The organism is Pseudoalteromonas sp. '520P1 No. 423' (assembly GCF_001269985.1).
GTDB lineage: Bacteria > Pseudomonadota > Gammaproteobacteria > Enterobacterales > Alteromonadaceae > Pseudoalteromonas.
Genome location: NZ_BBZB01000001.1, coordinates 2,768,234 through 2,883,576, shown reverse-complemented (window position 1 = coordinate 2,883,576; position 115,343 = coordinate 2,768,234). Strand labels below are relative to the sequence as shown.

The 115,343-nt window shown below is 35.8% G+C and carries 108 protein-coding genes and 9 pseudogenes (2 of these 117 running past the window's edge); 67 read left to right on the top strand and 50 right to left on the bottom strand.

The genetic code is table 11. From position 1 onward, the window contains the following. Window positions 1-4,288, top strand: partial view of a beta-ketoacyl synthase N-terminal-like domain-containing protein gene (locus PSA_RS13180; RefSeq protein ID WP_042150791.1) — the 3' portion only. The gene continues 1,523 nt to the left of window position 1, outside the view; 4,288 of the gene's 5,811 nt are visible here — the last part of the coding sequence; its start codon lies beyond the left edge, outside the window; the stop codon is at window positions 4,286-4,288. A gap of 102 nt (window positions 4,289-4,390) precedes the next feature. After that, a complete protein-coding gene (locus PSA_RS13175; RefSeq protein WP_042150789.1) occupies window positions 4,391-5,980 on the top strand; it encodes a PfaD family polyunsaturated fatty acid/polyketide biosynthesis protein in 1,590 nt (529 codons plus the stop codon). 61 nt (window positions 5,981-6,041) lie between these two features. On the opposite strand, the gene PSA_RS24615 is transcribed toward PSA_RS13175, so the two are convergent. Beyond that, entirely contained in the window at window positions 6,042-6,296 is a 255-nt protein-coding gene (locus PSA_RS24615; protein ID WP_042150837.1) for a tyrosine-type recombinase/integrase, read from the bottom strand. Window positions 6,297-6,563: 267 nt separating this feature from the next. Continuing rightward, window positions 6,564-7,262, bottom strand: coding sequence for a phage integrase N-terminal SAM-like domain-containing protein (locus tag PSA_RS13170; protein WP_052380199.1), 699 nt, complete (start codon window positions 7,260-7,262; stop codon window positions 6,564-6,566). A 432-nt stretch (window positions 7,263-7,694) separates the two neighbouring features. On the opposite strand from PSA_RS13170, the gene PSA_RS13165 reads away from it, so the two are divergent. Beyond that, entirely contained in the window at window positions 7,695-7,985 is a 291-nt protein-coding gene (locus PSA_RS13165; protein ID WP_042150783.1) for a hypothetical protein, read from the top strand. Window positions 7,986-8,384: 399 nt separating this feature from the next. Here the strand turns inward: PSA_RS13165 and PSA_RS13160 are convergent, their stop codons facing one another. Then, complete coding sequence (locus PSA_RS13160; RefSeq protein ID WP_059364935.1) at window positions 8,385-9,539, bottom strand: IS110 family transposase; 1,155 nt, start codon at window positions 9,537-9,539, stop codon at window positions 8,385-8,387. Between the two features lie 141 nt (window positions 9,540-9,680). Here PSA_RS13160 and PSA_RS13155 point away from each other — a divergent pair, with 141 nt between their 5' ends. Further along, window positions 9,681-10,127 (top strand): hypothetical protein, encoded by a 447-nt coding sequence (locus PSA_RS13155; protein ID WP_059364933.1) that lies wholly within the window; start codon window positions 9,681-9,683, stop codon window positions 10,125-10,127. Window positions 10,128-10,525: 398 nt separating this feature from the next. Here the strand turns inward: PSA_RS13155 and PSA_RS13150 are convergent, their stop codons facing one another. Then, window positions 10,526-11,680 (bottom strand): IS110 family transposase, encoded by a 1,155-nt coding sequence (locus tag PSA_RS13150; protein ID WP_059364931.1) that lies wholly within the window; start codon window positions 11,678-11,680, stop codon window positions 10,526-10,528. A 141-nt stretch (window positions 11,681-11,821) separates the two neighbouring features. Between PSA_RS13150 and PSA_RS13145 the strand changes: the two genes are divergently transcribed. Next, window positions 11,822-12,178 (top strand): hypothetical protein, encoded by a 357-nt coding sequence (locus PSA_RS13145; RefSeq protein ID WP_042153727.1) that lies wholly within the window; start codon window positions 11,822-11,824, stop codon window positions 12,176-12,178. 332 nt (window positions 12,179-12,510) lie between these two features. Here PSA_RS13145 and PSA_RS13140 read toward each other — a convergent pair. Continuing rightward, window positions 12,511-13,554: pseudogene (locus PSA_RS13140) on the bottom strand (IS110 family transposase). Window positions 13,555-13,633: 79 nt separating this feature from the next. On the opposite strand from PSA_RS13140, the gene PSA_RS13135 reads away from it, so the two are divergent. Further along, window positions 13,634-14,080, top strand: coding sequence for an acyl carrier protein (locus tag PSA_RS13135; protein WP_231665254.1), 447 nt, complete (start codon window positions 13,634-13,636; stop codon window positions 14,078-14,080). A gap of 274 nt (window positions 14,081-14,354) precedes the next feature. Here the strand turns inward: PSA_RS13135 and PSA_RS13130 are convergent. Both PSA_RS13130 and PSA_RS13125 read right to left on the bottom strand, forming a co-directional pair. Next, window positions 14,355-15,416: pseudogene (locus PSA_RS13130) on the bottom strand (transposase). Next, on the bottom strand, window positions 15,413-15,694 hold the full coding sequence (locus tag PSA_RS13125) for a tyrosine-type recombinase/integrase (RefSeq protein ID WP_197276848.1): 282 nt from the start codon (window positions 15,692-15,694) through the stop codon (window positions 15,413-15,415). Before PSA_RS13125 ends, PSA_RS13130 begins: the two are co-directional and overlap by 4 nt. Before the next feature lie 92 nt (window positions 15,695-15,786). Between PSA_RS13125 and PSA_RS13120 the strand changes: the two genes are divergently transcribed. Next, on the top strand, window positions 15,787-16,791 hold the full coding sequence (locus PSA_RS13120; protein WP_059364927.1) for a transposase: 1,005 nt from the start codon (window positions 15,787-15,789) through the stop codon (window positions 16,789-16,791). A gap of 247 nt (window positions 16,792-17,038) precedes the next feature. On the opposite strand, the gene PSA_RS13115 is transcribed toward PSA_RS13120, so the two are convergent. The 7 genes and pseudogenes from PSA_RS13115 to PSA_RS26350 form a co-directional block, all read right to left on the bottom strand. Beyond that, on the bottom strand, window positions 17,039-17,488 hold the full coding sequence (locus PSA_RS13115; RefSeq protein WP_059364925.1) for a transposase zinc-binding domain-containing protein: 450 nt from the start codon (window positions 17,486-17,488) through the stop codon (window positions 17,039-17,041). Then, entirely contained in the window at window positions 17,485-17,718 is a 234-nt protein-coding gene (locus PSA_RS27220; RefSeq protein WP_059364929.1) for a tyrosine-type recombinase/integrase, read from the bottom strand. The genes PSA_RS13115 and PSA_RS27220 overlap by 4 nt, the downstream gene beginning before the upstream one ends. Then, the gene (locus tag PSA_RS13110; RefSeq protein ID WP_371257860.1) at window positions 17,646-18,263 is read right to left on the bottom strand and encodes a tyrosine-type recombinase/integrase; all 618 of its coding nucleotides are present in this window, start codon (window positions 18,261-18,263) and stop codon (window positions 17,646-17,648) included. Before PSA_RS13110 ends, PSA_RS27220 begins: the two co-directional genes overlap by 73 nt. Window positions 18,264-18,551: 288 nt before the next feature. After that, a complete protein-coding gene (locus PSA_RS13105) occupies window positions 18,552-18,845 on the bottom strand; it encodes a type II toxin-antitoxin system RelE/ParE family toxin (protein ID WP_042153618.1) in 294 nt (97 codons plus the stop codon). Beyond that, entirely contained in the window at window positions 18,845-19,084 is a 240-nt protein-coding gene (locus tag PSA_RS13100; RefSeq protein WP_042153621.1) for a type II toxin-antitoxin system ParD family antitoxin, read from the bottom strand. Before PSA_RS13100 ends, PSA_RS13105 begins: the two co-directional genes overlap by 1 nt. A gap of 418 nt (window positions 19,085-19,502) precedes the next feature. Beyond that, window positions 19,503-19,637 (bottom strand): annotated as a pseudogene (locus PSA_RS26355) (transposase); the annotation flags it as partial. Further along, window positions 19,638-19,898 (bottom strand): annotated as a pseudogene (locus PSA_RS26350) (IS110 family transposase); the annotation flags it as partial. 139 nt (window positions 19,899-20,037) lie between these two features. On the opposite strand from PSA_RS26350, the gene PSA_RS25875 reads away from it, so the two are divergent. Then, a complete protein-coding gene (locus PSA_RS25875) occupies window positions 20,038-20,241 on the top strand; it encodes a hypothetical protein (RefSeq protein WP_197276823.1) in 204 nt (67 codons plus the stop codon). Between the two features lie 175 nt (window positions 20,242-20,416). After that, a complete protein-coding gene (locus PSA_RS13085; RefSeq protein ID WP_127924261.1) occupies window positions 20,417-20,782 on the top strand; it encodes a DUF2845 domain-containing protein in 366 nt (121 codons plus the stop codon). Window positions 20,783-20,936: 154 nt separating this feature from the next. Here the strand turns inward: PSA_RS13085 and PSA_RS13080 are convergent, their stop codons facing one another. Further along, entirely contained in the window at window positions 20,937-21,206 is a 270-nt protein-coding gene (locus tag PSA_RS13080; RefSeq protein ID WP_042153633.1) for a Txe/YoeB family addiction module toxin, read from the bottom strand. Further along, window positions 21,187-21,459 carry a type II toxin-antitoxin system Phd/YefM family antitoxin gene (locus tag PSA_RS13075; protein ID WP_042153637.1) on the bottom strand — a complete coding sequence of 91 codons (273 nt, stop codon included), beginning with the start codon at window positions 21,457-21,459 and terminating at the stop codon, window positions 21,187-21,189. The genes PSA_RS13080 and PSA_RS13075 overlap by 20 nt, the downstream gene beginning before the upstream one ends. 315 nt (window positions 21,460-21,774) lie before the next feature. On the opposite strand from PSA_RS13075, the gene PSA_RS13070 reads away from it, so the two are divergent. Then, entirely contained in the window at window positions 21,775-22,032 is a 258-nt protein-coding gene (locus PSA_RS13070) for a hypothetical protein (RefSeq protein ID WP_042153639.1), read from the top strand. 528 nt (window positions 22,033-22,560) lie between these two features. Here the strand turns inward: PSA_RS13070 and PSA_RS13065 are convergent. Next, a complete protein-coding gene (locus PSA_RS13065; RefSeq protein WP_059364997.1) occupies window positions 22,561-23,604 on the bottom strand; it encodes an IS110 family transposase in 1,044 nt (347 codons plus the stop codon). A gap of 442 nt (window positions 23,605-24,046) precedes the next feature. Beyond that, window positions 24,047-25,048 (bottom strand): annotated as a pseudogene (locus tag PSA_RS13060) (IS110 family transposase). 140 nt (window positions 25,049-25,188) lie between these two features. Here PSA_RS13060 and PSA_RS13055 point away from each other — a divergent pair. The 5 genes from PSA_RS13055 to PSA_RS13035 all read left to right on the top strand — a co-directional run bounded on the left by PSA_RS13055 (window position 25,189) and on the right by PSA_RS13035 (window position 28,331). Continuing rightward, window positions 25,189-25,722: a hypothetical protein gene (locus PSA_RS13055; RefSeq protein WP_042153672.1), complete on the top strand. Its 534-nt coding sequence runs from the start codon at window positions 25,189-25,191 to the stop codon at window positions 25,720-25,722. 235 nt (window positions 25,723-25,957) lie between these two features. Further along, window positions 25,958-26,275, top strand: a complete 318-nt coding sequence (locus PSA_RS26345; protein WP_042153673.1) for a transposase — start codon at window positions 25,958-25,960, stop codon at window positions 26,273-26,275. 17 nt (window positions 26,276-26,292) lie between these two features. Further along, window positions 26,293-27,087 carry a transposase gene (locus PSA_RS13045; protein ID WP_042153676.1) on the top strand — a complete coding sequence of 265 codons (795 nt, stop codon included), beginning with the start codon at window positions 26,293-26,295 and terminating at the stop codon, window positions 27,085-27,087. A gap of 221 nt (window positions 27,088-27,308) precedes the next feature. Continuing rightward, window positions 27,309-27,866, top strand: coding sequence for a GNAT family N-acetyltransferase (locus PSA_RS13040; RefSeq protein ID WP_059364923.1), 558 nt, complete (start codon window positions 27,309-27,311; stop codon window positions 27,864-27,866). A 102-nt stretch (window positions 27,867-27,968) separates the two neighbouring features. After that, entirely contained in the window at window positions 27,969-28,331 is a 363-nt protein-coding gene (locus PSA_RS13035) for a hypothetical protein (RefSeq protein ID WP_042153683.1), read from the top strand. Window positions 28,332-28,859: 528 nt separating this feature from the next. On the opposite strand, the pseudogene PSA_RS13030 reads toward PSA_RS13035, so the two are convergent. Then, window positions 28,860-29,108: pseudogene (locus PSA_RS13030) on the bottom strand (IS110 family transposase); the annotation flags it as partial. Window positions 29,109-29,390: 282 nt separating this feature from the next. Between PSA_RS13030 and PSA_RS13025 the strand changes: the two are divergent. Next, a complete protein-coding gene (locus tag PSA_RS13025; RefSeq protein WP_042143881.1) occupies window positions 29,391-29,660 on the top strand; it encodes a hypothetical protein in 270 nt (89 codons plus the stop codon). Window positions 29,661-29,675: 15 nt separating this feature from the next. Here the strand turns inward: PSA_RS13025 and PSA_RS13020 are convergent, their stop codons facing one another. Next, window positions 29,676-29,855, bottom strand: coding sequence for a DUF6435 family protein (locus PSA_RS13020; protein ID WP_042143883.1), 180 nt, complete (start codon window positions 29,853-29,855; stop codon window positions 29,676-29,678). Window positions 29,856-30,191: 336 nt separating this feature from the next. On the opposite strand from PSA_RS13020, the gene PSA_RS13015 reads away from it, so the two are divergent. The 4 genes from PSA_RS13015 to PSA_RS13000 all read left to right on the top strand — a co-directional run bounded on the left by PSA_RS13015 (window position 30,192) and on the right by PSA_RS13000 (window position 32,843). After that, window positions 30,192-30,380 (top strand): hypothetical protein, encoded by a 189-nt coding sequence (locus tag PSA_RS13015; RefSeq protein ID WP_042143886.1) that lies wholly within the window; start codon window positions 30,192-30,194, stop codon window positions 30,378-30,380. Between the two features lie 208 nt (window positions 30,381-30,588). Beyond that, entirely contained in the window at window positions 30,589-30,744 is a 156-nt protein-coding gene (locus tag PSA_RS25280) for a GNAT family N-acetyltransferase (RefSeq protein WP_157575779.1), read from the top strand. An 839-nt stretch (window positions 30,745-31,583) separates the two neighbouring features. Then, window positions 31,584-32,273 (top strand): flagellin, encoded by a 690-nt coding sequence (locus PSA_RS13005; protein ID WP_042143889.1) that lies wholly within the window; start codon window positions 31,584-31,586, stop codon window positions 32,271-32,273. A gap of 57 nt (window positions 32,274-32,330) precedes the next feature. Then, the gene (locus PSA_RS13000) at window positions 32,331-32,843 is read left to right on the top strand and encodes a hypothetical protein (protein ID WP_042143891.1); all 513 of its coding nucleotides are present in this window, start codon (window positions 32,331-32,333) and stop codon (window positions 32,841-32,843) included. A gap of 56 nt (window positions 32,844-32,899) precedes the next feature. Here PSA_RS13000 and PSA_RS27215 read toward each other — a convergent pair. Beyond that, window positions 32,900-33,571: pseudogene (locus PSA_RS27215) on the bottom strand (HD-GYP domain-containing protein). Window positions 33,572-33,727: 156 nt separating this feature from the next. Continuing rightward, window positions 33,728-33,808 (bottom strand): tetratricopeptide repeat protein, encoded by an 81-nt coding sequence (locus PSA_RS27210; RefSeq protein ID WP_371257859.1) that lies wholly within the window; start codon window positions 33,806-33,808, stop codon window positions 33,728-33,730. A 339-nt stretch (window positions 33,809-34,147) separates the two neighbouring features. Here PSA_RS27210 and PSA_RS24605 point away from each other — a divergent pair. Further along, window positions 34,148-34,755: pseudogene (locus PSA_RS24605) on the top strand (oligopeptide:H+ symporter); the annotation flags it as partial. Between the two features lie 39 nt (window positions 34,756-34,794). Here PSA_RS24605 and PSA_RS12980 read toward each other — a convergent pair. Continuing rightward, window positions 34,795-35,514, bottom strand: coding sequence for a Sir2 family NAD-dependent protein deacetylase (locus tag PSA_RS12980; RefSeq protein WP_042143895.1), 720 nt, complete (start codon window positions 35,512-35,514; stop codon window positions 34,795-34,797). Window positions 35,515-36,069: 555 nt separating this feature from the next. Between PSA_RS12980 and PSA_RS25275 the strand changes: the two genes are divergently transcribed. From PSA_RS25275 to PSA_RS12960, 5 genes are all read left to right on the top strand, one after another. Beyond that, window positions 36,070-36,246, top strand: a complete 177-nt coding sequence (locus PSA_RS25275) for a hypothetical protein (protein ID WP_157575778.1) — start codon at window positions 36,070-36,072, stop codon at window positions 36,244-36,246. A gap of 166 nt (window positions 36,247-36,412) precedes the next feature. After that, complete coding sequence (gene recC, locus PSA_RS12975) at window positions 36,413-39,814, top strand: exodeoxyribonuclease V subunit gamma (RefSeq protein ID WP_042143900.1); 3,402 nt, start codon at window positions 36,413-36,415, stop codon at window positions 39,812-39,814. Between the two features lie 5 nt (window positions 39,815-39,819). Further along, window positions 39,820-43,530, top strand: a complete 3,711-nt coding sequence (gene recB / locus PSA_RS12970; protein ID WP_042143937.1) for an exodeoxyribonuclease V subunit beta — start codon at window positions 39,820-39,822, stop codon at window positions 43,528-43,530. Then, window positions 43,524-45,407 carry an exodeoxyribonuclease V subunit alpha gene (gene recD, locus PSA_RS12965; protein WP_042143901.1) on the top strand — a complete coding sequence of 628 codons (1,884 nt, stop codon included), beginning with the start codon at window positions 43,524-43,526 and terminating at the stop codon, window positions 45,405-45,407. The genes recB and recD overlap by 7 nt, the downstream gene beginning before the upstream one ends. 124 nt (window positions 45,408-45,531) lie before the next feature. Beyond that, the gene (locus PSA_RS12960; RefSeq protein WP_052379887.1) at window positions 45,532-45,903 is read left to right on the top strand and encodes an ankyrin repeat domain-containing protein; all 372 of its coding nucleotides are present in this window, start codon (window positions 45,532-45,534) and stop codon (window positions 45,901-45,903) included. Between the two features lie 225 nt (window positions 45,904-46,128). Here the strand turns inward: PSA_RS12960 and PSA_RS12950 are convergent, their stop codons facing one another. Beyond that, complete coding sequence (locus PSA_RS12950) at window positions 46,129-46,446, bottom strand: hypothetical protein (RefSeq protein WP_052379888.1); 318 nt, start codon at window positions 46,444-46,446, stop codon at window positions 46,129-46,131. Window positions 46,447-46,686: 240 nt separating this feature from the next. Between PSA_RS12950 and PSA_RS12945 the strand changes: the two genes are divergently transcribed. From PSA_RS12945 to PSA_RS25265, 10 genes and pseudogenes are all read left to right on the top strand, one after another. Next, window positions 46,687-47,736 (top strand): 3-oxoacyl-ACP synthase III, encoded by a 1,050-nt coding sequence (locus tag PSA_RS12945; protein ID WP_042143905.1) that lies wholly within the window; start codon window positions 46,687-46,689, stop codon window positions 47,734-47,736. After that, window positions 47,736-48,608, top strand: a complete 873-nt coding sequence (locus tag PSA_RS12940; RefSeq protein WP_371257802.1) for an alpha/beta fold hydrolase — start codon at window positions 47,736-47,738, stop codon at window positions 48,606-48,608. The genes PSA_RS12945 and PSA_RS12940 overlap by 1 nt, the downstream gene beginning before the upstream one ends. 5 nt (window positions 48,609-48,613) lie before the next feature. After that, window positions 48,614-50,302: an olefin beta-lactone synthetase gene (gene oleC, locus PSA_RS12935; protein ID WP_127924086.1), complete on the top strand. Its 1,689-nt coding sequence runs from the start codon at window positions 48,614-48,616 to the stop codon at window positions 50,300-50,302. Between the two features lie 3 nt (window positions 50,303-50,305). Beyond that, a complete protein-coding gene (oleD, locus tag PSA_RS12930; RefSeq protein ID WP_042143910.1) occupies window positions 50,306-51,373 on the top strand; it encodes a 2-alkyl-3-oxoalkanoate reductase in 1,068 nt (355 codons plus the stop codon). A 39-nt stretch (window positions 51,374-51,412) separates the two neighbouring features. Continuing rightward, window positions 51,413-51,814, top strand: coding sequence for a thioesterase family protein (locus PSA_RS12925; RefSeq protein WP_042143911.1), 402 nt, complete (start codon window positions 51,413-51,415; stop codon window positions 51,812-51,814). Window positions 51,815-51,958: 144 nt separating this feature from the next. Next, the gene (locus tag PSA_RS25270; RefSeq protein ID WP_157575777.1) at window positions 51,959-52,132 is read left to right on the top strand and encodes a hypothetical protein; all 174 of its coding nucleotides are present in this window, start codon (window positions 51,959-51,961) and stop codon (window positions 52,130-52,132) included. A 281-nt stretch (window positions 52,133-52,413) separates the two neighbouring features. Continuing rightward, window positions 52,414-52,713, top strand: a pseudogene (locus tag PSA_RS12920) (methyl-accepting chemotaxis protein); the annotation flags it as partial. A gap of 273 nt (window positions 52,714-52,986) precedes the next feature. Then, window positions 52,987-53,187 (top strand): hypothetical protein, encoded by a 201-nt coding sequence (locus PSA_RS12915; RefSeq protein WP_042143915.1) that lies wholly within the window; start codon window positions 52,987-52,989, stop codon window positions 53,185-53,187. Between the two features lie 43 nt (window positions 53,188-53,230). Then, window positions 53,231-53,776, top strand: coding sequence for a cache domain-containing protein (locus PSA_RS12910; RefSeq protein ID WP_042143916.1), 546 nt, complete (start codon window positions 53,231-53,233; stop codon window positions 53,774-53,776). Further along, window positions 53,752-53,892 (top strand): hypothetical protein, encoded by a 141-nt coding sequence (locus tag PSA_RS25265; protein ID WP_157575776.1) that lies wholly within the window; start codon window positions 53,752-53,754, stop codon window positions 53,890-53,892. Before PSA_RS12910 ends, PSA_RS25265 begins: the two co-directional genes overlap by 25 nt. 126 nt (window positions 53,893-54,018) lie before the next feature. On the opposite strand, the gene PSA_RS12905 is transcribed toward PSA_RS25265, so the two are convergent. Continuing rightward, window positions 54,019-54,807: an ABC transporter permease gene (locus PSA_RS12905; protein WP_042143918.1), complete on the bottom strand. Its 789-nt coding sequence runs from the start codon at window positions 54,805-54,807 to the stop codon at window positions 54,019-54,021. Window positions 54,808-55,175: 368 nt separating this feature from the next. Between PSA_RS12905 and edd the strand changes: the two genes are divergently transcribed. Genes edd through gap form a run of 3 tightly spaced genes read left to right on the top strand, consistent with a single transcriptional unit; the run spans window position 55,176 to window position 58,695 of the window. Further along, entirely contained in the window at window positions 55,176-57,044 is a 1,869-nt protein-coding gene (edd, locus tag PSA_RS12900) for a phosphogluconate dehydratase (RefSeq protein WP_042143920.1), read from the top strand. Between the two features lie 5 nt (window positions 57,045-57,049). Beyond that, window positions 57,050-57,667 carry a bifunctional 4-hydroxy-2-oxoglutarate aldolase/2-dehydro-3-deoxy-phosphogluconate aldolase gene (gene eda / locus PSA_RS12895; RefSeq protein ID WP_042143922.1) on the top strand — a complete coding sequence of 206 codons (618 nt, stop codon included), beginning with the start codon at window positions 57,050-57,052 and terminating at the stop codon, window positions 57,665-57,667. 20 nt (window positions 57,668-57,687) lie between these two features. Beyond that, window positions 57,688-58,695 (top strand): type I glyceraldehyde-3-phosphate dehydrogenase, encoded by a 1,008-nt coding sequence (gene gap, locus PSA_RS12890; RefSeq protein ID WP_042143923.1) that lies wholly within the window; start codon window positions 57,688-57,690, stop codon window positions 58,693-58,695. 260 nt (window positions 58,696-58,955) lie between these two features. Here the strand turns inward: gap and PSA_RS12885 are convergent, their stop codons facing one another. The 5 genes from PSA_RS12885 to PSA_RS12865 form a co-directional block, all read right to left on the bottom strand. After that, window positions 58,956-59,897 (bottom strand): LysR family transcriptional regulator, encoded by a 942-nt coding sequence (locus PSA_RS12885; protein ID WP_042143925.1) that lies wholly within the window; start codon window positions 59,895-59,897, stop codon window positions 58,956-58,958. A gap of 181 nt (window positions 59,898-60,078) precedes the next feature. Then, entirely contained in the window at window positions 60,079-61,188 is a 1,110-nt protein-coding gene (locus PSA_RS12880) for a hypothetical protein (protein ID WP_052379889.1), read from the bottom strand. Between the two features lie 87 nt (window positions 61,189-61,275). Next, window positions 61,276-61,785 (bottom strand): hypothetical protein, encoded by a 510-nt coding sequence (locus PSA_RS12875; RefSeq protein ID WP_042143928.1) that lies wholly within the window; start codon window positions 61,783-61,785, stop codon window positions 61,276-61,278. A gap of 17 nt (window positions 61,786-61,802) precedes the next feature. Continuing rightward, on the bottom strand, window positions 61,803-63,296 hold the full coding sequence (locus tag PSA_RS12870) for a DUF3413 domain-containing protein (protein WP_042143930.1): 1,494 nt from the start codon (window positions 63,294-63,296) through the stop codon (window positions 61,803-61,805). Between the two features lie 48 nt (window positions 63,297-63,344). Beyond that, entirely contained in the window at window positions 63,345-63,557 is a 213-nt protein-coding gene (locus PSA_RS12865) for a DUF1414 domain-containing protein (RefSeq protein WP_042143931.1), read from the bottom strand. A gap of 61 nt (window positions 63,558-63,618) precedes the next feature. On the opposite strand from PSA_RS12865, the gene yejK reads away from it, so the two are divergent. Then, window positions 63,619-64,632, top strand: coding sequence for a nucleoid-associated protein YejK (gene yejK, locus PSA_RS12860; protein WP_042143934.1), 1,014 nt, complete (start codon window positions 63,619-63,621; stop codon window positions 64,630-64,632). A gap of 103 nt (window positions 64,633-64,735) precedes the next feature. On the opposite strand, the gene rne is transcribed toward yejK, so the two are convergent. Then, complete coding sequence (gene rne, locus PSA_RS12855; RefSeq protein WP_059364920.1) at window positions 64,736-67,783, bottom strand: ribonuclease E; 3,048 nt, start codon at window positions 67,781-67,783, stop codon at window positions 64,736-64,738. A gap of 482 nt (window positions 67,784-68,265) precedes the next feature. Between rne and rluC the strand changes: the two genes are divergently transcribed. Both rluC and PSA_RS12845 read left to right on the top strand, forming a co-directional pair. Next, window positions 68,266-69,267 carry a 23S rRNA pseudouridine(955/2504/2580) synthase RluC gene (rluC, locus tag PSA_RS12850; protein ID WP_042143947.1) on the top strand — a complete coding sequence of 334 codons (1,002 nt, stop codon included), beginning with the start codon at window positions 68,266-68,268 and terminating at the stop codon, window positions 69,265-69,267. Beyond that, window positions 69,257-69,898, top strand: a complete 642-nt coding sequence (locus tag PSA_RS12845; protein WP_042143949.1) for an HAD-IA family hydrolase — start codon at window positions 69,257-69,259, stop codon at window positions 69,896-69,898. The genes rluC and PSA_RS12845 overlap by 11 nt, the downstream gene beginning before the upstream one ends. 136 nt (window positions 69,899-70,034) lie before the next feature. Here the strand turns inward: PSA_RS12845 and PSA_RS12840 are convergent, their stop codons facing one another. Next, on the bottom strand, window positions 70,035-70,628 hold the full coding sequence (locus PSA_RS12840; RefSeq protein ID WP_042143950.1) for a nucleoside triphosphate pyrophosphatase: 594 nt from the start codon (window positions 70,626-70,628) through the stop codon (window positions 70,035-70,037). A gap of 116 nt (window positions 70,629-70,744) precedes the next feature. On the opposite strand from PSA_RS12840, the gene yceD reads away from it, so the two are divergent. The 14 genes from yceD to PSA_RS12770 all read left to right on the top strand — a co-directional run bounded on the left by yceD (window position 70,745) and on the right by PSA_RS12770 (window position 82,966). Continuing rightward, entirely contained in the window at window positions 70,745-71,269 is a 525-nt protein-coding gene (gene yceD, locus PSA_RS12835; RefSeq protein ID WP_042143952.1) for a 23S rRNA accumulation protein YceD, read from the top strand. Window positions 71,270-71,279: 10 nt separating this feature from the next. Then, window positions 71,280-71,447 carry a 50S ribosomal protein L32 gene (rpmF, locus tag PSA_RS12830; protein WP_042143954.1) on the top strand — a complete coding sequence of 56 codons (168 nt, stop codon included), beginning with the start codon at window positions 71,280-71,282 and terminating at the stop codon, window positions 71,445-71,447. A gap of 13 nt (window positions 71,448-71,460) precedes the next feature. Then, window positions 71,461-72,489 (top strand): phosphate acyltransferase PlsX, encoded by a 1,029-nt coding sequence (gene plsX / locus PSA_RS12825; RefSeq protein WP_042143959.1) that lies wholly within the window; start codon window positions 71,461-71,463, stop codon window positions 72,487-72,489. Window positions 72,490-72,901: 412 nt separating this feature from the next. After that, entirely contained in the window at window positions 72,902-73,834 is a 933-nt protein-coding gene (gene fabD / locus PSA_RS12820; RefSeq protein ID WP_042143961.1) for an ACP S-malonyltransferase, read from the top strand. Between the two features lie 19 nt (window positions 73,835-73,853). After that, window positions 73,854-74,600, top strand: a complete 747-nt coding sequence (fabG, locus tag PSA_RS12815) for a 3-oxoacyl-ACP reductase FabG (RefSeq protein WP_042143963.1) — start codon at window positions 73,854-73,856, stop codon at window positions 74,598-74,600. A 287-nt stretch (window positions 74,601-74,887) separates the two neighbouring features. Beyond that, the gene (gene acpP / locus PSA_RS12810; protein ID WP_042143965.1) at window positions 74,888-75,124 is read left to right on the top strand and encodes an acyl carrier protein; all 237 of its coding nucleotides are present in this window, start codon (window positions 74,888-74,890) and stop codon (window positions 75,122-75,124) included. 149 nt (window positions 75,125-75,273) lie between these two features. Then, the gene (gene fabF, locus PSA_RS12805) at window positions 75,274-76,512 is read left to right on the top strand and encodes a beta-ketoacyl-ACP synthase II (protein WP_042143967.1); all 1,239 of its coding nucleotides are present in this window, start codon (window positions 75,274-75,276) and stop codon (window positions 76,510-76,512) included. A 90-nt stretch (window positions 76,513-76,602) separates the two neighbouring features. Continuing rightward, window positions 76,603-77,424, top strand: coding sequence for an aminodeoxychorismate lyase (gene pabC, locus PSA_RS12800; protein ID WP_231665252.1), 822 nt, complete (start codon window positions 76,603-76,605; stop codon window positions 77,422-77,424). Between the two features lie 19 nt (window positions 77,425-77,443). Then, window positions 77,444-78,460, top strand: coding sequence for an endolytic transglycosylase MltG (gene mltG / locus PSA_RS12795; RefSeq protein WP_371257801.1), 1,017 nt, complete (start codon window positions 77,444-77,446; stop codon window positions 78,458-78,460). Continuing rightward, window positions 78,450-79,082, top strand: coding sequence for a dTMP kinase (tmk, locus tag PSA_RS12790; protein WP_042143973.1), 633 nt, complete (start codon window positions 78,450-78,452; stop codon window positions 79,080-79,082). The genes mltG and tmk overlap by 11 nt, the downstream gene beginning before the upstream one ends. After that, window positions 79,079-79,984: a hypothetical protein gene (locus tag PSA_RS12785; RefSeq protein WP_042143975.1), complete on the top strand. Its 906-nt coding sequence runs from the start codon at window positions 79,079-79,081 to the stop codon at window positions 79,982-79,984. Before tmk ends, PSA_RS12785 begins: the two co-directional genes overlap by 4 nt. A 13-nt stretch (window positions 79,985-79,997) precedes the next feature. Further along, a complete protein-coding gene (locus tag PSA_RS12780; RefSeq protein WP_042143977.1) occupies window positions 79,998-80,324 on the top strand; it encodes a PilZ domain-containing protein in 327 nt (108 codons plus the stop codon). 15 nt (window positions 80,325-80,339) lie between these two features. Next, window positions 80,340-81,113 carry a TatD family hydrolase gene (locus PSA_RS12775; protein WP_042143979.1) on the top strand — a complete coding sequence of 258 codons (774 nt, stop codon included), beginning with the start codon at window positions 80,340-80,342 and terminating at the stop codon, window positions 81,111-81,113. Window positions 81,114-81,139: 26 nt separating this feature from the next. Then, window positions 81,140-82,966 (top strand): alkaline phosphatase D family protein, encoded by a 1,827-nt coding sequence (locus PSA_RS12770; protein WP_042143980.1) that lies wholly within the window; start codon window positions 81,140-81,142, stop codon window positions 82,964-82,966. A gap of 300 nt (window positions 82,967-83,266) precedes the next feature. Here PSA_RS12770 and rsmF read toward each other — a convergent pair whose 3' ends face one another. Further along, window positions 83,267-84,721, bottom strand: coding sequence for a 16S rRNA (cytosine(1407)-C(5))-methyltransferase RsmF (rsmF, locus tag PSA_RS12765; protein WP_042143982.1), 1,455 nt, complete (start codon window positions 84,719-84,721; stop codon window positions 83,267-83,269). Between the two features lie 187 nt (window positions 84,722-84,908). Between rsmF and PSA_RS12760 the strand changes: the two genes are divergently transcribed. The 7 genes from PSA_RS12760 to prpF all read left to right on the top strand — a co-directional run bounded on the left by PSA_RS12760 (window position 84,909) and on the right by prpF (window position 94,350). Continuing rightward, entirely contained in the window at window positions 84,909-86,135 is a 1,227-nt protein-coding gene (locus PSA_RS12760; protein WP_042143983.1) for a nucleoside recognition domain-containing protein, read from the top strand. 41 nt (window positions 86,136-86,176) lie between these two features. Continuing rightward, window positions 86,177-86,992: a serine hydrolase gene (locus tag PSA_RS12755; RefSeq protein ID WP_052379890.1), complete on the top strand. Its 816-nt coding sequence runs from the start codon at window positions 86,177-86,179 to the stop codon at window positions 86,990-86,992. A 380-nt stretch (window positions 86,993-87,372) separates the two neighbouring features. Next, window positions 87,373-88,050, top strand: coding sequence for a GntR family transcriptional regulator (locus PSA_RS12750; RefSeq protein ID WP_231665251.1), 678 nt, complete (start codon window positions 87,373-87,375; stop codon window positions 88,048-88,050). A 57-nt stretch (window positions 88,051-88,107) separates the two neighbouring features. Continuing rightward, complete coding sequence (gene prpB / locus PSA_RS12745) at window positions 88,108-88,986, top strand: methylisocitrate lyase (protein WP_042143988.1); 879 nt, start codon at window positions 88,108-88,110, stop codon at window positions 88,984-88,986. A 48-nt stretch (window positions 88,987-89,034) separates the two neighbouring features. Continuing rightward, the gene (prpC, locus tag PSA_RS12740) at window positions 89,035-90,159 is read left to right on the top strand and encodes a 2-methylcitrate synthase (protein ID WP_042143989.1); all 1,125 of its coding nucleotides are present in this window, start codon (window positions 89,035-89,037) and stop codon (window positions 90,157-90,159) included. 127 nt (window positions 90,160-90,286) lie between these two features. Further along, entirely contained in the window at window positions 90,287-92,893 is a 2,607-nt protein-coding gene (acnD, locus tag PSA_RS12735) for a Fe/S-dependent 2-methylisocitrate dehydratase AcnD (RefSeq protein WP_042143991.1), read from the top strand. A gap of 263 nt (window positions 92,894-93,156) precedes the next feature. Then, the gene (gene prpF / locus PSA_RS12730) at window positions 93,157-94,350 is read left to right on the top strand and encodes a 2-methylaconitate cis-trans isomerase PrpF (RefSeq protein ID WP_042143993.1); all 1,194 of its coding nucleotides are present in this window, start codon (window positions 93,157-93,159) and stop codon (window positions 94,348-94,350) included. Between the two features lie 319 nt (window positions 94,351-94,669). Here the strand turns inward: prpF and PSA_RS26865 are convergent, their stop codons facing one another. The 6 genes from PSA_RS26865 to PSA_RS12700 all read right to left on the bottom strand — a co-directional run bounded on the left by PSA_RS26865 (window position 94,670) and on the right by PSA_RS12700 (window position 101,033). After that, window positions 94,670-95,053, bottom strand: coding sequence for a serine protease (locus PSA_RS26865; RefSeq protein ID WP_042143995.1), 384 nt, complete (start codon window positions 95,051-95,053; stop codon window positions 94,670-94,672). 2 nt (window positions 95,054-95,055) lie between these two features. Further along, on the bottom strand, window positions 95,056-95,469 hold the full coding sequence (locus tag PSA_RS26860; RefSeq protein WP_052379891.1) for a trypsin-like serine protease: 414 nt from the start codon (window positions 95,467-95,469) through the stop codon (window positions 95,056-95,058). 251 nt (window positions 95,470-95,720) lie between these two features. Further along, the gene (locus tag PSA_RS12715; RefSeq protein ID WP_042143997.1) at window positions 95,721-95,969 is read right to left on the bottom strand and encodes a lipoprotein; all 249 of its coding nucleotides are present in this window, start codon (window positions 95,967-95,969) and stop codon (window positions 95,721-95,723) included. 31 nt (window positions 95,970-96,000) lie between these two features. Further along, entirely contained in the window at window positions 96,001-96,906 is a 906-nt protein-coding gene (locus PSA_RS12710) for a CsiV family protein (protein ID WP_042143999.1), read from the bottom strand. Then, on the bottom strand, window positions 96,907-100,380 hold the full coding sequence (gene mfd, locus PSA_RS12705) for a transcription-repair coupling factor (protein WP_042144002.1): 3,474 nt from the start codon (window positions 100,378-100,380) through the stop codon (window positions 96,907-96,909). Between the two features lie 68 nt (window positions 100,381-100,448). After that, the gene (locus PSA_RS12700) at window positions 100,449-101,033 is read right to left on the bottom strand and encodes a hypothetical protein (RefSeq protein WP_042144005.1); all 585 of its coding nucleotides are present in this window, start codon (window positions 101,031-101,033) and stop codon (window positions 100,449-100,451) included. A gap of 169 nt (window positions 101,034-101,202) precedes the next feature. Between PSA_RS12700 and PSA_RS12695 the strand changes: the two genes are divergently transcribed. The 4 genes from PSA_RS12695 (at window position 101,203) to PSA_RS12680 (ending at window position 104,963) form a co-directional block, all read left to right on the top strand. Then, window positions 101,203-102,435, top strand: a complete 1,233-nt coding sequence (locus tag PSA_RS12695) for a lipoprotein-releasing ABC transporter permease subunit (RefSeq protein ID WP_042144007.1) — start codon at window positions 101,203-101,205, stop codon at window positions 102,433-102,435. Continuing rightward, window positions 102,428-103,120 carry a lipoprotein-releasing ABC transporter ATP-binding protein LolD gene (gene lolD, locus PSA_RS12690; RefSeq protein ID WP_042144009.1) on the top strand — a complete coding sequence of 231 codons (693 nt, stop codon included), beginning with the start codon at window positions 102,428-102,430 and terminating at the stop codon, window positions 103,118-103,120. The genes PSA_RS12695 and lolD overlap by 8 nt, the downstream gene beginning before the upstream one ends. After that, window positions 103,117-104,349, top strand: coding sequence for a lipoprotein-releasing ABC transporter permease subunit (locus PSA_RS12685; protein ID WP_042144011.1), 1,233 nt, complete (start codon window positions 103,117-103,119; stop codon window positions 104,347-104,349). The genes lolD and PSA_RS12685 overlap by 4 nt, the downstream gene beginning before the upstream one ends. A 173-nt stretch (window positions 104,350-104,522) precedes the next feature. After that, on the top strand, window positions 104,523-104,963 hold the full coding sequence (locus PSA_RS12680; RefSeq protein ID WP_042144014.1) for a DUF4826 family protein: 441 nt from the start codon (window positions 104,523-104,525) through the stop codon (window positions 104,961-104,963). A 102-nt stretch (window positions 104,964-105,065) separates the two neighbouring features. On the opposite strand, the gene PSA_RS12675 is transcribed toward PSA_RS12680, so the two are convergent. The 11 genes from PSA_RS12675 to PSA_RS12625 all read right to left on the bottom strand — a co-directional run. Next, window positions 105,066-105,524 carry a GNAT family N-acetyltransferase gene (locus tag PSA_RS12675; RefSeq protein WP_042144016.1) on the bottom strand — a complete coding sequence of 153 codons (459 nt, stop codon included), beginning with the start codon at window positions 105,522-105,524 and terminating at the stop codon, window positions 105,066-105,068. Window positions 105,525-105,631: 107 nt separating this feature from the next. After that, on the bottom strand, window positions 105,632-106,780 hold the full coding sequence (locus tag PSA_RS12670; protein WP_042144018.1) for a cupin domain-containing protein: 1,149 nt from the start codon (window positions 106,778-106,780) through the stop codon (window positions 105,632-105,634). A 215-nt stretch (window positions 106,781-106,995) separates the two neighbouring features. Then, window positions 106,996-108,363 carry an adenylosuccinate lyase gene (gene purB / locus PSA_RS12665; protein WP_042144020.1) on the bottom strand — a complete coding sequence of 456 codons (1,368 nt, stop codon included), beginning with the start codon at window positions 108,361-108,363 and terminating at the stop codon, window positions 106,996-106,998. A gap of 58 nt (window positions 108,364-108,421) precedes the next feature. After that, window positions 108,422-109,021 (bottom strand): high frequency lysogenization protein HflD, encoded by a 600-nt coding sequence (hflD, locus tag PSA_RS12660; RefSeq protein WP_042144021.1) that lies wholly within the window; start codon window positions 109,019-109,021, stop codon window positions 108,422-108,424. 13 nt (window positions 109,022-109,034) lie between these two features. Next, the gene (mnmA, locus tag PSA_RS12655) at window positions 109,035-110,147 is read right to left on the bottom strand and encodes a tRNA 2-thiouridine(34) synthase MnmA (protein ID WP_269432795.1); all 1,113 of its coding nucleotides are present in this window, start codon (window positions 110,145-110,147) and stop codon (window positions 109,035-109,037) included. 122 nt (window positions 110,148-110,269) lie between these two features. Next, window positions 110,270-111,202, bottom strand: a complete 933-nt coding sequence (ttcA, locus tag PSA_RS12650) for a tRNA 2-thiocytidine(32) synthetase TtcA (protein ID WP_042144026.1) — start codon at window positions 111,200-111,202, stop codon at window positions 110,270-110,272. Between the two features lie 167 nt (window positions 111,203-111,369). After that, window positions 111,370-112,296: a universal stress protein UspE gene (gene uspE, locus PSA_RS12645; protein ID WP_042144028.1), complete on the bottom strand. Its 927-nt coding sequence runs from the start codon at window positions 112,294-112,296 to the stop codon at window positions 111,370-111,372. 103 nt (window positions 112,297-112,399) lie between these two features. Then, window positions 112,400-113,143, bottom strand: coding sequence for a fumarate/nitrate reduction transcriptional regulator Fnr (gene fnr / locus PSA_RS12640; protein WP_042144030.1), 744 nt, complete (start codon window positions 113,141-113,143; stop codon window positions 112,400-112,402). A gap of 34 nt (window positions 113,144-113,177) precedes the next feature. Continuing rightward, window positions 113,178-113,852, bottom strand: a complete 675-nt coding sequence (locus tag PSA_RS12635; protein ID WP_042144032.1) for a sulfite exporter TauE/SafE family protein — start codon at window positions 113,850-113,852, stop codon at window positions 113,178-113,180. Further along, window positions 113,849-114,043 (bottom strand): cbb3-type cytochrome oxidase assembly protein CcoS, encoded by a 195-nt coding sequence (gene ccoS, locus PSA_RS12630; RefSeq protein WP_042144034.1) that lies wholly within the window; start codon window positions 114,041-114,043, stop codon window positions 113,849-113,851. The genes PSA_RS12635 and ccoS overlap by 4 nt, the downstream gene beginning before the upstream one ends. Window positions 114,044-114,059: 16 nt before the next feature. Continuing rightward, window positions 114,060-115,343 carry the 3' portion of a heavy metal translocating P-type ATPase gene (locus PSA_RS12625; RefSeq protein ID WP_042144037.1) on the bottom strand. 1,119 nt of this gene lie beyond the right edge of the window, so only the last 1,284 of its 2,403 coding nucleotides appear in the window; its start codon lies off the right edge, out of view; the stop codon is at window positions 114,060-114,062.

The following is a 115,343-nucleotide window of genomic DNA, read 5'->3' as shown; positions in this document are numbered from 1 at the left end:
TACAAATCGCTGGAAAGGTATCGAAACTGATAACCAAGTAATGCAAGCATTACAATTAGAAAAAGCGCCAATCGGTGGTTACGTTGAAGACTTTGATATTGACTTTTTACGCTTTAAAGTGCCGCCAAATGAGCAAGACTGTTTAATTCCACAGCAACTTATGATGATGAAAGTGGCTGATAATGCAGCTAAAGATGCAGGGCTGGAGATAGGCTCAAATGTTGCAGTTATAGTAGCGATGGGTGTTGAGCTTGAATTACACCAATATCGCGGTCGTGTAAATTTAACAACGCAAATTGAAACCAGTTTAAAACAGCAAGGTATTGAGCTTACATCAGAGCAACAGACTGAACTGACTAATATCGCCAAAGATGGTGTGGCATTTGCTGCACAGCTTAACCAATATACCAGCTTCATTGGTAATATTATGGCGTCACGTATCTCGGCTTTATGGGATTTTTCTGGTCCGGCATTTACGTTATCTGCTGAAGAAAACTCCGTATATCGTTGTGTTGAACTCGCACAAAACTTATTTCAAACCAGTGATATTGATGCTGTTATTATTGCAAGTGTTGATTTAGCAGGCTCTGCTGAAAATATTACCTTACGCCAACATTACGGTCCGGTTTCGAAAGCCGGAAACGCTGATAAAAATCATTGGTTAGTCGGTGAAGGCGCTGGTGCCTTTGTAGTTAAACCACAATCAAAAGTGAATGCACAAAATACATACGCAACAATTGATGGTATTGGTTTTGCTGCGGGTGTTGATGAAAACGCAGTACGTATCGCAGCACAAAAAGCACTTAAAGCTGCTAATGTATCTGCATCAGAGATCTCTAAAGTAGAAGCGCATGCTAGTGGTTTTATAGCTGAAGATAACGCAGAGCAAGCTGCTTTTAATTCACTTTATGCAACACAAGTCGCCGGCAATAATATTAGTAGTGTTAAGTCTAATGTTGGTCATACTTTTAATGCTTCAGGTGTTGCCAGTATTATTAAATCAGCACTTGTTTTAGATAAGCAAGGTTCATCACATATTGCAATTAGTGGCCTAGGCAGAGATGCAACTAGTGCACACTTAGTGTTATCTGGTACAAATACACCTTATCAAAGCAGTGCCGTAGCGCCTGTTAAAAAACGCCCTCAGTTGATTAAAAAAATTAGCTTAGGCGGTCAAAAAATTGCTGAGTCAATTACATCACATGATTCGGCTGTTATTGCACAAATAAAACAGAATCTTATTACTAAAACATTGGCACCGATTTTATGCCCTGTAGATATTAGTAATTTACCCCCTAAGCAGATAAATACGATTAAAGCAGTTGCAGAAATTAAACTTGTTATTGCACAAACTGCTAACGTTGGAGCAACTGTGAAAAGTACTCAATCAAATACGAAAAAAATTGCAAATACAGTAAACGTGAGTAGTAAAGCAAGTAAAGAAATTTACCAGCAATCAGCGACTCATGAAGCATTTTTAAAAACTCGCCAAGCAGCGCAGCAGCATATTTCTCAATTAGTAGAAATACAGGCAAAACTAGCTTCAGGCGGCCAAGTTAATACGGTTGCTAAAAAGCCGGTTTTATCAGTTGTATCAGAGCAAGCGCCATTAGCACCTGTTGCGCAAGAAGTTGCGTCTGGTTTTCAAATAAAAGGTCCTGCGGGTTACAGTTATCCGCCATTACAACTTCAAGAGCGTTTCAATCAACCTAACAATATTATTTGGGATACAGCTGATTTAGTTGAATTTGCAGAAGGCGATATCGGCAAAGTATTTGGTAGCGAATACGACATTATCGATAACTATTCTCGCCGCGTACGCCTACCTACTACAGATTATTTATTAGTAAGTCGTGTTACTGAGCTAGATGCAAAAGTAAACGAATATAAAAAATCATATATGTGTACTGAATATGATATTCCGACAGATGCACCATTTTTAATTGATGGCCAAATCCCTTGGTCAGTATCGGTTGAATCTGGCCAATGTGATTTATTATTAATTTCATATATCGGTATTGATTTTGAAGCAAAAGGCGAACGCGTTTATCGTTTATTAGATTGTGAATTAACTTTCTTAGAAGAAATGGCCTTTGGTGGTGAAACATTACGCTACGAAATTCATATAGATTCGTATGCTAAAAACGGCGACCAGTTATTGTTTTTCTTCCACTATGATTGTTATGTAGGTGACAAAAAAGTACTTATTATGCGTAATGGTTGTGCAGGCTTCTTTACTGATGAAGAACTTGCTGACGGCAAAGGTGTAATACATAACGATAAAGATAAAGCACAATTAGCCAATGCTACAAAGTCGTACTTTGAGCCGTTAATGCATAATAACCAAGCGACATTTGATTACGCTGAAATGATGAAACTGGTTAATGGTGATGTTGCTGGGTGTTTTGGTGATAATTATGACCAAGGTGGTCGTAATCCATCGTTGAAATTCTCATCAGAAAAATTCTTAATGATTGAACGTATTACAAAAATTGATACCCATGGCGGTCATTGGGGTTTAGGTTTACTTGAAGGTCAAAAAGATTTAGATCCAGAACATTGGTATTTCCCGTGTCATTTTAAAGACGATCAAGTAATGGCTGGCTCTTTAATGAGTGAAGGTTGTGGTCAAATGGCTATGTTCTTTATGCTGAAATTAGGCATGCATATTAATGTAAATAATGCACGTTTTCAGCCTATGCCAGGTATGTCACAAACGGTACGTTGTCGTGGCCAAGTGATACCGCAACACAATACTCTGACTTATCGCATGGAAGTAACAGAAATGGGCATGGAACCATACCCGTTTATGAAAGCGAACATAGATATTATTCTTGATGGCAAAGTGGTAGTAGATTTCAAAAATTTATGTGTGATGATCACAGAGCAAGATGAAAACTCTCCTTACCCAGTGACTTTACCTGATAATACACAGTTACTTGAAGTGAAACCTACACGTGTTGAAGTGGCTAAACCTCTCTCGGTTGATGAAAGCCAATTAGATGAAAGAGGCGTAAACCCTTTTAAAAATCCTGAACGTCCCTTAATGCGTGTTGAGTCTGATTTAACTGCACCAAAAGAAAAAGGTGTGACACCAATTCAACATTTTGAAGCGCCAATTGTGGCAGGTCAAAACCGCGTGCCAAACCAAGCACCATTTACACCTTGGCACATGTTTGAATTTGCAACAGGTAATATTTCTAATTGTTTTGGCCCTGACTTTGATGTGTATAAAGGCCGTATTCCACCACGCACGCCTTGTGGTGATTTGCAGGTAGTAACGCAAGTTGTTGAAGTTAAGGGTAAGCGATTAGATCTTAAAAACCCTTCAAGCTGTATTGCTGAGTATTATGTACCTGAAGACGCATGGTACTTTATTAAAAATAGTCATGAATCTTGGATGCCATATTCATTAATTATGGAAATTGCATTACAACCAAACGGCTTTATTTCAGGTTATATGGGCACTACGCTTAAATATCCTGAAAAAGACCTGTTTTTCCGTAACCTAGATGGAAGTGGTGATTTAGTTAAGCAAATTGATTTACGTGGCAAAACGATTGTAAATAAATCAGTATTATTAAGCACCACTATGGCCGGTGGCATGATAGTACAAAGCTTTACATTTGAGCTTTTAGTTGAAGATGAAGTGTTTTATAAAGGCACAGCTGTTTTTGGTTACTTTGGTGCCGACGCGTTAACAAATCAGTTAGGTATTGATAATGGTAAAATTACTCATGCTTGGTTTGTAGATAATAAAATACCCGTATCACAAATTGAAAAACTAGATTTAACCAATAAAAACTTAGCCCTTTATCAAGCACCGCAAGGTAAACCGCATTATAAATTAGCGGGTGGCCAAATGAACTTTATTGATACGGTTTCAATTGTTGAAGGGGGTGGTAAAGCGAGTGTTGCTTATGTGCATGGTGAGCGCCAAATAGATGCAACAGATTGGTTCTTCCGTTATCACTTCCATCAAGACCCGGTAATGCCAGGTTCTTTAGGTGTAGAAGCAATAATAGAATTAATGCAAACTTATGCACTTAAAAAAGATTTAGGTAAAAGCTTTGCAAACCCAAGGTTTATTGCGCCTACGACATTAGTTAAGTGGAAGTACAGAGGTCAAATTACACCTATCAACAAACAAATGTCGTTAGATGTGCATATTACTGACATTATTAAAACTGATGGTGAAATACGCTTAGTGGGCGATGCTAATTTATCTAAAGATGGCTTACGTATCTACGAAGTAAAAGATATTGTACTGTCAATCATTGAAGCATAACTGAGCGGTTTCATATTTCAGTTTAAGCCACAGTTTAAGATAGCTAGTGGCGTTGCAAGGGGTAACACCCTTGCAAAGCAAATAAAAGATTTAGGAATAAACATGTTAGATATAAATAACAATAATATTGATTGGGCATGGAAAGTTGATAACTCAACTATTCAAACCCAAAGCAGTGCCATAAAAACAGCCTTAATGGATTTAACTAATCCAGTATATGTAGCAAAAAATGGCGCACAAGCAGGCTTAGCAAATAGTATATCAGCGTCAGGATCTGAAGCTGTGTTAGCTTTTGCACAAAAGCTTAACCCAGAAGATTTAGGCGATGATGCTTATAAAAAACAGCATGGCGTGAAATACGCGTACCATGGTGGCGCTATGGCAAATGGCATCGCATCAGTAGAATTAGTGGTTGCTTTAGGTAAAGCAGGCTTTTTATGTTCATTTGGTGCTGCAGGTTTAGTACCTGATGTAATAGAAGAGTCAATTAAGCGAATTCAAGCAGAGCTACCAAATGGCCCATATGCTGTAAACTTAATTCATGCACCGAGCGAGGAAGCACTTGAACGTGGTGCAGTAGAGCGCTTTTTAAAATTAGGTGTTAAAACTGTAGAGGCGTCAGCTTACTTAGGTTTAACTGAGCACATTGTTTGGTATCGAGTTGCGGGTTTATCTAAAAATACAGATGGCTCTGTGAATATTGGCCACAAGGTAATAGCAAAAGTATCACGTACAGAAGTTGGTCGTCGCTTTATGGAGCCAGCCCCTAAAAAGTTACTAGATAAGCTATTAGCACAAGGCAAAATCACTCAAGAACAAGCTGATTTATCTCAATTGGTGCCAATGGCTGATGATATTACTGCTGAAGCCGATTCTGGTGGTCATACCGATAATCGTCCATTTTTAACTTTATTACCGACTATCATTGCACTGCGCGATGAAGTGCAAGCTAAATATAACTTCTCACCCGCATTACGCGTAGGTGCTGGCGGTGGTATTGGTACGCCTGAAGCAGCTCTTGCTGCATTTAATATGGGTGCAGCCTATATTGTTTTAGGCTCGGTAAACCAAGCATGTGTAGAGGCGGGTGCTTCTGAATATACGCGTAAATTATTAGCAAATGTTGAAATGGCTGATGTGACTATGGCACCAGCCGCAGATATGTTTGAAATGGGCGTAAAACTGCAAGTTGTAAAACGCGGCTCTATGTTTGCTATGCGCGCTAAAAAACTTTACGACTTATATGTAGCTTATGACTCAATTGAAGATATTCCAGTTGATGAGCGTTTAAAAATCGAAAAACAAATTTTTCGCTCTAATTTAGATGATGTTTGGGCAGGAACAGAGTCATTTTTCCAACAGCGTGACCCTGAAATGTTAGCTCGTGCAAAAAGCAGCCCTAAACGTAAAATGGCATTGATTTTCCGTTGGTACTTAGGTTTATCATCTCGTTGGTCGAATATTGGTGAAAAAGGCCGCGAAATGGATTACCAAATTTGGGCAGGCCCAAGTTTAGGCGCATTTAATAGCTGGGTAAAAGGCACATATTTAGAAGACTTTACACGTCGTGGTGCAGTTGATGTGGCATTACATATGCTAAAAGGTGCAGCATATTTACAACGTGTGAACATGCTTAAATCACAAGGTGTAACACTCACTACCGATCTTGCAAGTTACCGTACAGATGATTAGTTAAAAAAGATTAAAGTTACAATTTAAAAAACCAGCTATATTTAGCTGGTTTTTTATTATTTTATAAGTCATCTAGAGGACTGGAGATCCCGGCAAAGTGCTGGCCTATGACATGGGTATATATCTGAGTGGTTGATATATCGTTATGGCCTAATAACTCTTGTATAGAACGGATATCGCGACCACTCTTTAATAAATGTGTTGCAAAAGAATGACGAAAGGTATGACAATTAACTTTTTTATGAATATTGGCTTTACGCACAGCGGGTTGTAATGCTTTTCGAATACAGCTGTCATGTAAATGGTGACGACACAATTCACCTGTTTCTGGGTGAGCACATAAATTAGATGAAGGGAATATATACCCAAGCTACTTCAAGATGCGAGTTTCAGGACTGCTGAGCAATTCGTGATCTAGGCGCATCTTTGTATTAATGGTTTTTCCCTTAAAAGAAGATGGAACAACGAGCATGATTTGCTCAGAAGTCCCCGCAGGGTTGGTTTAGAAGCGCTTTATGCTGCGTTATTGATTTTGACAAGGGAATAACCATTCTCTGCAATCAATGCCTTGCCTAAAGCGCTTCTAAATCCAACTGAATCCTGCATCTTGAAGTGGCTTGGGTATAAACATCCAACCGGGATCTTTAAATGCGTTCGGATATTTTCGTGATAAAGCATATGGAAATGAAGGTCCGCAGCCTATTTTGTTATCTTCTCGCTGGGTTTTTATTGCTTTATCAATTAGTAGTTGTAAAGGTTTTACAGATGTTTCAGCGAGTATAGTTTGTCTATCTTTATTTGCTTTACCGTCTCTGACGACTATTGAAAGGTTATTAAAGTCAATATCTTGAATTCTTAACCTTAAACATTCATTGACACGTAAGCCGCTGCCAAAAAGTAACCCTACAACAGTTTTTGCATAGCCTCTCATATAAGACAAAATTGCCGAGACTTCTTTATCGTCAAGTACGACAGGCAAATGTCTTTGTTTTGTAGCTAAAGTAAATCCTAAATCACCTAAATTTATTTTAAGACATTTAGCATATAAAAATATAAGTGAATTTAGTGCTGATTTCTGTGTGTTTTTAGCTACATTTTGAGAGCTAGCTAACCATGATAGGTAGCCTTTAACTTCCTCTTTTCCCATATCCATAGGGTGCCGTTTATTATTAAATAAAATAAATTGTTTGATCCAATATAAATAACTTTTCTCGGTTCGAATACTATAACCACGCAGCCTGATTTCATCTCGAACCGATTCTAAAAAAGGACTTTTTGACATTATGAAAACGCCTTTAACTGTATTTATATACAGTATTGTTTGTATTTTTGATAAATCAAGCACGCTTTACATTTTTATGTCGCACGCTTTGTCTTGATGCAAAAAAATAAAAGCTGTATAGTCAATCACATACGAAAATATGTACCGATATAATAGGCGCATATAAATTACAAAGCGTGCAAGCACACTTTATTTAGTTAAAAATTGTTCAACATGTGTCTGATAATAAAGCATTAAATAGTGATTTTTACGTAGAGGTCTAACCAGAAAAGCGTGCATGCACACTTTACTACCTCCGTTTTTGACATTATTTATCTCTAAGCTATTTATTTTTAATTACTTATTTTTAATTTATATTAAGAGGTCTAACCTGATAAGTGTGCGGGCCGTTTATACAAATGTTAGCTGTCTATTGGAACTTAGGAGATTTAAATGGATTTATTTTTCACGTTAGCTTTACCGGTAATCGTAATTGTTGGACTTCTTCGTTTATTCAGAGTTAAGTGGCCTGTTGCATTATTATCTATCTTTGGTTTGGCTGCTTTTTCTACTTTTATTGTTAACTTCACTTTTTGTGAAATACTAGAAACACAATGTGAACCACATGGTTTAAATGTTATTGGATATTTTTTTCATTGGTTAATAGTAGCTACAATCGCTTCAGTTTTAGATCTTCTGTACTATAAGGTATTTGGTAAAAAAGCAGAGTCATTAGCCAGCTAATAAGCCATTACAGTAACGGGACTGCTAACAGCTTGCTCGGTTCCGCTTCGCTTCACATTTTAGCAAGCAATTATCAGCCCCTGAATGGGGTGTTGATATGACTCCCACAATCAACTTTTTTGCACTGATCCTTGCTTCTTTTTTAAAGCCATTCTTAACGTATTTTAAATAAATGAGTTAATGCACTGAATGAAGCAAAGTAATTTCGTCGGTTATCATGCTGATATTCGTGGATTACTAATCTATTGATTAGCAGCGCCTACCTTACATTTTCCGTCGTGGCACATTGTTTCAGTCTATGCTCGTGGATCAACATCGATTACTCAATGTTGCCGACCTAACGCCCTCGGGAATTGTGCCACACCCGCTGCTTGATCCAATGCATTAACTCTAACCTTTTCATGCTGGTACTCTAGCAATGCGTTTTTTTACATCGATAGGTGCAATTGCCACTTCCCTTGAAATCGCCCATATATATGCGATCATTTCTCTGGCGATAGCAGTTACTACAACATTGCGATGTTTACTTCTGTGCATTAACCTTTGGTACCTTTTGCATAACCTTAATTGTGCTTGCCAAGCAATATCGATTACTTCTTTACTTAACATTTCTTGTCGTTTTTGCATTTCAGAAGACACTTTAGCTGGAAATTTATAGCTGTGTGCGCCTTCAATTAAAAGACGTCTAGCTCGGCCATTACCACATTTAGATATTTTTTCTAATCTACGTTTATCACCACTTGAATCTTCACTGGGGGTCAAACCCAAATATTTCATTAGCTTTCGAGGATTATCAAAGCGTCTTAAATCACCGAGCTCTGCAATGATACTTGCAGCAATTAAGAACCTGATTCCGCGCATAGCTTGTATTGCTTTAACGACAGGGTAATAACACCACTGCTTAACTTGATGTTCAAGTTCGTTAACTAAACGAGCTAAGCGCTTCATTCGTTCATTAATCGTATTAAGCATTTCCTGTAAAACAATATGTTGGGCAGGGTGAGGTAAGATTAACTCATTTAACCATCGTAGATGTTTGAGAGACCAATTTGCTGTACCGTCATAACAAATATTATTTCTTAATAAAAAGCCTTTTAATTGGCAACGAGCATGGTTTAAATCATTAGTTGCAGTTTGTCGTGCTCGAGATAAATCACGAACAGCTTCATCTTCAGCCTCAGGTACGTAAATAATTGGAATATCATTCATTTTAAGTAAGTGTGCTAATTTCATCGCATCTTTACGATCAGTTTTGACTTTTTCACCAGGCTTTTTAGGTAATAAAGAAGGTGCGACGACGTAACAACAGTGACCAAGGCTAGTTAATAGTCGATAAATCCAATATCCACAAGGACCCGCCTCGTAAACAAAATGAAGGGTCGCTTGTGGATATTTGGATTGGAAATCACGGGCCATTTTGATGACGGATGATTTTGCACTAGAGATGCGAGCATCATGTAAAACACGATTATCACGGCCATCTAATTCATGTGCGACTTCAAAAAACTCTTTATGAGTATCTAATCCAATGAAAACTATGCTAATGTTATTCATGCTAGCCTCTGCTTTATATTGTTTTGACACATATATTATGGCTCTGGCTTGTCAGTTTTGCTGATAAACTAACCCACGAAAATGTAGAGGCTAGCTCTTTGTGGGAGTCATTATGTCTATGTGTAAATGGAAGTTTGGTAAATGAATTCTAGCTTTGATGAATATATTTCTAATCTAAATTCAAATAGGAATAATTTTCCGAGTGAATTATTTGAGTTTGCTGCAAACACTGAAAGGTATGAATTAAACCACCCAAAATCACTTCATGATGCATGGGTTACATCGATAACTATTGCAGAAAATAGAAATAAGGTTCGTCCATTTGAACCCTCTTTATCAATTTCATTAAATTTACTTGGCCAACAACATGACCGTGATATTGTTCTGAATTATTTAAAAGTAAAATCATATGAACTTATAGGTACTGAGAATCCATTTAATTATGGTGATACTTTTCATGGTGATGTTTTAACCCATGAAGTATCGATTACAGGCAATGGATTTCAGCATATTATTGAGTTACGCTCAGGTTCTACATTTAAAGTTACATTTGCAGATTTTAATTGTGTGGAGAAAATTTACACATAACAAGCGCATTAAGCACGGGACTGCTAACAGTTTGCTCGGTTCCGCTACGCTTCACATTTTAGCAAACAATTATCAGCCCCTTATGCGGGCGTTGATATGACTCCCACAATCAACTTTTTTGCACTGATCCTTGCTTCTTTTTTAAAGCCATTCTTAACGTATTTTAAATAAATGAGTTAATGCACTGAATGAAGCAAAGTAATTTCGTCGGTTATCATGCTGATATTCGTGGATTACTAATCTATTGATTAGCAGCGCCTACCTTACATTTTCCGTCGTGGCACATTGTTTCAGTCTATGCTCGTGGATCAACATCGATTACTCAATGTTGCCGACCTAACGCCCTCGGGAATTGTGCCACACCCGCTGCTTGATCCAATGCATTAACTCTAACCTTTTCATGCTGGTACTCTAGCAATGCGTTTTTTTACATCGATAGGTGCAATTGCCACTTCCCTTGAAATCGCCCATATATATGCGATCATTTCTCTGGCGATAGCAGTTACTACAACATTGCGATGTTTACTTCTGTGCATTAACCTTTGGTACCTTTTGCATAACCTTAATTGTGCTTGCCAAGCAATATCGATTACTTCTTTACTTAACATTTCTTGTCGTTTTTGCATTTCAGAAGACACTTTAGCTGGAAATTTATAGCTGTGTGCGCCTTCAATTAAAAGACGTCTAGCTCGGCCATTACCACATTTAGATATTTTTTCTAATCTACGTTTATCACCACTTGAATCTTCACTGGGGGTCAAACCCAAATATTTCATTAGCTTTCGAGGATTATCAAAGCGTCTTAAATCACCGAGCTCTGCAATGATACTTGCAGCAATTAAGAACCTGATTCCGCGCATAGCTTGTATTGCTTTAACGACAGGGTAATAACACCACTGCTTAACTTGATGTTCAAGTTCGTTAACTAAGCGAGCTAAGGGCTTCATTCGTTCATTAATCGTATTAAGCATTTCCTGTAAAACAATATGTTGGGCAGGGTGAGGTAAGATTAACTCATTTAACCATCGTAGATGTTTGAGAGACCAATTTGCTGTATCGTCATAACAAATATTATTTCTTAATAAAAAGCCTTTTAATTGGCAACGAGCATGGTTTAAATCATTAGTTGCAGTTTGTCGTGCTCGAGATAAATCACGAACAGCTTCATCTTCAGCCTCAGGTACGTAAATAATTGGAATATCATTCATTTTAAGTAAGTGTGCTAATTTCATCGCATCTTTACGATCAGTTTTGACTTTTTCACCAGGCTTTTTAGGTAATAAAGAAGGTGCGACGACGTAACAACAGTGACCAAGGCTAGTTAATAGTCGATAAATCCAATATCCACAAGGACCCGCCTCGTAAACAAAATGAAGGGTCGCTTGTGGATATTTGGATTGGAAATCACGGGCCATTTTGATGACGGATGATTTTGCACTAGAGATGCGAGCATCATGTAAAACACGATTATCACGGCCATCTAATTCATGTGCGACTTCAAAAAACTCTTTATGAGTATCTAATCCAATGAAAACTATGCTAATGTTATTCATGCTAGCCTCTGCTTTATATTGTTTTGACACATATATTATGGCTCTGGCTTGTCAGTTTTGCTGATAAACTAACCCACGAAAATGTAGAGGCTAGCTCTTTGTGGGAGTCATTATGTCTATAAGTACAAGGAAGTTAAGAGTATGTGGAAGGATTTAAGTAATATTCAAAAGTTTTTATTCATAGCGGCTATGTGCTTGGTTGTGCCATTCGCTCCTGAATTTATCTTTTTGGCTGATATCGGTGGTATGGAACTAGTGTTTGGCTTTTTAGTTCTTTATTACAAACCTATGATTATTCGAATTCAATCGGCCATTGAACGTATAAAATTCGAAATTAAAATTTGTTCTATAGCATTTAAAAGTAGCTCTATTTTTCAGCCTAAAGTTTATTTTACACAGGCCTTATTTTATTCGTGTGCGCTGGTTGTTACAGGTTCAGTCATTTATTCCTCTGTCTTTTTTCTACCGGCATTAATGTTAAATGGTGTATTGGTGTAGTGTACTTATAACACATATGAGCCTTAACTCTGTCAATAGGCAATAGTGTTCTTTTTGACCGTTTTTTGCAGTGACGGTCAAATGTAAATCAATAAACAAACCCGTTTACTTCGTATGTCGATGCGGCTGTTAAGCAAGTAGCTTACGGCAAAGTCAGGTGTAAGCGACTTTGCTTATTGTATTAATGCACGCGTACTGAGCGTCTAATCAAGCTAGGAGGCTTAGGTATTTAGGCATATAATCAGGGAAAAGCTTAATGGCTATTAACTCACCCAATTGATTGATGCTCAACCTTATATCCAGTTAGACGTTCAGCTCACTCAGTACCGTGACTAACGCTTTAAGAATCGGGTTTCATCGAATACAGTCTCTTTTTTAAGCATATAATAAACGCAACGACCGAGCTTATGCGCCAATGCTGAAAGTGCTTTGGCTTTACTCATTCTTTTTTGTAATTTTTCAAGGTATTGAGTGGCATTATGATTATGACGTAATAGCAATACAGCGGCTTCTGAGAACGCCCATTTTAAATGTGCATTGCCAATTTTATTGCCCTGTGTGCCATAGGTTTTACCTGCTGATTCAGCTTTACATTTTACAAGTCTGCAATAGGAAGCAAACTTTTGAACACTCGTGAAGCGATTAATATCACCAATCTAGTAAATAATTGTCAGCGCGAGAATACGACCAATACCATTAATGGTTTGCAAAATATTTAGATGAACGGGGTTATGTTGTTTGGCCATCTGTTCAATGTAATGCTCTAAAGGCTTGAGTTCTTTTTGATAGCAATCAAGTATGCCCATGTCGAGATTAATAGAGCGTTGTACGACTGGGTCGGGAAAGTAATAACGCATTTTATCTCTATCACACACATTTTTTAAATTCACATTATGGGCAGGTAAATTGCACTGACTAGCAGTGTTTGCAACGTGAGCTTTTAAATCAGCACCGTGACGAACGATTTTGGTTCTGCGACGTAATAAATCACGGGTGGCACGCATTTCTTTGTCGTAGACATAAGCAAGCGGGAAATTACCGCCACGGATCAGTTTAGCGATTTTATATGAATCTATTTTATCGTTTTTAGCTTTACCACCATGAATGGCTTTCATATAAAGGGCATGACCAAGAATAAAATCGATATTACGCGCTTTACAAAAATCGGCAACCCAATACCAGCAATGCATACATTCAACACCTACCACAATGTCACCGATATAGGGCTGTAACAGCTTAAGCAAGGCGGAGGGGTCATCTTTAATTTTCTTGTGAACAAGAATAAGTCCTGTATTATCAATGATACAGACGTAGAGTAATCTGGCATGTAAATCGATACCACAATAGTATGGATGCATGTTATTGTAAAAGTTCATTGAGCTTTCTCCTTTTTGTTTGGTCACTAAAGTATTACGTATAAACGCGATACTTTGGAGGAGGCTCAATGATTATCAAGTGGCTGTTGCCGGACGTACCTCCGCTGCGCTCCGGCACGCCGCAAAGCCAAGCGTTGGTATCAAAGAGGAAAACATGAAATATCTCAAACTTGTGTTGTATTCAGTGTTAGCAATTACGTACTCAAACTTCGTTTGGGCGAATATTTGTGATGCAGTAGACCATAAAGTATTAGATGCAATGGCTAAGACTCTCGATGTTCGCGTGGATGAAATTGCTATTGATAAGACATTCTATGCTCAAAACTTTGATACTGATGTTTTAGACCTCATAACTGTAGTTGTTAATATGGAAGAAGCTATAGGGCTTGAGCTTAAAGACGAAGATGTAGTCGATCCGGTAGTTTATTTTGATGAAGAAGAGTTTGAGCCAAAAATTAAAGACAAAGTAACGGTTCGAGAGTTTCAAGAGACAGTTCACAAAGCCTGTGTTAACTCTTTGCTCTAATTGTTGAAACACCTAACAAATAAGGGTAGGTGTCGCGTAGCCGACACCTTATCTGGGTGTTGAACAAGCCCGAGCTTAGGTCGTATGACTTATTTATAGTAAATAGTGATGATCGTGTTTTTTATTTGCAGCGGCTTTCATTTATTTTAGCCGAGTGAATACGCTTCTTTTGCTTAGAAGTTAAATTTTTATATTTTATCAATCAGTTAGTAATTTACTTTTTTACCTCCTCTCATTCATTTAAGCCATTATCCTTATTTTATAAGCCTTTGTGCTAGCTCGTTCGTGCTAAATTGATGATAACTCCCATACATAACATTTCATGTCTACAGCAAGGGCAAATACGGATTGCTTTGGGTTTCTCTTGTTTCTCAGGTATTGTCCAGCCTTTGGTATTTATGAGTAATATCTGAATACGTTGGCGTAATTTATGTGCATTTCCGCGCAAATAACCACAATCTCTGACACGTTGTAGGCCTTTAGGTAAAACATGTTGTAGTATCAGCCATAAAAATTTGAGTACGGGTAATGTACGTGTTGCTGTTTTTTTTGTTTGGCTGTCTTGATATTTAAAAGTAACGGTGTTGTTATCATAATTAATGATGTCTTTATCAGATATGACACCGCGATATAAATAGCGAGTGAGATATTGATACGCTTTATCACCGAAACCCACTTTGCGACAATCTACTACCCATTTATTTGGGGATTTTGACGGTAAATTAATTTGAGTGTGTTTATTAATCGCATCTAGCATTTGAGCACGCCATACTTTTGCGAGTGTAAACTCATTAAATAGAAATTGTTTATTGCCTTTATACCACTGGTTTTTATCAGCATCATAATAGCCACATGGAATAACTACATGAATATGAGGGTGTAAATCACGGCGTCGATTATGCGTATGTAATACCATAGTAAAACCAATATTAGCTTTGAACTGACGCTTAGCAAACCCTTTGAGTACATTGCTCACCACTTTAAACATGGTTTGATATAAGGCTTTTGGCTGATATCGCGATAATGCTCTAAACTCAAAAGGTAAAGTGAATGTCACCATAAAATAATGACAGGGCAGTAATTTTTGCTGTTGTCGTTGCAACCATTTTCTGGTGGTTTGGTGTTGACACTGTGGGCAGTGTCGATGTCCGCATGAGAGCGGGTGTTGTGCTTGATGGTTACAGTGAGCGCAGCACCAACTCATTTTACGTTGCTCAGCTGTTTAGCAACTGAGCAATGCATTAATTGCTTGGCGTTTATTATGATTAAGTTGATTATCATAATGATGCATAAAATCATGTTGATGTTCACGTAATAATTCAATAAAGCAACTCATAAAGCCTCCCATAGTCGCATGACATTATCAGTTAATTGGTTTATAAGTCGCTTGGTATCTTGCTGTTTTATTTGGGTTAGTTGCGTGTATTTTGAGGTTGTATTCAGGCTGCCATGACCGAGTAACAACTGTAATGAGCGTAAATCCAGACCTTGCTCTAATAAGTGTGTTGCAAAGCAGTGTCTGAGTGAATGTGGGCTAATACGTTTTGCAATTTTGCAATTTTGCACTGTTTTAATACCGCTTTCATGAAACGTCGAATAAGAGAAACGTCGAATAAGACAGCCATACTTTTCTTATTGAAAACTGGTCTAAAACTCATTTTTTAGACTAAACTTTAACCACTGATGAAATGTTATTGGTGGTTATTATGGCTAGGGCGAGAGAGTCGTTAATCGATTTAGATGCAACCCCGTATTATCATTGTATAAATCGCTGTATCCGAAGAAGTTACTTATGTGGCGATGATAAATATTCAGGTAATAACTTTGACCATCGTAGAACTTGGTTAGTAGATAGAATCAAATTCCTTTCAACTGTTTTTTCAATTGATATCGCAGCTTATGCGATTATGTCTAATCATTATCACCTTGTTTTAAAGGTAAATAGGGAAGAGGCTTTAAGCTTATCTAATGATGATGTTATTGAACGTTGGTATCAGTTATATCATGGTTGTATTTTGGTCGACCGTTATAGGTCGGGTGAAAAACTCAATGCAGCATACATGTTTAGAATTAATGAAATAGTTAATGAATGGCGCATAAGGCTATATGATATTAGTTGGTTTATGCGCAGCCTAAATGAATTTATAGCGCGTAAAGCGAATAAAGAAGATAATTGCACGGGTAAATTTTGGGAAGGGCGTTTTAAATCACAGGCTTTGCTAGATGAATCTGCAATTTTAAGTTGCATGATGTATGTTGATTTAAATCCTATTAGAGCAAAAATGGTTGACTCACTTATAGGCAGTGATTTCACCTCAATTAAAGAACGAATCAAGCAATACCAATCTTTTAAAAAACAAGACAAATCTAAAAATAGTAAATCTAATAAGAAACCTGAATTTACAGTCTTACAGCAACCAAAATTACTATTAGAATTTGGCTGCTCAATGGATAAAAATACCATTCCTTTTACACTTTTTGATTATCTAGAGTTAGCTGATTTTAGTAGTCGGTTAATCGTGCCAAATAAACGAGGTTCGGTTTTGATAACGACTCCAAAAATATTAGCTGTTTTAAATATTGAAGTTGATTCATGGCTCAATACCATTCAACACTTCAGGCGGCATTATGCTAACTTCGCAGGTTCAAAATCATCTTTAATGAAGTGTGCACATAGTCACAATCATAGTTGGTATAAAGGTTCTGCGTAGTTGCTCAACCTTATTTAAGTTTAACAATTGTTGCTATCTAGCAATTTAATTTATTGTGCGCGTAATTAATCAAACCTCAATAATTTGTATTGTATTTCGTGAAATAAAACATCAAACTCTCAAATGAAATATATTTATAGTAACCAGCGTAAGCTTTTAATTTCTCAGTGGGGTTTTAATATCAATGAGATATTTTTGCCTGTCTAATTTTTTCTTCTAATTTTTTCTGCCTGTCTAATTTTTTCTTCTAATTTTTTCTATGCGTATGTAATACCATAGTAAAACCAATATTAGCTTTGAACTGACGCTTAGCAAACCCTTTGAGTACATTGCTCACCACTTTAAACATGGTTTGATATAAGGCTTTTGGCTGATATCGCGATAATGCTCTAAACTCAAAAGGTAAAGTGAATGTCACCATAAAATAATGACAGGGCAGTAATTTTTGCTGTTGTCGTTGCAACCATTTTCTGGTGGTTTGGTGTTGACACTGTGGGCAGTGTCGATGTCCGCATGAGAGCGGGTGTTGTGCTTGATGGTTACAGTGAGCGCAGCACCAACTCATTTTACGTTGCTCAGCTGTTTTGCAACTGAGCAATGCATTAATTGCTTGACGTTTATTATGATTAAGTTGATTATCATAATGATGCATAAAATCATGTTGATGTTCACGTAATAATTCAATAAAGCAACTCATAAAGCCTCCCATAGTCGCATGACATTATCAGTTAATTGGTTTATAAGTCGCTTGGTATCTTGCTGTTTTATTTGGGTTAGTTGCGTGTATTTTGAGGTTGTATTCAGGCTGCCATGACCGAGTAACAACTGTAATGAGCGTAAATCCAGACCTTGCTCTAATAAGTGTGTTGCAAAGCAGTGTCTGAGTGAATGTGGGCTAATACGTTTTGCAATTTTGCAATTTTGCACTGTTTTAATACCGCTTTCATTGCTTTTTGTACGCCGCCTTTATCCATTGGCGTGTCGGAGCCTTGCCCTTTACCAGGAAAAATAAGGGTGCAATGACGATGTGTTTGCCAATATAGACGTAATTCATCAAGGGTTTTAACAGGTAAAGGCACAAGCCTATCTTTACCGCCTTTACCATCACGAATATGCACTTGCATGGTTTTACTATCAATATCAGCCACAGTGAGATTTAAAGCCTCACTTAAACGCAAGCCCATGGTGTATAGGGTTAAGAAAAAGACTTTGTAACGTTGTTGTTTGGTTTGATTAATCATAAAGGCAATTTGTGCAGCAGTTAAGATATCAGGAATACGTTTTACCTGTGGGGGTTTGACGATATCGAGCCATTGCCATTGACGTTCAAGGGTGTATTTATAAAAGAATTGTAATCCATTGCGGTCTAATTTAACGGTACTCCAAGAATGGGGTTGAATGAGGGCATTAAAATATTGCTTCAAATCTTGGGTACTTAAGGTATCGGGGGAGCGGTCAAAATATTCGGTAATACGTCGAACGGTACGCGCGTAGGCATCAATGGTCGCAGGTCGTTTTACCTTGTAACTTTAAATTGGTAATATGTTGAAGATAACGGAATTCGACATGTTTTTGTTCGAGTTCATTCATGGTAATTACTCCAGTATGACACCGCCAATATGGCAATGTTACTGAGTTAAAGTATGAATGATGTTTTTCTGCCGCTTAGCGGCTTCGTTCAACAAACACATTAAAAATCGCCCACAAAAAGCCGTGGGCTGGACTCGCTGCGCTCGCCCTTTATGGCGGCGTTATATTTTTCAAAGCGCGCGGTTAACATCCATACTTTTGTGTAATATTCTTACAATCAAAATTTGGTTTGTTTTGTGTTCTTTATAATAAATTATGTGACTACCTTGAGGTCGTTTTCGATAACCTTCTCTTATATAATCACAATTAACTCCTAGCATAGGTTCATCTGCCAGTTGATGGAAAGTATTATCTAATAGTTTTAAATAATCATTTCTTTGTGCTGTTCCCCAAGTTAATTGAGTATATTTGGCTATCTTAATTAAATCGCTTTTGGCTTTACCTGATAATTCGAATTTCGACATTAATGGTTATCTTTGTCCAGCTCTGAAATCAAAGAATCATACGAGTATTCAGCAACGCCACTGTTTTCACCTTCAACTAGCATATTGCGTAAATTCATTATCTTTGTTTCCTGATCTTCCAAGGCTCTTAAACCAGCACGTACTACTTCGCTGGCTGAACCATAACGACCTGAGTTAAGTTGCTGATTTATAAATTGATCAAAATGTTCGCCTAATGTTACGCTTGTATTTTTAGCCATAATGCAATCTCTTTAATACCAATATATATTGTATTATGGTATAAAAAATATAACAAGGCAATTAAACGGACAAAAAACAGTTGGCTTTTTGCTCGTGCCTCGCTAATTTTAGCCAACAGTTTTAAGCCGCTTATTGAGGCTACATGGACTCCCCGTTGTCAAGCAATAACACTTTTTGATAACAAGAAGATCTGACAGCAGCTCTACATTCGGCGTTTTTTAGCTTTGTTACGCTATCGCCCTGATGATTTGCGCTTGAGCAATGCCTCATTCGTTAAACAGAATCTTCTTTTATAAAGAATTATTCTTCCCGATTAAACAGGCTTTCTTGCTCTCGGTCTGACCGTGTTATCGTCAATTGCTAATGCACAGACTCGGTGAGTTAAACTCTTTCAATTTACCTTTGTTATTTTTAAATTTATTTTACATAATCTGCCTGATATTCTTTTTCTGAATGTAACAGTGCCCAAATTAATCGCGCAACGCCACCAGTTGAGTATTGCCTTGGTACTAAACCAATCCATGTAGCAAAAGAACGACTGGTATCAAAATGTTTAGCATCATTGGCGTCATTCTTTTCATTTTGGCGATAAGGAATAACAAATTTAGACGCCATAATACGAACATCATGACCGAGTTTGGTAAATTCCCTTGCCCAATATTGGGCACCGGAGCAAGCTTCCATTGCAATAATACAGGGTGGAAGTTGTGTTGTTTCCTCTAATAGCTTGTTTCTTTTGATAGTTTTTCTTAATTTACACTTGTCATGCTTATCAACACCATGGATACTAAAAACTAATTTGGCACTCTTGATTAATAAATAACGATGCCAACAACTTTAATTAAAGACATATGGGCTCTCCATTTTTTGACTGTTTGCACTTTCAATATGGCACAAATGCCAATTGGATGGGAAGTCCATATCATTCGTTAGCTTTCTTTTGGAGTTTGCAGTGATAAATATTCCAGATTATTGGTTAGATTTTATATCCGATAACAACTTGAGTAATAAATCATTTGAGATCCCAGATGATTTTGATTTGTCTGGGCTAGGTGCAGATTTTAAGGTCTTTGAGTGCTCGGATATTGACGATGAAACTAGCAATTATTATCCGGGTATTAAAGTCGTTAAATCTGGGTACATAGCTGTCGCTTGATTGGTGATCCATACTTTATTAATGTTAATTACGGTGAAAGTGGGAAGCTTTATCGAGTTTACCACGACGATAACTCTATCGACATTGTTGTAAATAATCACAAAGATATCTTGAATTTTGCTGAACCTTAGTATCAAGATTGACGGCAAAAATATTCGCAAAGAAGAAGGTTAATATGGACTTTTTTTTATTTGGTGTTTTTATTTTTTTCTTAAATTTATTTATTGTCTTTTCATTGGGTGGTGCTTTATTAGAGGGAAAGAGAATGCGGCTAATGGATAAATATAATAATAAAGAATTAGTTGACAAGTTAATGAACAAAATGATTTGGCAAGGTCAGACTGAAGAACAATTATTGGATTCAATAGGTCAACCTTCTTATACTTACCATGTTAACCTTCAACGTAAGATTTTGAGATATGAGCACACTCCAAAAAAAACTGGTCGGTTTCGATCGTTTACGCTACCGTTTCAGGGCTTCAACGTGACGATTGTAGATGGAACGGTCGTTGCATCGGATAGGAAACAGTGGCCAACATAACCAATTTACTCGCTGAAATGGCGTTTTCTTTGGTGTTGTAAAAATAGCCAAAAACGTAAACGTTTTTAATTGTTAAAAGAATTTATTCCAGTTAGAGTATTTCGATTAAAAATAATATTTAAAACGAGTTATTCTACAGGCTCGTTATATTTTTCTAATATTGGTCATAATGTCCACCAATTGCAAAAATGTATACGCTGTTATCATCAAACTTATAAATGAGTCTATCTTTTTGAGATATCCGTTTTGACCATAAGCCTGATAAATTATGTTTAAGTGGTTCAGGCTTTCCCAGTCCACTAGCAGGATCAGAGCGCAACATTTCTTTTAATATTTTGCATAAAGCCTTATGAAGTTTTTTATCTTTTTCTCTTAATTGCTCGTAAATGAGCCAAGTTTTACCCTCAAAGACTAGTGATCTCATCTAATTGCTCTTTTGTTGGTTTATAGCCTTTATTGCTTTCATGAGTGCTCATTGATTCTGCAATCTGCTTCATCAAATTACTACTTTGTAATATGTGTAATGTTTCTTGCTCTCTTTCCCAATCATCGGCACTCATAACTATAAAGTCTTCACCTGCTCGTCGGGTTACTTTTATTGGCTCATGCTCACTAACAGTTTGTTCAACATATGTTTTTAAGTTGTCTCTAAACTGGTTTACGCTTATGCTATTCATAATTAGCTCACTATTTATGTACGGTAATGTCGTACATTGTAGCTTTGAAAATATAACAAGGCAATTAAACGGTCTAAAAACAGTTGGCTTTTTGCTCGTACCTCGCTAATTTTATCCAACATTTTGCCGCTTATTGCGGCGTTGAGGCTGTAGAATAATTAAAAATTTAATTTTACAGCCCAAAAACAGGGTCTAAAATGCATTAGTTAACTTTAGTTTGTAGCTTACAATGCGATACAGGGACTCACTTTTTTATAAATTTTAGCCTTTTGATAAATTCTACAGGCTCGTTATATGCCACGGAGGTTTAGGCAATTGGATTTAAATTCACATATCAATCAACTAGAAAAGCAAAATAGAAGAATGTTTGGCTCAGTTCACTTTCTTTTATTATGTATTATATTTTCAGCAGTTATTCTGGCTTTACTGATTTACACTGAGCCTGTCATTGCAATTGGTGCTTCTGGCTTTGTTGCTTTTCTATTGCACTATTTTTATGCTCAAATTGCTTTTAAAAAGCTTAATTCACGTATTACATTGCTACAAACAAAAATAGAGCAAAGTGGCTTATAACACATATGAGCCTTAACTCTGTCAATAGGCAATAGTGTCCTTTTTGACCGTTTTTTGCAGTGACGGTCAAATGTAAATCAATAAACAAACCCGTTTACTTTGTATGTCGATGCGGCTGTTAAGCAAGTAGCTTACGGCAAACACATATTGAGGCTCTCTTATTGCGATCTCATCGCTGCCTGCTTTAGTTCATATCCTTATGGCATAGCAAGGGGCACTACGACTAAATGGATTTAGGGGGTAGAATGAAGCAGGATGCCAGAATCGAGACATTCATCGGTTAACCTAATCAAGGCACTATTCAAGCATGTTGGTTGCATAATGTGCACCAGTTAGTTTCAGGCTCAAGTCAGGTGTAAGCGACTTTGCTTATTGTATTAATGCACGCGTACTGAGTGTCTAATCAAGCTAGGAGGCTTAGGTATTTAAGCATATAATCAGGCTAAAGCTTAATAGCTATTAACTCACCCAATTGATTAATGCTCAACCTTATATCCAGTTAGACGTTCAGCTCACCCAGTACCGTGACTAACGCTTTAAGAATCGGGTTTCATCGAATACAGTCTCTTTTTTAAGCATATAATAAACGCAACGACCGAGCTTATGCGCCAGCGCTGAAAGTGCTTTTGCTTTGCTCATTCTTTTTTGTAATTTTTCAAGGTATTGAGTGGCATTATGGTTATGGCGTAATAACAATACAGCCGCTTCAGAGAAAGCCCATTTTAAATGCGCATTACCAATTTTATTGCCCTGTGTGCCATAGGTTTTGCCAGCTGATTCAGCTTTACATTTTACGAGTCTGCAATAAGAAGCAAACTTTTGAACACTCGGGAAGCGATTAATATCACCAACCTCGTAAATAATTGTCAGCGCGAGAATACGACCGATGCCATTAATGGTTTGCAAGATATTTAGATGAACGGGGTTATGTTGCTTGGCCATCTGTTCAATATAATGCTCTAAAGGCTTGAGCTCTTTTTGATAGTAGTCAAGTATGCCCATATCGAGATTAATAGAGCGTTGTACAACTGGGTCGGGAAAGTAATAGCGCATTTTCTCTCTATCACATACATTTTTTAAATTTACATTGTGGGCAGGTAGATTGTACTGGCTGGCGGTATTTGCCACATGGGCTTTTAAATCAGCACCATGACGAACGATTTTGGTTCTGCGACGTAATAAGTCGCGTGTAGCACGCATTTCTTTGTCGTAGACATAAGCTAGTGGAAAGTTACCGCCTCGAATAAGTTTAGCAATTTTAAATGAATCTATTTTATCGTTTTTAGCCTTGCCACCATGAATGGCTTTCATATAAAGGGCATGACCAAGAATAAAATCGATATTATGCGCTTTACAAAAATCGGCAACCCAATACCAGCAATGCATACATTCAACACCTACCACAATGTTACCAATGTAGGGCTGTAACAACTTAAGCAAGGCGGAGGGGTCATCTTTAATTTTCTTGTGAACAAGAATAAGTCCTGTATTATCAATGATACAGACGTAGAGTAATCTGGCGTGTAAATCGATACCACAATAGTATGGATGCATGTTATTGTAAAAGTTGATTGAGCTTTCTTCTTTTTGTTTGGTCACTAAAGTATTACGTATAAACGCGATACTTTGGAGGAGGCTCAATGATTATCAAGGCAATTAAACGGACAAAAAACAGTTGGCTTTTTGTTCGTTCCTCACTAATTTTAGCCAACAACTTTTTGCCGCTTAGCGCGGCTACATGGACTCCCCGTTGTCAAGCAATAACACTTTTTGATAACAAGAAGATCTGACAGCAGCTCTACATTCGGCGTTTTTTAGCTTTGTTACGCTATCGCCCTGATGATTTGCGCTTGAGCAATGCCTCACTCGTTAAACAGAATCTTCTTTTATAAAGAATTATTCTTCCCGACTAAACAGGCTTTCTTTCTCTCGGTCTGACCGTGTTATCGTCAATTGCTAATGCACAGACTCGGTGAGTTAAACTCTTTTTTATTTAACTTTGTTACTTTAAAACTTATTTTACATAATCAATTTGATATTCTTTTTCTGAATGTAATAGCGCCCCAATTAATCGGGCATTTTTAGCTGCTAATGCAACCGTTGCACGCTTAAAACCACGCCGCTCTACTAAATCTTTTACCCACATGCTTGTTCGGTCTGTTTTATTTTTGCAGTTTGCGATTACTGCTCGAGCACCATGTATCAGGCAAGTGCGAATATGTTTTTCACCTCGTTTACTGATACGGCCTAATCGCGCAACCCCACCAGTTGAATATTGCCTTGGTACTAAACCAATCCATGCAGCAAAAGAACGACTGGTATCAAAATGTTTAGCATCATTTACTGTGGCGACTACGGCTGTTGCAGTGACCTCGCCAATACCTGGAATACTCATAAGCCTTTTGGCGTCTTTCATTTGGTTGGCGAGTTTGTACAGTTTTCTATCGTATTTGAGTATTTCTGCATTTAAAGATTTAATACTTTGCCATAAATCATTGAGCAATTCACGCGCAAGAAAAGGTAGGTTATTTTCAGCATCTTCAAGAATACCGTTAATGGCATTTTGTGCAGGGTATCGACCTTTTGGCATGATGATACCGAACTCAGCGAGTAAACCGCGTAATCGGTTTATACGTGCGGTTCTGTCTTTAATTGCACCTTGTCTGATGCGGTGTAAACACAGCACGGCTTGTTGTTCTTCGCTTTTAATACTGACAAAACGTGTTTTTGGTCTTGTAGCTGCTTCGCAAATAGCTTCAGCATCATTGGCGTCATTCTTTTCATTTTGGCGATAGGGAATAACAAATTTAGACGCCATAATACGCACATCATGACCGAGTTTGGTAAATTCCCTTGCCTAATAGTTAGCACCGGAGCAAGCTTCCATCGCGATAACACAGGGTGGCAGTTGTGTTATTTCCTCAAATAGTTTGTTTCTTTTGATAGTTTTTCTTAATTTACACTTGTCATGCTTATCAACACCATGGATACTAAAAACTAATTTGGCACTCTTGATTAATAAATAACGATGCCAACAACTTTAATTAAAGACATATGGGCTCTCCATTTTTTGACTGTTTGCACTTTCAATATGGCACAAATGCCAATTGGATGGGGAGTCCATATCATTCGTTATGAACCTATCAGGAGATAAGTGTGAAATTTAAGGCATTGGTAGTTATATTCCCATTACTTGCACTAACAGGGTGTGCTGCCACTTCATTATCAGAACAATCTTTTGGCACAAAGCTTCCGAAATATAAGAATACTACAAACCAAAATTTTGCGACTATAGAATTTAGCGCGGATAAAAAATATGAGACTGAGGAAGGTGTTCCTTTTAACGGTGAGCCTATTGTCTGCACGAATTCTGGGCTACAAACAACCTTCAATGAAACTGAACGAAATACAATAATTAAAGTAGTGGCTAATGAGCCTACTACATTGACTTCAATCATAAAGTGGCACAATTCAGGCTGGGAAAAATCATGCTGGCCTTTTGTAAGATTTACTCCTGAGCTTGGTGGTAATTATGTTGTAGTAAATGAGCGGATCGGTGGTAAAGGCATTTCTGCATTATGGACAGGCGTCGCTTTTCAATCTTGTAAGGTTTCAGTATATAAATTGGAGAATGACTTACCAGTCGCAATTGAGGTTAAAGAAGTTAAACCAAATGGATGCGGTTCATAACAAAGTTGTTAACGCGGACAAAAATTAGTTGGCTTTGTTCGTGCCTCACAAATTTTAGCCAACTATTTTTAGCCGTTTATTTGCGGCGTTGAGGCTGTAGAATTTATAGCAAAAGACACTTTTTAGTGTCTTTTTTAGTTTTTACTATTTGTTTGTTTTTTAAGCTTGATACCAGATCTTTGATGTGATCTAATAGATATTATTCAACTACAGAACATCAAAATGGCACTTATTATTGCAAAGAGGTAAACCCGATTTATCTTGTCAAAATAAGTTCATACCTATCGATTTTTCCCGCCAAATATTACCTGGCACATTTGAATTTGCACTGTCGCATATTGTAGATAACTGTCTTGACTTATCTGGCTTTGATGCGTGGTATCAAAATGATAAACGCGGTGCAGCAGCGTATCCGCCAACAGTAATGTTGAAGATTATATTATTAGGTTATGCCCATGGTTTAGTGTCGAGTCGTCGCATCGCACAAGCGTGTGAAACCAATATTACTTTTATGAGTTTATCGGGCGATGTTCAGCCACATTACACATCATAGCCAGTTTTGTAGCAAAAATGAGTGAGCAAATTGCACCATTATTTACACAAATATTGATGATTTGTGATGAAGAAGGTTTGATTGGCCGTAACATGTTTGCCATTGATGGCTGTAAGATAAAGTCGAATGCGAGTAAAGAATGGAGCGGTACGTTTGAAGAACTAGAACGTAAACAAGTGAAATTAGAAAAGGCCAGTAAACGTATTTTATCCCGCCATCAATCACAAGATGATATGCCTGAAGATGAAGTTGCACACGATTTAAAACAAAAAGAAAAGCTTGATAAAAGCGCCGCCAAAATAGCTGATTACTTGGCAACAAAAAAAGAAAAATTAGGCAGTAAAGGCAAGCCAAGATTATTTACCAGTAACAATTTCCACTATGACGAAGAGCAAAACGCATGCAGATGTCCTGCGGGAAAAACACTTTGGGAGCAGAGCAAAAAAATAGAATATAACAGTAAATCTTATGTGCGTTTTACAGGGCATTTAAAAGATTGCCGAACTTGCCCACTACAAAATCAATGTATGAGGAACCCACCGAAATCAGTTGGTAGGCAAGTTCAGTTTTCATTGGGGAGCAATGCAAATAAACTGAGTTTTACCGACAAGATGTGGATAAAAATAGACAGCCCAATCGGGAGACGACAATATAGTAAAAGATTAGGCACAATAGAGCCTGTTTTTGGTAATATCACGGTGAACAAAGGCATGAATAAGTTCACATTGCGCGGACAAGAAAAAGTAAATGCCCAGTGGCAAATGTATTGTTTAGTTCATAACATAGAAAAACTCAGAAATAGCCTGCATTAAGGGTTAAGGAGCCACGAAACAACATCATATCCCACCGAAAAACCAATAAATCAGCACAAAACTCGCAAATATCAAACTCTCATAATTCAAAGAGTAAAAATAGCCAAAAACGTAAACGTTTTTGATTGTTAAAAGAATTTATTCCAGTTAGAGTATTTCGATTAAAAATAATATTTAAAACGAGTTATTCTACAGGCTCGTTATATTTCAAGGAGGACTAAGTGCAATTTCCAGAGCTAGAAACATCTCGGTTAATTCTTAATAAGTTATCAGAAGGTGACAGCCAGGCTTTACTTGATATTTTCTCTGATGAAAACGTTGTTAAATTTTACGATATTGATGTTTTTGATTCAGAGAAACAATCTTTGGAGTTAATTAACCTTTTTAATCAACGCTTTGCTGACAAAGGTGGTGTTCGTTGGGCTATTCGAGTTAAGAACACGGGAAGGTTGATTGGTACGTGTGGTTTTAACTCAATAAACCTAAAGATGAAAAATGCAGGTATTGGGTATGAGTTATCCTCAAAGTATTGGGGGATTGGGTATGCTTCCGAGGCTGTTAGCACGATTATCCAATTTATATTTTCCAATGGCCAACCATTAGGTGAACTCTACCGGATTCAAGGTGACATTATGATTGGAAATGCAGCTTCTGAGTCTGTGTTAAAAAAGCTAGGCTTCAAAGAGGAAGGAATTAGGCGTTCTAGTGGTTTCTGGAAAAACGAATTCCATGATTTAAAGTGTTTTGGTCTAATAAAGCCTGAGTTTAAAGAAATATAACAAGGCAATTATGCGTGGGACGTCTAAAGCTTGGCTGGCGCTCATTCTTAGCTAATTTTAGCCAAGTATTTATACGTCCCATATTGCGGCGTTAGGTATTACATGAAGTTTGGAGTCACGGTACTATTTTTAATGTTTTCCTCGTATTCGTATGCGTGTTTTAGTGGTGTTGGTTATGATCAAAATTGGAACGATTCAATTAACTTACTTTTTATATCTCTTGTTGTTAGTATTATTGCAACGATTATTAGGTATTTTCAAAAAGCTAAACGGTTGTATATTCCAATAACAATACTCGTGCTTGCATGTATTCCTTCTGGGTTAGAAATTTTGCGTTATGGTAATGGGGATTGTGGTTCTAGTTTAATGCAAGTTGCTAACTGGCCAATTTATACAATGTCTATTGTTTTACTCTACGAGGCTGTAAAGTTACTAAAATTAAGGTTTGGTATAGGTAATACCTAACACATATGAGCCTTAACTCTGTCAATAGGCAATAGTGTCCTTTTTGACCGTTTTTTGCAGTGACGGTCAAATGTAAATCAATAAACAAACCCGTTTATTTTGTATGTCGATGCGGCTGTTAAGCAAGTAGCTTACGGCAAACACATATTGAGGCTCTCTTATTGCGATCTCATCGCTGCCTGCTTTAGTTCATATCCTTATGGCATAGCAAGGGGCACTACGACTAAATGGATTTAGGGGGTAGAATGAAGCAGGATGCCAGAATCGAGACATTCATCGGTTAACCTAATCAAGGCACTATTCAAGCATGTTGGTTGCATAATGTGCACCAGTTAGTTTCAGGCTCAAGTCAGGTGTAAGCGACTTTGCTTATTGTATTAATGCACGCGTACTGAGTGTCTAATCAAGCTAGGAGGCTTAGGTATTTAAGCATATAATCAGGCTAAAGCTTAATGGCTATTAACTCACCCAATTGATTGATGCTCAACCTTATATCCAGTTAGACGTTCAGCTCATCCAGTACCGTGACTAACGCTTTAAGAATCGGGTTTCATCGAATACAGTCTCTTTTTTAAGCATATAATAAACACAACGACCCAGTTTGTGCGCCAATGCTGAAAGTGCTTTGGCTTTACTCATTCTTTTTTGTAATTTTTCAAGGTATTGAGTGGCATTATGGTTATGGCGTAATAACAATACAGCGGCTTCTGAGAACGCCCATTTTAAATGCGCATTGCCAATTTTGTTGCTTTGTGTCCCATAGATTTTACCTGCTGATAAACGCGAAGCGATAGCGCAATTTTCTAAATATCCTATCGCAACATTTCCAGCTAATCGACTAAAGATTCTTAAAAGTAAAAAATCAGAAATACACTTTTCAGAGCCATTAAAAGAAGCCATTATTGATCGACAATTAAAGATATGAATTACTATTGGTAGAGCCTACGGAGAATATATCGATGATTTTATAAAAGCTAATAGTGCTTGATTTATAAAAGGCGAAGGACAAACAAGTGCAGATCGCCAAAGAAAAATGCTAATGAAAGGCCGTTTAGATGGATGATTGAATATAGTACTGTATTTATTAATCAATTTTCTGCAGACAAAGAAGGACATGAACTCGAGTTTCTAGAAATTGAAAATACTCAAGCAAGCATTTTAGGCTATATCGCATGTTCTAAAAGTAAACTTGGGTTGAGCATTATCAATGAAATTATGAGTCAAAAAAATATTCAGCAGCATATTATTGATTCTCATAAAAAAGAATTTTTCAACCCACAAGAACAGAGGATTATAGCTAAAGCACTCCATAAAAAATTTCAACAATAGCTTATTTAAGCATACTCAAGTTTTAGCTTCATTTTCTAGCTGAGTAATTTGAGCGTTAATTTTTTCAGCTTCAGCTGTGATCATTGAATAAGATCTAATATCACCATTTCTTTGTGCACGCATTGCTTGCTCAAGTTTGTCTTTATATAACTTATCTAATTTTTTGATTGGATCTTTTTTAAAAAAAGAAAACATAATTTAAACCTGTAATTTTATATTTCTTATCAATACGTATGGGAATTACATTAAGTTTATCTGTTTGTAATAAATTTCAATAATGAAGATTGTAAGATATTTACATATTGTTTCATTTCTTTTCGTTTAGTAATTAATTCTAAAAATTATATATGTCATCATAGAGAAAATTAATAATAAGGTCTGATTTTGGATTATATTGAAATTAATAGGCAAGCATGGAACAAAAGAACTGAAGTTCATGTTGACTCTAAATTTTATGATATTGAATATGAAGGTACCTATACCTAAAATTGAACGGGTGAGAAATCCACCGTTGTCACTTGGCCACATACCATGAGTGATGTGATACAGGCCCTTATAAGAGCAGGTATTACCATTGAAAGTTTTAAAGAGCATGTATATAGCCCATATGATTGTTTTGAAGGGTTAGAATTAGTAGCAGGTCATGGTTATCAAATGAGATTTAAAGAGCAACAAATACCTTTGATCTACTCCATTAAAGGAAAAAAGATCGCACTTTAAATTTATTCAATCATTTTACATTTTAGGAACTCTATGAAAACAATTATAAGGTTATTAATGGCGGTATTATTTATTATTGCTGCACTAAGCTTATATAGTTTTGGCAATCAAACTGGGTCTTTTATTTTCATGATATTAGGTTTTTTGTTTGAAATGGCATTCTGGTTGAATTTATTTCCAATCAAAAAGAAAAAAAAAGGGTGCCAATGTGATCAGAGCTGTAACTGATTTTGATATAAACGAAATAATCCGTATTTGTAATTATTATGTAATTAATACGGCAATCACTTTTGAGAGTGAGCCAGTATCGGTTGAAGATATGGTGTTGAGAGTTGAAAATACGAAATCAAGTAATTTACCTTAGTTAGTCGCTCAAGATGATGATGTTATAATAGGTTATGTTTATGCAGGTAATTGGAAAGGACGCTGTGCTTATAAACACTCTGTTGAAATAAAGTGTAATTTTACTCTATTAATTTCCTAAATAGCTTTAGTATGTTAAGTATTATCTAAGAAAAATAATAAAATGAATCGCATGTTTGTATCTTATGACCAGTGGATGAGGGGTACTAAGCTAGGTTTAACTAAACCGCGAAGTCAAAAGTTAAAACAGGTTTCTTATCTTAGAACATGCTTCAATACATGGAAGCTTTCAAAAGGTGTAGAATGGGAATAAAGTAGTCGAAACCATAGAGATTTGGTAACAGAGCTAGATAAAATGCTATCTTAAAACGATAAATTATTATCACCTATGGATGCTATTCTTCAAGAGCAATAAGCATTATTACATAACCTATTTAGAGAACGAAAGCTTCATAGTCGTTCGCTATTTGGTTTAGGAAAAAAGAAAAAAGTAAAGGTGCCTTAACAAAGGTGATGGACAGTCTCTGTAGAGAGTTGTTTAATAATACAGGTATTACTTTGACAACATGCCAAACTTAAAAATGTCATCTGAAATGATGAAAAAGAAAAGCATTAAAATATCTAAGCAAGATAAACTGGCATTTTATTTACAACAAAAAAGGGCTGAAATTCCAGTTTAATTATTATACCAATTAATACAAAGGGCACGTTTAGTGCCTTTTTTATTTACTATAAATTAGAGGAATAAATTTTATTTTTAATTGAAATAGTATTTTATAAAGTTGAGTCTGAAATTTACACTATAAGGATAGAGTAAATTTTTGTATGTAAGGCTTAGTTATGACTTTCTCAATCAACAAACCTACATTAGCGACGAGTCAAATTGACTTATTAGCCAAAATGAAGCTAGAACAAAATGAAAAACTATCATCCGGTTATAAGATCAATTCGGCTAAAGATGATGCTTCAGGCTTACAAATATCAAACAGATTAACATCTCAGATCAATGAGTTAAATCAACGAACAGTGAACTCACAAGATCAAGTTAATTTAAATAATGTTACTGAAGCACAACTCTCCTCAATCACCAGTACATTATTACGAGCTAATGAATTGTCTATTCAATCAGGGAACCCATTATATTCTAATAGTGCAATTCAAGGTGAATTAGACCAATTAACACAAGAGATTAACCTTGTGGCTGAGCAGGCATTGGGAGAGTCGAGTTTTATTTCTGGTCTAGATGTAAGTGATCCTATTAATACACAATTAGCGATAAATGAAGCTTTAGAAGTAGTGAGTACCAGTGCTAGCGCATTAGGTGCAGATACAAATGGATTAAATAGTCAAATATCAACATATGAAACCTCTAGTATTAAAAGCAGCGCCTCTCGATCTCGTATATTAGATACCGATTATGCAAAAGATACTTCAGAACAAAAAACTAATAATTTACTATTACAGGCCTCATTGCTTGTAAAAAAAGAAGATGAAGAGAGAAAAGGTTTATTAATTAACAAATTAGTCTAAATTTAAAGTACAGCCAACACACGATTGTATTAATAAGCGATTAAAAGGTTAAAGTTGATGAAAAAATACTTAATAATTTATTCAGTTAAATTAATTACTTTAAGTTTACTATTTAGCATTACAGCTTGTAAAAGCACTAGTCCGATGAAAAACGCACAAGACTATTGTTTAGAACATGACAGAGACCAATTTAAAGACTGTGTAAGATATAGAAAAGACTATTTAACTGAAAAGCAAAAAGTGATTGCTAAATTTAAATCAAATACAAAAAGGTGTGAAGAGTACGCCATTTATAAAACAGGCGGGACGTCTAATCAATGCTCTAATAATGATATCGTTAAAACTGCGACAGCATCCGTATCTGGGAATGTAAATTCACAACAAAGCTGTAATATGCAAAGTAATAGGGGTAATCAATCTAACAGCAATTCTGTTCATCAGATTAGAACTGACATGAAAAAAGGTGATTTAGCTAAACAGTGTATGAAAGACTTTGGATGGAAAAGTGATAGATCATACCGTTTTGAATTAAAGGCATTAAAACAAAAATTTGGTTATGCTGATCTTTAAGTCCATTTAAGTAACTTAAATGCTATAAACAGATTAAATATCATTGTAAGTCAATACTAAGATATTGGCTTTTTCTTTTTTAATGCTAAATATAAAATATATTGTTGGTGAATGACTTTTTCGGTTAAATTGGTGATTTCAATATCTGTTTTATTCTCAAATAATATATGTCCAAATATTTGCATCAATTCAGGGTCAAACTTGCCATTGTCGGCATGTTTTTGTAATTCAGAAAACGCAGCATTGCTTTGCCATTTTTCACGATAAGGTCTCCAAGAAGTTAAAGAGGTATATGCCTCTTTAATCGCAATGATCCTCGCCCCTAGAGGAATATCTGCACCCGTTCAACTATTTGGATAACCACTGCCATCAAAGTATTCATGATGGCATGCGATAAGGTTTAACATAGTATGATTTTGATAACCCATACTTTTGAGTTTTCTTAATCCTTCTATTGGGTGTTTAATAACTTCTGAAAATTCAACTTTATTTAAACCTCCTCGTCGATTTAGCAAATGGTGAGGGATAATTGACTTTGCGATATCTGATAAATAACCCGCTTCTAAAATATCCTTTTTGTCTTTATCAGGTAAGTTTAATTTATCAGCTATGATATAAGCTAAAAATCCCACTACACGTGAGTAACCGATAGAGCCATCTAGGCATTCAACGGGTAATAAAATATCTCCAGGATATTTTACTAGGCGTTCAACCTCAGAAATATACATATCTAATACCAATTTAGGAATAATCTCAGTATCGTATAAAGGGTTTTTTATTGAGATAACACGATATAAGTGACGTGTTTTTTTTCAACCTTTAATTGGCACGTCTTTTACAACATCAGACTCAAGAGATAATTCAGCAAATTATATTTTTATTTCTTAATTTTCAGGATCGAGATCCATCGCATTTTTATAGAATTTTTTTGCTTGATCAAAATCTCCGCCTTCTTCATAAAGTATCGCTAGAATACATGCTTGCGGCGCTGTTTCTCTTTTATGCCAAATTATGAGTTATCTATTAATTCTATCAGCTAAATCACTAGACATTTCTAAGCGTTTTTCTGAAATATAAATAGACTCAATCTCAAAGTATTGTTTCACTTCCTCGTAGGTTCCAAGGTCTATAGTAACTTCACCTGGTTTACATAAGCTTTCTATTCTATATGTGCTTTATAAATCAATAATACTGACTCCATTGAGGCTAGATAGTTATTTAGGTCGGTTATTACAACTTCAGCACGTCGTTGTTCTGAGTAAAGTGTAAAACTCACTACTCATTTTACTGGCTTTGGAGCATTTATGGCGGAAACAGTAACGACTTCAAATAGCTCAGAAGATGAGTTATTTGGTCACCCAAAGGGGCTATATTTTTGTTTTGCCACTGAATTGTGGGAAAGATTTTCATTTTATGACATGAAGTTTCTATTGCTTTTATATGTAACTAAATATCATTTATTTTCGGATGGTGAAGGTTTAGAGGTTTTAGGAGCATATGCAGGATAGGTTTATGCATTACCTGTGATTGGCGGCATGTTAGCAGACACCATTTTAACACAAACAATTAAAATTCAAGACTTAGCAGCACTCAATGTTTTTTATCTTGCTTTAGCGCTTATTGTTGTAGGTGTCGGTTTTTTAAAACCAAATATATTAACCATAGTTGGCCAATTATATGAACAAGATGATCCCCGAAGAGTGTCGGGTTTTAAGATTTTTTATATGGGCATAAATTTAGGTTCCTTTGCTGCAACAATTATTTGTGTGTATTTAGGTGAAGCTTATGGTTGGGGTTATGGCTTTGGTGCAGCAGGAATTGGCATGTGGTAGGTTTACATACTTTTACAAAAGGTGGCAAATATTTAAAAGGCTTGGCAGAGCTTGAATATCCCGATGTGTTATATAAAAAAGGACGAAAAGCAAAAAATGCTTATAAAACAGAAAAGCGATTAACTAAATTTTGAAATATATTCACATGCTGTCATTTTGTGATAAGTCACATTTGAATGTAAAATATGACAAGGTTCAGGGTCGATAACCTCAATTGGGATATCGTACTGCCTTGCTGTTTCAATGGCCATTTGCGTAATATTGACACTAAATGAAGTGCCGATAAACACGATTTTTTCAGCTTGTAACATCTGCTGTTGTGCTTTATTTATTTGATATAGTTCAGTATAAAATTCATCAAATAATAATACATAAGGTTTTAAAGACTCATTCAATTTAGGACCGTGTTTACCTATTTTAAATAAGTCTAATAATGATTTGGTGAGTTGTGTTTCATCTACTTGATCCCAAGGCGCGATAATACGGTTTACGGGTTCTCCTTGCTCATGAAATAGTGTCATTTCATTAATTCGACCATGAATTGAAATATAATGAGTATTACCTGCTTTACTATCTAGCCCATCAATATTTTGAGTAATGAGTTGCTTATCACTTAACCAGTGATGTACTTCATTAGGACCATGATGTCTGTATGTAACAAATCTATGATAATACCATTTCAAAAACTCTTGCGGATTATGCTGATACATCGCACGAGTGGCCATTTGCTGTGGTGTATAGTTTTCACTGCCTATGGTCCAAAAGCCATCTTCGCCTCTAAAAGTGGGGATGCCACTTTGTGCGCTTACACCGGCGCCAGTGATATATAAAATTGCCATATTATAATGAAATAAATTTATGTTAAGTCACACTAAACATAATCTTTAGATTTAACAATATATTTAGGCAAATAATGTCAGTGGATTTAAAAGATAAAATGGGTAAAACTTGCTTCTTAATATCATGGCATTTAGGCTAAAACTGATTTTAAAACACAATAAGGTACAGCATAGTAGATTACTTAATATCTATTGTATGGCTTGAATTCTATGGTAAATAATCAAAGATGTTAGCAACAAGTCTTGCAACAAAAAAAGCTTTAATAATTGAAAGCTATAAAGTATTCCGTGATTTAATTAAAAATGCGACGGCTTAATTATACCAATTGTATTAATTAACTTCCCATTCAGCGGGAGCTAAAAGCGCTTTAGACAAGGCAAATAATTGAAGTCATAGTTATTCTATTTCAAAATTATTTAACGCAGTATAAATCGCTTTTAAACCCGCCTTACAGGAGCCTCTAGGGATTTACACTTCGTTGTTATGTTATTTTTTAAGGGAATGACCATTACTGCGATAACATGCCTAGAATTGAAAACCCCCAAAGGCTCTGAGTGGGAACTTACTTAATACAATTGGTATTAGGTGTAAATCATTACAATAATCATAACTATCAAGATGCGATTACAGATCTTTCCGCTATTTTGACTGTTTATCCAAGTCACGTCAGTATTAAACTCACACTTATTGAAGCATTAATAAAAGCATTTCAAGAAAATGAAAAAAGGTAAAGAATAAAATAATTTATGAGTTCCATTTATAAAGGGTAAATCTAAGAATATTTTATTTATCCTTTATAGGGTCTTGAGTGACAATATTTAACAAAAAACATTAGCTTTGAATTAAATATGCCTTACACTGCTTATAAGATAAAAATGCTTACGGAACATCAACTTCATGCTGCATATAATTCAATCGAATCGATTAGAAGCCCTGCAATTTCAGCTTAATTCTTTGATTAAAGAAAACCCTTTATCGAGTCCTTTTTCTCAAGAAGCGATTCTAGTGCAATCTCCTGGTATGTCTCAATGGATCAAAATAGGATTAGCACAAGAGTTAGGCATAGTTGCACAAGTTGATTTTCCATTGCCATCAAGTTTTATATGGCGTTTGTATCAAAAGTTACTGCCAGATGTACCTGCAGAGTCCGCATTTAATAAAAATAATATGGCGTGGAAAATCTTTGATATTTTACCTCAGTTTTTGAATGAGCCGTTATTTGAATCTCTCAAAAGCTATTTAGCCAATGATGCCCAGTTGGAAAGCCAAGTTCAGGATGAAACATTAACTTTTGAGCAGCAAAAGTTATTTATGTTGTGCGAAAAAATAGCGGATGTTTACGATCAATATTTAATGTACCGCCCAAATTGGTTAGAAACTTGGCAACAAGGTGAAGATGTTTTAGATGATGTTGATACAAGCAATGTACTTTGGCAACCAGAACTTTGGCGCAGATTAGTTGAACATACAATTGAAACCTTAGAGCAAAGTGCTTATCACCGTGGCAATATGCATGAAGCCTTATTAGCGGCACTTGAAAATACCAGCCAATCCCAATTAAAAAGTTTATTACCAGAGCGATTAACAATATTTGGTATATCTGCGCTACCTAATGCACAGCTTGAAGTATTTGCCGCACTGGCTGCTAAAATTGATGTGTTTTTATATTTCTTTAATCCAAGTGAACATTATTGGGGAGATTTAGTTGATGAAAAAACATTAGCAAAAATTGAAGTGAAATATAGTGTGAAACCTGCGTTAGTAGCACAAGGTAAAGGTTATTATTTTGTAGGTAATCCTTTACTGTCATCTTGGGGTAAATTAGGCCGTGATTATTTAGAGCAACTTTTACAGTTAGAAGCCAATTGGCACGATTATTTTATAGAAGATTTTAGCCCAAGTTTATTAAGTCAGATCCAACAAGAAATATATCAACTGGCTTTTAAAGGGGAATCATTATCGAGTGATAAAAACTGGTTTATCTCTGACGAGGGTAAACTAAAAGTAGATAGCACAGATAACAGCATACATTTAAATGATTGTCATACACCCCTTCGTGAAGTCGAAGTATTACACGACCACCTATTAAATTTATTTGAACAAGATAAAACACTATCACCAAAAGACATCATAGTGATGATGCCTGATGTGGCTAGCTACAGCCCTTATATTGAAGCTGTATTTGGCTCTGCTATTAATGAGCGCTTTATACCTTATGGACTAGCTGATTTAGCAATAGAGCAAGAAAAGCCAATACTGAGCAGCTTTAACCAATTAGTAAATTTACCTTTTAGTCGTTTTGGCGTATCTGATATTTTAGATTTATTGCAAGTAAGCCATATTGCAGATAATTTTAAGATTGAAGAAAGTGAATTAGATCAAATACGAAACTGGCTAGATAAGGTTGGTGTTAAGTGGGGCTTAAATGGCGATCACAAAACAGAGTTTGAACAAGGTGCAATCGAGCTTAATACTTGGGTTCAAGGGTTAAATAAACTGCTATTAGGTGTTGTGCAACGAGATGAAAGTACGCCATTTAATGATATTTATGCTGCTGATCATGTTGAAGGCATGGCTGCCAATACCTTAGGAAAATTGCTCACCTTCTTTGATAAGTTAATAAAGTATAAAAATCTCCTTATGATAGATGGCAGCTTATTTGATAAAACGCTTATTTTAGAGCAAATGATAGTTGAGTTTTATGACACCCAATCAGATCAAAGTTGGGATTTAATGGTATTAGAAAACCTGATGACCAGCATCAAAAACCATTTTGAGAATAAAGATTATCAAGGTGACATCTCTCAAAAAGTCATGTGTTATCTTGTTAAACAAGGCTTAAAAGAAAAAGGTGTAGGGCAAAGATTTTTAATTGGAAAAATTAATTTCTGTACTTTAATGCCTATGCGTTCAGTGCCTTTTAAAGTTGTTTGCATGTTAGGTCTCAATGATGCGGATTATCCTCGCAGCGTACAACCTATGGGATTTGATTTATTACCACAAAGCCGTCGTCAAAAAGGTGACCGTTCACGTAAATTAGATGACCGATATTTATTTTTAGAAGCATTATTAAGCGCAAGGGAACATTTATATATCAGCTATATTGGACGTTCGTGTTTTGATAATACCGAGCGGGTACCTTCCACTTTAGTCAGTGAATTACTTGAATATATCAACCGAGGCTTTTATCAATTAGAGGTTGATAGTGAGCAAGTAAATAGCGACTTTCCAAATAACCTAATACAACAACATCATTTACAGCCTTTTAATAAGGCCTATTATTTGAAAACTGCGGATGAGTATAATATCGAGCAAAGTTATAACCCCACTTGGATGATAAACGATTATCAACTTGCCAGTGATGCAAAACCTTTAGATATTGTGCCAGATAGTGAAATAGAATTAGAGTCATTTATCAGCGCATTATGCCAACCACAAAAACGTTTTTATCAATCTAGCCTCGCTTTAAAACTGCCTCAAGGTGATGATATAAATAAAGATGAAGAACCCTTTAGTTTAGATCATTTAGAACGTTATTTTTATTTAGATGAGTTTTTAACAAAAGCGCTTAAAGGTGAAAATACCAGTCAAAATCAAATTTTACAAAGAGGTAATTTACCTTTAGCCAATGTAGGTGAATTAACCTTAGATAAAATTGAAGGGCGTATTTCGCAAATGTTGCATAATATTCAAAGTCATGACTTTAATTTAAGTGACGATCCTTTAGATATTTATGTTGCTATTAGCACTTTAGAAACTGAACATCAGCCTACAGCCCACAGCGATATTCACAGTACCAATCAAAGTACTATAGTTGGCTGGCTTAAAAATGTGAGCCAAGTAAATTCAGATACTCAAATTGCAAAACAGCTGTTTTATCGCCCAGCATCCGTAAAAGCAAAAGACTTAATTAAAGCCTGGCTTTATCATTTAACTGCCCATGCCAGTGGCCATAAGTTAGATACCTTGATAATTGGTTTAGATGAGCAGTATCAATTTACACATTTGAGCATTGATGCTGCTAATGAATTATTACAAAGCTGGTTTACCTTATATGCAAAATCTTTAACGCAGCCAGTGGCATTTTTTCCTCAAAGTGCATTGGAATATGCAAAAACACAAGATATAGGCAAAGCAAAGTTAAAATTTTCTGGTGGTCAATATATCGGCAGAGGCGAATCAGAAGACCCTTATATTCGTTTAAACTTTAAAAATCTAGATGACGTACAGCAGGAATTTATACAATTGAGTGATGATTTATTAATGCCCCTGATCCAACAATTAGAGGAAATAAACTAATGGCAATGCAAGAATTAAATCCAATAACGATGCCATTAGATGGTCATAACCTGATTGAAGCCAGTGCAGGTACAGGTAAGACTTATACAATAACAGCACTATACCTGCGTTATTTATTAGGTTTACAAATTGAGGGTATTAAATCTGAGCCCCTTACTTTAGAGCAAATCTTAGTTGTAACATTTACTGAAGCGGCAACTTCAGAAATCAAAGATAGGGTACGAAATCGTTTAATTGTCGCTCGTGATGCATTGTTAGGTGAAGAATGTGATGATGAAGCTGTTAATGCCATTATTGAACCTATGGATGAAGCGCAGCGAAAACAAGCGTTTGTATTATTAGATGCAGGTGCAAAGTCTATGGATGATGCTGCAATATTTACGATTCATGGTTTTTGTCAGCGTATGTTAAAGCAACATGCTTTTGAATCTGGTGTGGCATTTAATTTAGACTTTGTATTAGATCAAACTGAGCTATTAAATGAAGCATTAAAAGACTTTTGGCGCGGTTTTGTATATCCACTTAATATGGAAAAAACTCAAGCTGTGCTAGATATTTATCCCGTACCAGAATCGCTTTATAAAAAAGTGTATAGCATTTTAGCTAAGCAATCAGCACAAATCATTCCGCAATATCAGCTTGAGCAGTTATGGCAATTAAAAGAGCAATACAGCAGCCAATTAATAGACTTTAAAAAGGCATTTTTAGCCAGTAGTTTTGCCGCAGATATTCTTGCTTCTGGTATAAAAAAAACCAATATAGCGGTTAAAGAAAATAGTTTAAATGTTTTATATGACTTTTGTATGTCCGATCAAACAAATCTCGCAATAGGCAGTAAAAAACAAGGTTTTGAACTTTGGGCACAAGAACGATTGTCAGATCCTAAAATTTATAAAAAAGGAGCAGCAGTTTTTGACCATGCATTATTGCCTTTATTTACAAAGCTCGCTGAGCTAGAAAAACAAATTAAGCAGGGCTTACCAATTGCAATCGCGACTAAGGCGGCTCATTGGATAAAACAGGCACTTATAACCAAAAAACAAGACCAAGGCATAATAAGTCCAGATGATTTACTCATTTATTTACATAAAGCACTGACTTCACAATCAGGTGAGGCGTTAGCTAAAAAAATCGCAGGCTGTTATCCCGTCGCTATGATAGATGAGTTTCAAGATACCGATCCAATCCAATACGGTATTTTTAATACGATATTTTCTCAGCCAAGTACCTTAAAAAATGATAGTAACGATACTTCGGCATTAACTATGATAGGCGATCCGAAACAAGCGATTTATGGCTTTAGAGGCGCTGATATATTTACTTATATTGGTGCTAAAAATGGGGTTGATGAGCCTCGACAATTTACCCTTAAAAAGAATTATCGTTCAGCGACTTCCATTGTAGATAATATTAATACTCTCTTTAGTAATAATGCCAATAGCTTTATTTATAATAAAAATATTCCATTTGTTGAAGTGACTGCACAGGGTAAACCAGCAGATAAATCCTTGATCATCGAAGATAAAGATTTTAGCCCATTTGAATTTAGCATTTTCAAATCCGATGAAAAAGTAACAAGCAAAGCCAATGGTCAAAAAGCATTGGCGAGTGCTTTTGCAGATAAAATATCTCATCTTTTAAATTTATCGGCACAAGGCAAAGCGCGCATTGGCGATAAACCTATTGAAGCTGCTGATATCAGTGTTTTAGTGAGAGACCGCAGAGAAGCGCATGCCATTAAAACGGCACTTTCAAAGCGTAATATCTCTAGTGTTTATTTAGCAAGAGACAGTATCTTTAGCTCACAACTGAGTGAACATTTGTTGAATTTTTTAACTGCGCTACATGGTGGATATGATGAAGCCTTATATCGTGGAGTATTAGCAGGTCCACTGTTTGGTCTTAACTATCAGCAAATTTTTGAGTTAACACAAAACCAACAAGCAGCTCACATTAATGATGATGCAGATACACATAGTACAGCTAAGAGCTGGCAAGATTATTTAGAGCTATTTGCATTATTGCTAGAAACTTGGCAAAACAAAGGTGCTATGGCCATGTTGGAGTTATTACTTAAAACGAATAACTTAGCGGGTTTATGGCAAGCTCTAGGCTATCCTGTGGAGCGTTGGTTAACCGACTTTAGGCATTTATCAGAACTATTGCAGCAAAAGCAGCTGGAGCTTGAGGGCAACATGCGTCTGATCCGTTGGTTTAACGAAAAAGTGAGCCAACATGATACTGACAGCACACAGCTGAGATTAGAAAGTGATGCCACATTAGTTAAAATTGTCACTATGCATGCATCCAAAGGTTTAGAATATCCGCTAGTGTATATTCCATTTGCAGCTAGTTATCGCGTAGCGAGTGAAGCGGTATTTCACGATGATAAAAATAATCTGATTTATGATTTAGAATCAAATGAAGACAACTTAGTTGTCGCAGAAAAAGAGCGCTTAGCAGAAGACTTACGTTTATTGTATGTTGCATTAACGCGTGCGGTTCATTACTGCTGTTTAGGTTTATATAACTTAGCTGAAGGTAAAAGCCGTTCAAAATCTGGCATTCAACATACTGCATTAGGCTATTTATTATTTGCTAATAGCAAAATAGAAACTGCGGATGATTGGCATCAAGTACTTGCGCAATTTGTTGAAAATAACCCTGATATGTCGATGAACTTTATAGAACTTGATGAAGATGAAAAAGGGGTCGGAGTTAATTATGCGAATAATGCTGAGCCTGAAATTAACACAGACACTTGCGATCAAGCTGTAAAAGTCTTTAACGGCTACATAGAGCGCGATTGGCGCATTACCAGTTTTAGTGGTTTAACTTACAATCAATCTCATCAAAGCGATAATCATATAGAAGATGATATTACCCCTGGTTTTGAAGATGAAAGCCATGAACTAGATTGGAATACCATTGAAGAAGAACCCACGCTTGATGTATTTAGTTTTCCAAAAGGCGCAAAACCAGGTAGCTGTTTACATGGCATTTTTGAAGAAATAGATTTTCAATCACCAAATGAGCACCCAACAGATAGCGATAAAAGCCTTTCAAATGTGGTTACTGAACAATTAACCAAATATGGCATTGATGATGATACTTGGCATGATGTGACTGTTAATTGGGTAGAGCAGGTGCTTGAATGTCCACTGGAACAAAATGAATCGACAAAAGGGCTTGCTTTAGGCTCATTAACGCCTGAGCAATGTTTAATTGAAATGGAGTTTTATTTACCTTTAGGTAAGTTAACAGCGCAAGGCGTAAATAAAGCATTGTTAGCGGTAAGTGAGCAAGAATATCACCCAATAAGCTTTGGTAAAATTCAGGGCATGTTAAAAGGTTTTATAGATTTAATATTTGAACATAATGGTCGGTATTTCATTTTAGATTATAAATCAAATCATTTAGGTGAAAACGCAGATGATTACAGTGATGAAAATATGCAACAAGTGATGGCATCCCATCATTATCATTTGCAGTATTTATTATATAGCGTGGCGTTACACAGGTTGTTAAAGCAAAGGTTGCCTAATTACGATATTAATACACATTTAGGCGGTATCTATTATGTATTTTTACGTGGCATGCCATCAGGAAAGGGCATTTTCTATAAAAAAATTACAACAGATATCATTTTAGAATTAGATGCCATGTTTAATTTAAATAGCGATAAATTACAGTTTGAAGGTCATACAACATGCTAAAACGATTAATAGAGAACGAAAAAATATCTCAATTAGATATTGAATTAGCAAAACTGCTGACAAACGAACAAGTAAATTTAGATGAAGATAGTCAAGTAAGTGAAATGTTTTACCTTATATTATTGCTAAGCATAGCCAATAGTAGACAACATACTTGTTTAGATTTAAATACAGTTAATTGGACAAATCCATTTGGCTTAAAGAACAGGCTTATATCTGATGAACAACAGCCGTTATCTGCTATTGAAAGTGAATCGCTCACACCTTTTAATGATCTCAATACTTTGGCATTAACTATTCAAAACCATATGAGTGTTGGCGATAATAAACCTTTAAGATTAATTGGCGATAAACTTTATTTTGCTCGTTATGATGAATACGAAACAATATTAGCTAATAGATTGTTAGCCTTGACAGAAAAAAAAATTAATCTTGATAACGATAAACTTCAAACTTTATTAGATACATTTTTCCCATCACAAAATGCAAAAGTTGATTGGCAAAAAGTAGCCTGTTCAGTGGCTTTGCAAAGTGCCTTTTGTATTATTACCGGTGGACCCGGTACTGGTAAAACAACAACGGTCACAAAATTATTAGCTGTATTACAATCTTTATATCAAAGTGCACCATTAACAATTAAGTTAGTTGCACCAACAGGCAAAGCCGCCGCGCGGTTAACTGAATCAATTTCAGGTGCAAAAAACAAAATTACGGATATATCCGATGAATTAAAAGCGCTGATCCCAGAAAAAGCACAAACAATACATAGATTATTAGGTGTGATCCCACAATCTAATAAGTTTAGACATCATAAAGATAATTTATTACACCTTGATTTATTAATTGTTGATGAAGCATCAATGGTCGATTTAGCATTAATGGTTAAATTGATAGAGGCACTGCCGAAACACGCAAGACTGATATTATTGGGAGATAAAGACCAATTAACATCTGTTGATACGGGCAATATTTTATCTGATTTATGCCAAGATTTAACTTTAGGGGTGACACCTAATTATTCACAAAGCAGATTGTTATCTTTGGGCTTAGGCGATCAACAGCCAAATAGCCAAGGGCGTTTTGCTTTAACCGATAGCTTAGCTTTCTTGCAAAAAAGTCACAGGTTTAATGAAAACAGTGGTGTGGGGCAATTAGCTAAAGCAGTTAACGAAAACAATCCTAATTTGTTAGCACAAATAGATTATCAAAAAAACCAAGGCTTATTTGACGATATCACTTTTTATGAGCCGCAATATAGACAAGCGATGATCAACCGAGCCGCTGACGCTTATAGTGAATATTTAACTTTGATAAAAAATGGGGCATCTGTGGGGCAGGTGCATCATGCTTTTGCCCAATATCAATTATTAGCAGCGGTTAGAAAAGGCCCATACGGTGTTAATGAACTCAATAACAAAATAGAACAAACCTTATCAAAAAGATGTTTGATCAATATCACTATGAGTCAAAGTCGTCACTATGTTGGTTTACCTATTATGATCAGCCAAAATGATTATCAACTTGGCTTATTCAACGGTGATATAGGTATTTTGATGTTAGATGATAAACACGTGTTAAAAGCCATGTTTATCAGCGATGATGGTCAAATCCGTGATTTTTTCCCTGCAAGATTACCTGCGCATGAAAAAGTATATGTGATGACCATACATAAATCTCAAGGCTCTGAGTTTGCTCATACTGCTTTAGTCCTACCACCATTACAAGATGCCAGTGCAGGGATAAATAGGCAGCTAGTCTATACAGGCATTACGCGTGCAAAAAACAAGTTAGATATGATAGTACAACGTCCTATGCTACTTGATGCAATGAAAAAGACAGTATCTCGTAGTTCCGGTTTATATCAAAGATTGGTATAAAATTACTATATCAAGTAACGATAAAAAACGGGTTAAACATAAATATTTAGCCCGTTTTAATTTGATAATTGGTATTAAATAAGAATATGACTAACCTTTTAAATAAATAGAAAAGGAGAAGTCAGTGATAAATCAATTTAGATTTAAAAAAGCACTATTTAAAATATGCTTGTTTTTATCGATAATTTCTATTTGTGCTTGCGGTCCAAAACCTTGGGATGAGCCGCCATTACATAATGCTGCTAAAATTGGTGATTTAAAACAAGTTAAAGTACTCATAAAGCAAGGCATAGATGTAAATAGTAAAAATAAACAAGGTGCAACGCCATTACATTGGGCTGCGTTTAAAGGTCATGTTGATGTCGCAAAAGTGCTTATCAAACATGGTGCTAAAGTTAACGTAGTCACAAATAAAGATTCAACGCCATTAAGGTTAGCCACAACACATAAACAAACAAAAATGATTAAATATTTGAAATCAAAAGGTGCACGATAAATTAAAACGATTGTGTTTTATTTGATAATACTTGGTCAAAAGTACCGTCTTGCTTGATTCAAGTGCTGTTTGTAATTTTAAGATAATTGCTTTAGAAGTATTTTTGCTTGCGGCTACAAAAAGTTCTGTTTTTTCAACCACAAAATCCTGTTTTATAAGTGTTTGGGCTTCAAAGCTATTTCTAACTGCAACGGCTTTATATTTTAAAGCCTCTTTAGTGGCAGTTTATTGAATATGCGTATTGGTTTTTAAAGAATAAAAATAATAGTTTAATTGCCTGAGTGAGCCAATCCATTGAAATAAGCTTTCTCTGTCAGAACTACGTGTCATAGAAAAAATCACAACATTCTTTTCATTTAAAGCGATATGATAAGCCCTTGCCCAAGGTAATACTTCAATAGATTTTGCATAACCCGCACGCTGTAATACATGATACATTATCTCTAAAGAAGTTCCGCCTACTAGTGTGTGGTTTTCAACAATTTGATAGGGTGGTAAGTGCTCTGTAATTACTCTGATGCTTTCATCAGAAAAAGTAGTCATTGATAATAGCAACAACAGCAAACACAAAAGAAGTTTAATGTATAAATCTAGATTTTTATCTATATATTTTAGAATAGCCTATCAAACAATCAAATTGAGTGTTTTATGTACAATGAAAAGGTTTTAGTTGAATCATGACGCTTTTCTTGGTCAAATGGCGGTCTAAAAAAATAAAAGCAGTTTTTTGGTTTATAATATACCGCGCTTTTTATAAAGAATAAGAGAAAAATATACCGTTTCATGAAATATACCCGCGTCTTTATTAACAGTTTAGCCTATGAGCTAGCACCACATGTGGTATCAAGCTCTGTACTTGAATCTCGTTTAGCTCCTTTATATCAAAAATATCGTATTCCTATGGGGCAACTTGCTGCATTAACCGGTATAGAAGAACGTCGCTGGTGGCCAAAAGGGCATCAGTTATCAGATGGTGCAATTACAGCTGCAAAAAAAGCAATCGCTGAAAGTGACATATCTGTTGACGATTTAGGCGCAGTTGTTTACACCGGTGTGTGTCGCGACCAACATGAGCCTGCTACAGCATGTCGTATTGCGGCAAAATTAGGTGTCTCTAAAGACACTGCTATTTATGATATTAGCAATGCGTGTTTAGGTGTTTTATCTGGTATTTTAGATATTGCTAATCGCATTGAACTGGGCCAAATTAAAGCTGGTTTAGTTGTATCGTGTGAATCAGCCCGCCACATCGTGGATGTCACAATAGAAGATATGTTGTCAGAGCCTACAATGCAAAATTACGCACAATCATTAGCGACTTTAACCGGTGGTTCAGGTGCAGTGGCTGTGCTTATTACAGATGGTTCATTTGATTTAAAAACAGATCGAAATCATCAGTTATTAGGTGCGAGTCACTTATCAGCGCCAGAGCATAGTAATTTATGTCAATGGGGCTTAAAAGAAGTTGGCCCACAATTATACCGCGAATTTATGCGCACTGATGCCGTTACCTTATTAAAAGAGGGTGTTTCTTTAGCGAAAGATACTTGGTCGCATTTTTTACAGCAACGAGATTGGATGATAGAACAAGTTGATAAAGTGATTTGTCATCAGGTAGGTGCAGCAAACCAAAAACAAGTATTAACCGCTTTAAATATTCCCCCAGAAAAAGAATTTCCGACCTTTAAGCTGCTCGGTAATATGGGAACTGTTTCTTTACCTGTTACTGCTGCAATGGCACACGATGATGGCTTTTTGAAAAAAGGCGATAATGTTAGCTTTTTAGGTATAGGTAGTGGATTAAATTGTATGATGTTAGGTCTGAAATGGTAATGGAATCACTTTCACCTTTTAAAACAAATTATTTGGATCGTAATGGCCAAAAGTACCATTATGTAAATCAAGGTCAGGGCGAGCCAGTAGTTATGGTTCATGGTAATCCAAGTTGGTCTTTTTATTATCGTAATTTAGTATCATCGTTAAGCGCAAGCCATCAATGTATCGTACCTGATCATATTGGTTGTGGTTTATCTGACAAACCAGGTGATAAGGATTATGATTACACCCTAAAACAACGTATCGATGATTTAGAAGCGCTACTTGAACATTTAGATGTTAATGCCAATATCACCTTAGTTGTACATGATTGGGGTGGCATGATAGGCATGGGTTATGCGGCGCGATATCCTGAACGAATTAAAAAATTAGTGATCTTAAATACAGGTGCATTTCATCTACCTAAAGCTAAACCTTTCCCATGGGCATTGTGGATCTGTCGAAATACCTTATTAGGTACTGCGCTTGTACGTGGTATGAATGCGTTTTCATCTATCGCATCATATGTTGGTGTAAAACGTCAGCCTATGGCAAAAGAAATAAGAGAGGCCTATGTTGCGCCTTTTAATTCTTGGAAAAACCGCATTTCAACTTTAAGGTTTGTACAAGACATTCCTTTAAAACCAGGTGATAGAAATTACGATTTAGTGTCTCAAATAACAAAGAGCCTAAATAACTTTAAAGCGTTACCAAGTATGATTTGTTGGGGCTCACAAGACTTTGTTTTTGATAAACACTTCTTAGCACAATGGAAGCAAGAACTTCCTAATGCAAAAGTACATGAGTTTACAGACTGTGGTCATTATATTCTAGAGGATGCCAGTAGCGAAGTCGTGCCGCTAGTGACAAACTTTATAAACGAAAAATAAAATTAATGAATATGTTTAAAGAGCCAGATTTAAACAAAGCAAACCTTTGTCGGCACTTAAAAAGTGCCGCAATTCAAACACCTTCAAATCTAGCTGTTGCTGTTCAAAAAAGTCATTTATCAAAGCTAACCTATGATGAGATAGACTTTAAAACCTTAAATGAAAAAAGTGACGCTATTGCACATGCTTTAAATGGTTATGGCATAAAACAAGGCATGAAAGCCGTTTTGATGGTCACGCCTAGCATAGATTTTTTTGCACTTACTTTTGCATTATTTAAAGCGGGAATTATTCCGATACTGGTAGATCCAGGCATGGGCGTAAAAAACCTTAAACAATGTTTTATTGAATCAAAACCTGATGCATTTATTGGCATTCCAAAAGCACATATTGCCCGGAAATTATTCTCTTGGGGTAAAAGTACGGTCAAACATGTTGTAACCGTAGGTGGTAATGAGCTGATATCTGGGCTGACAGGCCAAATGACATTAAGTCGCTTACTTAAAAAATATCCAGCTAATGAAGTTTACCCAATGGTGACTTTGGCAGATGATGATATGTCAGCTATTTTATTTACTAGCGGCAGTACAGGAGTGCCAAAAGGTGTGGTTTATAGTCATAAAATGTTTGAAGCTCAGATCACCGCGCTTAAAAATGATTATAAAATTAAACCGGGTGAGCGAGATTTAGCAACTTTTCCATTATTTTCATTGTTTGGTCCTGCTTTAGGCATGGCATCAATTGTGCCAGACATGGATGCAAGTAAACCTATTAGCGCAAATCCAAAATATATATTTTCTGCGATTGAAAAATATCAATGTAGTAATTTATTTGCCAATCCCGCATTGATTGAAGTATTAGGTCAGGCTGGCGAGCAAAATAATCATAAATTAACAAGCCTAAAACGGGTTATATCAGCGGGTGCACCTGCAACTTTAGCGTCAATTAAAACGTTTAGTAAAATGCTTAATCACAATGTTGAAGTGCTTAATTCCTATGGCGCGACAGAATCTTTGCCCTTAACTAAAATTGGCAGTGAAGCTTTACTCAAAACTACAAAGATTACCGACAATGGCGGTGGTATTTGTGTTGGAAAACCCGTAGAAGGTGTTGTCGTAGACATTATTAAAATTACAGAAGACAATATTGAAGATTGGGGCACAGTTGTTAATACTGATTTATTACTACAAGCAAATCAGATAGGTGAAATTGTTGTAAAAGGCCCTATGGTAAGTTCGGCATATTATGAGCGAGAGTGCGCAACTAAATCAGCTAAAATTCAAGATGACAAAAGTGTTCGCCACAGAATGGGTGATTTAGGCTATTTAGATAATCAAGGTTTACTTTGGATGTGTGGTCGTAAAGCGCATAGAGTCGAAACAGATGCAGAAGTTTTATTTTCTATACCGTGCGAGCGAATATTTAATACTCACAAAGCCGTAAAACGCACAGCCTTAGTTGGAGTTTCGAATAATAGCGTCATAAAACCTGTTTTATGTATAGAGCTGAACAAAGGATATAAAATATCTAAAAGCGTTTTATTTGATGAGCTAAAAGAAATAGGTGCTAAATTTGACCAAACCCAGAATATATCTAACTTTTTAATACATCCAGATTTCCCTGTAGATATTCGCCATAACGCTAAAATATTCAGAGAAAAACTGGCTGTATGGGCACAAAATAAAAAGAACTAAATAATGATAAATGAGCACATATATCCGCAAGATGAAAAATTAGTAACAGCGCTAAACGCATTAAAAGGCAAAGTTTCTCACATTTTTGTGACAGGAGCTGGTGGGTTTTTAGGTGAAGTAATTTGTAGGTTTTTATGCTCTGCAGGCATAAAAGTGACAGGCTTTGCACGGTCAGATTACCCTAATTTACAGCAATTGGGCGTTACTATGATCAAAGGCGATATCGCATCTAAAGCACAATTGCTTGATGCGATGAAAGGCTGTGATTTAGTTTTTCATGTTGCTTCAAAAGCAGGTGTTTGGGGCTGTAAGTCAGATTACTTTAATCCTAATGTTGAGGGGGCAAAAAATATTATTGATGCCTGTTCACAATTAAATATCCAAAATTTAGTGTATACCAGTACGCCCAGTGTCACTTTTTCTGGAGAGGATGAAGCAGGTATTGATGAAAGCTATCCGTATGCAAAAAAGTTTTTAAACTATTACGGTGAATCTAAAGCGATTGCCGAGCAATTGATTATTAAAGCGAATAGTGAGCAACTAAAAACAATCGCCATTAGACCACATTTGATTTGGGGACCTAACGATCCACATTTGGTGCCAAGAGTCATTGAGCGTGCTACAGCAGGACGATTAAAGCTAGTAGGTAAACAAGATAAGTTAGTAGATACGATTTATGTCGATAATGCCGCTTACGCCCATATTTTAGCAGCTGTAAATATGTTGAATGACAATAAAACTTGTTTAGGTAAGGCTTATTTTGTTAGCAATGATCAGCCTATTACAATGGCGAGCATGCTTAATAAAATATTATCATGTGTCAGTTTACCCCAAGTCACCAAACGCGTGCCTTCTTCAGTTGCCTATTGTGTTGGTACAGTGCTTGAAACAACCTATTTATTACTTGGTAAAAAAAATGAACCTATCATGACGCGTTTTGTTGCTAGACAGTTATCAACAAGTCATTACTTTAATATAAATTCAATCAAAAATGACTTAGGCTACGGCCCTTTAATATCAATAGATGAAGGTATGTTGCGTCTCAAAAAGTCATTAGAAAAACATAGTTAACCCCATTTAACCTCTAAAATTACAAGAGTTATTATTCAAATGAGCGAAATCTTTCATCACCCAGTACAAATTTATTATGAAGATACAGATCACTCAGGTGTGGTATATCACCCAAACTTTTTAAAGTATTTTGAGCGAGCAAGAGAACATGTAATAGATAGTGATAAGTTAGCAAAACTGTGGAATGAAAAAGGGCTTGGATTTGCTGTATATAAAGCAAATATGATCTTTCAAGATGGTGTTGAGTTTGCTGAAGTATGTGATATTAGAACCAGTTTTGAATTTGAAGGTAAATACAAAACATTATGGCGTCAAGAAGTATGGCGACCGGGCGCTAAAAAGCCTGCAGTGATAGGTGATATCGAAATGGTATGTTTAGACAAGGACAAACGCTTACAGCCAATACCTGAAGAAATTTTAACCCCTCTATCAGCTTTGTAGCTGTTAAATTTGATCTAGATCAACACCTTCTTTAATAATACTTAAATTAGGCTGCTAAAATGTAAACGCGCTTTATAATCCCGATTTTGCTCCTAAAATAAATAATGCTCAATAAGAGTTTTGTGTATTATTTAAGGAAGATTAATGCAATATCTTAGAAGTTTACATTTTAAAGCCAAAATACTTATTTTAATTGTTCCTGCAATTATAGGGTTATTAAAATTAGGAACATTAAGAGTTAATTCTGACTTTAAAACCAATACTAGCGCACAACAAATAAACAACCTTACAGTATTAAGTACATTCAAAGCAGATTGAAGATGCAATCGCGAATAATTTAATTGAAGTGACAAATAAGCTATCACAATCAGCTTTTACCTCTTTATTAATAACTTAGAAAGACAGCAGGGTGAAACACAATTAGTTGCAACCGCAATTGAAGAAATGTCCGCATCAATACAAGAGGTCGCCAGTAATAATTCATAAACGGCGAACTTGGTTGTTAATGTTGATAAATCGGTTGATGAAAGTGTTGTTGATATTACTCATACTCGTCAAGAAATGGAAAGCTCTCTAATGAAATGGCACAAGCAAATGCACTAATTTCACAACTACAAAAAAGTAGTAGTAATATAAACTCAGTTGTTGAAGTAATCAAAATTGTTGCCGAGCAAACCAATCTTTTAGTGCTGAATGCTGCCATTGAGGCAGCAAGAGCGGGGGAGCAAGGCAGAGGGTTTGCTGTAGTTGCAGATGAAGTACGTACTTTAGCGCAACGTACACAAGAATCGACTTCTGAGATCGAAAAAAACATAGTAGGTCAATTCCAACAAGATGCAGGCAGTGTTTCAAGTTCTATTTTAAAGTGTTCAAATGAAGTTGCTTTAGCTGTTGAGTAAACCACAAAAATGGCAAATAAACTTAATGATATTAAAGATGCTGCAACCTCAATAACAGATATGAGTATACAAATCGCAGCTGCTGGGTGAGAACAAACTGGTCTGGCCTATAATTTGTCACTTCTATCAAGTAAGTTTAGGTGTTAGGTTTTTTATTTATTTTATTGACCTACAATCAATTTAACTTTCTGTTTTTATATGACTAAACTACTCCAAAGTGTGATTTTGCTAGGTGTAGTTCAGGCTAATAGGTTGAATTGATACTATGGAAAAATGGCAAAAAAAATAACAATACGACAAGCGCTTATTGCCATTACCGCACTATCTTTACTTACATTAACCTTTACTAGCATCTTGTTAGGTCATAGCACCTTTACTAAAGTATCAGAAAACAGTATGGAGTCTGACTTATTACCAAACCAACTTGCTAAAGTTGAAGCAAGAATAATGCATCAGCTGAGCACTGGCAGGTGAGCCCCAAGCACAGCAAGATAAAGTAATAGATTATCTATCTTATATGAAAAGTGAAAATGATGCTTTTGTGGTTTTTTGGGTATCAGATGTATCTAAAAATTACTTTAATAATAATGGTATTTTAAAACAAATTAGTACAGAAAATGATGCTTGGTTTTATGATTTTCTAAATAGTGATAAGCCTTATGAAATCGTATTTGATTATGAAGAAAGTACTGCTAAATTAACAGCATTTGTTAATTATAAAGTGAAAGCTCAAGGGAAAAAACTAGCAGTTGCAGGGCTTGGTTACAGTGTTGATCAAATTAGTGCTGATATTTTATCAAATAAAGTGGGTGAATCAGGTTATGTATTTGTAACTGACAAACAAGGTAAAGTAATTATTCATTCACAATTATCATCACTAAAAACCAAACAATTAAAGCAGTTTGATGGCTTTGAAAATATATCGGGTAAATTATTGCAAAATGATGATGGGTATATATTTGATAAAGTAGAAAAAGATGGCATTGATTATTATGTTGCCAGTGTTGGGATCAGAGAATCAGATTTCATGGCAATAGAATGCATCAAGATTACGGTACTTTAGATTTAACCACAACTTATGCCATTAACGAAAATATGACAGTGAGATTTGCTGGCACTATCCTATTAAAAGAAGACAGTATTCAAATTGGCATCGCTCTCCAGGCACTGATAGTGTAAAACCAGAGCTGCGTGATGGTTACCCAGCTTGGGCATATCAAGGTGAATCAACTTACTCTTTAGGAATTGATTTACGTTATTAAAAATTTGAGAATTAAGATATAAAAAGTAAAGGCGTGAATAAAATTATTCACGGTTTTTTATTTGTATTAATCCTGTAGGGGTGATCACGGATTTTATGGTGAAATAGAGACTACTATTGACTGATACACATAACATAACAAAAATAGAGACTAATATAATAAGCTGATATTTTACAGCGGTTATTGGCTCTATGCCTCCTAGTATTTGTCCTGTCATCATGCCAGGTAAAGTCACAATCCCGGTTGTTGTCATTGACGCTATTATAGGCGCTAATGCATTTTTTATGGCTGATTGCACAAAAGGGTGTGCTGCTTGCGCAGGCTGTGCGCCTAAAGATAAAGCTGTTTCGTATTCGAGCTTATTATCATTAAATGCAGTAAATAAACTTTTTAGAGCAACGATATTACCACTCAAACTATTTCCTAGTAGCATACCGGCTAGTGGGATCAAGTATTGAGCGTGTAAAATCGGTGATGGCTGAATTAAAAAATATAACAGAATAAATAATAAGGGCAGTGAAGATATAACTAACCCTATCAAAACAGGTAGAAATAAATGTTGTTTTGGTAGATTAGCGCCGCTAATAATTGCACTAGCTCCAACTAATATCATTATGATCAGCCAAACTATATTTAACATTAAACTATTTAAATCAAATAAAAATTCAAGATAAAGACCAACCAATACCAGTTGTAATGTCATTCTAAACACTGAAATGAGTATTTCTTTTTCTAATCTTAAATTTAATTTTTTATTTATTAAAAAAGGAAAAATTAAAATCAACATAAAAAAGATAAGATCCAACCAAGCTACATCTAATGTTTGTTCCATCTTTTTCCTTTATTTATCCTATGTTATGACAGCATTTTAATATAAATGACATTTAAATAAATCATGATGTTTATATTAATTTTAAAATAAAATTATTAGCTAAATTGAAAAAATTCAACTAAATTTAAATGATACGGTTGACACCGGTGTCATAAACGTGAGTTAATAATGACACCGGTGTCAGATTGTGATTGTGAGAGACATAATTTATACCGTACCTTTGAACGGGTAATTACTGTGCTCAGTATCAGTTTTTTACGTGGAGTCGTATGATTTGATACTGAGCCTTTTCTCTTAAATTTCTCACTATTTTTCTCGAAACTTTAATAACCAAAGAGAAGAGAACCGAATTTTTAAAGAGTAAATATATGCTTCACCGTCGAATTAAAGAAGTTACAGATCGCGTAGTTAACGCAAGTAAAGATTCTAGAGCTGCATACCTTGAACGTATGGCGCATGCAAAAACTCAAACAAGAGTAAGAACAGGCCTTGGATGTGGCAATCTAGCGCACGTAATGGCAGCTTGTAGCCCAAGCGAAAAAAATTTATTAAAAGCAGACGAACAACCAAATTTAGCAATAATCAATTCCTACAATGACATGCTTTCAGCGCATGTGCCTTATAAAGATTATCCAGATTTAATTAAAACAGTTGCCCAAAAATATAATGCAACAGTACAAGTTGCTGGTGGTGTGCCTGCAATGTGTGATGGCGTAACTCAAGGCCGTGATGGCATGGAGTTATCTCTTTTTTCTCGTGATGTGATCGCGATGTCTACTGCAATTTCATTATCACACGATGTGTTTGATGGCGTATTTTGTTTAGGTGTATGTGACAAAATCGTACCTGGTTTATTAATTGGTGCATTATCATTTGGTCATTTACCAGTGACTTTTATGCCAGCAGGACCAATGGCTTCAGGTCTAGCTAATAAAGAAAAAGCACGTGTTCGTCAGCAGTTTGCTCAAGGTAAAATTGGTCGTGAAGAATTATTAGAAGCAGAAAGTGCGTCATACCACAGTGCGGGTACATGTACTTTCTTTGGCACAGCAAATAGTAATCAAATGCTAATGGAAATTATGGGTCTGCATTTACCTGGTAGCTCATTTATCAATCCATATACAGAATTAAGAGATGGTTTAACTGCCAATGCAACAGAAACTATGTTGCAACAACTTATTGAAACTAAAAACGCAAACTGCTTAGCAGATGTGGTAAGTGAAAAAACAATTATTAATGGTTTAGTTGGTTTATTAGCGACAGGTGGCTCTACTAATCATGCGATTCATTTAGTTGCGATCGCAAAAGCTGCAGGTATTGAACTGACTTGGAAAGATATGGCAGATTTGTCAGAAGTTGTGCCTTTATTAACACGTATTTATCCAAATGGTCACGCAGATGTAAATCATTTCCAAGCAGCAGGCGGTATGGGCTTTTTAATTAGAGAATTATTAAGCGCAGGCATGTTACATGAAGATGTTAAAACCATTGTTGGTGATACTTTGAATGACTATGCCAAAGAGCCTCGTATAGCAAATAATGCAAACGTGATCATTACAGACTCAAGGGGTCCAGTGAAAGTTAATTGGGTAGATTGTGCAGATAAATCATTAGATGAAGAAGTCCTTAGACCTTATACAGATGCGTTTAGCCCACAAGGTGGATTACAGTTATTAAAAGGTAACTTAGGCGACTCAGTAATTAAAGTATCTGCAGTAGCAGCAGAGCATCAACTGGTTACTGCACCTGCAAAAGTATTTAATTCTCAAGTTGGTTTACAACAAGCATTTGCTAATGGTGAGTTAGAAACAGATTTCATTGCGGTTATAAAAGAGCAAGGCCCAAAAGCGAAAGGTATGCCTGAACTGCATAAATTAACGCCAATTATGGCATCTCAACAGGATAAAGGTTTTAAAGTTGCCATTGTAACTGATGGTCGTATGTCAGGTGCTTCAGGTAAAGTGCCAGCTGCGATTCATTTAGCACCAGAGGCGATAGAAGGTGGCATGATTGCTAAAATCCGCGAAGGTGACATGATCTCATTAAATGCACCTAAAGGTGAATTGATATTACATGTTTCTGATGAAGAGTTAGCTGCAAGAAAAATTGAAATATCTGAGCAAGTATTAACATTTGGAACTGGTAGAGAATTATTTGAAGGCATTCGCCAAACAGTAAGTAGTGCAGATTTAGGTGCCAGTGCATTTGGCTCTATTTACCCACAAACAGGAAAATAACAAGAATGACTATTGAAAAGATATTAACTGCAGCACCCGTAGTTCCGGTAGTTGTAATTGAAAATTTAGAAGACGCAGTGCCATTAGCGCAAGCGCTTTACAATGGCGGTCTTAAAACATTAGAGATCACATTAAGAACTTCAGTAGCTGCAGAAGCCGTAAAATTAATGAAACAAGCTGTTCCCGATGCTTTTGTTGGTACTGGTACTGTTATCAATAAAGAAACATTTAATGCATCAGTAGAAGCAGGTGCTGATTTCATGGTGAGCCCTGGTGTAAACGCTGAATTATTAGAATTAGCTAAAGAAACAGATATTCCATTTTTAGCTGGTGCAGCAACACCGAGTGAAGTGATGAACTTAGCTTCTCACGGATTTAAATATCTTAAGTTTTTTCCTGCAGTAGCAGCTGGCGGCGTACCTATGCTGAAATCTATTGCAGGACCGCTACCACAAGTAAAATTTTGTCCTACAGGTGGCATAAACTTAGCAAGCGCACCAGATTTCTTAGCATTAGATAATGTTGTATGTGTTGGTGGCACTTGGATGTTAGATAAACAATTAATTAAAGATAAAAACTGGGCTGCGATTGAAGAATTAGCGCGCCAAGCAAGTCAACTATAGTTTTTAAGGGGAATAAAAAAATGATTAAAATCGCAATTAATGGGTATGGTCGAATTGGCCGAAATGTACTACGTGCACTTTACGAATCAGATCGAAGTGAAGAAATTAAAATTGTTGCAATCAACGATTTAGCACCTGCTAACGTAAATGCACATTTAACGCAGTTTGATTCAGTACATGGGCGTTTTAATCAAAAAGTTGAACTTGATGGTACGACTTTAGTTGTTGGTGAAGATAAAATCACTTTAACTCAAGAGCGTGATCCTGCAAGTCTTCCTTGGAAAGAACTTGAAGTTGATATCGTTTTAGAGTGTACAGGTTTATTCACTAGCCGTGATGCCGCTGGAAAACATATTGAAGCAGGCGCCAAGCGTGTGATCATCTCTGCGCCAGGTTCTGAACTTGATGCGACAGTAGTTCATGGTGTAAATAGTGATATATTAACATCAGATAGCATCATTATCTCAAATGCATCATGTACAACTAACTGTTTAGCACCAGTAGCTAAAGCATTAAATGACAAAATTGGTATTGAACAAGGTAGTATGACTACTATCCATGCTTATACAAATGATCAAAGTTTATCAGATGTATATCACCCTGATTTATACCGTGCGCGTAGTGCAACACAGTCAATGATCCCAACTAAAACTGGTGCTGCTAAAGCTGTAGGTTTAGTACTCCCAGAACTTGCTGGGAAATTAGATGGTATGGCTGTTCGTGTTCCTACAATTAACGTTTCAGTTGTTGATTTAACTTTAATCGTATCTCGTGAAACGACACTGGAAGAAGTAAATGAAACCGTTAAAGCAGCATCACAAGGCGCAATGAAGGGCGTACTTGAATATAACGAATTACCACTTGTTTCAATTGATTTTAATCATAATCCGGCATCTTCAATCTTTGATGCTACACAAACAAAAGTTGATGGTAAATTAGTTAAAGTAATGGCTTGGTATGATAACGAATGGGGTTTCTCAAACCGTATGTTAGACCAAGTAACAACACTCGCTAAATTCATTAACTAGTAACTTATTAATAGCTTTATCCAGAAGTTACAAAGGCCAGCAAATGCTGGCCTTTTTTGTTACCTAAAAACATATAAAAAGGGGTCGGAGTCAATTAATCAAACAGAGGATATTTATCTTTAATTGATAAATTATATAAATAATTAGCGTACTGATTTTATTGAGTATTATTGCCAAAGGAATGAAAGAGTTGAAAAGAGTTAATAGTATAAGTTTTATTAACTCCGACCCCTTTATTGGACCCCTTTATTGTTTATTTCTTATTTTTGTAATTCTTGTGCGACTTCTGAAATCTGTTGTCTTAGCCAAATATGGCTTGCGTCTCTATGTAATAATGGGCTCCAAATCATATCAAGCTCAAATGGCGCAATTGGGAATGGGGCGTCTAAAATCACAACATCAGAGTTGTTTTTGTATATGTTAGCAACCTTTGATGGCAGCGTTGCGATGAGGTTTTGCTCTTTTGCTAGATGGATTGCTACATGATAATTACGGGTGAATGAGGCAATATTACGTTGTTTACCAAATTTAGCTAAAGCTTCATCAACCCAGCCTAGTTTTTGCACATCAGCAGGATCCATACCTACACCTACACCAAACCCTGTTTTACTTACCCAGATATGTCTGGCTTTTAAATAAGAGTCTAAGCTGAAGTTTTCAATAACAGGATTATTAGCATTTACTAAACATGAAAAACTGTCTTTCCATATTCTTTTTTGATGAAAAGATTGCGGCAAATTGTCAAAGCGATTGATCGCCATATCAACTTTACCATTTTCCACATCATGAAAAGTAACATCGCTAGGTGTTACTATATCTAATGTGGTATCAGGTGCATGTAATTGAAGTTTGTTAAGTAACTTAGGCGCAAGGGTACTTGCTGCATAATCACTTGCCATAATGCGAAATACGCGTTTACTTTTACTTGGCTCAAAATCGCGATTAGGTTGAAGCGTTTCTTCAAGAGTCAGTAATACACCTCTGATCACAGGTTGCAGCTCTTTAGCACGTTCAGTTGGCACCATACCATCGCTTGTTCGGACTAAAATGGGGTCATTAAGTAGGTTTCTTAATCTCTTTAATCCGTTGCTCATTGCCGGTTGTGTAATACTTAACTGATTGGCTGCTCGAGTAACGTTACACTCACGCAATAAAGTATCAAGATATACTAATAAATTAAGATCTATCTTATTAATATTCACTAAATGATTATCCAAGTTAATTTAAATTAATTATATGAATGATACTAACGATTAATAAGACAAACTACTAGTATTATACTAATGTAAATAGTTGTTTATCTGGTAAACCTTGATTTAACCCTAAAAGGGTTTTGATAACGAGTTTATTATCTTCCTTTTAGTGTTAAATCACTTAATAAACTTATTTTAGTAACATAAACCATACTGAAATATAATCAGGTAAATGACGATTAGCATCAGCATATTCTTTGAAACCACCATAACTACCTGATAAATAATCTAATTGATATAGGTTATTTTCGAATGCACCACCTGTATCCGCTAAAATAGCCATTTTATATTCACTGTGGCCTTTATAATCAAATTGAGTTAGTAATAAATGGCCTAAACCTAATTTATAGATATCACCTGCAAAGGTTACTTCAGGAATAACGGTTACTTTATTATTGGCATCTTTACCATATCCCAAAATGCCTTGGACTTGTTTAAAGTACCAGTATCGGTTTTGCTCATAGGGTTTTACTTTTCTATCGTATCGAATACCGTTATTTCTATGTACATTAAATACTTTTTTATCACCATTTAAATCTGCAACAACAGTTCCTTGCATCAAAGATGACTCAAGATCTTTTCGAGATAAAAAAATTAAAGGTTCAGCTTGCTTAGGTTTATCTAAGATACCTTTTAAAATATCTTGTTTAGTATATTTTAGACGCGTAAGTCCATCTATTTTTGTAGCTTGCTCTAAAGTTAAATGAATTTCATCAAACGGTAACTGATATAAAGCATATGGGTATGAGCTTGATTTTTTTAACTGGGCTTTGGCTTGATGAATATAGTATTTAGTCATCAATATTTTATCTTCAGGTAAATTGATTAGGAGTTTCTTATTTTTAGATAATTTTTTTGCATGTAAAGTATCGGGTTGCCAATTAATAAATTTAAAGTTGTTATTGATAAAATGTGTATTTAATAATCTAGAAGGGCGGTTTGCTTTTATATCTTCTTTATGGACTTTACATATAAAGGATAATGATGATTTGATCTTTTCTGCAGTAATACCTATATCAGCTAAAACATTACTATGAATGACTTTGGGGTCATAAGCATTGCCTTTTTCTAAATAGCCTTTTGTAGAGCTAGCTACTTTGCATAAATTAGAAATATCGGTATTGATTGGATAAGTTAATTCTAGTTTTTGCTCTGTAAAAGACAGTGCGTGAAGATTTAAACTATTACATAATAAAAAAATAAATATTAACGTTTTTGACTTGTTGATAAAAAAATACATTAAAAATTATGCTTAAAATGATGGCTAAGTGTTTATATTTTAAATTGTAAGAATATTAAGGCAATATAAATTGAAGTGTCACTGAGTTTATTTGTTATTTTTTAAGGTTTTTAGCTGTTTAGTCAAACGGCTTAATTTAAGTTCCTCTGCTTTTACAAGTTTATTATATTTGTGATTTATATTTTTTAATTCTTTGTCAACTTGCCTTTTAGTGTTTATTTTGTCTTGTTTAGACATCATGCGCTCTAGTTTTTGTTCCTCAATAATCTGTTTTTTTGCTTGTGTTCTTTTTAAAATGCGCACTTTATTTTGGCTTGCAGAAAGTTTTGACTCTACTAGGTCGATATGTTGCTGGTATTGCAGTTTATTTAAGGTTTTTACATCTTTGCTTGTATCGCGTATTTCTCTTGGTGTAAATGTAGAGATGGTTTTAAGTTTGGCTTCTTTAGAGCAAGGGTATTGGCTAAAAACAACGCCTTTTGATGTTTCACACTGATAAAAATTAGTAGAGGTTGTATTTGCAATAAGAGCGTGGGAGGCAAATAAAACAATAAAAGAAAAACTAAAATGTCTATATCTTAACTTTAGTTGTTTCATATGCACCCCTATTTGTATTATTTACCTATAAAGCGTTTCAACTCTTTTATACTTTCAACTAAAAATGGTACGTCAAAGTTATTATCTAGTAAAAAACCTTGTGCTGCAGATATATTTTTATACGATCCATCGGCTTCAATCAAGGTTATTTTATCTTTTTTATAAGCAACAAATACGCCTTGAGTATAATTTATGCCTGAATCGTCATGATTTTGATAAATATTCCTACCTATGAGCGTTTGTTTTATTAAGGTTTCGCATGACCAGTATTGACCTAAAACAGTCGCAAGTAAATCCATTGGCTGTAATAAATCAGCATTATCTGCAAGTGATGCATCATTGATATAAACAGAACTAACAGTAATAGGAATTTTTTGCTCTGAAGCTAATGCAAAAGCAATAACATGTTTCGCTTCATTTCGGACATTTGTATCTGAATTAGCTGCAATGATCCGCATAGCGGCATTTTCATCTTTAGGGATGAACTCATAGTCTTCAAACCCAGATACATTAATTCCTTGATTTGTCAGCCAGGCGGGCACTGTTTTTTGAGATAGAATCGGTTTTTTATAAAATGCAGGCAAGCCATAGATTAAGTTAAATACCGAATCCGCATGTGATGTTGGCTGCAAGAACAAATCAACTTTTGAAAGTGGTTTAGTTTGAGTTTGCAAAAAACGCGCTAGCTGCGCATCATTTTCAAATATTAAAATATCAGTAAGTGGCAACAACTTTTCTGGGCATTGTTTGACATTTGTTGGTAGTAAATATGCTGCATTGGTTGTGGCAAGTTGCTTAGTTTTAACTTGTTTATAGAGCTCTAAATCAAGCAAATTATTTTTAGCTAACAAGCTTTTTGCCGTAGTGGGATAAGATAAAGGTAAAATATTATCTTGCTTTGTTATATCAAATTTAAAATTAGCATCTGCCCAAATATGTATTGTATGACTTAAAGTAAAACTTGTTAATAATATACCGGTGAAAATTTTACCAAAAGTGAGCTTCTTTAAGTTATTTAAGTGTTTCCAAGTATAATTACTGATGATTAATTCAAAGCTAAGTACAGTTAAAACTAAAGTGCCCGCTGAAAAAGTTGCGATAATAGGGGAGGCCGATATTGTGTTCCACACCAAAGAAATAATCTGTGGTAAAGCTGAGGTACTTAAATGATAACCTAAGTTATAAAATACATAAGCATCAAAGGCCATTAAAGATGCGCCAAAGGTTGCAAGTATGGCTGCCATACCTCGTATATGTCTAGGATAGGGGAAAACTAAACTTAAAGGAAAAATGGTTAAAACAAATCCTAAGAAGGTTATAAAGCCCACATGGCCTAACCAAGTTAGTATCATATATATTGAGCCCATGGTTGTATCTGGGCTTGTATCGGCAAACAAATAGGCGAGACTAATAACTAAAGCTAAGCAAATATTGGCAAATGTAAACCAATGGCCCCAACTTAATAATTGACTTGCTTTAGATGAAAATGGACTTTGTGCAGATAGATTCATTTATTTACCGATAATTAGCTAATATAGAGAAATTAAACTATATAATTATTATTTTATAGATTGAGTTAGCACATTAGCAAAGTTTTTTGTTAATTCTGCACGCTGTGTCTCAGGAACATGCTCTTTTACGATATGCGTGATAGCATTACCTAAACACATTAAGCTAAGATCGACAGGTGCATTATGAGAAGAGAGTACATTGATCAGTTCATCAATGATAACTTCTACTTCTTTATTGGTGTATTTTGATTGAATTGGCATTAAAAATTCTACTATAAAAAAAATTCCCTGAATATTAACATTTGAGGCGCAAAAAACAAAGATGACAACTGAAGTTCAAAAGCTAGTCGTTCATTATGTCGACAAAAAAGACGAAAAAATTGAAATTCATTTAAGAAATGATGAAATGATAGTGAATGATAAGGTCAATATTTTTATTGAGCAACTTCATCACGCCTATAACGGTAAACCTGGAAAAGGGTTTTGTGGCTTTAGCGGTGAGAAAAATGGTACGGTAGCAACTGCTATGCAAAGTTACCGCATGGGTGATTTACATTTTTGGAATATGACGGAGCAAGCAACGGAAATATTAAAGGAAGAATTAAATAAATATGCTTTTAATGAAACTGGCTATTTAATTTTTTGTCATTATCAATATGTTGCAACTGATTATATGCTAATTGCTATGGTCAATATTAAAGATCATTACTCTATTACATCCGAATTAGATTTAGCAGCTTCAAGACATTTAGACATTAGTAAAATGCAATTAGCTGCCAGAATTGATTTACAACAATGGTCTGCTGATCCAGAGTCGAATCGTTATATTTCATTTATTAAAGGGCGTGCAGGTAGAAAAGTAGCGGATTTCTTTTTAGATTTTCTAGGTTGTGAAGAAGGTATTGACGCTAAGCAACAAAGTGCCGTCATGCTTGAAGCTGTAGAAGACTACTTAAGTGAACAAGAGTACGATAAACAAGAGAAAACTGATTTACGTAAGCAGGTTTTTGATTATTGTAGTGACTGTGTTACGACAGGGTCTGACGCGCAAGTTGATACTTTATCAGAAACAATCAGTAAAGGTGATGGTGTAGATTTTGATACTTTTTATAAAGAGCAAAGTTATGAGTTAGAAGAGAGCTTTCCTGTAGATAAAAAGACAGTAACTAGCATGGTTAAGTTCTCAGGAATGGGAGCAGGTGTAAGCATTAGTTTTGAGCGTAAACATTTAGGTGAACGCATCCATTACAATGAACACTCTGATACATTAACGATCCAAGGTGTGCCGCCTAACTTAAAAGATCAATTACAGAAGTTCTTATCTGAAAACAATTAATTATTGAAATAATGTAGTTAAAAAAAGCTTCAAATTAATTTGAAGCTTTTTTTATGAGAATTTAAATTACCTCATAGCAAACTATGAGGTAATTTTATTATGTCTAACACACTGTCATTTCAGAACGTGCATGACCTACTGGAGCAATTGAACCACACGCTTGAGTACTTACTGCAACTGCTGGACGTAAATCATCTGGCATTGCTTTTGGTAATTCTCTTGACGTATCAAGTTCAATTGATACTGGTGTAGTCATTGGCGCCGTTGCGTGACCAAAAGAAAGCGTTGTAGCCTGTTCTTTCGATTTAGCTTCAACTGCAGGCGTCTCAACAACAGGCGTCTCAACTACAGGCGTTTCAACTACAGGCGTTTCAACTACAGGCGTTTCAACTACAGGCGTTTCAACTACAGGCGTTTCAACTACAGGCGTTTCAACTACAGGCGTTTCAACTACAGGCGTTTCAACTACAGGCGTTTCAACAACAGGTGTTTCAACTACAGGCGTTTCAACTACAGGCGTTTCAACTACAGGTGTTTCAACTACAGGGGTTTCAACTACAGGTGTTTCAACTACAGGGGTTTCAACTACAGGGGTTTCAACTACAGGTGTTTCAACTACAGGGGTTTCAACTACAGGCGTTTCAACTACAGGCGTTTCAACTACAGGCGTTTCAACTACAGGGGTTTCAACTACAGGCGTTTCAACTACAGGTTTTTCAACTGTAGCTTCAGCAATACTTTGTTCTGCCATTGCTTGATCTGCTACGGGAACAAATGCAGGTGCTTCAGTTGTTTCAAGTTCTATCGCATTTTCGCCTTGATCTTGTGGTTTACGACGGCGTTGACCTGCAGAACGTAAATGACGAGGTGAACGACGTGAACGTGTTCTAGGCTCTTTATCTTCGTTTGTTGTTTCAACTTCAGCATCTACAGGTTTAGCTTCATCCGATTTGTTCTCAGATTTAGATTCTTCAACCTTAATATTTGCAGCAACAGGTTTTTGGCTGACTTTAATATCTTTAGCTTCAACTTTAGCAGTTTCAACAACAGTTGCATCTACTTGAGCATTAACATCAACAGCATTTAATTCAGTAGGTGTATTTGTCGCTACTTCAGTTTGCTCTTGTACACGTACTTTTTTACGTGTATTGCGACGTTGACGACGCTCTTTTACGCGTTGCTCTTTTGGTTCTGCTTTAGCATTATCATTCTGAGCTTGTGCACTAGGCGAAGGTTTACGATTATTTTGATTATGACGACGTTTATTCTTATTGTCGCGGCTCTCATTAGAATCGTTTTTATCGCGATTAGGGCGCTTATTCTCAGTTGTTGATTTAACGCTGTCATCACCTTGTTTATTTCGTTGGTTACGATTACGCGGATTACGGCGTTTATTATCGTATTGACGTTTATTACGAGGTTTAGTTTCAGCTACAACTTCCGGCTCTTTAACTTCAGGTTCAGGACTAAATAAAGATTTTAGCCAGTTACCCAATTTCATAAGTAAACCTGGTTCAGAAGGTGTTGACGCTGCAGTTGGTTGTACCGGTGCTTTTTCTTTAGAAATAACAACATTTTGTAATGCAGGCTGTTCTTTAACTGTTGTTTTAGCTTTAACAAATTCTGGTGCTGCCTTTTTAGGCGCTTGAATTTGGTTGAAGCTAACAGTTTCTATACTGTTATCACTTGTTAAACGTTGTACTTCAAATTGCGGCGTTTCCATATGTTGATTTGGAATAATGATCACTTCACAATCATGATGCTTTTCAATGGCACGTACACTTCTACGTTTTTCATTTAATAAGTAAGCGGCTACGGCAACAGGCACAAGCGCATTTACTTGAGCTGTATTGTCTTTTAATGCTTCTTCTTCAATTAAGCGAAGGATAGAAAGTGCTAAAGACTCATTTGAGCGCACTGTACCTTGACCATTACAACGCGGACATACATGTTGGCTTGCTTCACCAAGAGAAGGTCTCAAACGTTGACGCGACATTTCAAGTAAACCAAATCGTGAAATTTTGCCTATTTGAACACGAGCGCGATCAGGGCGTACTGCATCTTTTAAACGATTTTCTACTTCGCGTTGATGACGCGGCGGTGTCATATCGATAAAATCGATAACAATTAATCCACCTAAGTCTCGTAATCTTAATTGACGTGCAATCTCATCAGCAGCTTCTAAGTTAGTATTTAAAGCTGTTTCTTCAATATCACTTCCTTTAGTTGCTTTAGAGGAGTTGATATCGATTGAAGTAAGGGCTTCGGTAGGATCAATTACAATTGAACCACCTGAAGGTAGTCTCACTTCACGTTGGAAAGCTGATTCAATCTGACTTTCAACTTGATAATGTGTAAAAAGAGGCACTTCACCTTGATAAAGCTTTACACGGCTCATAAAGTCAGGTCTGAAGCGCTCAATATGTGATTTTGCTTCTTCAAAAACAGATTTTTTATCTATAATGATTTCGCCAATATCACGGCGTAAGTAGTCACGGATTGCACGGAAGATAACATTGCTTTCTTGATGAATTAAAAACGGGGCAGGACCTGTTTCAGAAGCAGTTTGAATGGCTTTCCAGTGCAGTATTAAAGAATTTAAATCATGGTTTAATTCTTCGAATGATTTACCAACACCAGCAGTACGAACGATTAGTCCCATGCCTTTTGGTAACTCTAAACGACTTAAACTTTCTTTTAATTCAGTACGCTCATCACCTTCGATACGACGAGAAATACCGCCAGCTCTTGGGTTATTAGGCATTAATACTAAGTAACTACCTGCAACACTGATAAAAGTTGTTAGAGCAGCACCTTTTTGACCACGTTCTTCTTTGTCTACCTGAACGATAACTTCCTGACCTTCTTTAATCACCTCTTTGATGCTTGGGCGACCTTTGAAAGTATATCCTTTAGGGAAATAAGTCCTTGCAATCTCTTTTAGTGGTAAAAAACCATGTCTGTTAGCACCGTAATCTACAAATGCAGCTTCTAGGCTTGGTTCTACTCGTGTGATTTTACCTTTATAAATATTGGCTTTTTTCTGTTCGTGACCTGGGCTCTCGATATCTAAATCGTAAAGTTGTTGCCCGTCAACCAGTACTACGCGCATTTCTTCTTGCTGCGTAGCATTGATTAGCATACGTTTCATATTGTTACTCTATTTATTATTTAAAGTCTCTCGCTGATCTGAGCTTATCAATATCCGTCCAGTCTTTTTTCTTTCGCTTATAGTGCAATCTCACGATTGGGTTAACCTAAGAATTACTTTTATTCACCCTAAACCTGAATTTTATTATTCGGTTTTTAGGGGATCTTTGCTGAACGATATGATCTCTTGAGCGTAGATGACATATTCATTACATTCGCTTTTTGCAGCAGCTGCGTTAAATCTCTTGTTGATATATTACTCGCATCAACGCAATTTAAAGGCACATGACAACCAGATATCTATAAAATCTTTGGAAAACAGAGTTTGAATCTGTATGATCGCTTATCCGGAGTGTGCAGCACAGTATCTGCTTTGGCAAAAAAGCACCAAAATTCCTGCTTTACAGGCAATTTACATTGGGATTATCCCATTATTGTTAGTCTGTTAGCAACTAAATTATTACTCAAATCAGTGATTATACAATGTCTGAAAAAACAGAACCGTCAGAAAATATTGGAAGCAAGGTTACTTTTGTAACTATTACGGAAGACCATGATGGTCAAAGAATTGATAATTTCCTTTTAACTAAGTTAAAAGGCATGCCTAAAAGTGCAATTTATAAAATATTGCGCAAAGGTGAAGTTCGTGTAAATAAAAAGCGGGTAAAACCATTATATAAACTGCAAATTGATGACTATGTTCGTATTCCCCCGGTCAGAATTGCTGAGAAAGAAGAGTTTGTACCAAAAAACTTAGATAAAATAGCTAATTTAGAAAATGCGATTATCTTTGAGGATAAATACCTTATTGTGATCAACAAGCCAACAGGTATGGCTGTTCATGGTGGCAGTGGCCTAAGTTATGGTTTGATAGAAGCAATGAGAAGTTTACGTCCTGATGAGCGTGCGTTGGAACTCGTTCACAGACTTGATAGAGATACTTCTGGTTGTTTATTAATTTCTAAAAAGCGTTCAGTACTTAAAGGGTTACATGAACAACTTAGAGAAAAAACCATGGAAAAGAATTATTGGGCGCTTGTTGATGGCAGTTGGAAAACTAAAGTTAAAAATGTGACAGCAGCCCTTAGAAAAAACACCTTAAAATCAGGTGAGCGAATAGTACGTGTTGATGAAGAAGAAGGTAAAGCATCTCATACGCGTTTTAAAGTATTACAAAGGTTTACTGAATGTACTTTAGTACAGGCATCTCCAGTTACGGGTAGAACACATCAAATTCGTGTACATACACAATGCGCTGGTCATCCTATTGCGGGTGATGATAAGTACGGTGATGAAGGGTTTGACGCTTATATGCGTGAAAAAGGATTAAATCGCTTATTTTTGCATGCTCATGATCTCACTTTTACACATCCTATTACTGAAGAAAGATTAACAGTAGAGGCGCCTCTTGATAATGTATTAATTAAAACAATTAGAATATTAAAACAAGAAGTGAATAAAAGAAAAACAGATAATGAAATATAAACTCGTTATTTTTGATTGGGACGGTACTGTAATGGACTCCATTGCACGTATTGTTTCATCTTTACAATCTGCTGCCCGAATACATCTGGTACCAGTACCGAGTGATGGTAAAGCTAAAAGGATTATCGGATTAAGTTTGCCGGTCGTAATGGATAAGCTGTTTCCTGATCATAAAGCGCTTCATCAAACGCTGATGCAGGAATATAAAAAACAATTTGTAAATGAAGATAGCACTGATACACCTTTATTTGATGGGGTAGAGGCTTTATTTAAAAAATTGCAATATAATGGTTGTCAATTAGCGATAGCCACAGGTAAAAGCAGACAAGGGATAGATAGGTTATTATCTTTGACAGGGTTAACGGACTATTTTGTTTTTACGCAAAGTGCCGATGAAGCGCAATCTAAACCTTCTCCACAAATGTTATCCCAAATATTAGCCCATACACAATTAGCTGTTGCTGAGGCTGTTATGATCGGAGATAGCACACTTGACCTTGAAATGGCACAAAATATAGGTATGGATAGTATAGGTGTTACATTTGGCGTTGGTGAACGTGATGAGCTAGCTACATATGAACCTGTCGCAATTGTGGATGGCTTTTCACAATTAGAGCAATATTTGTTATAAAATTTTTATGAGGGCTTTTGCGAGGAAAATAAACTGAAGCTATTTACAGGGTCCTAAAGCTCAGTTTATTTTACATCATTTTTATGGTTTGTTTTTTCGAAAAGCGATTTTCTAATAAAACTCCTTAGAAGGAGTTTTATTTTTGATGGTCTAAAATATCGATATCCCATTGTAACAATAATCTATTTAATGCAATTAAAGGTAATCCCACTAAAGAATTTGGATCATCCCCTATAAATCGTTCAAATAGACAAATTCCTAAGCCTTCACTTTTAAAACTTCCTGCACAATTGTAAGGTTGTTCAATATCTAAATATGTATCAATTTGCTTAGCTGTTAAGTCTCTAAATTGCACTTGATATTGTTCAACTGTGCTTACAGTTTCATTTGTTGTTACATTATAAAGTGCAAGGCCGGTTAAAAAAGTGACTTTTTGTCCACTGAAACTTGATAACTGCTCAATTGCTTTTTCTTTAGAGTGAGGCTTACCTAGTATTTTATTATCAAATAAAGCGACTTGATCTGAACCGATCACAATACCAGAATCAAATTGCTGTTTTAGAACTTTTGATTTTTCGATTGAAAGCCGTTCAACAAGTGAGCAAGCGGTTTCATTGTGATAAGGCGTTTCATCAATATTTGGAGATGCGACAGAAAAATTAATATTAAATTTTTCTAAAAGGCTCTTACGAAAGGGTGATGTAGAGGCTAAAATAAGCTTTGGAGTCATTATTTATTTAATCCGATTACTTTTTTAGCAGAATATGTCGCTAACAGACGAAATGCAAAGGAAAGTATCATTTTTATTTTGACTATACAGTTAACTATCTATAAGATGCTGCCCCTATGCAAAAGGTAAAAATTCCTGTAAAAATTAATCCTGCAAAATCTGCACAACATGAACTATCTTATGATGGTTTTATTGAGCAAACTGAGTTTTCTCGTTTAGGAAAAGCTTTAAAGGCATTAGTTGGACAGATAGAGGTAAAAATTCATTGCAAAGAAGACCATCAAGGTTTGGTTGTTATTAGCGGTAACGTTAAAACTAAAGCTTTGATATTGTGTCAGCGATGTAATGACGATTTAGGGTTGGATTTGGAAATGAGCTTTGCTTATTCTCCGATTAAAATGGGTGCTGAGTCTGAAGACTTGCCTGAGCGGTATGAACCGGTTGAGCTTGACGAAGATGGAGAAATTGATATTTATAGTCTTCTTGAAGATGAATTAATATTAATGATTCCAATAGTGCCTAAACATGATGAGACATCTTGTCATTATTCTGAAGAAGCTCAAAGCTTTGGAGAAATTGATGAAGAAGATGACAAACCAAATCCATTTGATATTTTGAAACAACTTAAGAAAAATTCTTAGGAGAAGACTTATGGCAGTACAAAAAAGTAAGAAATCTCGTTCTAGACGTGGCATGCGCCGCTCTCATGACGCGATCAGTAACCCAACTTTAACAGTTGACGCAGTATCAGGTGAGACTCACCGTCGCCACCACGTAACTGCAGATGGTTATTACAAAGGCGTTAAAGTAATTTCTTAACGGAAACTATTTTATGTCTAATAATCTAACCATAGCGTTAGATATAATGGGGGGCGATTACGGCCCCCGTTCATCTCTTCCAGCTGCCGTAGAAGCAGTCAAGTTAATAGATCATCTCACTTTGATCTTATGCGGTAATGAACGTCAAATTCGCTGCGAACTTAAAAAACTAGAAGCCTTAACACACCCAAGAATTCAAATCGAACATTGTTCCGAAGTTGTGAATAATCATGATTTACCCTCATTTGCTTTACGTAATAAAAAAGACTCTTCCATGAGAGTATCTCTTGATCTAGTTAAATCAGGTAGAGCACAAGCTTGTGTAACAGCGGGTAATACCGGTGCTTTATTAGCAATGGCACATTACGTTTTAAAAATGCTACCAGGCGTTAAGCGTCCTGCTTTGATATCTACGGTACCGACTCAAACCCCAAGACCTGTTTATTTACTAGATTTAGGCGCGAATGTTGCCTGTGATAGTGATGTATTATTTCAATTTGCCGTTATGGGTTCAGTGGTTGCTGAGCAAGCTCAAAATATCACCAATGCAAAAGTAAGCCTATTAAATATGGGCGCCGAAGAAATAAAAGGCCACGATAGCATTAAAGAGGCAGCTAAATTATTACAATCTAGCGACCATATTAATTATATTGGTTATTCAGAAGGTAATGATATTTTTACAGGTAAAGCCGATGTCATTGTATGTGATGGTTTTACTGGAAATGTTGCATTAAAAACATGTGAGGGTATTGCAAAACTAATCGTTCATAAACTAACAAAAGCATTAAACAAAAGCTTATTTAATAAGTTTTTAGCACTTTTATTGTTCCCCGTATTAAAAAAACTCTACAAAAGAGTGAACCCCGACCAGTATAACGGTGCAAGTCTGGTAGGATTGCGCGGTATTGTAGTGAAAAGTCATGGAAATGCTTCCAAAAAAGCCTTTTTAGCTGCAATCGAAGAAGCCGTAAGAGAGGTTGAACGTCAACTTCCTGAAAAAATCCGGCACAAATTCGAAGAGATTATAAATACAGACGAATAGGGGATTTATGCATTTAATCATTTTTTCTATCGGGAGAGATATCACAAACAAAATATGGCCAAATGCTGATATAGAAAAACTGCTCTCTATAATAGGGCGATTGAACATTGCACTAACTCTTACAAAACAACGTCATATTTTTAAGAAACAAAACTGTTACAGAAATTAATTGAACAAGAGCAATATCAAGAACATTGCTACTTGGTTTCTGTATGAGTTATACCAATTCTATTAAGTTAGTGGGCTAATATAAATTAGGATAAATTTTCAAGGGCAAGGCGTTTGATAGAGCAATAGCTGGCTATTGGGATTGAAAATAACGCAGTAATTGTATATTTAGGCCATTTAGATTGATCACATATTTATTGGGATTGGTATTAAATATTAATAACAAGATATATTGGATAAAAACATGTCTGAAAAATTAGCGATATTATTTCCGGGACAAGGGTCTCAATCTGTTGGTATGTTAGCCCAGTTACTTGAAACATCTGAAGAAGTTAAAACAACATTTGATGAAGCTTCACTAGCTTTAGGTTATGACTTAACAGACTTAGTTTTAAATGGTCCAAGTGAAAAGTTAAATGAAACACATAGAACACAACCTGCATTATTAACTGCAAGTGTTGCTATCTACCGACATTGGTTAGCACAAAACGGTCAAAAACCTGATGTATTAGCTGGTCATAGTTTAGGTGAATACTCTGCGCTGGTATGTGCGGGCGTTGTTTCATTAGCTGATGCGGTAAAACTTGTTGAAAAACGTGGCGTTTATATGCAAGAAGCCGTGCCAGCTGGAACGGGTTCAATGGCAGCTGTGATTGGTTTAGCTGATGAAGCAGTGATTGAATCTTGCAAGCAAAGTGAAAATGGTGAAGTTGTTTCCGCTGTTAACTTTAACTCCCCTGGTCAAGTTGTGATCGCAGGGAGTAAAGATGCTGTTGAACGTGCATCTATTGCATGTAAAGAAGCGGGTGCAAAACGTGTATTACCATTAGCTGTGAGTGTGCCATCTCATTGTGCATTAATGAAACCAGCAGCTGAAAAATTAGCAAAAGATTTAAACGCTTTAACATTTAATACACCTGAAGTATCAGTGCTCAATAATGTTGATGTTAAAGTTGAAACAGCTGAACAAGCGATTAAAGATGCTCTTGTGCGTCAATTATACTGTCCAGTCAGATGGACTGAAACAGTTCAAATGTTCGCAAAAGACGGCATTACTACGACTTATGAATTTGGTCCAGGTAAAGTATTATCAGGTTTAGCAAAACGCATTGATAAATCAGTTTCATGTGCATCAGTTAATGATGTCGCATCATTCGAAAAAGCATTAGCATTTTAATAAGAAAGAGTTTAAAAATATGAGTAATTTATTTTCTTTAACCGGTAAGGTTATCTTAGTAACTGGCGCAAGCCGTGGAATTGGTAAATCAATCGTACAAATGCTTGTTGCTCAAGGTGCAACTGTTGCAGGTACAGCGACAAGTGAATCTGGTGCCGCTAAGATCAGTGAATATCTAGGTGAAGCAGGTAAAGGTTATGCTTTGAATGTAACTGACGCTGATTCTATTAAAGATACATTAGCTGCTATCAAAGCTGATTTAGGCGATTTAGATGTATTAGTTAATAATGCGGGTATCACACGCGATAACTTATTAATGCGTATGAAAGTTCAAGAATGGGATGACATTATAGATACGAACTTAAGTTCTATTTTCCGTCTTTCAAAAGCTGTTTTACGTCCTATGATGAAAAAACGCGCTGGTCGTATCATCAATATAGGGTCAGTTGTGGGTACTATGGGTAATGCTGGACAAGCAAATTATGCTGCAGCTAAAGCAGGCGTAATTGGTTTTTCTAAATCTATGGCGCGTGAAGTTGCATCTCGTGGTATTACAGTAAATGTCGTTGCACCAGGCTTTATTCAAACTGATATGACTGATGAGTTAACCGAAGATCAAAAAGCTGCAACACTTGCAAATGTACCTGCAGGTCGTTTAGGTAATCCTGATGAAATTGCTGCAGCTGTAACTTATTTAGCTTCAGATGCTGCTGCATACGTGAATGGTGAGACTATTCATGTAAATGGTGGTATGTATATGATTTAGAACTTAATAAAAATTGGATGAATTTCATTTAATATATATTTAAGTTTCAGAGATTATAGAAATAAGTTGTGACGTTTTAGGTACAAGTTGTTACATTTTATTTGTATTTAGCAGTAAAATCACTTGAAATTGCTGTTAAAATAAGCGATAAACTATTAGATTCTGATTTAACAGGTTCGACCAGAAAAAAAGTCGAAGCAAATACTTGAATCAGAGATTTTAGCAACGTAAACTACGCCACAATCTGAAAAATAACGCAGTGGCGTTTTTTAATAAAGGAAAGAAGAATGAGCGATATCCAAGAACGCGTAAAAAAAATTGTAATTGAGCAGTTAGGTGTTAAAGAAGAGGAAGTAAAAAACGAAGCTTCATTTGTTGATGATTTAGGTGCTGATTCTTTAGATACAGTTGAACTAGTAATGGCTCTTGAAGAAGAGTTTGATACTGAGATCCCTGATGAAGAAGCTGAAAAAATCACTACAGTTCAATCTGCAATTGATTACGTTCAAGCTCACACTGAATAATCAAATTTGTTGATTCTAAGGGCAGCGTTAGCTGCCCTTATTGTATCTATCACTTTTTATCCAAGTTAATTAAATAATTGTTTTTACAAAAATTATTATTTAATCAAATTTAAACCCCCCAATATTTAAATTATCCCCCGGAGGATTCTGTGGCTAAACGTCGAGTTGTAGTAACTGGTTTAGGTATGTTAACACCGTTAGGTAACGATGTAGCATCTACTTGGCAAGGTTTATTAAATGGTGACAGTGGTATTAATATCATAACTCACTTCGACACGTCAGACTTTGGAACTAAGTTTGCTGGTAACATAAAAGATTTTGATGTTACACAATTTATGCCTAAAAAAGATGCCAAAAAAATGGATTTATTCATTCAATATGGTGTTGCTGCGGGTATACAAGCCTTAAAAGACTCAGGCTTAGAAGTAACTGAAGAAAATGCAGACCGAATTGGGGTTGCTGTTGGTGCGGGTATTGGTGGTTTAGGCCTTATTGAAGAAAACCACATGAAAATGCTTAAAAGTGGTCCTAGAAAATTATCGCCATTTTATGTACCTGCAACAATTATCAATATGATTTCTGGTCACCTATCTATTATGCATGGATTACGTGGTCCAAATATCTCTATTGCAACTGCATGTACTACAGGTCTGCATAATATTGGTCATGCGGCGCGTATGATTGCTTATGGTGATGCTGATGCTATGGTTGCCGGTGGTGCAGAACGTGCGTGTACGCCAATCGGAATGAGCGGATTTAATGCGGCTCGTGCATTATCAACTCGTAATGATGATCCTGCCGCGGCTTCACGTCCATGGGATAGAGAGCGTGATGGTTTTGTATTATCTGATGGTTCGGGCGTAATCGTTCTTGAAGAATATGAACAAGCTAAAGCACGTGGTGCTAAAATTTATGCTGAACTATCTGGTTTTGGCATGAGTGGTGATGCATATCATATGACCTCTCCTCCTGAAAATGGTTCTGGAGGTGCGAGAGCTATGATAAATGCATTAAATGATGCCAAAGTTAACGCTGATCAAGTTGGTTATATTAATGCACACGGTACTTCTACAAATGCCGGAGATAAAGCTGAAACAGCAGCAATAAAATCAGTATTTGGTGATGCAGCTAAAGACGTTATGGTCAGTTCATCTAAATCTATGATGGGTCATTTATTAGGTGCTGCAGGCTCTGTAGAATCAATTATTTGTATTCTTGCTTTAGAGAATCAAAAAGTTACACCAACAATTAATTTAGATAACCCAGATGAAGGGTGCGATCTGGATTATGTACCTTTTACTGCGCGTGATGCTAAACTAGATTTTACTTTATGTAATTCATTTGGTTTTGGTGGTACAAACGGTTCATTGCTTTTCAAAAAAATATAAACAAAAATCGTCTCTGAGGGTATAATTCCCTCACCAGAGAGATTTTATAAAAGCCTGGCTTATGTCAGGCTTTTTTGTATATCGATGTTTATGACAAAAAATAATACCTATAAAACAATAATAAATAATGATACTTCAAATTCAATCCCATTATCAGATAGAGGGTTGAGTTATGGGGATGGTTTTTTCACGACGGCTAAAGTCGTAAATGAAACCGTTGAACATTGGCATTTTCACAAGCAAAGACTTATTGAATGTCAAAAGCGTCTAGGGTTTCCTGAAATTGACTTTATCGCATTAGAAGCGTCAATTAAACAACTGTGTTTAAATCAAAAATGTGTCGTTTTAAAAATAATGATTACGCGAGGTTCAGGTGGTCGCGGTTATGGCTTACCCGAAGTGCAAAACCCTGTTCAAATTCTCAGCGTTTTACCTTTTCCCAATAATTATGACGCACTAAAAATAAAAGGCATATCGCTTGAGGTGTCTAGTATCAAATTAGGTTTACAACCGCTTTTAGCGGGAATGAAAACGCTAAATAGGTTAGAGCAAGTGTTGATAAAGCAGGAGTTAAGCGAAAAATCTTGGTCGGAAGCTATCGTACTTGATTTAAATGATAATGTAATTGAAACTTCAATTGCTAATTTAATTTGTTATATCGATGGCCAGTGGCATACACCTAAATTAGATCAAGCAGGTATTAAAGGTGTTTATCGAGAATATCTGTCATCAAAAATCGCACTTATTGAATCTCAAATTACGTTAGATGAAATAAAAACAGCTCACGCAGTATTTTGCTGTAATAGTTTAATGGGATTAGTGCCGATTAAATCAATACAAAAGACACATTTTGATTTAGAATTAGCACTTATATTACAAAAGGACATGTTCGTTGATACGAAGCTAATTTGATCGTATTTAGAATATTATGATGAAAAGTATTAAATTAATTTTATTATCAATGGCTATAATTCTCGGGATTATAGCTTCATATGTTTATTCTAATATACAGCTGTTACAAACCAAAGCGCTTAATTTAAAAGAGCCTATTTTATTTGAAGTAAAATCTGGTACAGGTTTAACAACTTTGTGTAAACAATTCCAAGCAGACAAGTTGACTGATAATTGCTGGTCTTTAAGGATTTTAGCTAAGTTAGATCCGACACTAACAGATATTAAAGCGGGTGTTTATCAACTTACAACAGACTCATTACTAGATAATGTTAAAAAAATAAATAACTCTCAAGTGCATTTATTCAGCTTTAGCATTATTGATGGTGAGAGTTTTTCTCAAGTATTAAAAAAAATCTCAAATTTACCTTATATTAAAAAAGTAATGCAACAGGGCAAAGATAGCTTTTATGTTGATGCGCTTAATATCAAACATGCAAATACTGAAGGTTGGCTATTTCCTGATACATACTTTTATCAAGCGGGTGATACAGACTTATCTTTATTACAAAGATCACACAGTGCAATGAAAATTTCGCTTGATGAATTATGGCACAAAAGAGAGCAAAATTTACCTTATGCCAATGCGTATGAAGCCTTGATTATGGCGTCTATAATTGAAAAAGAAACCGCTAAAGCAAGCGAAAGGCCTTTAATCGCATCGGTTTTTATTAATCGTTTAAATAAAAAGATGCGTTTACAAACAGATCCAACCGTTATTTATGGACTAAAGGACCAGTTTGATGGCGATTTAACACGTGCACATTTAAAGCAATATACGCCATATAATACTTATAGAATTAAAGCGCTACCACCAACACCTATTGCGATGCCATCATATGCAGCAATACAAGCTGCTTTGTCACCAGAGTCGTCTAATTATTATTATTTTGTAGCAAAAGGTGATGGTAGTCACCAATTTTCAGAAAACCTATCGCAACATAATAAAGCGGTAAGAAAATATCAATTAAAGAAAAAGGTAAGTAATGACAGCTAAATTTATTGTGATCGAAGGCCTTGAAGGTGCAGGAAAATCAACTGCAATTGCATTATGTCAAAATTACTTTCATCAAAAAAATGTCTCTTATATAGACGTAAGAGAGCCAGGCGGCACACCATTAGCTGAATCGTTGAGAGAATTAGTAAAAGCGGAACATAAAGAGACAATGAGTGCTGAAGCTGAGCTTCTGATAATGTATGCAGCAAGAGCACAGTTAGTGACTAATATTATTTTACCGGCACTCGAGAACAATACTTGGGTATTAGCTGATAGACATGATTTATCTTCACAAGCTTATCAAGGCGGTGGTAGACAAATTGCTAATGAAACATTAAGTGCGTTATCAAATATTGTTTTAAAAAATTTAAAACCTGACTTAACAATATATCTAGACTTAGATCCTAAGATAGGATTAGCGCGTGCTGCAAAACGTGGTGAACTAGACAGAATAGAACAAGAACAGTTATCTTTCTTTCAAAGAACAAGAGCAAAGTATTTAGAAATTGCAAATAGTGATGATTCAATTAAAACAGTAGATGCAAGTCAAGATATTGAATCAGTTCATAAAAATATTACTGCTGTATTGGATGATTTCTTTAAAACAGAAGCTAATAAATGATATACCCATGGCTGAGTGAGTTTAAACAACCACTCGAAACAGCTTATTCTGTAAATAAACTACATCATGGTATTTTATTGAGTGGACAGGCGGGCATAGGTAAAGCTGAATTTGCGCAAGATATTGCGCAAAGTATCTTGTGTAATGCTTCATCTAATCACTTACAATCTTGTGGGCAATGTAAGTCATGTCAGTTGCAGCAAGCAGGTACACATCCAGACAAACTTATTATAGGGCAAGATAATAAAACCATAGGCATTGATGAAATCCGTAAGGTAGCACAGTTTGTTCAATCATCGGCTGGGCAAAATGCTAATAAAGTTGTAGTAATTCATAATGCCGAGTTAATGACTGTAGCGGCACAAAATGCAGTGTTAAAAACCCTTGAAGAGCCTAATCATCAGAGGTATTTATTGTTAGTATCACATGAACCTATGCGCTTAGGTGCAACTATACGAAGCCGCTGTTTATGCTATAACTTAACAATAAATAAACCAGAACTGGTGACTGATTGGCTTGCTAATTTTAATTTGGTGTCCCAACCATGGCATATTTTATTTGCACAACAGCCCTTAATGTTATTAAACTGGCATGAGCAAGGACATTTAAATCAATTAGATAGCTTATACATCACTGTTGAAAACTTACATCAACAGATTGATTTAAAGATTTTGAATGAAATTTTAAAGAATAAGCCTGAGTATATAAGTGTTTTTAGTATTTTTTTATTTGCTATCATTAAAAAGTATTTAATACAAAAAAACATCGCATTTAATAACTATCAAGAATGCATTAAGCTGCTAGGAAATTTTGAAAATAGTCGAAAATCAATTTTAGGACTTAATGTAACTTTAGCAACAAGTCGTCTGATTTTTTCGCTGCAGGCACAACTAAATAATTAAAAGAGATAAAGTTTTGCAAGAGTTATTAATAGATTTTGAAGATTTAAGAGAGTTATATAAGTGCTATATGCCATTTTTAAAAAATGGTGGCTTGTTTATACGTACTAATATGCAATATGAAATAGGCGAGTCTTTAGCGCTTAGGATCACTTTACCAGATGCTTTAGAAGATGATGTTGTTTCCGGTAAAGTTGCTTGGATCACAGGGCAGGGAAGTCAAAACTCTAATCCTCCTGGAGTAGGTGTCAGTTTTATAGATGATAAAGCCCATGTAAAAGATAAAATCGAAAAACTGGTACTTGATATGATACACTCGGGTGACCGAACATATACTATGTAAAAGCTGTAGAAAACCGTGATTGTAGATTCTCATTGCCATTTAGACCGATTAGATTTTGATAAATTAGACTTAACATTAGCGCAAGTACTTGATAATGCCAGAGCGAAAGATGTAGAACATTTTTTGTGTGTATCAGTCACTTTAGCGCAATTTCCTGATATGTTAGCAAAAATAGAAGAGTTTGATGATGTATCAGCATCTTGCGGTATTCATCCGTTAGATCAAAAAGATGCCCTAGATAAATCTGAATTATTAGCTTTAGCTGATCATAAAAAAGTAGTGGCAATTGGTGAGACAGGTTTAGATTATTACTATTCTGAAGACTCAAAACAAGTTCAAATAGACTCTTTTATTGGTCACATCGAAGTTGCCAGACAATTAGATAAACCATTAATTGTTCATACGCGTGACGCCAGAGAAGATACCATTAGCTTATTACGTGAGCACGGCGAAGGTCAGGTAAAGGGGGTTTTACATTGCTTTACTGAGAATTGGGAAATGGCAGAGCAAGCGCTTGAACTTGGTTTATATATTTCGATTTCAGGTATAGTGACATTTAAAAATGCAGTAGAACTCAAAGAAGTTGTGAAAAAAATCCCTCTTGATCGTTTATTAATTGAAACCGACTCTCCTTATTTAGCGCCAGTGCCTTACAGAGGCAAAACAAATCAACCTGCATATGTTCAAGATCTCGCTTATTATATTGCAGAGCTAAAAGGTGTCAGTTACGATGAACTTGCAAAACAAACAACCGAAAACTTTTACAATTTATTTAATATAAAAAAATAACAATAATAGAGGAATAGTAAATATACATGCTGCCATTTTTAATTGCAGGGCCAATGGTGAGGCTTGCAACGCCTGAGACAGTTTGTATTTGGTTGGCCACTTCCAACGCAAATGCGTGTGATATTAGCTTGGTCAACCAACAACATGAAACCAAAGAAGATATACTGCAATTAGGTGAACATTTGTTTGTTCGCTTAATTCATATTACTGCAAAAGAAACGCCTTTTCCAACTGACGAATTAATTAAATATCAGCTAAATACCAGTGAGAAAATTGATTTAAGCATGTTTTGTTATGATGGCTGTAATTTACCTGCGTTTGTAGTTCCTAACAAAATAGACAGTTTATTACATGGTTCTTGTAGAAATCCACATCATCCAAGTGAAGACGCATTAATTAGTGCGGATAACTATCAAGACACACAACGAAATCAAGGGGAAATAGGCGCTCAGCTTTTATTGTTATCTGGTGACCAAGTTTATGCAGATGATGTCGCTGGTGTGACGTTACAAGCAATTTATCAGCTGATAGATACTTTAGGTATATTCAAAGAAATATCACTTAATATTGATTTACCAGATGATATCAATGAGCAGTTGTACCAAAGAGCACAAAAATTGCCAGTTACAGCTTGGCAAGATAGATCCAAACGCACTTTAGGCTACTGGTTTAAAAAAGATTTAGAGCATTTCACCAGTGCGAAGTCAGAAAACCATTTAATAGGTTTTGAAGAATTTGTCGCTATGTATTTACTGTGTTATAGCAAACAAGCATGGCAATGCATCAATATAGATTTATTAACATTTACAAGCAGTGAAGCAAAAATTCAAAAATGCTTTGACGATGAAAAATCCGCGCTACTAAAATTTGTGGCTGGTTTACATCATAGCCAACGACTCTATGCCAATATGAGTTGTTTAATGATGTTTGACGATCATGATGTGACTGATGATTGGAACTTAACAGCAAATTGGGAGCAAAATGTCTATCAAGACCCAGTGAGCAGACGTATAGTTGCAAATGGCTTAATTAGTTATTGGATTTTTCAAGGTTGGGGTAATGACGCTGGCAAAAAGTCAGGCTTTTTTAAAGACTTAATGCTTGATTCAAAAATTGAAAAACAGTGGCATTTTGAGAATTTAGATAAAGAAATATTTAACTTTTCATATTGGCATTTTGAAGTCCCGTGTGAACCTAAATTAGTTGTACTAGATACAAGAACGCACAGGTGGCGTAATGAGCATAATTTTGATGAGCCTTCCGGTTTATTAGATTGGGAACAGTTAACGCACTTAGAGCAAAACCTCATAGGAGAAGAGGGGGTGATATTAATGTCTCCGGCTCCTGTTTTTGGTGTTAAATCAATTGAAGCTATTCAATCTCTGTTTAATATATGTGGTCACCCTTTATTAGTAGATGTTGAAAACTGGATGGCTCATGAAGGTGCGGCAAGAAAGCTTATGAATACCTTTAGGCGTGCAGATACACCTGTTGAAACATTAATACTCTCTGGTGACGTTCATTATTCATTTTGTTATTCCGTACAAGCACGATTTAGTCAAAGAGATAACCGAATTTGGCAACTCACAGCCAGTGGTATTAAGAATGAATTTCCTACAAAACTGCTTGCTGTATTAGATACATTAGATACTTGGTTTTATGGCGCTAAAAGCCCATTAAATTTCTTTACCAAACGTTGGCAAATGAAAGTATCAAGACATCCTGTGGCACATAATGATAAAAAACATTTAATGAGTTTATCTGGTATAAGCCTTATAAAATTGGATCAAGGCAAGTTAGCCAGTTATCAGATTTTGCATGGCAATGGTGAAATTACGGACTTTGAGCTGTAAAAAAGCTTAAAAGGGTATTTTTACATGTTTTACTATGAGATTTAGTTAAGTTTATCAGTTCAGGTTTTGAAACTGGATAAAAAAGGCCCAAAGCGAATATATTTGCTTTGGGCTTAGGGGATTGGCTCAATCGAGCCGTGCGTAACTTAAAAATAATTTCACATTCGTTTCGGGAGAAGTGAAAGTACTAATAAGTGTAGTTAACAAAATCTCAAAAAGAAAATATTTTAATGAAAAATATTTTCTTTATTATTAAGGCTTTAAAAAGTTATTAAAAATTAACTTAAATTATGTTCACAACTATTTAATAGCTTTACCCCAAGTTATTAACTGGTTATCCCTTACCAGATCACGGGGTAAGCTATTCTTTATTTTATTCTTCATCCACTTACCTAAACCAACACTTGTGCCGCATAAGGTTAATAACAACTCACCTTTTTCAGTAGATAATTGTTCTAATTTGATATCTTTACCGCCAAAGTAATCATTTGCCTGTAGATCTGATAGTTCAAAGGTGTTTTTAGTGGCCAAATCACCAAAGCAAGTTGCAAATTCATGATTTAAGCGCACACCATTTTTATGCAATGTACCAATATTAATACCTATACGCGCATATTTAATCTTATTTGCAATTTCACTGAAAGCTTGAGGAAATAGCCATAGCTCTTTATCTCTTTGCATTAAAGTACCAGGCAATGATTTAATACCAAATTGTTTATTAAGGCTGTTATAAAAAGCCTGTTCAGATTTATTATCAAATTCAGAAAAAGGGAAACCCCCTTTTTTAACTTTGAGCTCTTTAGGGGCTTGATGTGCTATTTTCTTAAATTTAGCGATAAAAAAACCTTCACAATCGAAAGTTTGCGGCCAAATATGTAAATAACCTTCTGGTGTTATTGCTTGTTGTGCGCCTTCAAATAAGTGATCAAGTGGCACGACTTCAATTAAACCTTTAAACAGTGATAAAACATGTTCACAAACCGCTTGGTTTTCAATTGGCGTTAAAGTACAAGTTGAATAAACTAATGTACCGCCCGTTTTTAACGCATAAAAAGCACTTTCAATAAGTTGCTTTTGTACATTAGCAATTTCTATATTTGATTCTAGTGACCAATTTTTAAGTGCATCGGCATCCTTTCTAACGGTACCTTCACCAGAGCATGGTGCATCTAATAATATTGAATCAAAACATTCGTTCATATATGGGCCAAATATAGCAGCATCAAAATGAGATAATGCGACATTAGCAATACCTAACCGTTTTATATTGGCACTTAATACTTTAAGACGCGAAGATGAAAATTCATTGGCAACTAAAATGCCATCGCCTTTCATATATCCGGCAATTTGAGATGTTTTAGAACCTGGTGCCGAAGCCATATCTAATGCGATAGCAGCATTAAACTCCCCATTTTCTAATAAAGCAGTAGGTGGTAACATTGAGCTTGCTTCTTGCACATATATTGCACCGCTTAAATGTAAGTCGGTATTGCCGATAGATAAATTCTGTTCTTCGTCAATTGGACGCGATAACCAAAACCCTTCTTTACACCAAGGTACAGGATCTAGTTTCCAGTTTTTTGATTCTGCAATACTTTTAAATCTTTCAATAGACATTTTAAGGGTATTAACACGAATAGAGCGGCGTAGAGGTTGTTTACATTTAGCAATGTAATCATCTATGCAAAGATGTTCAGGAATATAGCTTTTTACATCATCAATAAATGCTTGTGGAATATAGGTATTTTGATTCACATCAACCTCAACTGAACTTTAAATCTTAATTTTGCGTAATAATACCATGCTCGAGCTTTACGTTGAGCGATTTACATTGTTTTTATTTAATATAGATAACGTATTAGCGATATTTAAGTGTTTTGATTAAGATAAAGCTTTAGTAAACTGATATTTAAAATTAATAATAACAATCCTTGGTCTCATTATGCTCAACCGAATATGGTTATCTTTTTTCATCATCGCTTTTTTTTCTGCTATGGCTACATGGATAGGTGGTGATGGTTTAGTGTTTGAGCGTATGGTTGATGCATTATTTAAAATGGGTAAGGTGTCTGTTGATATCGCCATAGGACTAATAGGCGCTTTATGTTTTTGGCTTGGTATTATGAAAATTGCTGAAAAAGCGGGCATGGTAGATACATTGGCAAAAGGCCTATCTCCTTTATTTAGTAAATTAATGCCAGAAGTACCTAAGAATCATCCTGCTTTTGGTTCTATTACTATGAATTTAAGCGCTAATCTTTTAGGGCTTGATAATGCAGCAACACCCCTTGGTATAAAAGCCATGCATGACTTACAAATTATTAATCCAAAAAAAGATACCGCTAGCAATGCGCAAATTTTATTTTTAGTACTTAATACCAGCTCAGTGACTTTATTTCCGATTGCCGTATTTGTTTACCGTGCACAGCAAGGAGCTGCAAGTCCAACTGATATATTTATACCTATTTTAATTGCCACATTTAGCTCTACCATTGTCGGTTTAATGACTGTTGCTTGGGTACAAAAAATAAAATTAACTAACTTAGTTGTGATGGCTTATTTAGGCGGGTTATTTGCTGTTTTAGGCAGCTTGATTGTTTATTTCTCTACATTAGCAACTGATGTATTAAGTCATCAATCAGCAGTATTGAGTAACTTTTTAATTTTTAGCTTTGTTTTATTGTGTTTATCTTGGGCTTTTTATAAAAAACATAATGTATATGAGTTATTTATTGAGGGGGCTAAACAAGGTTTTGAATTCTCAATATCTTTAATTCCATATCTACTGGCAATGTTATGCGCCATAGGCGTTTTCCGTGCCAGTGGCGCGTTAGATATCGTACTAGATTGGATGCGCCAAATTGTAATTATATTTAATGGTGATACCCGTTTTGTAGATGCCATGCCTACAGCTTTTATGAAACCATTAAGTGGCTCTGGAGCAAGAGCCATGATGTTAGAGACTATGAATACCCACGGGGCAGATTCATTTGCAGGACGTTTAGCTTCAACCATACAAGGCTCTACAGAAACCACATTTTATGTCTTAGCCGTTTATTTTGGTGCGGTTGGCATTAAACATACACGCCATGCGGTAGCGTGTGGCTTAATCGCGGATTTAGCAGGTATCGTTACCGCAATAGGCGTGTGTTATTGGTTTTTTGGTTAAGAAATTGATTATTAAAATTTATTAAAGAAGGAATTTTATAAATGAATTGGCTAATTTTTATAATTGCTTTATGTTTTACGCATAAAGCTTTAGCACATGGTATGGCTGAGAAAACAAAGCAAGCTTCAATACTTCGTAATGTTAAATACATAGATACCACAATTAATCAGCTAATGAAGCAATATGAAGTACCAGGTGCGAGTATTTCAGTTGTAAAAGATAGGAAAATATTCTGGAGTCAATCTTACGGTATTAAAGATGCAAATACACAAATAAAAGTTAATAAGCAAACTATGTTTCAAGCTGCTTCAATTAGCAAACCTATTACTGCCATGGCGACCTTAAAACTTTCCAAAAATAACTTTATTAATATTAATCAACCCGTTAATAAATATTTAAAAAGCTGGGAAATTCCTAGCAATTATCAGTCTGATAGCAGTTCAGTGTTAGTAAAGCAATTATTAAATCATACTAGTGGTTTATCAGTGCATGGCTTTGCTGGTTATAACAGCAAGGAAGAAATCCCTTCCTTGATTGAAGTGCTTGATGGTTCACGTTATTTTCAGCGTTTATTTGGTTTAAAGAATGTGAATTATTCACCAATAGAAGTAAAAACACCACCAGGCAAGGAATACAAATATTCAGGTGGTGGGTATAGCGTGTTACAGCAAGTGTTAGTTGATGTAACTGGCAATGATTTTGAAGCTTTAATGCATAAGAATATTTTTTCAATATTGGAAATGAGCAATAGTACTTACCAACAACCAGTTACAGGTAAACTAACTGCACAACTAGCCTCTGGACATATAGATCTAGATGAGGCTGTTGATGGTAATTATCATATATATCCAGAATAAGCCGCAGCTGGTTTATGGACAACCTCTGAAGACTTGGCAAAAGTTGTAATTGATTTACAAAAATCTTTATTAGGTCATAAAGATGCATATGGTATTGTCATTCTTACAAATACAAATCAACCATCATTTAATAATGAAGTGATGAATTTGGTTTTGGGAAGATATGGTTGGCTGTAAAACGTTAAAATAATTATTTAATTTGAATTGTAAATATTCACCTACCAAGCTTTCATTGTCGACACATTAATCACCATGTAACGCTCAGGTTACACTATTTATTATTTTTAGAATTAATTGTCGACAATCCATTCTGTTGTAACTTGACTAAAATGCCTCTGTGACTATAGTTAATGCAAGTTATTGTCGACAAAAGGTGTCAGTTGGAAGTTATAAACACAATAAAAACCGCATCAGATCAAGTTTTTGTCGACATTCGTCAAGCGATTGTTGAAGGTGATATTGCGCAAGGTAGCAAAATATCTGAAGCAGAATTAGCTAAACATCATGGTGTTAGCCGTGCAACCTTACGTGAAGCATTAAATCGTCTAGAAAGTTGTCACCTTGTTGAACGTAAAGCCAACATCGGGTGTCGTGTAGTTGCATTAACTCCAGATAAGCTACTTGAAGTATATCAAGTAAGAACGGCACTTGAAGGTTTAGCTTGTAGGCTTGCTGCTGAAAATATGACGATGACTGAGATCAATGAAGTAAAAGCATTGCTCAATCAGCATTTGTCTACTCAAAAAGTGAAACAAGGTGAGTCTTACTATCAAGAAGAAGGCGACCTAGATTTTCACTATCGGATTATCAAAGGCAGTAAAAATAGTCACTTAATTCATTTGTTATGTAATGAACTTTATCAGTTGATCCGTATGTTTCGAGTACAAATGGGCATGAATGGACCTCGAGTATCTAAAGCGTTTGATGAGCATTTTGCGATAATAAATGCCATTGAAAGTAAAGATGGTGAGTTAGCTGAGCTATTAATGAAAAGACATATAGGCGCATCGGGTGCAAATATTAAATCACGATTTAATTTAGAAACCGTACCAGCTTAATAAATAAAATTTAAAATTAAACAGAATATAAAAGATATAAAGACAGCGGAGATTAAAATGTCAGCAGGATTAAAATTTAGACAAGCATTAAAAGCTAATGCACCACTTCAAATTGTAGGCACTATCAATGCATATTGCGCCATGATGGCAAAACAATTAGGTCATCAAGCTATTTATTTATCAGGTGGCGGTGTTGCAAATGCTTCATACGGTTTACCAGATTTAGGCATGACCTCATTAAATGATGTGATTGTTGATGTACAACGAATAACTGCTGCGTGTGATTTACCGCTTATGGTAGATATAGATACAGGTTGGGGCGGTGCTTTTAATATTGCAAAAACAATCCGTGATATGGAAAAAGCAGGTGCAGCAGCAGTACATATGGAAGATCAAGTAGCGCAAAAGCGGTGTGGTCATAGACCTAATAAAGAAATCGTTTCAACTGAAGAAATGGTTGACCGTATTAAAGCAGCAGTTGATGCCCGCGTTGACCCTGATTTTTTCATTATGGCACGCACCGATTCATTTGCCCAAGAAGGTTTAGAAGCTGCAATTGAACGCGCTAAAGCGTATGTTGCTGCAGGTGCCGACGGTATTTTTGCAGAAGCGATTAAAACGCAAGAGCATTACCGTGCATTTTCTGAAGCCTTAGATGTGCCAATTCTTGCAAATATTACTGAATTTGGTCAAACAGAATTATGGAACAAAGAACAGCTAGGCCAGTGGGGTGTTGATATGGTGCTTTACCCATTATCTGCATTTAGAGCAATGAATAAAGCGGCTGAATTAGTTTATAAAACATTATTAACAGATGGCGACCAAAAAGCGGTTGTTGATAATATGCAAACACGCATGGATTTATACGATTACCTTGGTTACCACGATTACGAACAAAAATTAGATGCCTTATTCAGTGAAGGTAAAAATAAATAATAAAGACAATAATTAACCTAATTGATAACAAATTTATGGAGCAAGACAATGAGTGATAAGAAACTAAGCGGTGCAGGACTACGTGGTCAAAGTGCAGGCGAAACAGCATTATGTACAGTAGGTAAATCAGGTTCTGGCTTAACATACTGTGGTTACGATGTATCTGACTTAGCTGATAACGCAACTTTTGAAGAAGTGGCTTACTTATTATTTAACGGCGAATTACCAAACGAAGGTCAATTGGCTGCATATAAAACGCAATTAATGCAAATGCGTGATTTACCAGATTCACTTAAAAAGGTATTACAACTAATTCCTGCTGATGCACATCCAATGGATGTAATGCGTACAGGTGCATCATTTTTAGGTAACTTAGAGCCTGAAACTGATTTTTCACAACAACAAATGGCCTCTAATCGTTTGTTAGCCGCTTTCCCTGCAATCATGTGTTATTGGTACCGTTTCTCACATGATGGTGTTGAAATTGATTGTGTAACAGATGAAGATTCTTTAGGCGGTCATTTCCTTAAATTGCTTCATGGTGAAACGCCATCTGAGCAACATCGCAAGGTAATGGATGTATCTTTAATTCTTTATGCTGAGCATGAATTTAATGCTTCTACATTTACAGCACGTGTTTGTGCGTCAACTTTATCTGACATGTTCTCTTGTGTAACAGGTGCTATTGGTTCATTACGTGGTCCATTACACGGTGGTGCTAATGAAGCTGCAATGGATATGATCCAGAAGTTCAGCTCACCTGCTGATGCAAAAGAAAAAATGGCAGGCATGTTAGCACGTAAAGAAAAAATAATGGGATTTGGTCATGCGATTTATCGCGAATCAGATCCACGTAACGTGATCATCAAAAAGTGGTCAAAGAAACTAGCACAAGAGAATGGCGATACTTCACTTTACGATATCTCTGTGGCTTGTGAAGAGTTTATGTGGGATAGCAAAAAATTATTCTGTAATGCTGATTTCTTCCATGCATCTGCATATCATTTTATGGGTATTCCAACTAAGTTATTTACGCCAATCTTTGTATGTTCACGCTTAACCGGTTGGGCTGCGCATGTAATGGAGCAACGTGCTAATAATCGTATAATTCGCCCTAGTGCCGATTATACGGGAAGTGAGCCACGTAAAGTAACACCAATCGCAACACGCTAAATTTTTAAACAGGCTGCCACTGCAGCCTGTTTTTATTTACAGTTATAAAATAGCGACAAAAATAGGGAAGTTCTCGTTAATTTTAAACACGAGATAACCGTCACCCTATAGATTTTCTGGATTTATTATGAATACCTTATATCGAAAACCCTTACCAAATAGCACATTAGACTTTTATGATACACGAGAAGCGGTCGAAGCAATCACACCGGGTTCTTATGCAAAGCTGCCTTATACTTCAAGAGTATTAGCTGAGCAATTAGTGCGTAAATGTAGCCCTGAAACATTAACCGACTCTTTAAAGCAATTAATTGAACGCAGAAGAGATTTAGATTTTCCTTGGTATCCAGCACGTGTTGTGTGTCATGATATTTTAGGTCAAACAGCGTTAGTAGATTTAGCGGGGTTGCGTGATGCAATCGCAGAAAAGGGCGGTGATCCAGCTAAAGTAAACCCTGTAGTCCCAACACAGTTAATTGTTGATCACTCGGTTGCTGTAGAGCATGCAGGTTTTGAAAAAAATGCATTTGAAAAAAACCGTGCTATTGAAGATAGACGTAATGAAGATAGATTCCATTTTATAGAGTGGACTAAAACAGCATTTGATAATGTTGATGTGATCCCTGCTGGTAACGGCATTATGCATCAAATTAACTTAGAAAAAATGTCTCCAGTTGTACAAGCGCGCAATGGTGTTGCATATCCTGATACCTGTGTTGGTACCGATTCTCATACACCACATATTGATGCGCTAGGCGTTATTGCAATTGGTGTTGGCGGACTTGAAGCTGAAACAGTGATGCTTGGTCGTCCATCTATGATGCGTCTACCAGATATTGTAGGTGTTAAGCTTACAGGTAAACGCCAACCTGGCATAACAGCAACAGATATTGTTTTAGCGATCACTGAATATTTACGCAATGAAAAAGTCGTGTCTGCTTATCTTGAATTCTTTGGTGAAGGCGCAGCGAATTTAACAATTGGCGATCGTGCAACTATCTCGAATATGACACCTGAATACGGTGCATCAGCGGGTATGTTTTATATCGATCAGCAAACAATTGATTATTTAAAGATTACTGGTCGTGAGCCAGAGCAAGTTGAGCTTGTTGAAAACTATGCAAAAACTACCGGTTTATGGGCTGATGATTTAGTTGAAGCACAATATGAACGTGTACTTGAGTTTGATTTATCAAGTGTATGTCGCAATATGGCAGGTCCATCAAATCCACACCGTAGATTACCTACAAGTGAGTTAGCCTTTAAAGGTATTGCAAAAGACTTAGCTGAATGTAAAACGCAAGAATCACAAGGTGAAATGCCTGATGGTGCCTGTATTATTGCTGCAATCACTAGCTGTACTAATACTTCAAATCCAAGAAATGTTGTTGCTGCTGGTTTAGTCGCAAAACGCGCAAATGAACTAGGTTTAAACCGTAAACCTTGGGTTAAAACTTCATTTGCACCAGGCTCTAAAGTAGCAAAACTGTATTTAGAAGACTCAGGTTTATTACCAGAGATGGAAAAGTTGGGCTTTGGCATCGTTGCTTATGCATGTACAACCTGTAACGGTATGAGCGGGGCACTTGATCCTAAGATACAGCAAGAAGTAATCGATCGTGATTTATATGCTACTGCCGTGCTTTCAGGTAACCGTAACTTTGATGGTCGAATTCACCCTTATGCAAAACAAGCATTTTTAGCATCACCGCCACTTGTTGTTGCTTATGCAATTGCAGGCACGATGCGCTTTGATATTGAAAAAGATGTATTAGGGCAAGATCAAAGTGGTAACGATATCACTTTAAAAGATATCTGGCCAAGTGATGAAGACATAGATGCAATTGTAAACTCAAGTGTAAAACCTGAGCAATTCAAAAAAATCTATGAGCCTATGTTCGATTTAAAAGTAAATTATGGAGAAGATATTGACCCTTTATATGAATGGCGTCCGATGTCTACCTATATTCGCCGTCCACCATATTGGGAAGGTGCTTTAGCGGGTGAGCGAACAATGAAAGGAATGCGTCCGCTTGCAGTACTGGGCGACAATATCACAACAGATCATTTATCTCCGTCAAATGCGATTCAGTTAAACAGTGCCGCTGGTGCTTACTTAGATAAAATGGGTTTACCCGAAGTTGATTTTAACTCGTATGCAACACACCGTGGCGATCACTTAACTGCTCAACGCGCGACGTTTGCTAATCCAAAGCTGTTGAACGAAATGTGTCGTGATGCTAATGGGCAAATAAAGCAAGGATCACTTGCACGTATTGAGCCTGAAGGTCAAGAAAGCCGTATGTGGGAAGCAATTGAAACCTACATGGAGCGTAAACAGCCGCTAATTATCATCGCGGGCGCTGATTATGGCCAAGGGTCATCACGTGATTGGGCTGCTAAAGGTGTACGTTTAGCCGGTGTTGAAGTAATCGTCGCGCAAGGCTTTGAACGTATTCACCGTACTAACTTAGTTGGTATGGGTGTATTACCACTTGAATTCACAAATGGTGAAACACGCCTCACTTATAACATCGATGGTACAGAGACTTATGATGTTGTAGGTGATATAGCACCCGGTTCAGCTATGAAAGTTCTTATGACACGTAAGTCTGGTGAAACAGTTGAGCTCACTGTTAAGTGTCGTTTAGATACAGCTGAAGAAGTATCTGTTTATAATGCAGGTGGGGTATTACAGAAATTTGCTCAAGACTTCTTAGAGTCAAACGTTTAATCGGTTATTTTTACTTATAACTGCGTTCGAAGTGCTCATGTACACTTGTACATTGCGCGCTTCGGCCTTGTTCTAAATAAAAATTCCTCGTTTAAACATTTAACTCCAATTTTTAAGTAGTAAAATATTTGAATTTATTACTTTATATTGTAGGTGAGGCTTTAGCCTTACTATTCAAATCTAAAATAGAAAGTTAGCTTAACTAATTTTCTATTTTTTATTGTAGGGCTTTAGCCTTACAATTCAAATTAAAAGAGAGCGCAATGACTCATCTTCCTCAAATAAAAATACCCGCGACTTATATGCGTGGTGGTACATCAAAAGGTGTATTTTTCAATTTAACTGACTTACCAAAAGCTGCACAAGTGGCAGGTGAAGTGAGAGATAATATTTTATTACGTGTTATTGGCTCTCCTGATCCATATGGTAAACAAACAGATGGCATGGGCGGGGCGACATCAAGTACCAGTAAAACGGTTATTTTAGCGAAAAGCACGGTTGCTGATCACGATGTGGATTATTTATTTGGTCAAGTTGCAATAGATAAAGCATTTGTAGATTGGAGCGGTAACTGTGGCAACTTAACAGCAGCAGTGGGCTCATTTGCCATTAATTCTGGTTTAGTTGATAGCGCACGAATACCTCAAAATGGTGTATGTACGGTACGTATATGGCAAGCAAATATTAAAAAAACCATTATTGCACAAGTGCCAATTACAAATGGTGAAGTGCAAGAAACAGGAGGTTTTGAACTAGATGGTGTGACATTCCCAGCAGCAGAAGTGCCTGTTGAGTTTATTGCGCCAGTAGATCCTTCTGAGGCGATGTTTCCCACAGGGAATGTTGTTGATGAATTAGAAGTACCAGGCGTTGGCACTTTTAAAGCAACTATGATCAATGCAGGTATTCCTACTATATTTTTAAATGCGAAAGAAATTGGTTATACAGGAACTGAATTGCAAGATGCAATTAATGGCGATGATACAGCTTTAACATTTTTTGAAACCATTCGTGCCCATGGTGCAATAAAAATGGGTTTGATTAACGACGTTAAAGAAGCTGTAGCGCGTCAACATACACCTAAGGTTGCATTTGTATCATCAGCCAGTGCTTATACTTCTTCAAGCGGTAAAGAAATCAAGGATTGCGATATAGATTTAAATGTACGTGCTTTATCTATGGGTAAATTACATCATGCTATGATGGGCACAGCTGCTGTTGCGATTGGCACTGCAGCGGCAATTCCAGGTACTTTGGTTAATTTAGCTGCAAACAATGGTGTTTTATCCCAAGAGGGAAAAAACTCGGTTACTTTTGGCCATCCGTCAGGGACTTTAAAAGTAGGTGCACAAGCTAGCATTAATGAAGGTAATTGGACGGTTAATAAAGCAGTTATGAGCCGAAGTGCACGTATTTTAATGGAAGGTTGGGTTCGAATTCCAGGAGATTCGTTTTAAATATCTCTAAGAAAAAAGCTATGAATACATATTCATAGCTTTGACAACATTTAAAAATTGCTTTTAATTTTCTTTACCGAATTATTGAGAACTATCTAGCAAAGCCCATCAGTTCTAAATCATGATATGCCTCATAACCAATAATTTTGATATACCAAGTACCTTCTTGTGGTCTTTTAATTAATACTTGTTCATGTTTTACATAAATGTCAGCATCACCTTCACCGCCTGCAATGTCTAACCAAAGTAGTTTTGCTTTAGGGCCAACATCAATTTTAAAAATAACTGCACTATCAGCTTCACCTTCAATACCTTCAACTCACTCACCACTGAAAAGATAGCCATTTTCTGGTACTTCATTGTCACCACCGCCTGAGCCATCGCCACTTTTAACATCATTAACCCAAGCATTAAAAGCGTTAACACGGGCATAAACACCATACTTATTAGCAACAGCACATGCTTCGCCCCAAGAAACAACACCAGCCTGTACAAATTCACCATTATGGTTAATCACTAATGGACCGCCGCTATCACTTTGACAAGAATCTTTACCACCTTCTTTAATGCCAGCACAGATTTCAGTTGTACTTTTTTTTGCCGAATATACTTCGGCTGAATTACAAGTATCATTAGAAACAATAGGTACATTCACTTTTTGTAAAACATCTGGTCCATTATACCTTGTTCTAGTGTGCCCCAACCTTAAACAGACGCCATCGCACCCACCATGCCAGATACAACAATGATTTCATCAGTTGCCAGTTTTATAAAAGGAATATTAGTTATTGGAGAAGATAGCTTTACAAGTGCGATATCGGCAGCATTTTTGCCTTGTTGATTATAATCAGGATGAATATAGATATCTTCAACGGATGCTTTAGTACGTGTATCATCACTTAGCTTTAAAAAGTTAGAACGAATGGAAAGGCCATTGATATTATCTTTTGTAATATCTTCTACACAATGTGCGGCTGTGAGTACCCAAGTATCAGAGATAAGAGATGCGCCACAAAAGTGCTGGTTATTATATTGCAAACTTGTCATCCATGGGCGTGAATTATCGGTAACAGGTTCGCCACCTACAATTTTAGGTGTCGGGTTGGTTTTTATATTCATTTGCTTGGCTTAAAACAGGTAGTACTGAAATAGAAGCCAATGCAATTGTTATTAAGTTTTTGTTTATTGCTTTCATGTTTGAGTTTCCTTGTTTTGTTCTTCGTACTGATTAAAGAACAAACAAGAGATGAACTATCGTGAGGTTTTGTATAAAGGATGTATCGGTTTGTATCTTTGAGTATTATTAATGATAGGTTTAAGAAAATATAAAAGGTGAAATATGACATTTCAGCTAATATTTATGACTCAGATTATAAGCCTTTTTTACTGTATAAAGTTACTTTGTCTGCAACGATAGTCGCTGTGATATTTTTATCAGCTGAACCCCATATACAATTTGTGTGTAATGTTTTTTCTTCACAACTATCAGCAGAACCTAATAATTGTTCAATTTCAGTTTTATCCATACCCACTTTTACTTTGTCATAGTTTTCAATAGTTACTTTACTACAAGCGGTTAAAGTGAATGCGATAGCTGAAATTGAAAGATACTTTTTCATGTTTGTCTCTTTTTATATGTTTGTTAAATTATTAATGCATATAGCGTCTGATTTGGATCAGAATGCCAAGTTTAGGGTGGTCAAAATAATGTATTTCATTACTGATCACCCGGCGAAATTGATTAAAATGAAAGTTTTTTAACTTTTCGTTTGTACGATCTTCTGCACGTAGGTTAAATTCAGCTTTAATGTTTAAATATTTGCCTCTTAAAAACACTTTAAGCAAACCATCTAGCTGCCAAGCTTCATTTGGATATTCAGGGTTATAGTTAGCTGATTTATTAATTGAGCTATTTACTGAATTATCACTACTTATAATTTTATTGAAAAACTGATTTAAGTCATCTGCTTTATTTGTATCATCTAAATATGAAATTTGTGTCTGTTTTAAATTACCAAAATAATCATATTGCTTTGAAAAGTTTTTACCACCAAATAAACGATAGCTAGGCGCTTGGTGCTCTTTTAATCCTTGTTGTCGCCAACCTGTATGTAAAATAGGCGTCATGCCTTCACGCTTGAGTCTATTTATTGTCGATTTAAACTCTAATTCTTCAGAGGCAATAATATAGGGTGTTTCCATGCCTTCTTGAACTGGCACATCAAGCGTTAAAGGCGTTTTATCCATTAGCGCAATATAATCTATGCTGTCGATACAAACAGGTGAGCTGTATGTATTTAAGGCTTTATTGAATATATTGCTCTGTGATCTTTTAGATAAACATGTATTTTGACCTATTAACTGAAGATGTTCCGATAGCATATCAACAGACTTATTGGTCTTAATAGGCGACAAATCAAAGCTAAAATCTTCATTTACTTTTTCATTATCAGGATGCTCAAATAATACAACTTCCACTTCATACCAGCGGCCGTTTGCACTTGAAACAGCAGTGAATAAAAGGAAAGAAAGTGCTATTAGTGATTTTAACGTCATTTATTTAGTTACCTTTTGCTCAAAATCAGTCATCATGGCATTAATTAATTTCAGTCTTTCACTTGGTTTTTCTTGCGGGATCATAAATTTCAATTTGCTCGCGCCTTCCATTTTATACCTAGATGGATTTGATTGCAGTAACCCTATGATAAACATAGGATCAACTTTGGTTTCTTTGGTAAAGTCGATTGAACCACCTTTTGCATTTGCATCAATTTTACTTATGCCTAATTTAGCGGCACGTATTTTTAATAGCTGTAAAGCAAATAAGTTTTTAGCAGGGTCGGGTAATAAACCAAATCTATCGATTAATTCAATTTTTAAATCGTCAACTTGATCAAAGTTCTGACTAGATGCGATGCGTTTATACATGCTTAAACGGCTATTAACGTCAAAAATATAATCATCAGGTAATAATGCAGGTAATTTTAAGTCAACTTCAGTTTGTTGGCCTAAAATATTTTCTAATGTCGGTTCTTTACCTTGTTTTAGTGATTCAACGGCTTGCTCTAACATCTCCATAAATAACGTAAAACCAACAGATTCAATTTGACCACTTTGCTCATCACCTAATAGTTCGCCGGCGCCACGTATTTCTAGATCATGGCTAGCAAGAGCAAAACCTGCACCTAAGGTTTCTAGAGAACTAATTGCTTCTAAACGTTTTTTAGCATCTTTTGAAATAACTTTTTGATTAGGTGTCATTAAATAGGCGTAGGCTTGATGATGGCTTCGGCCAACACGGCCACGTAATTGGTGCAGTTGTGCTAAACCAAGTTTATCAGCACGATCCATAATAATTGTATTAGCACTTGGTACATCGATACCTGTTTCAATAATTGTGGTACAAACTAAAACATTAAACTTATTATGATAAAAATCAGTCATCAAGCGCTCAAGTTCACGTTCACGCATTTGTCCGTGGGCAATCGTAATATTTGCTTCAGGTAATAATATTTCTAAATCTGCTGCTGTTTTAGCGATTGTTTCAACATTATTATGTAAATAATAAACTTGCCCACCACGTTTTATTTCACGCAGGACTGCCTCACGAATAACAGCCGGATCAGACTGGTGTACAAATGTTTTAACGGCTAAGCGTTTTGCTGGTGGCGTGGATATGATAGATAAATCACGCATACCGCTCATTGCCATATTCAGCGTTCTTGGAATTGGCGTTGCTGTCAGTGTTAAAATATCCACATCGGCACGCAGCGACTTAATTTTTTCTTTTTGTCTTACGCCAAACCTATGTTCTTCATCAACAATTAATAAACCTAAGTCTTTATATTTGATACTTTGATTTAATAGTTTATGTGTACCAATTAAAATATCTAAACGGCCATCAGCTAATTTAGCTAATATTTCAGTTTGTTCTTTTGCTGATTTAAACCGAGAAATCACATCAACTTCAATGGGTAAGTTAGCAAATCTATCTTTAAAGTTTTCATAATGTTGCTGTGCTAATAAAGTCGTAGGCACTAAAATAGCGACCTGTTTACCATCATTTACTGCAACAAATGCTGCGCGCATTGCCACTTCTGTTTTACCAAAGCCTACATCTCCACATACTAATCTATCCATTGCTAATGGTGATTGCATATCGCCAATTACGGCATCAATGGCATTTTTTTGATCTTCTGTCTCTTCAAATGGAAAACTGTTTGAAAATTGTGCATACGCACCTTTATCAATTCTAAATATATTGCCTTGTTTAGCTTGTCTTTGTGCATAAATATCAAGTAACTCTGCGGCAACATCTCGTACTTTTTCAGCCGCTTTGCGTTTGGCTTTTTCCCAAGTATCTGTACCAAGCTTATGCAGTGGTGCACTTTTGTCTTCGCCGCCAGAATAGCGTGTAAGCATATGCAAAGCAGAGACAGGCACATATAATTTGGCTTCGTTCAAATATGTAATGGTTACAAACTCAGCTAAAACTCCTGCAGCATCAAGAGTTTGTAGCCCTTGATAACGACCAACGCCATGATCTAAATGTACAATCGGCTGGCCAATTTTCAATTCAGCTAAATTACGAATGATGGCATCAGCTGTGCCTTCATATTTATGTTTACGTCGACGCTTCTGAGAAACTTTCAAGCCTAATAATTCTTGTTCTGTAATAAGGCTTAATTTTGGTTTACCATCTAAAACAACACTTTGCTCTAGTGGACTGACAATTAAACCAACGTCGGTTTTAGAGTCAACAAAGTCTTTAAAACTATCAAAAGAGTTTAGCTTTATAGCAACTGGTTTAAATAAGCTGAGTAGTGACTCTCTTCTGCCTTCACTTTCTGTGGTAAATAAAACACGTGCTTTAGCTGATTTTTGTTCTATTAAATATTTAGAAATCGCATCAAAAGGATTTTTTAATTGATGGTCAACACGTACATTTGGCAGCGCTAATGTCGGTAAATTAAAGTGGCCAGCTTTGGTACCTAATTTTGCAAGCGATAAGTTAATACGAGCAAAATTGCCCATGTTTGAATACAATTCTTCAATAGGTTGATATATAAAATTTGGAGCTAGTAATGGTCTTAAAGGATCTACATTACGATTTTCAAAACGCGATTGAACATCCTTATAAAATGCTTGTGCACTGTGCTCAATATCACCTAAATGCATTAAAACAGCATTCGTTGGTAAGTAATCAAATATGGTCGCCATTTTTTCAAAAAATAATGGCATGTAATATTCTATACCACCGGGATATTGGCCTTTAGTTACTTGAGTATAAATAGACTCAGGCTGTTTACTGGCACCGAATAATTCTCTGTATTGACTTCTAAAGCGTTCAATATCTTTTTCATTTGTCGGAAATTCATGAGCTGGCATTAATTCAATTGATTGTATTTCCGTGCCAGATCTTTGTGTTTCTACATCAAATTCTTTGATGCTGTCGAGTTCATCATCAAATAAATCTAATCGTAACGGCGTATGATTTCCCATTGGGAATAAATCGACAATAGAACCACGAACAGCAAATTCACCGTGTTCCATTACTTGCTGAACATTTGTATAACCAGCCGTTTCTAAATTACTTCTTAATTTATGACTATCTAATGTTTGTCCGGTTTTAAATAATAATGTGCTACCATAAATAAATTCAGGGGGCGAAGTACGTAGCATTAAAGTCGCTACTGGTAATATTAAAACACCGCTTTGTGTTTGTTTGAGTTTATTTAAGCTGGCTAAACGGTCTGAAATAATATCTTGGTGAGGTGAAAAATGATCATATGGTAACGTTTCCCAGTCAGGGAATATCATGACATTTTGTTCAGGGAGTAAAAACTTTAATTCAGACTCTAACTTTAATGCTGAAGGTGTATCTTGAGTGACTAGCACAACTAAGGCTTTATGGTCTTTAACACCTTGAGATATGGTTAAACTTAATGCACTGCCTTGTAATTGCCCCCATTGAATTTTGTCTTTATTAGATTTTACCCAAGGTAATGATGCCCACTGCGTTAATGCCATTTAGTTTAAACTCCAAACTCTTTTTATTTTGTATTGTTGATATTTATATAAAAAGGCGACTAAGATGCCTATAATTTATGTTTTGCTTTAAGTTGTAATAACCGAGATTGTGCATGCAAACTTGCACGTACTAATAATTCTTGATCAGATGCTCTTACTTGAGTGAACAGTAAAGTATACCTAAACGAATCATCTTCTTTATCTTCTTGTATTGTAATAACTTGAGCGAAACAATATACAGCAGCGGCATCGAAATCTAAAAATAGTTTACAGCAAAAGTCTTGACCTATGGCGTACTTTTCTTGTGTATTAAGTGTAAATCCGCCGCCGCCATAAGAGTGTGTTAAAAGTTTATCATCGGTTTCATGCTCTGTTGATAAAATATGTGACATGATCAAATCAATTTTTCTAGATTGTGCTTTTAAAAATACCGCTAATTCATCTGCAACGTCGCTTAATTGTCTTAACGGCCTGAGTGCACTTTGCTCAAGTTCATTAACTTCATTTGCAAGTATAAATAAAGGTGGGATCCTTTGCTCTAATATTAATGAATTTTCAGGTACCTGCTCAGGGGTGACAGCTTCAAGATTGACTTTAATAGCTTCTTCAATTTGAAAGTATTGTTTAAATTCTTCAAGTTTTGTTTGTGACATAAGAGATTGAGCATTAGTAGAAATTTTTACATATATTAGCCATTTATTAAGTCTAGGCAAGTAAAGAACATATTTTTACAAACTTCTTAATAACAAAGCTACATTAAAAATCATGATTAATGTTAAACTCGCTATAATATTTCGTAGCTGTTAGGTACTTTTGTTCATTATGTTTCAACCTGTTAGCCTATTTATAGGTCTTAGATACAGCCGTGCGGCGAAAGGCAATGCATTTATTTCCTTTATCTCGTTTTTTTCTATTACAGGCATTACGTTAGGAATAATGGCATTGATCACCGTTGTTTCTGTTATGAATGGATTTGAAAATAAACTTAAACAAAGTATGTTAGGTTTATTACCCCATATTGAACTTAGGTTTCAAGAAAACCCATCACAAGATAAATCGATTACTTTTAATCAAATTAAACAAAATCTATTACAAGATGAACGCGTATCAGTTGTATCACAATACATTGAAGCTGAGGCAATTCTACAAACAAATAAAAATATTCAAGGGGTTATCTGGCAAGGTATTTATGCCAAGGCGCAACTTCAACAAGTTCAAGACAGTATAGAGCAGGGTAGCTGGCAGGCATTGTTTAATCAAAAATATACTATAGCGATGAGCCGTTATCAAGCGATTAGATTGGGATTAAATATAGGTGATAAAATTAGAGTTATCGTGCCTAAGGCACCAAGTTATACACCTATGGGCCGAATACCGAGTCAGAGGCTGCTCACATTAGTTGCTATTTATTCGACAGGCTCTGAAATAGATAGAAGTTTAGCATTCAGCCATGGTTTATCGGTATCAAGACTGCTCAAAATTCCAAAATCACAAAAGCAAGCGCCGAGTATTCGAGTGCAATTAAAAGACCCTTTTACAATTGATAATGTTTTATTTACGCACTCAAATACCTTTCATCAATTTGAAGTTTCGGATTGGCGTAAAACGCAAGGGGGGTTATTTTCGGCTGTGGCGATGGAAAAACGTATTATGTCATTATTATTAGGCTTAATTATTCTTGTTGCCGTATTTAATATTGTTTCAGCTTTAACCATGATGGTGGCAGAAAAACAATCTGAAGTTGCGATATTACAAACATTAGGCTTAACCCCAAATAGTGTAAAACAGGTATTTATTATTCAAGGTTTATATAACGGCTTATTTGGTGCTTTACTCGGCGGTGGTTTAGGTATTGCTTTTGCTGCCAATATTAATCAAATATTAGACTTAGTGGGATTAAATTTACTTGGTGGTGCAATCTTGCCAGTCTTATTTGATGTATCTCAGTTAGGTTATATTATTTTTGGCAGTATATTTATGAGTTTTTTGGCAACTTTATACCCAGCAATAAAGGCGGCGAGTGTTCGTCCGGCAGAGGTTTTAAGATATGAGTAATTTAGTAATAAAATGCACGGACATAAATAAAATTTACCAAGATGGTAAAAATAAAACACAAGTATTAAAAGGCGTTAACTTAGAATTAGAACAAGGCGAATTATTAGCGATTGTTGGTAGTTCAGGTTCTGGAAAAAGTACCTTATTGCATATATTGGGCACATTAGATGTAGCGACCGATGGGACTAGTAAGATATTAGATCAAGATGTTGCAAAATTGAGTCGTAAGCAACAAGCCGAATTTAGAAATAAAAATTTAGGATTTATCTATCAATTTCACCATTTGCTAATGGAATTTAATGCATTGGAAAATGTTGCGATGCCATTGTTGATTGCTGGAATGAAGCCAAAGCAAGCAAAAGAAAAAGCAAAAGATATGCTTGATAAAGTTGGGTTAAGTCATCGTATTGAGCATAAACCATCTGAGCTTTCTGGTGGTGAAAGGCAAAGGGTAGCAATTGCACGTGCTTTAGTGGGTGAACCCGCGCTTATTTTAGCAGATGAGCCAACAGGGAATTTAGATAAGCAAAATGCACTTAAAATTTACAATCTAATAAATGAGTTAAATCAGTCTCTCAAAACAAGTTTTGTTGTTGTGACTCATGACTTAGAGTTAGCAGCAAAATTAGGTAAAACGGCTTATTTAGATGATGGTATTTTAACGCTTAAAAAGAGTTCGCTGTGAAATTTAGTTTATTTTTAAGTAAAAGATTTAGACATGCTAAACATGAAAATGGTTTTATTGGTTTTATAGGTAAAGCTTCAAGCATTGGCATAGGGTTAGGCATAGCTGTTTTGATAGTTGCATTATCGGTAATTAATGGTTTTGAATATCATATGGTTAACCGATTACTTAATGTTGTCCCCCATATTGAGTACGAGGCACCTAATGCACCAATAAAAAAGTGGAAAAACAAAATTCAAAGGATAGAGGATCATACCTCTGTGATAGCTGGTGCGCCTTTTATCGCGCTTAATGGCATGGCACAGTTTAAAGGCAAACTAAAAGCTGTTGAAGTCAGGGGCATTGATCCTAAATTAGAAGTCGGTGTTTCTGGTGTTCAAGATTATATTAAAAACTTTGACTTAACTGCATTGGCTAACAATCAGGTTGTTTTAGGTAATCAAATAGCAGAAGAGATCGGCGCACAAAAAGGGGATTTAATTACTTTATTGATCCCGCAAATTAATGCGGGTGCTAACTCATTAAAAGCAGCTAAAAAAATGAAACTAGAGTTAGTTGGCATTATTAAAATGGGCGGACCGATTGATCGCATGACAGCTTTGGTTAACTTATCTAAAACACAAGAAATACTAGGCTTTGAGAAAGATGAAACGAAAGGTTTAAGATTAAAAATTGATGATGTTTTTGCGGCTCAGGCATTATCTATGACATTAGGTTATCAGTTAGATGATTACGTATATGTGAGTAGTTGGTTTATAAAACACAGTAATTTATACCAAGATATTCAGATGGTTCGCACGATAGTTTACTTAGTTGTATTACTTATTATTGCTGTGGCAAGTTTTAATATTGTCTCCACTTTAGTAATGGAAGTTAAAGAAAAACAATCAGATATTGCCATATTAAAAACCATGGGCGCAAAAGATAGCACAATAATATCTACCTTTATGTTGCAAGGGTTAGGGCAATCTTTGAGTGGAATATTCTTTGGCACCTTACTTGGTGTGCTATTAGCAATGAATATACCTGATATTTTTAATTGGTATAGTGAATTCACAGGAAAAAATGTACTGTCAGGCATTTATTTTGTTGAATTTTTACCCTCAAGATTGGATTTTACTGATGTTGCTATCACTGTTTCAATTACTTTAGTGATGACTGTATTAGCAACTGCTTATCCTGCATGGCAGGCAAGTCGGATTGATCCGGCAAAAGTACTCGGCCAATAAAGAGTCAGATTATGAATTGTAAGTGCTGATATTTTAAACGGTCAATGATAAATTGAACATATATACTTGCGTAGTGACTCATTACAACATAGAGTAATGAAAAATAAGAGCTGAGCTCACTAATTAAATATTCCTTAGGGTTTATATACAAGAATAATATTTAGGAAGTAATCATGTCAGAGACAGAGCAAAAACCACAACAAGAACAACGTAGAGAGCTAACGCAAGAAGAAAATATCGCATGGCAACGTGAAGCCTTTCAAAATGCACAAAAGCATTTAGCTGGCAAAGGTATCATGCCGAAAACAATTATTGAAAAAGATAGTCGCTATTTATCTCCGCTTTTTGCGGTTTGGAAAATAAAATCAGAAAACGGTAAAACATATTGGGTTATATCTGGTCAATTACCAACAGATCATATCGAAGTAAGTGCTGCACCAACTGCTCGTGAAGCGGTCCGCTATTTTTCATTTCAATGGCAAATGAAAGCTGAACAAATTATGAAAGCGGGTGCAAGAGATAAAACACAAGTCGATTTTGCTAACTTGTTAGTTAATCGTGCACAAGGTATCTATGAGTTTTATGAAAAAGATGACCTCTGGGGCAATGAATAATGATTGAATTGCTAAATTTTTAGCTACAATCTTAATAATTTAGATATACAAAAACGAATATACTAAAGTATATTCGTTTTTTTGTTTTTAGATGAAGCATATTTAATGAACTAAACTAAATTCCGAAGTGGTAAAGCTTTCTATTGGGCAGCATAATCTTTGTCTTGCAATTCCTGCTTCCATAAAAACGGGACCTTTAGAAAAAAAGCCTGCTTTTAAAAATTTATCTTTTTCATGTAGGATACAATTAAAACTCATTTCAGTTGCACCTTGCTCCTTTGCTACTGAAACTAAATAAGAAAATAAGTTTTGATAGATATCTTCAGTTCTAAACTCTGGCAGTACGGCAACTCTGCTCATTAGGCCATCTTCAGATAGTCTGGCAGAAGCGATAATGATATTTTGTTCATTTAAAAGTACAATGTGCTGAGATGTTCGGTCTAGCTGGTCAAACTCTATATGTTTGGGAATATGATATTCACATACAAAAACCTTTTCCCTTAAGGCTTTTAAGCGTTCCCTGTTTTTTAACCAATTTACTTGTTGTAGCTCATATGACATGTTGAAACCCCATTTTTTGACCCTAAATTCAGCACAGTTCGCAATAGCATTTATCAGAAAAAACTCTGCGGCCTTTTAAGTTCTGATTTAGGGTATAGGTCTAAACTTTATTCAACGTACCAGTAACCCTCATTTATGATCTTAGTCAAAGTTTCGATAAACAGTGAAAAATTAATTGAACTTTTTAACTGGTCGGATGTTACAAAGCTATAATCTGTTAGTAATTGAATACTTTGAAGCATCTCAAATGGGAAAATTGTATTTTCTCCTTGATAGCTAAAAATGATTGAATCCTTATTTACTTGATATAATGCTCTTAATCCACCGATACGAACAAAGTTAATATCTTCTTGGTTGATCAAATCAATAATATCATCGCAAGTATACTTACCTTCAATTGGTGCGACATCAAGTTCATGTTTCGCTTCTGACATAGTGCGACCTAACCAGGCTTTTAAGGCTTCTCTATCTTTGATGACATCTAATAATAGGTTTTGAATATTAGAAACTTCATCTTCTTGAATTTCACCTATAGAATCTCTTAATTGTAGCTGAGGATCACTGTAACGTGTTTTACCTAGTTCATTATCTATTAGATGATCAGCAAATGAAGATAGCATATCTGTTTGATTAGGGGCTCTAAAACCAACAGAGTAGTTAATTGCATTTTCAACAGCATAACCTTCATGAGGACAGCCTGGTGGGATATATAATATATCACCTGGTTCTAATACAACATCGATACAGGCTTCAAAGTTTTCAATTTGAAGCAAGCTATTACATGGGATCACTTCTTTTAATTTTGGCTGTGGCATTCCAACACGCCAGTGCCTTTTACCTTCACCTTGTATAATAAACACATCATATTGATCTAGGTGTGGTCCTACGCCACCTTTAGGACTAGAAAAGCTGATCATCAGATCATCTATGCGCCAATTTGGAATAAAACGAAATGCTTCTAGTATTTCCGCTGCTTCAGGATGCCAATGATCTACTGCTTGAACTAATAAAGTAGAATGAGTCGGTTTTAAAAGTGAGAAGTCCTCAAATGGGCCATGATGTGCATCCCATTTATCATCTTGGTTGGTAATGATGCGAGATTCTATATTCTCTTCCATAGCTAAACCAGCAAGCTCTTCAACTGAGATAGGATCTTGGAAATTTTCAAAACCAGCTTTGATTAATAACGGTTTTTTTTGCCAATATTTTTCTAAAAACTCGCTGTGGCTTAAATTATTGATATTTAATTGATACATAGATCTGCTCCGCATTTCTATTAAGGCCACTGGGTGGCAAAGTTGAATGTATTCTTCAAGTTGATATTAATAGTTAAATATTAGTTATTAAAATCACATGCAGAGGTGCAATAAGTTTATTTAGTGTTCTTGTAACAAAAAAGCGAATATGTATTATCATATTCGCTTTTAATTCCATTTCTAGCTAATGGTTTTAATAAATCCGCAAAGCGGCTTTATAGCTCATCAACAAAAGCAATTGCGCGGCCAATGTAGTTGGCTGGAGTCATAAGCTTCATTTCAGTTTTAGCTGATTCAGGAAGTTCTAAACCGTCGATGAAATCAGCCATGATTTCTTGATTTACACGTTTACCACGAGTTAAATCTTTAAGTTTTTCATATGGCTTTTCGATACCATATTTACGCATAACTGTTTGAATTGGTTCTGCAAGTAATTCCCAGTTTTGATCTAATTCTTCAAGTAATTTGGCTTCATTTACTTGTAGTTTAGTCATACCTTTTAGTGTTGATTGGTATGCAATTACAGCATAACCCATACCTACACCTAAATTGCGTAAAACAGTTGAATCTGTTAAATCACGCTGCCAGCGAGATAAAGGTAATTTTTGTGCTAGGTGAGCAAAAATAGCATTTGCTAGGCCTAAGTTACCTTCTGAATTTTCAAAGTCAATTGGATTAACTTTATGTGGCATAGTTGAAGAACCAATTTCACCAGCAATGGTTTTTTGCTTAAAGTGACCTAATGCAATGTAGCCCCATACGTCACGGTCAAAATCTAATAAGATAGTATTGAAACGTGCGATCGCATCAAATAACTCAGCAATGTAATCATGCGGTTCGATTTGAGTTGTGTAAGGGTTTAAAGTAATACCTAGGCTAGTCACAAATTCTTGTGCGTGTTGATGCCAATCATGTTCAGGGTAAGCACTTAAATGAGCATTGTAGTTACCAACAGCACCATTTACTTTACCTAACATTTCAACTTGAGAAATTTGATCTCGTTGACGTTTAAGGCGCATGTAAACATTCGCCATTTCTTTACCCATAGTTGAAGGTGAAGCAGGCTGACCGTGTGTACGCGCCATCATTGGAATACTTTTGTATTCAACAGCTAAATCTTTAAGGCCCGAAAGTAATTTATCACAGTAAGGAAGTAATACTTCATCACGAGCTTCAGTTAGCATTAAAGCATGAGATAGGTTATTGATATCTTCTGAAGTACATGCAAAGTGAATAAATTCATTTACAGCGTGTAATTCAGCGTTATCAGCTACTTTTTCTTTTAATAGGTATTCTACAGCTTTAACATCGTGATTAGTTGTGCTTTCGATGTCTTTAACACGTTGTGCATCTGCTTCGCTAAAATTAGTAACAATCGCATCTAATAATGCATTTGCTTCATCACTAAAACTAGGTACTTCAGCAATTGCTTCAGCGCGTGATAGCGCTTGTAGCCAGCGAACTTCTACCGTTACACGGTATTTTATTAAACCGAACTCACTGAAAATGCTACGTAGCTCTTTAGTTTTACTACCGTAACGCCCATCAACAGGTGAGATCGCGGTTAATGCTGAAAGTTCCATTATAACTCCTAATTAAATATACGAAGAGTCTTATGCCTATCGTTAGGCATAAGATAATTTAAATCATAGATTTTGCTGTACGTACCAATTTACCCTTTGAGAGAATAAATTGACGACGTTTACCGCCCATTTGTCGCCATAAAACAGCAGCACGAATGCCAACTAGCAATAATGCACGGATTTTGTTTTGGGTTTGTTTCTGCTGCAATAAACTTGGTTCACCAAACACTTGAATACGCTGTCCAAGTGGACTGACGACATCAGCGTATATATCAGCTAGGCAGGCTACAACAGACTCATGTGTAATTTCAAAATGAGATAAGCGACGCTTAATATCTTCTATTTTTGTGCCTAATAAGTTTAATTGTTGTGGTTTGCTATTTAAAGCACGTTCTAATTGGATTAATCCACCAACATATTTTACTAGTTCAACACTTTTTTTTGGGCCAGAATCAAGTTGCTGTACAACGAGTTGATACCCTGTTTTTAAATCGGCTTGACTGCGATAAATTTCTTCTGGGCTGTTTGGATCAGTGACAACTAGAGATGACAGCATCATTTCAAGGTCATAAGTATTAACAGATTTTCCTTGTGCTACCTTTTGTACCATGTGTGCCGCTTGGCACATGGCAGCAAGTGCCATAACTTGATATTGCATGCTAGGTATGACCTTATTTAATCACTGAATCGATAATACCGCCGCCTAAACACACTTCGCCATCATAAAACACGGCAGATTGCCCTGGTGTAACAGACGATTGTGGTTCATCAAATAATACGCGGGCATAACCATCTTCACTTACAAGTAAAGTACAAGGTAAGTCTGTTTGACGATAGCGTGTTTTAACTGTACAACGTTTAGTACCTTTAGGACCTGTTCTATCTAGCCAGTCTAGCTGATTAGCCATTAAACCATTTGAAAATAGGCGAGGGTGATTTTTGCCTTGACCAACAACTAATACATTTTGGTCCATGTCTTTATCAACAACATACCAAGGTTCACCTGAGCCTTCTTTCATACCACCTATCATTAAGCCTTTACGCTGACCTAAAGTGTGATACATCAAACCTTCATGATCGCCAACTTGATTACCATCGGTATCTTCAATTTTACCAGGTTGTGCAGGTAAGTATTTTTGTAGGAAGTCTTTAAACTTACGTTCACCGATAAAACAGATACCCGTACTGTCTTTTTTATTATGGGTAATTAAGTTTTGCTCTTCTGCGATACGACGTACTTCAGGTTTTTCTAATTCACCAACAGGGAACAATGTTTGTGCGATATGTTCATGACTTAAAGCATATAAGAAGTAGCTTTGATCTTTATTATCATCAAGGCCACGTAATAACTGAAATTTTCCGTTATTTTCTGTGCGTCTTACATAATGACCTGTCGCAATGTAATCTGCTTTTAAAGCTTGCGCAGCAAATTGTAAAAATGCTTTGAATTTGATTTCTTTATTACACATGATATCTGGGTTTGGAGTACGTCCTGCTTTATATTCAGCTAAAAAGTACTCAAATACGTTATCCCAGTATTCAGCGGCAAAGTTAACTGTATGTAATTCAATACCTAACTTATCACACACTGCTTGTGCATCTTTTAAATCTTCTGATGCAGCACAATATTCATCTGTATCATCTTCTTCCCAATTTTTCATAAACAAGCCTTCAACCTGATAGCCTTGTTGCATTAATAAATATGCTGAAACAGAAGAATCGACACCACCAGACATGCCAACGATGACTTTAGTGTTTTTATTAGAAGATGAAGAATCGCTCAAATGATTATCGCTCATAGTAATTAAATAAATGCTAAATATTAAAGGCGCGTATTATAGCACTAGAAAACCTCAAGGAATATAGTCAAATACTTTGAATATTCCTTTGAGTTTATAAAATAGACTTAGTTTAACTCAATTGCTTGAATTTCAACGCTATTACTATCTTGTTCTTGCTTTAAACCGACAGGAATTGCGGGAATGTCTGGTTTGTCTAGGGCGACATCGCCATCTGTATTTGGCAGACCCGTTTTTTGCAGGTTTTTGAAATCAAAAATAGAATTATCTGCTAAGTGAGAAGGTACAACGTTTTGCATTGCAGTGAACATAGTCGCTACACGACCAGGATGTTCAACTTCCCATTGTGCTATCATGGCTTTTATGTTCTGTCTTTGAAGATTCTCTTGTGAACCACATAAGTTACAAGGAATGATAGGGAATTCTTTTAGTTGGGCGTATTGTGCTATTTCTTCTTCTTTACAGTATGCGAGCGGGCGAATAACCATATGCTCACCATTATCACTGGCAAGCTTTGCTGGCATACCTTTTAATTTTCCGCCATAAAACATATTTAAAAACATGGTTTCTATCATGTCATCTCTATGGTGGCCTAAGGCTATTTTGGTAGCTTTTAGCTCTTTAGCTGTACGATACAAAATACCGCGTCTTAAGCGAGAACATAATGAACAAGTTGTTTTACCTTCTTCAATTATATCGGTCACAATTTTATAGGTATTTTCTTCAACAATTTTGTATTCAATATCTAACGTTTCTAGATATTCAGGTAAGATATGTTCGGGAAACCCCGGCTGCTTTTGATCTAAGTTAACCGCGACTAATTCAAATTTGATAGGAGCAACACGTTTTAATTGCATTAAGATACCTAGCATCGCATAGCTATCCTTACCACCAGATAAACATACCATGATGCGATCACCATCTTCTATCATATTAAAATCATTAATAGCCTGCCCCGTGCTACGTCTTAGGCGTTTTTCTAATTTATTTAAAGTGTGTTTAGCCTTGGTTTGAGCAGAATGTGAAGCAGGTGATGACATTAAGGACCCTATAATGATAATAGAAAGCTGAGCTAAAATTAGCGCAGTATTATAAAGCAAAATTAAAAGTTAGCGAGTAAAAATATTTTTTAGTGAAATTGGTGAGAGAGTGTTTGTTGTTTTTCAAAAAATATGGGTGGCTATCTTAGATTGATAGCCACATAAGGTTATTTAGCCAATGGGCTAATATAACCATCAGGTTTTAAAGCAAGTACATCACAATTTAAGCTATCAATCACATGTTCAGCTGTATTACCAATTAAAGCTGCACTAAGCCCCGTTCTGCCAATTGTGCCCATAACGATTAACTCAGCATCCAATTCATTAGCAATAATGGGTATGATATCTTCTGGCAAGCCTTCTTTAATATGACATTGGTTTTGGGGAATATCATGCTGTTGTGCAAGTTCGTGGCATGCCTGTGTATGATGCTCTTTAACAGTTTCATTAAATTGAGTGGGATCAAATTCAGGAATTTCAATAGCAATATTAACTGGTGTGCCAGGGAAGGAATTTACAATATGTAAATTGCCATCGATGAGGTTTGAAATGAATTTTGCATCATTCATTATTCTTTGATTAAGAGCAAGATGTTGTTCATCATCAGCAGAAACATTTACAGCTGCGATAATATTGCCTTTTGCAGGCCATGAGTGCTCTTTTATTAATAATACAGGGCAAGGAGATTTTCTAATTAAATGCCAGTCAGTTGGCGTAAATATCACTGATTTTAAAGTTGCATGTTCGTGGGTACCTTTTAAAACAATATCGTAGTTTTCATTAAGTACGGTTTGTATAATTGATTCGAAAGGGCGATTATGCCAGATAACCTTGCAGTCAATATCTAAAGTTTCTTTGTATTGCTCTATTAATGAATTAATCCATGAAATTCTGTCATTTATAACAGCACTACGCATAGCCTCTCTTTCATCAAGAGATAGCATCGTCGTCATTTCATAGGAAAAATCATATATGGTTAAAAATGCGGTGATTTTAGCACCAGATTTTTGTGCTAATTCAAATGAACGTTTTAAAGCGGCTTGTTCTGATTTACTTGGATCAATTACTGCAAGTATTTTTTTTATTGTATTCATCATTTAACCTCTCAAATTTGCTTACTTTTAGTGTAAGTTAAGTTAGCAGATTTAACAGGTTTAAATGAAAAAAATTCTCTAAGATCAATATACAAAGACGAAATTATTCGCTTTTAGATTTGGTACCTGCAATTGTATTCAATTGCTCAAGATCAATAATGGTAATGAATTTACCTTCAACTTTTATTACATCTGACTTTTGGAAGCGGCTCAATAGTCGACTAATGGTTTCCACTGTTAAACCAAGGTAGTTTCCAATTTCTCCACGTGTCATAGTTAATCTAAATTCTTTTTTAGAAAAACCACGTTCACCAAATCGTTGAGATAAATTACAAATAAAAGCAGCTAATCTTTCTTTTGCTGTTTTTTTGTTTAAAAGTAATAACATCTCTTGATCGTAGTTGATTTCACTACTCATCATGCGCATTATTTGTTGGCGTAATTTTGGTAATTTTCCAGATAACTCATCTAAAGTAGTGAAAGGGATTTCACACACCATAGCTGTCTCCATAGCTTGTGAATAACTTTGATGTTCCATTTTAAATATACCATCAAAACCAATAATATCACCTGCTAGATGAAAGTCAGTGATTTGCTCATCACCTTGTTCAGAGATGGTATAAGATTTAAACGAACCTGAGCGGACCGCAAAAATAGAATTTAATTTTTTGCCGGCTTCAAATAGTAAATCACCTTTATGAAATGGTTTTTTACGTTCGATGATATCATCAAGTTTACCCATTTCGCTTTCATTAAGTGTTACAGGTAAGCATAACTGACTGATGCTACAACTATTACAGCTAATTTGGCAATTTGAACTTGTCGGTATTTTATTTTTCAGACCCATTGAAATTCCGTCTATTTTAAACTACGAGTATAGATTAATGCAGTGCGTTTTGGGCTGCAATAGCTAAAAGGTATAAACCGTAAAATACTAAAATATTACCTAGAACAATACGGATTATGCTGTTATTGAGCCAGTTATTGATAGTTTGTGCTGCAAAACTTAACCCTATCATGGCAGGTAAGGTGCCTAAAGCAAAACTAGCCATAAATAGTGCGCCTGAACTCGCACTTTGTGTTGTGATAGCCCAAGTTAATGCAGAATAAACTAATCCACAAGGTAACCAGCCCCAAAGCGCACCATATGCCAATGCTTTTTTCTTTGTATTGAGTGGTAATAAGTACTTATTCAATTTAACAATATGCTGCCATATTGCTAATTTCCCAAATTTTTCTAACCAATTTAAGCTTGCTGTCAAACGCATGATATATAGGCCTACAAGCACCATAAAAATACCACTTATAAAAGATAAAAATAAAGAAAAATTGTTTGATTGTTTAGCAAAAACAGAACTAATGCCACCTACTAAAGCGCCGCAAAGACTATAGCTTAATAATCGGCCTAAAGTATAAAGTAGGGCATATTGTTGTGCTTTGTTTTTGTCTTCAATCGCAAATTGTAAAGATGATGCAATACCACCACACATAGCAATACAGTGCCCACTGCCAGCTAGACCCATAAAAAAAGCGGTTAGAAATAAAGACTCTGTCATAATGGGTTATTATTCTTATGATCTTTACTTTTGTTCGACTTATTTTTATTTTCACTTTCGTCAAATAAGATACTGTGGGCTTGTTTGTCTAAGTCAGAAAATTGTTCGCTTTTAACTGCCCAGAAAAAAACTGCGATGGCAATGATCACAAATATAATTGCTATCGGAATTAATACATAAATAATACTCATTATTTCAATACCTTTGTTATGGTTTTAATAGTCTTAATGAATTTGTTATCACGATTATAGAACTGGCTGACATGCCAATAACAGCCATCCAAGGTTGAACCATGCCCATTGCAGCTAAAGGTAAAATTGATCCATTATATGCAAGTGAAAGGGCTAAGTTTTGCTTTACAATACGACGTGTCTTATGACTGATTTTAATTAAATGTTCAATGGAGCTTAGATCACTATTTAATAGCACAACATCGGCTGTGTTTTTAGAAATATCGGCACCAGATTCCATAGCAATCGACAAATGTGCAGTATTAAATACTGGACTGTCATTAACGCCATCACCTACCATAGCAACAACATGATTTTGTTTAATGATATTAGCAACGTAGTTTTGTTTTTGAGCGGGGCTACAGCCCGTTTGTACTTCATCTAAAGATAATATTTTTGCAAGGTCAGGCCCTGCCTGTGAAGGGTCGCCTGTTAATAAGTGAGTATTTAAGTTTTTATCTTTAAGAAAAGATATTAACTGTTGTGCACGATCACGTATTTTGTCTTCAAGTTCAAATGCAGCGATAGGTTTTTCGTTAATATAAAGCACAACTTGGACCGGGAGCTCTAGAGCGTTAAACCAGCCATTTTTACCTATGGCGATATCTTGACCTTGATATAATCCTTTAATACCAAAACCGGTCTCAATAGTAACATCAGTCAAAGGTTCTAAAGACGAAGTATCAAAATTAAAAGCCTTAGCAATAGGGTGTTGTGAATGAAATTCTAAACCTGAAGCTAAAGCTAAAATTGTATTTTTATCGTAACGATTATCTAAATAATGGGACTTTTTGATTGTAAAACATCCCTCAGTTAACGTGCCTGTTTTATCAAATGCAAAAGAATCTATTTTTGTGAGGGTTTCGAGTACATGTGCTTTCTTTATTAATAAGCCTTTTTTGGTTAAGTTTGCCACACTGCACGTCAATGCAGTAGGGATAGCAAGACTTAATGCGCAGGGACAAGTTGCCACTAACACTGATATTGTGATCCAAAATGCGTGCTGTGGGTCTATGCCATACCAATATGTGGCAGTAAAGCCTGCAACAACTAATAAAACGGCGACAAACCACTGAGCAACTTTGTCGGTAATTTCAGCAAGTTTAGGGCGATTGGTAAGGGCTTTATTTTGTAGGCTAACAATTTGATTTATTAGGGTATGCGTGCCAAGTTGGTTGACACTGATTTTAACTAAACCATCATGGTTAGTTGTACCAGCATAAACCTGAGTATTGATTTCTTTAGTAACAGCCTGATGCTC

What these genes read in the sequence shown, in the direction of transcription:
- PSA_RS13175 (WP_042150789.1), top strand. Translation starts at nt 4,391, where the DNA reads ATGTTAGATATAAATAACAATAATATTGATTGGGCATGGAAAGTTGAT.
- PSA_RS13170 (WP_052380199.1), bottom strand. Translation starts at nt 7,262, where the DNA reads ATGTCAAAAAGTCCTTTTTTAGAATCGGTTCGAGATGAAATCAGGCTG.
- PSA_RS13165 (WP_042150783.1), top strand. Translation starts at nt 7,695, where the DNA reads ATGGATTTATTTTTCACGTTAGCTTTACCGGTAATCGTAATTGTTGGA.
- PSA_RS13160 (WP_059364935.1), bottom strand. Translation starts at nt 9,539, where the DNA reads ATGAATAACATTAGCATAGTTTTCATTGGATTAGATACTCATAAAGAG.
- PSA_RS13155 (WP_059364933.1), top strand. Translation starts at nt 9,681, where the DNA reads ATGAATTCTAGCTTTGATGAATATATTTCTAATCTAAATTCAAATAGG.
- PSA_RS13150 (WP_059364931.1), bottom strand. Translation starts at nt 11,680, where the DNA reads ATGAATAACATTAGCATAGTTTTCATTGGATTAGATACTCATAAAGAG.
- PSA_RS13145 (WP_042153727.1), top strand. Translation starts at nt 11,822, where the DNA reads ATGTGGAAGGATTTAAGTAATATTCAAAAGTTTTTATTCATAGCGGCT.
- PSA_RS13120 (WP_059364927.1), top strand. Translation starts at nt 15,787, where the DNA reads ATGGCTAGGGCGAGAGAGTCGTTAATCGATTTAGATGCAACCCCGTAT.
- PSA_RS13115 (WP_059364925.1), bottom strand. Translation starts at nt 17,488, where the DNA reads ATGAGTTGCTTTATTGAATTATTACGTGAACATCAACATGATTTTATG.
- PSA_RS13105 (WP_042153618.1), bottom strand. Translation starts at nt 18,845, where the DNA reads ATGTCGAAATTCGAATTATCAGGTAAAGCCAAAAGCGATTTAATTAAG.
- PSA_RS13100 (WP_042153621.1), bottom strand. Translation starts at nt 19,084, where the DNA reads ATGGCTAAAAATACAAGCGTAACATTAGGCGAACATTTTGATCAATTT.
- PSA_RS13085 (WP_127924261.1), top strand. Translation starts at nt 20,417, where the DNA reads ATGGACTTTTTTTTATTTGGTGTTTTTATTTTTTTCTTAAATTTATTT.
- PSA_RS13080 (WP_042153633.1), bottom strand. Translation starts at nt 21,206, where the DNA reads ATGAGATCACTAGTCTTTGAGGGTAAAACTTGGCTCATTTACGAGCAA.
- PSA_RS13075 (WP_042153637.1), bottom strand. Translation starts at nt 21,459, where the DNA reads ATGAATAGCATAAGCGTAAACCAGTTTAGAGACAACTTAAAAACATAT.
- PSA_RS13045 (WP_042153676.1), top strand. Translation starts at nt 26,293, where the DNA reads ATGAGTGAGCAAATTGCACCATTATTTACACAAATATTGATGATTTGT.
- PSA_RS13035 (WP_042153683.1), top strand. Translation starts at nt 27,969, where the DNA reads ATGAAGTTTGGAGTCACGGTACTATTTTTAATGTTTTCCTCGTATTCG.
- PSA_RS13025 (WP_042143881.1), top strand. Translation starts at nt 29,391, where the DNA reads ATGATTGAATATAGTACTGTATTTATTAATCAATTTTCTGCAGACAAA.
- PSA_RS13020 (WP_042143883.1), bottom strand. Translation starts at nt 29,855, where the DNA reads ATGTTTTCTTTTTTTAAAAAAGATCCAATCAAAAAATTAGATAAGTTA.
- PSA_RS13015 (WP_042143886.1), top strand. Translation starts at nt 30,192, where the DNA reads ATGAGTGATGTGATACAGGCCCTTATAAGAGCAGGTATTACCATTGAA.
- PSA_RS13005 (WP_042143889.1), top strand. Translation starts at nt 31,584, where the DNA reads ATGACTTTCTCAATCAACAAACCTACATTAGCGACGAGTCAAATTGAC.
- PSA_RS13000 (WP_042143891.1), top strand. Translation starts at nt 32,331, where the DNA reads ATGAAAAAATACTTAATAATTTATTCAGTTAAATTAATTACTTTAAGT.
- PSA_RS12980 (WP_042143895.1), bottom strand. Translation starts at nt 35,514, where the DNA reads ATGGCAATTTTATATATCACTGGCGCCGGTGTAAGCGCACAAAGTGGC.
- recC (WP_042143900.1), top strand. Translation starts at nt 36,413, where the DNA reads ATGCTGCATATAATTCAATCGAATCGATTAGAAGCCCTGCAATTTCAG.
- recB (WP_042143937.1), top strand. Translation starts at nt 39,820, where the DNA reads ATGCAAGAATTAAATCCAATAACGATGCCATTAGATGGTCATAACCTG.
- recD (WP_042143901.1), top strand. Translation starts at nt 43,524, where the DNA reads ATGCTAAAACGATTAATAGAGAACGAAAAAATATCTCAATTAGATATT.
- PSA_RS12950 (WP_052379888.1), bottom strand. Translation starts at nt 46,446, where the DNA reads ATGACTACTTTTTCTGATGAAAGCATCAGAGTAATTACAGAGCACTTA.
- PSA_RS12945 (WP_042143905.1), top strand. Translation starts at nt 46,687, where the DNA reads ATGAAATATACCCGCGTCTTTATTAACAGTTTAGCCTATGAGCTAGCA.
- PSA_RS12940 (WP_371257802.1), top strand. Translation starts at nt 47,736, where the DNA reads ATGGAATCACTTTCACCTTTTAAAACAAATTATTTGGATCGTAATGGC.
- oleC (WP_127924086.1), top strand. Translation starts at nt 48,614, where the DNA reads ATGAATATGTTTAAAGAGCCAGATTTAAACAAAGCAAACCTTTGTCGG.
- oleD (WP_042143910.1), top strand. Translation starts at nt 50,306, where the DNA reads ATGATAAATGAGCACATATATCCGCAAGATGAAAAATTAGTAACAGCG.
- PSA_RS12925 (WP_042143911.1), top strand. Translation starts at nt 51,413, where the DNA reads ATGAGCGAAATCTTTCATCACCCAGTACAAATTTATTATGAAGATACA.
- PSA_RS25270 (WP_157575777.1), top strand. Translation starts at nt 51,959, where the DNA reads ATGCAATATCTTAGAAGTTTACATTTTAAAGCCAAAATACTTATTTTA.
- PSA_RS12915 (WP_042143915.1), top strand. Translation starts at nt 52,987, where the DNA reads ATGGCAAAAAAAATAACAATACGACAAGCGCTTATTGCCATTACCGCA.
- PSA_RS12910 (WP_042143916.1), top strand. Translation starts at nt 53,231, where the DNA reads ATGAAAAGTGAAAATGATGCTTTTGTGGTTTTTTGGGTATCAGATGTA.
- PSA_RS25265 (WP_157575776.1), top strand. Translation starts at nt 53,752, where the DNA reads ATGCATCAAGATTACGGTACTTTAGATTTAACCACAACTTATGCCATT.
- PSA_RS12905 (WP_042143918.1), bottom strand. Translation starts at nt 54,807, where the DNA reads ATGGAACAAACATTAGATGTAGCTTGGTTGGATCTTATCTTTTTTATG.
- edd (WP_042143920.1), top strand. Translation starts at nt 55,176, where the DNA reads ATGCTTCACCGTCGAATTAAAGAAGTTACAGATCGCGTAGTTAACGCA.
- eda (WP_042143922.1), top strand. Translation starts at nt 57,050, where the DNA reads ATGACTATTGAAAAGATATTAACTGCAGCACCCGTAGTTCCGGTAGTT.
- gap (WP_042143923.1), top strand. Translation starts at nt 57,688, where the DNA reads ATGATTAAAATCGCAATTAATGGGTATGGTCGAATTGGCCGAAATGTA.
- PSA_RS12880 (WP_052379889.1), bottom strand. Translation starts at nt 61,188, where the DNA reads ATGTATTTTTTTATCAACAAGTCAAAAACGTTAATATTTATTTTTTTA.
- PSA_RS12875 (WP_042143928.1), bottom strand. Translation starts at nt 61,785, where the DNA reads ATGAAACAACTAAAGTTAAGATATAGACATTTTAGTTTTTCTTTTATT.
- PSA_RS12870 (WP_042143930.1), bottom strand. Translation starts at nt 63,296, where the DNA reads ATGAATCTATCTGCACAAAGTCCATTTTCATCTAAAGCAAGTCAATTA.
- PSA_RS12865 (WP_042143931.1), bottom strand. Translation starts at nt 63,557, where the DNA reads ATGCCAATTCAATCAAAATACACCAATAAAGAAGTAGAAGTTATCATT.
- yejK (WP_042143934.1), top strand. Translation starts at nt 63,619, where the DNA reads ATGACAACTGAAGTTCAAAAGCTAGTCGTTCATTATGTCGACAAAAAA.
- rne (WP_059364920.1), bottom strand. Translation starts at nt 67,783, where the DNA reads ATGAAACGTATGCTAATCAATGCTACGCAGCAAGAAGAAATGCGCGTA.
- rluC (WP_042143947.1), top strand. Translation starts at nt 68,266, where the DNA reads ATGTCTGAAAAAACAGAACCGTCAGAAAATATTGGAAGCAAGGTTACT.
- PSA_RS12845 (WP_042143949.1), top strand. Translation starts at nt 69,257, where the DNA reads ATGAAATATAAACTCGTTATTTTTGATTGGGACGGTACTGTAATGGAC.
- PSA_RS12840 (WP_042143950.1), bottom strand. Translation starts at nt 70,628, where the DNA reads ATGACTCCAAAGCTTATTTTAGCCTCTACATCACCCTTTCGTAAGAGC.
- yceD (WP_042143952.1), top strand. Translation starts at nt 70,745, where the DNA reads ATGCAAAAGGTAAAAATTCCTGTAAAAATTAATCCTGCAAAATCTGCA.
- rpmF (WP_042143954.1), top strand. Translation starts at nt 71,280, where the DNA reads ATGGCAGTACAAAAAAGTAAGAAATCTCGTTCTAGACGTGGCATGCGC.
- plsX (WP_042143959.1), top strand. Translation starts at nt 71,461, where the DNA reads ATGTCTAATAATCTAACCATAGCGTTAGATATAATGGGGGGCGATTAC.
- fabD (WP_042143961.1), top strand. Translation starts at nt 72,902, where the DNA reads ATGTCTGAAAAATTAGCGATATTATTTCCGGGACAAGGGTCTCAATCT.
- fabG (WP_042143963.1), top strand. Translation starts at nt 73,854, where the DNA reads ATGAGTAATTTATTTTCTTTAACCGGTAAGGTTATCTTAGTAACTGGC.
- acpP (WP_042143965.1), top strand. Translation starts at nt 74,888, where the DNA reads ATGAGCGATATCCAAGAACGCGTAAAAAAAATTGTAATTGAGCAGTTA.
- pabC (WP_231665252.1), top strand. Translation starts at nt 76,603, where the DNA reads ATGACAAAAAATAATACCTATAAAACAATAATAAATAATGATACTTCA.
- mltG (WP_371257801.1), top strand. Translation starts at nt 77,444, where the DNA reads ATGAAAAGTATTAAATTAATTTTATTATCAATGGCTATAATTCTCGGG.
- tmk (WP_042143973.1), top strand. Translation starts at nt 78,450, where the DNA reads ATGACAGCTAAATTTATTGTGATCGAAGGCCTTGAAGGTGCAGGAAAA.
- PSA_RS12785 (WP_042143975.1), top strand. Translation starts at nt 79,079, where the DNA reads ATGATATACCCATGGCTGAGTGAGTTTAAACAACCACTCGAAACAGCT.
- PSA_RS12770 (WP_042143980.1), top strand. Translation starts at nt 81,140, where the DNA reads ATGCTGCCATTTTTAATTGCAGGGCCAATGGTGAGGCTTGCAACGCCT.
- PSA_RS12760 (WP_042143983.1), top strand. Translation starts at nt 84,909, where the DNA reads ATGCTCAACCGAATATGGTTATCTTTTTTCATCATCGCTTTTTTTTCT.
- PSA_RS12755 (WP_052379890.1), top strand. Translation starts at nt 86,177, where the DNA reads ATGAATTGGCTAATTTTTATAATTGCTTTATGTTTTACGCATAAAGCT.
- prpB (WP_042143988.1), top strand. Translation starts at nt 88,108, where the DNA reads ATGTCAGCAGGATTAAAATTTAGACAAGCATTAAAAGCTAATGCACCA.
- prpC (WP_042143989.1), top strand. Translation starts at nt 89,035, where the DNA reads ATGAGTGATAAGAAACTAAGCGGTGCAGGACTACGTGGTCAAAGTGCA.
- acnD (WP_042143991.1), top strand. Translation starts at nt 90,287, where the DNA reads ATGAATACCTTATATCGAAAACCCTTACCAAATAGCACATTAGACTTT.
- prpF (WP_042143993.1), top strand. Translation starts at nt 93,157, where the DNA reads ATGACTCATCTTCCTCAAATAAAAATACCCGCGACTTATATGCGTGGT.
- PSA_RS26860 (WP_052379891.1), bottom strand. Translation starts at nt 95,469, where the DNA reads ATGAATATAAAAACCAACCCGACACCTAAAATTGTAGGTGGCGAACCT.
- PSA_RS12715 (WP_042143997.1), bottom strand. Translation starts at nt 95,969, where the DNA reads ATGAAAAAGTATCTTTCAATTTCAGCTATCGCATTCACTTTAACCGCT.
- PSA_RS12710 (WP_042143999.1), bottom strand. Translation starts at nt 96,906, where the DNA reads ATGACGTTAAAATCACTAATAGCACTTTCTTTCCTTTTATTCACTGCT.
- mfd (WP_042144002.1), bottom strand. Translation starts at nt 100,380, where the DNA reads ATGGCATTAACGCAGTGGGCATCATTACCTTGGGTAAAATCTAATAAA.
- PSA_RS12700 (WP_042144005.1), bottom strand. Translation starts at nt 101,033, where the DNA reads ATGTCACAAACAAAACTTGAAGAATTTAAACAATACTTTCAAATTGAA.
- PSA_RS12695 (WP_042144007.1), top strand. Translation starts at nt 101,203, where the DNA reads ATGTTTCAACCTGTTAGCCTATTTATAGGTCTTAGATACAGCCGTGCG.
- lolD (WP_042144009.1), top strand. Translation starts at nt 102,428, where the DNA reads ATGAGTAATTTAGTAATAAAATGCACGGACATAAATAAAATTTACCAA.
- PSA_RS12680 (WP_042144014.1), top strand. Translation starts at nt 104,523, where the DNA reads ATGTCAGAGACAGAGCAAAAACCACAACAAGAACAACGTAGAGAGCTA.
- PSA_RS12675 (WP_042144016.1), bottom strand. Translation starts at nt 105,524, where the DNA reads ATGTCATATGAGCTACAACAAGTAAATTGGTTAAAAAACAGGGAACGC.
- PSA_RS12670 (WP_042144018.1), bottom strand. Translation starts at nt 106,780, where the DNA reads ATGTATCAATTAAATATCAATAATTTAAGCCACAGCGAGTTTTTAGAA.
- purB (WP_042144020.1), bottom strand. Translation starts at nt 108,363, where the DNA reads ATGGAACTTTCAGCATTAACCGCGATCTCACCTGTTGATGGGCGTTAC.
- hflD (WP_042144021.1), bottom strand. Translation starts at nt 109,021, where the DNA reads ATGCAATATCAAGTTATGGCACTTGCTGCCATGTGCCAAGCGGCACAC.
- ttcA (WP_042144026.1), bottom strand. Translation starts at nt 111,202, where the DNA reads ATGTCATCACCTGCTTCACATTCTGCTCAAACCAAGGCTAAACACACT.
- uspE (WP_042144028.1), bottom strand. Translation starts at nt 112,296, where the DNA reads ATGAATACAATAAAAAAAATACTTGCAGTAATTGATCCAAGTAAATCA.
- fnr (WP_042144030.1), bottom strand. Translation starts at nt 113,143, where the DNA reads ATGGGTCTGAAAAATAAAATACCGACAAGTTCAAATTGCCAAATTAGC.
- PSA_RS12635 (WP_042144032.1), bottom strand. Translation starts at nt 113,852, where the DNA reads ATGACAGAGTCTTTATTTCTAACCGCTTTTTTTATGGGTCTAGCTGGC.
- ccoS (WP_042144034.1), bottom strand. Translation starts at nt 114,043, where the DNA reads ATGAGTATTATTTATGTATTAATTCCGATAGCAATTATATTTGTGATC.